We start from the raw sequence: 115,343 nt of genomic DNA on the forward strand, positions 1-115,343 counted from the left end.
ATCCATCCAGAGTTTACCGTTGCGAAAACCCATTATATAGCGGATTTTAGTGCGCTATTGCATAAGGATAATTTTTATGCGATGCAGGCCCACCCTGAAAAAAGCAGCCATTCTGGCCAAAAAATATTAACCAACTTCTTGAATTTGTAGTCATGGAGATTATTCCAGCAATAGATATTATCGGGGGCAAATGTGTCCGTTTGACCCAGGGAGATTATGGACAGAAAAAAGAGTACGCAGACCATCCGCTAGAAGTCGCCAAAAAGTTTGAGCAAGCAGGCATCAAACGGCTTCATTTGGTGGATTTGGATGGTGCAAAAGCAAAGACCATTGTAAACAAAGCTGTGCTGGAGAGCATTTCCTCCAATACTTCATTGAAGGTAGATTTTGGAGGAGGTGTACAATCGGACGAGACCATCCAAATGGCTTTTGATGCGGGTGCAAGCCAGGTGACAGGAGGGAGTATTGCGGTAAAGAACCCGGAGCTGTTTGAAGGCTGGTTAGGGAAATACGGTTCCGAGAAGATCATTTTGGGATCAGACGCCAAAAGCAGGAAAATCGCCATCAGTGGCTGGGAAGAAACTACGGAAGCCGATGTGGTGGATTTTATCAAGGCCTATCACGCGAAAGGAGCACGATATGTGATCTGTACGGATGTAGCTAAAGATGGTTTGCTCCAAGGGCCATCAGTGGATCTGTACAAGGAAATTATCCAAGAGATACCCGGGATTCAGCTGATTGCCAGTGGTGGTGTTGCGGAAGTGAAGGATTTGGAAGAACTGGAGAAGATTGGTGTGTTTGGCACCATAGTAGGCAAAGCGTTTTATGAAGGGCGGATTAGCCTTGAGCAATTAGCGGCTTTTGTAATATAGTGATGGATGAGGTGGCAACTGATAGCCTGAATAAGATGCTGAAATCCCGATAACTGAGTAACTTAATTAACCAGATGTTGACAAAAAGAATAATACCTTGCCTGGATATCAAAGAAGGGCGCACGGTAAAGGGAGTGAATTTTGTGGATTTGCGCGATGCCGGTGATCCAGTGGAGTTGGCCAAGGTCTATTCTGACGAAGGGGCTGATGAGTTAGTGTTTTTGGATATTACCGCTACGGTGGATAAACGGAAAACATTGGCTGAATTGGTGACGCGAGTAGCCAAAGCCATTAATATACCTTTTACCGTAGGTGGAGGAATATCCACGGTAGAGGATGTCAAGGTGCTCCTAAATGCCGGTGCCGATAAGATAAGCATCAACTCTGCCGCTGTCAAAAGACCAATAGTCATTGATGAAATGGCTGCTGAGTTTGGTAGCCAATGTATTGTGGTGGCCATTGATACCCGAAATGTGGACGGGGTGGATCTTGTACATACCCATGGTGGAAGAAAACCCACCACTATCCAAACCCAGGCTTGGGCAAAAGAGGTGGCGGACAGAGGTGCAGGAGAGATACTCCTGACCAGTATGGATCATGACGGTACCAAGGGTGGATTTGCCGATGGGCTGACCAGTGAAATTTCAACAGCGCTGACCATTCCAGTGATTGCTTCAGGAGGGGCAGGATCCATGCCGCATTTCAAGGATGTTTTTACAGGAGGAAAGGCCGATGCTGCTTTGGCGGCCAGTATTTTCCACTTTAAGGAAATCGGTATTTCTGAACTGAAACATTATTTGGCTGGAGAGGGAGTGACGATGAGGATATGATGTCCGGTGCCGGATGTATGTGGTTTTGCCGAGAGGTGCGTACCGGCACGGTGAAAATTGAGTTTTTGCTCAAAAAGAGTGTCACAGGCCCAACTGCAATTATCCTCCGGTACAGTCGATGGAATAACTGAGAATTGATATCCGATGCCTGTCCTGAGAATGAAACGAATCAGGATCTGATGAACCTTGAAATCTATAATTTAACAACCTTTCTACCACTTACGAACAACTAGTCAATAATGAAAGATATAAACATCAATTTTGAAAAAGTAAATGGCTTGGTGCCCGCCATCATCCAAGATGCGAATACCAATAAGGTGCTTATGCTGGGGTATATGAATGAAGAAGCACTTCAAAAAACCCAAGAAAGTGGAAAAGTGACCTTTTTCAGCAGGACCAAGCAGCGCCTATGGACCAAAGGAGAGACCTCAGGGAATTTCATGCATGTCCAATCCATTAAAGTAGATTGTGATAATGACACCTTATTGGTGAAGGCGAATCCTGTCGGACCGGTGTGCCATACCGGAGCGGACACTTGCTTTGATGAAGAAAATGCCTCCAAGACTGCTTTTATCGACCATTTACGAGGCATTATCAAAGACCGTAAAAACAACCCTTCTGACTCATCCTATACCGCTTCACTTTTTGCCAAAGGCATCAATAAAGTAGCCCAAAAAGTAGGAGAAGAGGCAGTAGAAATTGTCATTGAAGCCAAGGATGACCACAAAGACCTTTTTATGGGAGAAGCAGCGGATTTGCTTTTTCACTATCTAGTGCTCCTTGAGGCCAAAGGCTATGAATTGGATGAGGTAATGGATGTGTTGATCCAGCGCCATAAGGGGTGAAAACGAGTTGGTTGGATGAAGATTTAATTTTACAGTGGTGAAAGAATTGAAGCGCCTTAAATCCAGTGGATCTATATTCATTAATACACCGGAAATTCTTTCTCCAGTCCCTCAAAATCGTCAATCATCAACCAGGATGGGGGGAGGGGTTTCTTTCGGCTCAGAGCTGGAAAGCTTCCTGTCTCAATATAGTGGAGAGCTGCCGCTAATCGTGGCTCTGCCGGATCCCCCCAATCATATGATATGCCGTCTATAGCTTCATAATCCACCGGAAAACCATCAAAGTAGGAAGCTGTGCCGTCAGCATTGGCGGTCGAGAAGGTGATGGGGACGAGCTCCACGTTACGCTCTTTGAGGTGTTTGTTAAAATCCGATATTGGAAAGGCTCCTACAGGCTTGCCATAGGTTTTTTGCCCGACCAATTTGACATCCATATAGGGAGTGAGACAGTTGATTGTGAGTTCACTGGCTGAGGCAGAACCTTCCGAAGTGATGAAGAAAATGCGGTTGAGCGACAAGTTTCCTTTTTTCTTAAAATAGACATGTTCATTCATTTCCCTTTTGTTATGGTTGTGCTGGTCGGTGTACATGATGGAGCCATCTGCGACACCAGGGATGATGCGGTTCATAAGCTGCTCGGCCACGCGGACAGAACCTCCCCCATTATAGCGCAAGTCAATGACCAGCTCTGAAATCCCCTCTTCTTCCAGCTTGTTCAAAGCCTCCTCGACCTCAGTGCTTTGAGTGGGTTTAAGGCCTGCGGTGGCCTTGAAGCTATTGTAAACTAGATAGCCAGTTTTTTTGCCATTGACAGCTATGGTGGATTGATGTAGAATGGAGTTTGCTTGGTAAGCCGCTTTGCTATTGGTGCGTGTAGAGGTCGTCCCGTCGGGCAATTCAAACGTAAAGGTGTTGCTGATACCACTTTCTGCAGGGCCTAGCTGGAAGTTATAGCCAGTGTTTGTTTTGTAATCGTCGATGGGCTTGCCATTGACTCGGGTGATTTTCCAGCCCCTTTTCCAGCCATCCTTGCCTGCGGGGGCGTCGTCATAGACAAATGTAAGGTAAAGGTTCCCGTCTTCCGCAAGCCCCCAACCAAAGCCGTGGCCAATATTTTGGCCTGTGAAGGCCTTGTCAAAGGCATCTGGTGTCGTCAGGTACGACCATCGATCCAATTCTTGGTATTTTAAGGCTTCCAAAAGGTCCTCATACGTAGTGTAAGCGTCAAGTTCCACTTTGGCAGGCATCTTGTCGTTCCAAAAGTACCATTCCCCCATACTGGCGTAAATGCCCGCCTTTACGATGCTGTCCGTAAATCGAGGATCATCGAGGTCATCTTGGCAAGCAGTCACAGACATGACCAACATGGAAAGTAGGAAAAACCTACTCATAAACGAAAGGGCAGCTTTTTTCATAATGGTTGCATCTTTGGGAATAAACGGAGCAAATCGCTTTTTAGATTTAAAGCCCATTCAGTTTTTCCTGCTACCCAAAATACAGGATAAATGATTGAAAACTAAAACCTACAGGAAGGTTTTGGTGTTATTACTATTGAGTAAACCAGATAAGACCATGGAAAAAACAACTGCAAAGAAGCCAACGAAAATTGACAAGCGAAAAAAAATCATTGATGCCTACAAGAACTATGTTTTGGAGCATGGTAAATCTCCTGCATCGGTCTTTAAATTTACCAAGGAACTTAAAATGAAAGAAGCGGATTTTTATGCATTTTTTTCCAGCTTTACTGCTGTCAAAAGAGCTGTGTGGCAAAAAATCTTTCAAGTCACCCTTTCTACCTTAGAGTCCCAAGAAATCTATAAACAATATTCTTCAAGGGAGAAGTTACTTGCTTTTTTCTACACTTGGATCGAGGAGTTAAAGCATAATAGGAGCTATTTGTTGGTGCTCTATGGAACTCATCAGCTGCCCAGCCATACATTGCCGCAAGAACTGCAGGGGTTCAGAGATGATTTTAAGGAGTATGTGAAAGGGGTACTTGCTGAGGGCGAGGAGAATGATGAAATCGCCAAGCGCCCTTACCTCAGTGATAAGTATGATGAAGGCTTATGGTTGCAGGTACTGTTTGTGTTTAGGTTTTGGATAAAAGACCATTCCGACGGTTTTGAAAAGACCGATGAAGCCATCGAAAAATCAGTAAACTTGGCTTTTGACCTGATGGGAAAGAGCGCTTTGGACACTTTTGTGGATTTTGCCAAATTCCTTTACCAAGCCCGTTAATCGATTTTACCAGTGGAAAAGAAAGAACAAGCCAGCATCCCTGTGGGCAAGGTCCAAAGGGCAACAAAATTTATCAAAACCGGTGCTAAGGTTGGGGGAAATTACGTAAAGCACTATGCCCGTAAATTTCAGGATCCGTCACATTCACGAGAGCAACTTGATAACGATAATGCAACAGATATATACGGTTCGCTGAGCGAGCTAAAGGGAAGTGCCTTAAAAGTGGCCCAGATGATGTCCATGGACAAAAACCTGCTGCCTAGGGCTTACCAAGAGCAATTTTCCATGGCGCAGTACAGTGCGCCTCCTTTATCGTACCCCTTGGTGGTCAAGACTTTCCAGAGGTATTTCGAAAAAGCGCCGGAAGCCATTTTCGATACGTTTACCCGCTCTGCCGTGAACGCCGCTTCCATCGGGCAGGTGCACCAAGCCACGTTGGATGGGAAGAAGTTGGCGGTGAAGATCCAGTATCCCGGTGTCGCCAATAGTGTGAGTTCGGACCTTAAATTGGTGCGGCCTTTTGCCCTTAGGTTGCTGAATATTAGTGAAAAGGAGCTAAATCACTATATGGCCGAAGTAGAGGAACGGTTGCTGGAAGAGACAGATTATGAGCTTGAGGTGAGGCGATCAAAGGAAATTTCTTCCGAATGCAGCCACATCCCACATTTGGCCTTTCCTACGTATTATGAAGCACTCAGCTGCGAGCGTGTCATTGTGATGGATTGGCTGGAAGGAAAGCACATCAAAGAATGGCTGCTTACGGATCCTTCTCAGGAAGCAAGAAATCGCATCGGGCAAGCTTTGTGGGACTTTTATCACCATCAAGTGCATGAACTCAAACAAGTCCACGCTGATCCGCATCCCGGCAATTTTATCATGATGGATAATGGAAAGTTGGGTATCATTGATTTTGGCTGTGTCAAAGTGATCCCTGGGGATTTTTACCTTGGATATTTCAGCTTGATCAAAAAAGAATTGGTGGCCAATAAGGATGAATTGGATAAAATATTTTATGACCTGGAATTTATCTCCGATAAAGATACGGCTGAAGAAAAGGTGTTTTTCAAGGCCGTTTTCAAAGAGATGATTTCATTGATAGGAAGACCATTCCACGAAGACTGGTTTGATTTTGCTGATGATGCTTATTTCGACCAGATTTTTGAACTGAGCGACCGGGTGTCCAATGACAAGATGTTCAAAAAATCAAGACAGGCAAGGGGATCCAAACATGGCCTTTATGTGAACAGGACGTATTTTGGCTTGTATAGCTTGCTCAATCAGCTGCAGGCTAAAGTAAAAACGACCAAGCCGGAGTGGTTGGAGTAAGAGAGGTTGTGAGCAAAACTTCCATGATGCTAGAGTTTCCTTAATTTTGAAACAAATTCAGGTTGCTGCTGTGGCAGTCTTTGGGTTAAATGAAAACGCCCGCTTTTTGGTGTTTATTGCACTAAAAAGCGGGCGGAGTAATATGTTTTCGATGGAATGGATTGAGCCTTATTTAAGGCTGGTTATAGCTGATTCGGTAAATACAGCCGGCCATGTCATCAGAGACGAGAAGACTGCCGTCTGGCAATTCCTGCACATCCACAGGGCGCCCCCAAACTTCCTGACTGGCATCGTCTAGCCATCCTGAGGCGAATACTTCTTCACCTGCCACTTCACTGCCGTCAAGCGAAACATTGGTAACGGTATAACCACTTTTTTTGCTTCTGTTCCATGAACCGTGCTTGGCCACAAAAATCGATTTTTTGTAGGTATTAGGGAACATGCTGCCTGCATAAAAACGCATCCCCAAAGGAGCCACGTGAGGGCCCAAATTTGCTTTTGGAGCGACGTAAGCAGATTGGCCTTCGCCAGCATCGCCAAATTCAGGATCCTTTACATCGCCTTGGTGCCAGTAAGGGTAGCCAAAATGCTGTCCTGCCTCAGTTATGGCGTTCAATTCACATTCAGGTATATTATCTCCCATTTGATCCCGGCCATTGTCGGTAAACCAAAGGTTCTTACTGTCTGGATGCCAGTCAAATCCGACTGTGTTTCGTACACCATGTGCCACGATTTCCGGTTCTGGGTTCTCCGCATTTACATCCAAGCGTGTGATGGAGGCAAAAATTTCTTTTTCAGGTTCGCAGATATTGCAAGGGGCGCCGACAGGGACGTATAGAAGTCCATCAGGTCCGAATGCAATGAATTTCCATCCATGGTGTCCTTCTGTAGGGTATTGGTCATACACTACCTCGAAGCTTGGATCTGTTAAATGATTCTTAATGTCAGGGAATTTAAGAATCCGGTTGATTTCGGCCACATATAGGTCTCCGTCCTTGTAGGCAACACCATTTGGAGAATTGAGGTCTTCGGCAAGAGTATAGCGGAAGTCTGCTTTACCATCACCGTTCTCATCGACTACGGCATATACATTGTTCTCCTGTCGGTTGCCGACAAAGACGATTCCTTCTTCAGACATGCTTAATGATCTGGCATTGGGGATATTGGCTGCCCATACGGAAATGGAAAAATTTTCAGGTAATTGGATGGTTTCTAGCTGTACATCAGCAGAATCTGCTGAAATATCCACGCGATTATCCCCTTCCGTCGCTTCTATAGGTTTTAGTTTGTTTTCTTGATCTGTGCCACAAGAAAACATTAAGATGCTTAATGATAAAGCACCGAACAAGGTTTTGTGATAGTTCATAAATTAGGGTTTCTAGTGTTAGATAATTCTTGAAGTTAAGAAAAAGCTGAATTTTTTCATCATAATGATTTATAAACGGGAGAATCCTTATTTTTGCAGCATGTTATCCATCAATAATTTATCCTATTACATCGGTGGGAGGGCATTGTACGAGAATGCTTCCCTGCATATCAAACCTAAAGACAAAATCGGCTTGGTAGGTCTTAACGGGACCGGTAAGTCCACGCTGTTGAAAATCATCAACGGAGATTATCAGCCTAGCAAGGGCGAGATCCAAAAAGCCAAGGACTGTACCATAGGTTTTTTGAACCAAGACTTGTTGTCCTATCAGTCTGAGGACAGTATTTTGGATGTCGCGTTGGAGGCTTTTAAAGAGACCTTGGCGCTTCAGGATGAAATTAATGTGGTCCTAAAGCAGATGGAAACGGATTATTCCGAAGAAATCATCAATAAGCTGGCAAATTTGCAGGAGCGGTTTGAAGCGAATGAGGGCTATACGATTAAAGCCAAAGCAGAGGAAGTGCTGGAAGGGATTGGTTTTTCTACAGGCGATTTAAGTAGGCCGTTGAAGACGTTCTCGGGGGGATGGAGAATGCGGGTGATGCTGGCCAAGTTGCTGTTGGAGAAGCCGTCATTGCTGATGCTTGATGAACCTACCAACCACCTTGACCTGCCTTCCATCCAGTGGGTGGAAAATTACCTAAAGACCTACGAAGGAGCGGTGATCGTGGTATCCCACGACCAGACTTTCTTGGACAATTGTATCGAGGTCACAGTGGAAGTATCCCGGCAATCACTGACCCCGTATGCAGGGAATTACTCGTTCTTTAAAGAACAGAAGGTAGAGCGTGAAGAAATTCAGCAGAATGCCTATGAGAATCAGCAAAAGATGATCAAAGATACGGAGCGTTTCATCGAGCGTTTCCGGGCCAAAGCTTCCAAATCCAATCAGGTGCAGTCGCGGGTCAAAGCACTGGAAAGAATGGAGCGGGTGAATGAAGTAGTGAGTGATAATATCTCAGTAAATTTCAAGTTTAAGTTTTCTAAACAGTCCGGTCGGGACGTGGTGACATTGGACAATGTGTCCAAGGCTTACGGAGATATCAAGATCCTGGAAAACTCCACCGCCCGTATCGAAAGGGGTGATAAGATCGCCCTGATCGGAGCTAATGGCAAAGGGAAGTCCACCCTTTTGCGGATCATTGACGGTTCTGAGCCTATTATTGGTGATCGAAGTGAAGGCTATAATGTAGTGAAATCCTTCTTTGCGCAGCACCAACTGGAAGCACTTAATGTCAATAATGAAATCCTGCAGGAAATGGTACAGGCAGGAAGTGATAAAACTGAAACTGAACTGAGAAATGTCTTGGGGTGCTTTCTGTTTACCAACGATGATGTGTTCAAGAAGATCAAGGTGCTATCAGGTGGAGAGAAGTCACGGGTGGCACTGGCCAAGACATTGATATCCGAAGCCAATTTCCTCCTGCTCGATGAGCCTACAAACCACTTGGACATGCAGTCAGTCAATATCCTTATCCAAGCCTTGCAGCAGTACGAGGGAACCTTTGTGACCGTTTCGCACGACCGTCATTTTATCAAGGGGGTGGCCAATAAGATTTGGTATATCGAAGATCATGAGATCAAGGAATACCTTGGAACGTATGAAGAGTATGTCTTCTGGCGATCACAGCAAGTAGAAAAAGCAGTTCCCAGCGCTCCCAAGAAAGAGAAAGCACCAAAGCCAAAGCCTGTCCGTACCCATTCGGAAGTAAGTCAGGCCAAAAAAGACCTAAAAAAGAAAGAGCGGGAGCTTGAAGATGTGGAAGGGCATATTATGGCATTGGAAGATGAGAAGGTGCAATTGGAAAAGCAACTGGCCGATCCGGCGGTTTTTCAAAATGAAGAAGAGTCCCAAAAGGTCAATAAGGCCTATGAAGAAGTGAAGAAAAAGGAAGAGCAGCTTACTTCCAATTGGGAAAGGCTTGCAGAGGAAATTCAGGACCTTCAGGAAACGGTCTCCTGACCTGAGCTCACGATGATGATAAATGCCAGTTTTACTTTAGCGTGGAACTGGCATTATTTTTTATCTTGCTTTACAAAAATAACCAAGTTGAAAATGAGGATAGTAATCATATTGTTTTTTTTAATGTGCAGCCTGTATTCATTTTGCATTGCGCAGGAAGAGTTAGTGGATAAGGTATATGAGGAAAATATACAGACCGTGCAGCTTTATCGCCGTGGTGGAAATATAGCTTCCCAGCTGAACACGCCGGTTATACCATTGGGAGGGGGGCAATTGGTATTGGAGTTTGACGACCTTGCTTTTGAGCCTGATCGGTATGCCGCCACTTTGATTCATTGTGATGCAGATTGGACACCTTCCGGCCTCAAGTCAGCCGATTACCTACAGCGGTACAATGAATTTAACATCACCGAGTACGATTATTCGATCAATACCCGAGTTCCGTATGTGCATTTCACTTTTCCAGTTCCACAGGTGACCAAGTCAGGAAATTATATTTTGAAGGTCTATCGTGGCAGAAATGAGGATGAAGTGATCATCACTAGGAGATTTATGGTGTACCAGGACCAAGTTAAAGTGGGGGTACAGCTATTACCGCCCACCATGATAGCCGAACGAATGACCGGACAGCAGATTGATATTTTAGTGAATTATGGTGCAAGGGAACTTAAGAATCCTTTGGAAAATGTCAAGGTGGTCGTACGGCAAAACCAGCGTTGGGACAATGCAAAAGTAGGCGGGAAGCCATCATTTATCAGGCAGGACAAGAGCCAGTTGGAGTACCGTTTTTTTTCAGGAGAGAATATTTTTGATGCTGGAAATGAGTTTCGTTTTATCGACCTTCGGTACGTTCGGACCACTGGACGAAATATTGCTTCTATCGAAATGAAAGATGATGTGGTGTATGCTTCGGCAGCACTCAATGAACCCCGGAGTACGACCAGCTACCTGGAGTATCTGGACCTGAATGGGCAGTATATCGTAGAAAACCTGGAACGGGGAAATCCAAAGCTGGAAAGTGAATACGTGTTGGTGACCTTTGCCGCTGATATGGGAGAGGTGGTCGGAGAGCCATATCTTTTTGGGGCATTGACCAATTGGGGACGATCTCCACAAGCAAAAATGACCAAGAATGAATCGAGTGGACAATACCGAACCTCAGTGTTGCTAAAACAGGGGTGGTATGATTATCAAATAGCCTTAAGAAAAGAGGGGGGGTGGGACACTTCTCCAATGGAAGGAAGTCATTTCCAAACAGAAAATGAGTATGAGGTTTTGGTCTATTACAGGGATTTCGGTTCTAGGTATGATGAGCTGATCGGATATACTTCCATCAATGCCAATAATAGGCGATTTTGAATAGAGGTACGGAGTACTTTTAATAAGACCATAGGTGGGCTAAGGATGGGCGAGAAGAATGGTGTGGCCAGTCTTTGCTATTCCGGATTTGAAATCCCGAATCGTAATCATGAGCACTTGCGCTGAAAGTATTCTTTTGGGGGCGTTACCCTTGATTCATATTGATTATCTTATAAAAGAAGCCCAATCATAAATGACCGGGCTTCTTGATGTTTTTACTCTTGCTCGTCTTCGTCTTTTGGACGGGACTGTTCTTGCTGTCGGGACTTGTATGGGACAAATCCCTCTCTTTTGAACTTGTAAGGTTCTGTGCGTTGGCTCGGCGAATTGTTGGCCAAGTCCAGCATTCCGAAGCCTTTGTGCGTAAAAGCACCCAGTCCGCATTTAAACACGAAATCTTGTACTTCATGGGCAGCATAAAGTGTGAAAGGCAGGGTGTAGCCTCTTACTTCATACTTTACGTCCATGTCGTAAACGGAGTAAATCCTAGCAAATTTCTTTTGCTGCTCTTTCAGCTTATTTACATAATTCATGTCCGGTACTACCTGGAATTTATAGAAAGATTCCATTTGTTCCTGGCTGTACCATCCTGATCGCTCCATCCGGGTCAAGGTGGATTCGTACAACAAATCCGAAAACTCGTCCGTGTCTGGGTTGATGAACCGTTTGCCGGAATCATCATCAAACGTAGGAGTCAACAACACCAATGGAGAAATACAAACAAATTTGTTTGAAGCCTCCAATTCTGGCTCAGATTCTTTTTCTGTGTACTCAGGGGAGATGATGAGGTTTCCTAACTCAATTTTTGGCGTTTTGAATACTTGCTCTAGCAGATAGTCAAGAAAGTCTTCATTGGGTGATGAAAGCACTAAGGTAACTAAGCTTGAGTAATAATGCAGGCCACTTCTACTTACTTTGGTCTGGCCCTTTAGGCCAGAGAAGTTGAAGTAATTGTAGTTGAAAAACTCTTCACGGCCACCTTTTACAATCAGACCTTTAAGAAACTGGGCCAAAATGTATTGGTGATGAAAGGGTAAATAAGCGCCTTTGTTCTTTAACGAAAATATTAATCTAATTCTCACGGCATTAAAAATAAAATGTTAAACAATAAATTAATCTTTAATCCTCTTCCTATATCTATAACGATATAATAATCAATTCATTCGCAAAATTATAATAAAATTTGAATATATCTTAAACATTAAACCTAAAATGCATAATGTCACCGTCCTTTACTACATATTCTTTGCCTTCAATGGCTGTTTTTCCGTTTTCACGACAGGCAGCTTCAGTCTTGAATGTTTCATAATCTGGTAACTTAATGACCTCCGCTTTAATGAATCCACGCTCAAAATCCGTATGGATCACACCTGCTGCGGCTGGGGCTTTCCAGCCTTTTTTAATTGTCCAAGCCCGGACTTCTTGTTTGCCGGCAGTAAAATAGGTGATCAAGTCAAGGAGATCATACGCGGCCTTGATGAGTCTGTTGAGCCCACTTTCTTTAAGGCCATATTCACCCAGAAACATTTCTTTTTCGTCCAGGTCTTCAAATTCCGCTATTTGCGATTCGATAGCGGCGCAAAGCATGATCACTTCTGCATTCTCATCCTTTACATTTTCCTTGAGTAGCTCCACATATTCATTGCCGCCTTGGATGCTGCCTTCATCTACATTTGCCACGTACAGTACGGGCTTTATCGTCAGCAGATGGATGTCCCTGATGGCTTCAAGGTCTTCCTTTTCCACATCGATTGCCCTAGCGTTTTTTCCTGCTTCTAGTCCTGCTTTGAAGACTTTTAGGATTTCAAGCTCTTTCTTGGCTTTTGCGTCACCGGACTTTGCGATTTTTTCGATCCTTACAATCTTTTTGTCAACAGATTCCAGATCTTTTAGCTGAAGTTCGGTATCTATTACCTCTTTGTCAAATATTGGGTCAACTTTTCCTGCTACATGGACCACATTATCGTCATTAAAACACCGGATCACGTGTACGATTGCATCCACTTCACGGATATTGGCAAGGAATTTATTTCCTAGACCTTCGCCCTTGCTGGCTCCTTTTACCAATCCTGCTATATCCACAAACTCGATCACGGTGGGCATCACTCTCTCCGGATCTACCAGTCCTTCCAATATCTTCAGTCTATGATCAGGTACGGTAACTACCCCTACATTTGGTTCGATGGTGCAGAAAGGGAAGTTTGCCGCTTCTGCCTTTGCACTGGAAAGTGCATTGAATAATGTTGATTTTCCGACGTTGGGCAAGCCAACGATGCCACACTGTAATGCCATTTAATTTTTTAGCTATTAAATTTTAAATATGCGGTATTCCTTATATCCTTTGTAGAACTCCTGTACAGAAACCCTGAAAATCGTATAAACGGGGATGGCAAGTACCATGCCGATCACCCCACCGACTTTTGCACCTGCAAAGATAATAACAAATATTTCAAGTGGATGCGCTTTTACAGATTTCGAGAAAATTAAGGGCTGCAAAAAGATGTTGTCCGTGAGCTGAACTACTGAAAAGACAGCTAAAATCTTCAAAACAAAGAAGGGCATTTCCTCAGTGCCGATAAAATCACCAGTGATAAGTCCTACTATCACCCCAAAAGTGGCACCAAGCATTGGGCCGGCATAAGGAATGAGGTTCGCCACTGCTGCAAAAACCCCGATGGTGAGGGCGTAATCTACCCCGACAATCGCCAAGCCGGTGGAGGAGATGGTGAATATAGCAGTCATCTGAATGAGTAATCCCACGAGGTAATTGGACAGGAGTCGTTCTACTTTGTGAAAAGTGGCCACTGAAAGTTCAAAATACTTGTTGGGTACCAAGTTGATGATGTTTCTTCGCAAAAGCCCATTTTCCAGCAATAGAAAGAACGAAATAAAGACCACCGCTAAAATGGTGATCAACAGTGAACTGGTGGTATTGATCAGGCTATTGATAAAACCCTGGAAATTGATTTCCCGAATACTGGATAGTATGGTGTTTTTTACCTGCTCAAAAAGATGCCCTGGATTATTGCTTAATAAATTTAGTTTGATCAAGAAACTTTCCACTTTGTTGATGGGGCGCTGGATCTGTTCGTATAGAAATTCAATGTCCACATTCTGGATGATTTCGACTTGGTCGATGATCAAAGGAATAAAAAGCAAGGTGATCAGAAACAGTACCATTCCTATCGTGGCAAAAGAGCAAAGAATTGCCATCCAACGCGGGATATGATGACCAAAGACGTGAACGCTGTTAATACGGTTGGTCATCGGGCGCAAGGCAGCAGCAATTACCAGTGAAATGATCAAATAGAATGCTATGTTGGAGAAGTACCAACCCAGCAAAAGAAGGATGCCGGTAAAAACCAAGACGGAAATGATCAGTTTCTGCATATCATAAAAATAAAAAAAGAGATTGAACCCTTACTACAAATGTGTGAAAAGAATTTCACATCAACATGAGATGCCTACTAAACTAGTGCCTCTCAAGGTAAAGGTTCAATCTCAATGTTTTTTTACAAAGCGGGAATTAATCCCACTTTAAATCTTCTCCGAATTTGTCTTCGGAACTGGTCTCGGCTTCCACTTCATATTGGGAAAAGTCAAAGTCGGCCATCAATTCGTTTTTGACGTGATCTACCGTATCCTGCAACGCATCGACGAATTTGGCAAAGTCCTCTTTGTACAAGAAGATTTTGTGTTTTTCATAAACGAAATTGTCATCACGGATTTTTCGCTTACTTTCGGTGATGGTCAGGTAATAGTCGTTTGATCTTGTTGATTTTACGTCAAAAAAGTAAGTTCTTTTTCCAGCTTTTACTTTTCTTGAGAAAATTTCCTCTCTGTCGTTTCCTTTATGCTCTTCCACTTTCCAAAATTTTAAATTACTTGAATCAAGGATTTTTTTACGAAGGACAAGTTAAATCAATTCGGGATTTAATATCAAGGTCTTGGCTGGTTTTTTTTTGAATGGAGGGTGTTTTTTTATCTAAAAGGTTAAAAGTCAATGTTTTTTTTGAGTAAACCGTAAAAATAAAAAGAGTGGCAAAAGCCACTCCTTGATTTATTCTGCGTGTAGATATTGTTTCTTTTCCAATAACTCTTCTTCTGATTCTGGATGATCAGGATCATCAACACAGCAATCGACAGGACACACAGCGGCACATTGTGGTTCTTCGTGAAAACCAGTACATTCTGTGCATTTACCGGTGACGATGTAGTAAAATTCATCAGAAACAGGCTCTTGAGGTTCGTCTGCATCCACTACTGACCCGTCTTCTTGCTTCACTTCACTAAGCTCAGTACCTCCGCCCCAAGTCCATTCAAGCCCACCTTCATAGATGGCTGTATTTGGGCATTCAGGCTCACATGCACCACAGTTGATGCATTCATCAGTTATCATTATTGCCATTACAATCTCCTTTTTATAATTACAAGTTCAAAATTAACATCCATATAACAATATACCAATACAATTATTGCTACGCTGAATAATTTATAATGAATCTATGTTATTGTTTCGGATTTCACTTCCCTAACCCGCTCAGGTCAAGAATGGTTCTTTTTTGATCAAGATTATTCCATTAGTCTCCGAACTTTTTGAATCTGCTTGACCGCCTGTTGTCAGGCCTGGTTAAAATCACCTGTATCGCTGATCGGGTATCATTAAAAACAGTATATAAATCACAGTTGGAAATGCAAACTATCGCATCGCTAAATGTACGGGTTTATTTTAGCGTAATGGAATATTCAGCATTACGTTCAAAATAGGTATCTTTGTGCCCTAAATCATAAATCGGTATTTCATGACACTTCAGGAGAGAATAGGTGCTTTTGTGGCACTGGGCAGGCGGATTGACCAATTATCGGATGCGGAATTTGAGGAGCTGGCTTTCAGGGCTGAAAACAATAACAACTGGTTTACATCAGATCATGTAAAACTGGCCTTGCGGGGTTTGGTAATCATGCTTGATGAAGAAAAGATGAAATCCTGGATTAGCCGGTATGATCTTTCTGAGGTGAAAAAGCCAAAGAGCATTGGGGTGATGATGGCAGGAAATATTCCGGCCGTGGGTTTCCATGACTTGATGATGGTGTTGGTCTCCGGACATATGGCGCATGTTAAATTGAGTTCTGCTGATCAAGTGCTGATCAAGTGGCTTGTCCGGGAATTGGTGGAGATCGCGCCTGATTTTGCCAAGCAAGTGGTCTTTGAAGAGATGCTAAAGGCCAAAGATGCCTACATCGCTACGGGAAGTGATAATTCAGCAAGGTATTTTAATTATTATTTTGGTAAATATCCCAGTGTGATCCGTAAAAATCGAACATCTGTGGCGGTATTGGATGGGAGTGAAACGGCTGAGGATTATGTGGAGCTGGCCAAGGATGTTTTTCAGTATTTTGGTCTTGGATGTAGAAGCGTGTCCAAACTTTATGTTCGGGATGAAGCGCAGGTGAATGACTTTTTAACCGCCATTGAGGGGTATAATTTTGTGTTCAGTCATCACAAATACCTCAATAATTATGAATACAACAAATCCATTTATTTGATAAATGGAGATGCGCACCTGGACAATGGATTCTTGCTATGCAAGCAAAGTGAGGAATTGGTCTCTCCAGTAGCGGTACTTTATTTTGAGACGTTCGATGATGTAGAAAAACTAAAAGAATTACTGGAAAACCAATCAGAAAAGATTCAGTGTATTGTCAGCAAGGGAGCTTGGTATCCTTTAAGTGTGGGGTTTGGTGAAGCACAACAGCCTGCGGTAGATGATTATGCAGATCATGTGGACACCATGGCTTTTCTCCAAGAGCTTAGGTAAACCTATGAAGCCGATCGTGTGGTTTATGGACGCCATTTTGCTATATTGGATGGGACTGACGTTTTGTAGTCAGTAATTAACCATACCTCCAATGCCGTTGAAAAAGCAATTTCAAAAGCTCCCTTTCCCAACTCCTTTTGGATTGGCCCTGCTATTATCGGTCTGCAGTGTCTTTTTTGCAGTGGTGGAGACACGGCCAGCTGACAGAGGGGTGGGAGACTATACCTTCCAAGTGCTGAGTTATTGGAAGGATGGATTTTGGGGACTTTTGGCATTTAGCCTTCAAATGGTTTTGATATTGGTGTTTGGCCATGTGCTGGCCATTTCCACGCCGATTTCTAAATTATTGGACAAGGTAGCGACCTTGGCCCGAAGTAATACCCATGCGGTCATGTTGACGGGTGGGGTGACCATGCTTGCCGGATACTTTAATTGGGGATTTGGACTGATTTTGGGTGCTGTACTGGCCAAAAAGATGGGGGAGGCCGCTTCCAAAAGTGGCTTAGCGATCAATTACCCCTTGGTGGCCTCATCGGGCTACTTGGGCATGATGGTCTGGCACGGCGGGTTTTCAGGCTCCGCACCCTTAAAAGTAGCTGAGCCCGGGCATTTTTTGGAAGAGGAGATAGGAGTGGTTCCGATTAGTGAAACCTTGCTCAGCACGTTTAACATTACCCTAAATGCCATGCTCGTTTTGGTCATGCTTGGGCTCTTGTACTGGCTTGCCAACCATAGAAAGTTCAATCCAAAATATCCAGTGGACAATGGTGAGTATCAGTTGCCTAAAGGAAAGGATAAGCTTGGCTGGGTAGTAGGAGGAGTGATGTGCCTGCTTGCAGCAAGTGAACTGGTAGATGTTCCTGCTAGGGGTTGGGGATTTATAAGTTTAAATTATATCAACTTCTTGCTGTTTGGGATGGGGTTGATTTTTCATAAGAGCCTAGCATCTTATGTAGGAGCCACAGCTGAGGCCATGAAGGGAGCTACAGGGATTGTGCTGCAGTTTCCATTTTATGCAGGGATTTTGGGCGTGCTTAAATCCTCAGGATTACTGGTGCTGGTCGCTCATTATTTTGTCCGCATCAGCTCCCCGGAGACATTTCCGTTTTTGGCATTCTTCAGTTCAGGATTGATCAATTTATTCGTCCCTTCCGGTGGAGGTCAATGGGCCGTTCAGGGGCCTGTGATTGTGGCGGCTGCCAAAGAAATGGAGCTTTCTATTCCAGCTATGGTCATGGTGATGGCCTATGGTGATGAGATTACCAACATGCTCCAGCCGTTTTGGGCATTGCCATTGCTTGCCATTACCGGAATTAGCCCACGGGAAATGCTCAAGTTTACAGCCTTCTTTTTTCTTGTTGGCACAGTGGTTTTTATAGTGGGGATTTATTTGTTTTTGGGCTAGGGGGATGAGTTTTTGGGAGAGGATGATTGTTTTAACAGTGTTTTTCGGTGCAGCAGTGAAGGCAAGAGGCCAAAAAGTGGGAGTCCTGTTTTCTTCTTTAGCGGAAGGCCGGAACAGAAGTGGCGAAGTCCTTGGTGCATTACGAGGGTGATTTGGGCATCGATTACCAAGCGGTTGGCAAACTTTCGCTGGTTTTTAATCCGTTAGCATGGTGAAATCCACCTATGCACCCTTCTGAGGGTTATTTTAAACCCTTATAAATAAGTAACATTACTTAGGTTATGCTTCTATTTTTCGCCTAAAAATGTATCTTTGCCAACGATTTAAATGAAATCAAGTTATCACTAAAAATAATTCATTTCAAATGGCATTTGATATAGAAATGATCAAGGCAGTATATGCGAAGTATCCTGAGCGTATCGCAGCTGCCAGAAAGACAGTGGGCAAGCCACTGACTTTAGCAGAAAAAATACTTTACGCTCATTTGTGGGATGGGGATGCTACGCAAGCCTTTGTGAGAGGAAAGTCATACGTGGATTTTGCTCCAGATAGAGTGGCGATGCAGGATGCAACTGCACAGATGGCACTTTTGCAGTTTATGCAAGCGGGAAAAGAGAAGGTAGCTGTACCTTCAACGGCGCACTGTGATCACTTAATCCTGGCACAAAAAGGTGCCGAGGAGGATTTGAGGAGCTCCCTTACCGCTAGTGGAGAAGTGTTTAACTTTTTGGAATCTGTGTCCAATAAATACGGTATAGGTTTCTGGAAGCCAGGAGCTGGTATCATTCACCAAGTGGTTTTGGAAAACTACGCTTTTCCAGGCGGAATGATGATCGGTACGGATTCCCATACCGTCAATGCCGGTGGACTTGGCATGGTAGCGATAGGTGTAGGCGGTGCCGATGCTGTGGATGTGATGGCGGGAATGCCATGGGAGCTTAAGTTTCCTAAATTGATCGGCGTGAAGTTGACCGGAAAGATGAACGGCTGGACATCGGCCAAAGACGTGATCTTGAAAGTAGCTGGTATATTGACCGTAAAAGGTGGTACCGGCAGTATCGTAGAATATTTTGGAGAAGGAGCGCGATCCCTTTCAGCCACCGGTAAAGGAACAATCTGTAACATGGGAGCTGAAATTGGGGCAACGACCTCCACTTTTGGTTATGACGAATCCATGGAGCGTTACCTGAGGTCCACAGGCCGTTCTGATGTGGCCGATCTTGCCAACGATGTGAAAGAGCACTTGACGGGTGATGATGAAGTATATGCCAATCCTGAGCAATATTTTGACGAAGTGATAGAAATTGACCTTTCTACCTTGGAACCACATATCAACGGGCCATTTACGCCGGACAGAGCTACTCCTGTATCCCAGATCAGGGCTGAGGCGGAGAAAAACGGCTGGCCTACAAAAGTGGAGTGGGGCTTGATCGGTTCATGTACCAACTCCTCTTATGAGGACTTGTCCAGGGCATCTTCCATTGCCCAGCAGGCGGTGGACAAAAAACTTAAAACCAAAGCGGATTTTGGTATCAACCCAGGATCTGAGCAAGTAAGGTTTACGGCTGACAGAGATGGCCTATTGCAGATATTTGAAGATCTTGACGCCACCATCTTTACCAACGCTTGTGGACCTTGTATTGGCCAATGGGCTAGAACGGGTGCCGATAAGCAGGAAAAGAACACTATCGTTCACTCCTTTAACAGAAATTTCTCCAAGCGAGCAGATGGTAACCCAAATACGCACGCTTTTGTAACGTCTCCTGAGATGGTGGCTGCGATTGCCATTTCTGGTGACTTGGGCTTTAATCCGCTCACAGATACACTTACCAATGCGAATGGGGAAGAGGTAAAACTGGATCCTCCAAAGGGTGAAGAGCTTCCTGCAAATGGATTTGCTGTGGAGGATAATGGTTATCAGGCGCCTGCAGAAGATGGTAGTGGTATAGAAGTGAAAGTAAATCCAGACTCCAAGCGTCTTCAGCTATTGACGCCATTCGATCCGTGGGACGGAAAAAATATCACTGGAGCCAAGCTATTGATCAAAGCATTTGGCAAGTGTACTACCGACCACATCTCTATGGCAGGTCCATGGTTGAGGTTTAGAGGTCACTTGGACAATATCTCTGACAACTGTCTGATCGGTGCTGTCAATGCCTTTAATGAAGAAACCAATTCTGTAAAAAGCCAATTGACTGGTGAGTACGGTCCGGTACCTGCTACCCAGCGTGCTTATAAGGCTGAAGGGATTCCTACCATCGTGGTAGGTGACCATAACTACGGTGAGGGTTCTTCCAGAGAGCATGCAGCCATGGAGCCGAGACATTTGGGCGTGAAAGCTGTGCTGGTGAAGTCATTTGCCAGGATCCATGAGACCAACTTGAAGAAGCAGGGAATGTTGGCCCTTACTTTTGATAACGAGGCTGATTATGATAAAGTACAGGAAGATGATACCATTAACTTCCTTGATCTGGATCAATTTGCTCCAGATAAGCCATTGACTTTGGAATTTGTCCATGCAGATGGGACCAAAGATACCATCGTGGCTAACCATAGCTATAATGAGGCTCAAATAAAATGGTTCAAGGCAGGTTCTGCCCTAAACCTGATCAAAGAAGAGCAAAAGAAAAATGCATAACGGTTAGAATTTAACAGTTTTGGCAATAAAGAGGCTTGATGATGAATTCATTAAGCCTCTTTTTTTTATATTTAGTGGAGAAAAGGATTTTTTATGGATAATAAGTGCTTAATAATAATGATTTTGTGGAGTTTGTCCTTGACTGTATATGGGCAGGAGGCAACAGATACCATTCCCAATAAAGACCAAACGGAGATTGGTATATCGGAAGATGATTTTCCGGACGACGCCTTAAAGCTTCTCGGGGACATATCAAATGTGGAAAAGTACAAGTATTATAAGAAAGATAGTGTGGGTGAATCAGTTTATGAGGCAAAGTTTAAACTAAAAGGGGAGCAGTATGCGGTGCTTTTTGATTCGTTGGGTTTGCTCCAAAGGGTGGAAGTGACCATCGGACAAAAGGAAATCACGCCTGATGAAAGCCTGTCAGCAATTAAAGATTACTTTGATGACACCTTCAAACGATTTAAGCTGCTAAAGGTCAAAAAGCAGTTTTTGCCAAAAGGAGATGGATTGGAAATAGATACGGTCATTGAAGCCTTTACTGAGGGGAAGGACATGTCTTTTTGTGTTGTGAGGTATATGGTGCAGGTTTCTGGTGATGTAGGAAATGGGACGGCTAAGCTATATGAAGTGACTTTTGATCAAAATGGTCAATACCTGAAAATGGAAAGTGCAGCCATTCATAATATGGATAATATCATTTTTTAGTCCTATGGTATGAGGAATTTTTTCACATTGTTTTTTTTAATGATTGTATTGCAAAGCACTTTTGCCCAAGGAAATAAAAGCGGTTATTATGGTACCCAGATCGGGACGTCATTTACTTATCCATTACCAAGAGGATGGAAGGCAAATGGGAAGTTATATACCAGGATATTCTGGGCAAAGGATGGTCAAAATGACGAGAGACTAGGTAAAAGTGCTCCTGCTATGGATGTAATCCGGTTTACCTTGGCGGTAGCCAAAAGCCATTCTCCCTTTTTTTCCTATGGGATGGGGTACCTTATTGGAGGAGAGCAGGAGTTTGGTGGGGGCTATGACAGGGAAAACCGATTGTTCCAGCAGGTGACTTTTTCGCAACTATTAAAAGGGAGGACAAGACTTGCTCAGCAAATCAAACTTGAAGAGCGCTTTATGGAAAGTGGAAATCGAGTGCGGCTTAGAACTAAATTTTCTTATGAGCTTCCACTTCAGGGCAAGAACCTTGACCCAAGTGAATGGTACCTTCTTGGAGAATATGAACTACTAATGGATTTAAGGAGTAAGGAGGTCCGAAATGCTTTTTTTTATGATAATAGGCTTCAGGTAAATATTGGGAGGTACACGATGAAAATGAAAAAGATAGAATATGGAATAGGCTATTATTTGACCACAATATCAAAATCATATGATAAGGAACAGTTTTGGTTTCTTAGGTTTGGGTTGTTTTTAAACTGATTATATAAATAGTACAATAAAATAAGTATTTGGTGTTTAAATTTTGGTTTTTTACAAAATTTAATCAATTTTAAAACATGGATCAGTAAAAACAAAAAAGACGACCATTGAAAGATATTTTTAAGACTATTGTAAACCAATCCACGGATATCGTTTTTGTTGTGGAAAATATGGAGCCCCATAAAATCATTTATGGTAACAAGGCCTTTTATGAGCATATTGGTGAGAAGCTTACGGAATTGTCCTTGGGAGGGATGGAAATAGATGGAGGTGCGATTTCCATCCATGAGGAGTTTATTATAAACGTGGAAAACCAGTATTTTTCGTTCTTTCTGGAAGCAATGGAAGAGGAAGGTGTTTTGTTATTCCATAAAGGCACCCAAGTGAAAGTCTCCAGTACTTATGATAATGAGGGGAGTGGCGGATATTTATCAAAGGGAAAAGCACCATTTTTTAAATTACTTAACGATAAGGTGCCGTGTGCCAATTTCCAAATGGTATTGGATGATGATGGGAAAATGTGTTTTTCCTATTTAAGTGATAAGATAAAAAAGATGTTTAAGCTGGAGACTTATGGAAATGAGGCTACCAGTTTGGATTTTTTGCTGAGCAAGGTCCATCCCTTGGATGTGGGAAGAGTCTTGAAATCAATGGTTCACAGTGCGCGGGTAAAAGGGCATTGGGAGTGTATTTTTAGAATATCGGTTAAGGAAAACAGTGATCCGCTTTGGGTCTTGGGGAGGGCTGTTCCAGAAGAGGAAGGCGAAAACCTTTACTGGTACGGGGCTTTGGTGGATATTTCCGCCATGAAACAAAGGGAAATAGCGCTGGAAAAAGCCAAGTACGATGCTGAGACCTCCAGCAAGGTGAAATCGGAATTTATATCGACGATTATCCATGAAATCCGCACCCCCTTGAATGCCATTTCAGGATCGGTGTTTTCACTTTTTGAAGAGGGATATGATGCCGGCCAAAAGCAGCTGCTGAACAATATCAGTTTTGCAACTGACAGTTTGATCATCATGGTCAATGATCTCTTGGATTTTCAGAAAACCGAAGCTGGAAAGATACGTATTGATTATCAGCCATTTAATCTACGAGAGCTTCTCTGCCAAGTTATAGGAGGGCTGATGTATCAGGCCCATGAGTCCAAGAATACCTTAAACTTAATCGCTTCCGATCACTTGGATATCGGGGTAGTGGGGGATAAGTTAAGATTGGCCCAGATTTTAAACAATTTGATTTCAAATGGCCTAAAATTCACCGACCAAGGGCGAGTGGATGTAACGGTCACCCTTGCAGAAGACAGTGAAGAGGAGGTGAGGGTGTATTTTGAAGTAAAAGATACCGGTATAGGCATCGCCCGTGAAAACCTAAGAAAGGTATTCAATGAGTTTGAGCAAATCAACCAGAGCTTTGATGTCAGATATGGTGGCACTGGACTGGGGATGCCGATTACGAAGAAGCTGCTGGAACTGATGGGGAGTGAAATCCAGGTGGAGTCTGAGGAAGGCAAAGGAAGCACTTTTTTCTTTGAGCTGACCTTTGGAAAGGTAGTGTCCGCTACGGGTATTTCTTTAGTCAGGACCGAGCCAACAAAAAATGCCTTTAGACTGCCCAGTGGGTTGAAGGTGCTGTTGGCTGAAGATAATGATGTGAATGCAATTGTGATCATGAAAATCATCAAACGATGGGGTGTAGTATGTGATCGGGTGTGTGATGGAAAAGAGGCGGTGGATTTTGCTGGAAAGAAGAAATATGATGTCATATTGATGGATATCCAAATGCCTGTCATGAATGGATGTGAGGCGGCAAAGCACATTAAAGGAGAGTGTGCCGTTCCGATAATAGCACTCACGGCCTCTTCAAAGCGTGAATATTGTGACACACATGATCTTGCGTATATTGACCGATTCGTGTCCAAACCAATCAATGCGGTTGATCTGCAGCGAAATATACACGAATTGGTGCTGACTCACATTTCCTGAGCCAGTTCCAAGTATTTTTTGGTCAGTTTGATGGAGGGATCTTTTGAATAGACCTCTTTCAGGTACTTGATGGACAGTGGTTTTTGGCCGGATAGGTAATAGTAAATGCCTTTGTTTCTTAAAGCAAAAAGGTTTTTGCTGTTTTGTCTTAAGCTGAAATTAATGTCTTCAATACCTGATTCCATTTGCCCATCAAAAAGGTAATAAAGTCCCCTGTTATTATAGAAGTAAGCTTGGCCAGAGTTGAGGTCAATGGCCTTGTTTACCCACTTTAGCGCATCAGCTATAGAGTCCTTTTCGAAAGCAAGGAGTGATCTCAAATTATAGATGTTAGCCTCTTTTGGGTGAAGATTTTCAGCAATATTGAGGTTTGACTCGGCTGATTTATAGTTTTCCTGATAATAATGTATTGTGGCCTTGTTTACATAAAGATCTGCAATGGTGCTATCCTGATTAATGGCCTGGTCGAATGCCTGAAGGGCCTTTTCATAATCACCGAGCGTTTCTTGAACTAAACCACGAAGAAAATAGCCCCTGTAATCTTCCGGAGCGATAGAGATGAGCCTGTCTGCATTGGATAGTGCATTATAATTGGCACCATTGTCAAAATTGGCAATGCCACGGTGGTAGTAGGCATCGGCAAATTCAGCATTGATGGAGATGGCCTTGCTGAAATCACTAATGGCGCGTTGGTAGTCCGCCATGTTATAAAATGCCAGTCCGCGATTGAAGTAGGCGTCTGCAAAGTTTTCATCCAAGTCCAGCGCTTCATTATATAACGCTACAGCTCCTTCGTAGTCATTTTCCATCATCTTATTGTTTCCCTTTAGCAGGAATCTCCCCTTTTTGTCCTCCCTAGAGTCACAGGAAATCAATAAAAAGCAAAATATTGTTACAGAAAGTAGTAGCTTTAGTTGTCTCGTATTGGAAATCATAGCCATATGTTATGCCGTAAAGGTAAGCATAACTGTAAAAAAACAGTTGAAAACTGTCAGCTTTGACAAGTAAAAAATACAATAAAGGTGATTTTGTTATCCATCAGAACATGTTTTTGTTTACCTTTTGACATGCATATTTCCTTTGGGGCCAGATATGCTTTGGAGAGGTCCCTCAGCAAATATGGTTTTATTTTAGGGACATATTGGCTAATTTTGAGGCACTTTACGTTATATGAAATGGCATATTCCAGTAAATGAAGCTGATATTAAGGGAAATAAGCATTTTCCATAAAAGAACTAAATCCAAATAGCACTATGAGTAAGGTTACGATTTATCATAATCCAAGATGCGGGAAGAGTAGGGATACCCTGAAATTGATTCAGGAAAAAGTGTCCGATGATGACATCAAAGTGATCAAATACCTTGAAGATGTACCTTCAGAGGGAGAGTTGAAAGATATCCTTACCATTCTTGGTATCAATGCAGAGGATTTGGTCAGGAAGAATGAAAAGGTATGGAAGGAGAATTTTAAGGGAATGGACTTTTCGGAGGAAGAGCTCATAAAAGTGATGGTGCAAAATCCTAAGCTGATCGAACGACCCATCGTAATCAAGGATGGCAAGGCTGTTATTGGCAGGCCTCCTGAGCAGGTGCATTCCATATTATAATCCTTTAAGGCGTTAATGTCATTTTCGTGAAAAATCCCAAAAAGCATTGGATAATCGCTTCTTTTGTGCTCAGTATAATGCTGCTTATACTGAAGTTTTATACCTACTACCTCACGGGTTCCAATGCCATCCTGACAGATGCCCTGGAAAGCATCGTCAACGTGGTCGCTTCGGGGTTTGCATTTTATAGCATTCACCTCAGTTCTTTGCCACGCGACCAAAACCATCCCTATGGGCATGGAAAGGTAGAGTTTTTCAGTGCTGGCATTGAAGGGGTGCTGATCATGTTGGCCGGGATGTTTATCATTTATCAGGCTATTGTTGGTTTTATCTTTCCTCCAGAACTGACTTCTTTGCCCTTCGGCATGGCGCTGATAGGGATATCTGGGCTTGCAAACGGCACCTTGGGGTACTTGCTGATCGGTAAAGGTAAAGCATATGATAGCTTGACACTTGAGGCAGATGGACGGCATATTTTGACAGATGCCTATAGTAGCTTTGTGCTGATTTTGGGTGTAGGGATCATTTATTGGACAGGAATAGTGGTCTTGGATGGGATCCTTTCTATCATGTTTGCCCTGTATATCATTTTTAACGGCTATCGGCTGGTGCGTAGATCTGTGGCAGGACTGATGGATGAGCGTAATCCTGCATCGATGAGTACAGTGATCAAATTGCTCAACAAGCACCGTAAAAACAACTGGATAGACATTCATAACATGAGGGTTCAGCAGTATGGTGCAGATAAGCATATTGATCTTCACCTTACCTTGCCCTATTATTTTGAACTGACCAAGGTGCATGATGAAGTGGAGGGAATGGAAAGTGTATTGGAAAATGGGCTCTCTGGACATGTAGAGGTGTTTGTACATGCTGATCCCTGTATTCCTGAGAAGTGTTGCCACTATTGTATGGTGAGCAATTGCCCCGTTAGAAAGTATGCCCGAACGAAAAAAATTTCATGGGATACCTCAAATATGACCAAAAACCAAAAGCACTATCATGAACTGATCAGCGACATGGATGAGATTGATTTTTGATGTTTTTTGTTGTATTTGCCTGGTTTTAAATGTTTTACGTTGTTTTTTTCTTGTTTTTTAGGTTAAAATTCTGTAGCTTAAAAGAAAAACGAAATGAGCAACGATAGGAAATTCAAGATTTTTCTGGCGGGCTCTACCATCGCTTGGTTAATCATAGTGGTGATGATTTTTGTGATGTAGCCAGATAAAAAGGATTATGCCATTGAGTACTGTTCGCCATACAGTAGGTTTTTTTAAATGGAAAAGATTTTTGAAGGTAAAAAAGCGGGATGTTACGATATCCCGCTTTTTAAATTTCAGGGAGTTTTTTGGATGGTACTGGATCAAGTAATGTTTTGGAGGGGATAGAATTATCTTTACGGGGGATACCGATTCCCTGTCTTGGGCACCCCCAATGAACACATGGTATTTGGTATGAAGTACACTCATGGCCTAGCCCCATAAGGGCGACACCTCCAGAGCCATGGGTAACCCCCATGGTAAATTAACACATTCAGCCTTCACAGTTTTAGCCGTATGTTAAGATTGATACCTTAGTAGCCAGTAATTTCCAAATTTATCCTGAACTTCACCAAATATGGTTCCCCAATAATTTTCTTCGAGAGGGGCAATGAGTTTGCCTCCTTCCAGCAGATTGGATAAATAGGCTCGGATTTCATTTTCGCTATCACAATCGATCATCATCGAAACCGAATTTCCTTTTTTCAGCCCTTTTTCACCTACCATATCTGTTCCGATAAGTATGGTCTGTCTATGTTTCAGGGAGGCGTGAAGAATATACTTTTTGAAGGCTGGAGGAAGGTTTGTTGATAAAGGAGATTCTCCTACGGTTTGGAATTCCAAGGTTCCGCCCAGGCAGCCTTGATAAAAGCGCATGGCTTCTTGGCAGTTGCCGTTAAAGGTGAGGTATGTGATGACTCTGCTCATGGGAAGGGTTAGGAGGTTTGATTTTGATCAAGCAGCAGGGTATAAAGGTCGGTATTATTATGCCATTTTTATCAGGGGAAAGGCGGCAAAAATAGGGGTTGATCTCGCCATATAATCTGGTTATCTTGTGGCATGAAAAGCGTGTCCATATTAGTGCCGGAGTCCTCTGTTATGGAGGCTGTCGCCGATCCGAGATATATGTTTACGGTAGCCAATAAGTTTTTAGTGGCTGCAGGAAGGAAGCCGCTTTTTGATGTACGGCTTGTCGGTATGTACAAGGAGATAAAACTAGGAGGTGGTGTCTTTTCCGTTTTTCCAGATGCGATGTGTGATGAAGTGGAAGCCACTGACCTGATCATTATCCCGGCACTTTTTGGGGATATGAAGGAGTCGGTAGCATCCAATGTCGGCTTGATCCCGTGGATTCTAAAACAGCATGCACAGGGAGCGGAGGTAGCCTCGCTGTGTGTAGGTGCCTTTTTGCTGGCTGCCACTGGGCTGTTGGAAGGAAAAAAGTGCTCCACACATTGGGCTTATTACAATGAGTTCAGAGGAAGCTTTCCTGAAGTAGAGGTGGTTGATGGCGGTGTTATTACGGAAGATAATGGTATTTATTCCAGCGGCGGTGCCAATAGCTATTGGAATTTACTCTTGTACCTGTTGGAAAAGTACACTGACCGCGATACGGCCATACTTGCTGCCAAGTATTTTGCAATTGACATAGACAGGGACAGTCAAGGTGCCTTTACCATTTTTAATGGGCAAAAAGATCATGGCGATCTAGAAATCATGAAAGCACAGGAATTCATCGAGCAGCATTATGGAGAAAAAATTACGGTAGATCAACTGGCCCGTATGGTGGCGTTGAGCAGAAGGAGTTTTGAGCGACGGTTTAAGCAGATGACAGGAAATACGGTGATAGCATATTTTCAGCGGGTGAAAATTGAAGCTGCCAAGAGGAGCTTTGAATCGTCTGGAAAGAATATTTCGGAGGTTATGTTTGATGTGGGCTATACCGATTCCAAAGCTTTCAGATCCGTGTTCAAGAAAATCACCGGGTTGACACCCAATGCCTACCGAAACAAATATCATAAGGTCTTGCCTGCCATTTGAAAAAAGTTTTTACCTTGGTCAGGGTAATTGCTTCCCAGCGTGTCCTAAGATCAAGGACGGAGAAAGACTCCAAAATTCCAACAAGATATGTGAAGAAATAACCGTTTGATAACACAAATGGGTTAACCTTAAATGCAAAATCCCGTTTGCTGTTGACAGTTGTAGGTGTTTGTCTTGCGAGCAGCACCAAATCGAAGAATTGGTTTTTCAGATCTAAACATCTTGGGACATTATTTAGTTATCAATTTTTAAAAAATGTAATCAATCAAACCAAATGAGGGAAAACATGAGAACAAGCTCACAAAAGAGTTTGTTGAGAAAAATATTGCTTTTTGGCATCTGCCTGGGACTAGGAAATATGGCCGTTTGGGCACAGACCAAGCACACCATTCGAGGAACAATGGAAGATGCATCCACTGGGGAAGGGCTTATTGGGGCTACGATATTTGTAAAGGAACTTAGCACTGGAGGAACCAGTAATGTATATGGGTTTTATTCCTTGACCATCCCAGAAGGACAATATACTTTGACCTATAGTTTTGTCGGCTATGAATCAGTGACCAAAACCATTACCCTTGATGGAGATAAGACTATTGATGTGGAGTTGGTCCCTGGATCTGCCGAACTAGAGGAAGTGGTGGTAAGTGCCGAGCCCGAAGATCAAAATGTGCGCTCCACCCAGATGAGCGTCAATAAACTGGACATGCGGGAAGTGGAATCCATTCCAGTGGTATTTGGGGAAAAAGATATTGTAAAGACCATACAGTTGCTCCCTGGGATCAAAGGCAACGAAGGAAGTGGAGGATTCTTTGTGCGAGGGGGAAGTGCAGACCAAAACCTGATATTGCTGGATGAGGCCCCTGTGTACAATGCATCACATTTGCTAGGTTTTTTCTCTGTATTCAATTCTGATGCGATCAAGGACTTGTCCATCTACAAAGGCCACATTCCTGCTGAATATGGCGGAAGGGCATCCTCTGTCTTGGATATCAAAATGAAAGAGGGTAACACCAAGAAATTTGCCGCACAAGGCGGAATAGGGTTGATTTCCAGTCGTGCTACCATCGAGGCTCCGATAGTGAAGGACAAGGGGTCATTTGTCATTTCTGGCCGAAGGACCTATGTAGATCTTTTTTTGAAGCTTTCCAATGATGATGATATCAATAAATCCACGCTGTACTTCTATGACCTGAATGCCAAGGCGAATTACAAGTTTGGCGATAAAGACCGGGTGTTCGTTTCAGGATATTTTGGAAGGGATAATTTTGGTTACGCAGATCTGTTTGGGTTTGACTGGGGAAATGCCACCGGTACTGTCCGCTGGAACCACCTGTTCAATGATCGCTTGTTTTTAAACTCCACTGTCGTGTTCAGTGATTATAATTATGTGGTGGACATCGCTGGAGAGGAAGAGGAGAATGATGGATTTAAGGTGACTTCTTCGATCAGGGACATTAGCTTGAAGGAAGATTTCGAATATTATATCAATCCTGATAACACGTTGAAGTTTGGGGCTGGACTAATCCGTCATAATTTCGTGCCTGGTAAAATCTCCCCTCAGGGCGACAGTTACATCAATGCACAGACATTGCAGAATAAATATGCTTGGGAAGCCGCGGCCTATGTCTCCGAGGAGCTGAAGGTTTCGCCTTCACTGAGTGTCAATGGCGGTCTCCGCTATTCGTGGTTTGCTCAAGTAGGGCCTGGGGAAGTGTTTACCTATGATCAGGATGGCGATGTAGTAAGTTCAAAGGATTATGATAAAGGGGAGATTGTAGAAACGTACGGAGGACTGGAACCACGTCTTGGCTTGACCTATATGCTAAATGATGAAACTTCGCTGAAGGCATCATACGGACGGAACCGCCAGTACCTACACTTGGTGTCCAATTCTACCTCTGGCACTCCTATAGACCTATGGATTCCCAGCAGCAATAATGTCAAGCCGCAGATAGCTGACCAGATTGCCATGGGATATTACAGGAATTTTAAGGATAATATGTATGAAACGTCCTTAGAGGTATATTATAAGGACATGCAAAACCAAGTTGACTACCGTACCGGTGCTGAATTGGTTTTCAATGAAAATGTGGAGTCACAATTGCTTTTTGGAAAAGGCTGGTCTTATGGAGCCGAGTTTCTATTGCGAAAAAACACGGGGAGGCTGACGGGTTGGGTCAGCTACACGATCTCTAAGACAGAGCGGGAATTTGCCGGAGTGGATTACGGGGAAGTTTATCCTGCCAGTTGGGACAGGCCACATGATTTTTCAGTGGTAGGGATTTATCAACTGAACAAAAAATGGAACCTGTCTGCTTCTTTTGTCTACCGCTCTGGAAATGCGGTGACCTATCCTGTTGGGAAGTATGAAATGAAAGGTGAGGTCATCAATATGTATGGAAAGCGAAATAATAATCGCATGCCAGATTATAACAGGCTGGACATCGGTGCCACGATGAAGCTTAAGGAAACCAAGAAGTTTAGCTCTGACCTGAATTTTTCCATCTACAACGTATATGCGCGAAAAAATGCTTATTCCATTTCATTTCGCGAAAACAGGGACGACCCCACCCAGACCGAAGCGGTGAAAATAGCCCTTTTCAGTATTTTACCATCCGTAACTTATAATTTTAGATTTAAATGATCATGAAAAAATATAGTGGACTAATCTTATTTTTGGCGGTGACCTTGATGGGGTGTGAGGATGTGATCGAGCTAGACCTGGATGAAGGGGAGGCCCGAATAGCGATAGAGGGAATCGTTACCGACCAGCCCGGGCCATATACGGTGACCATTACCGAGTCTGTGGGTTTTTATGAAGACAATGTGTTTCCTCCCATTAGTGGTGCCTTCGTGGAAATTTCCGATGATCAAGGAAATGCAGAAGTGCTGGTGGAAACAGAGGACGGGCTGTATCAGACTACGGATCTCCAAGGTCAAAGGGGGGTGACATACACCCTCACCGTAGAGCATGAAGGTCAGACTTATACCGCTCAAAGCCGGATGCCAGAAGAGCAGGTGGCTATTGATTCCCTGGGGTTCCGGTTTGAAGAAGAGTCGTTGCTAAATAAGGAAGGGTATTATTTTAAAGCATATTTTGAAGATCCTCCAGGCTTGGGCGATTACTATAGCTTCAATGTCTTTATCAATGGAGAGGTGTATGTCTTTGATTTTGACGGTGAGATGATCGAAGATGATAATTTTTGGCTTTACAGTGACAAATACACGGACGGAAATGCCCAAGATTATGATTTTCCTCATACTCTTGAAGAAGGAGATGATGTTTATGTCGAATTAAGGCATTTGGAAAAATCTACCTATGACTATTATCGTATGCTCGTAGATGTTATTGACGGGGGAGGCGTGGCTCCGTCCAACCCAATTTCAAATTTTGGTGATACTGCCCTGGGGTATTTCGGCGCTTTCTCGGTGAGCAATATTGAGGCTACTGTGGAGGAATAAAGGATACTGCCCTCCGATAGAGGTGATATCCATTATCGGGGGGATTCACTTTTATCCGTGTGATCATGATATTGGTCATTTTTCACGCTTTAAATCTTTATGGTTTTTTTGTTCAGGGAATATTATATAGTTTTGAGGGTTGCCCTCACTTTTAAATTCTGGTAAAAAAGTGACTTAAGGGGTGTTTTTGAGGTGGTTTTTGGTCATCATGGATTTGCGTGTGTCTGTAATAGCTTTTAACGTTACCGGAACATTGTCGAAATCCTTGTAGGATACTCGATCTAGGTTTTTTGGGCCCTTTCCTTTTTTGTCTTGAAAAAATCTCAAATACTTTGTTATAGAAAATTAACTTTATGAGAAGAATAATGAGAACTTATGTAGTATTTCACATGGTTTTTTTTGTCTTGGGACAAGTCATTGCCCAGCAGGACACCACTTGGTTTGACCAGGATTGGGAGGAGACGACCAAGGACAGCGCAGCTTTTTACAGACCTACACCTCAACCGAAAGGAAATGGGTTTTCGCTGGTTGATTATTATATCTCTGGTGCCATGCAGATGGAGGGCATTTCTCTGTCAAAGGATGAAGAGGTTTTTGAAGGGGTGGTGAAGTGGTATCATGAAAACGGTCAGTTAAAGCAGAAAGCAACCTATGAGACAGGGGTGCTCCATGGAGAGTTTGTTGATTATTATAATGGCGAACCTTATGCCACTGCTCAATATACCAATGGCAAGGTTTCCGAGGGACTAATCCTCACATTTAATCAAGACTATCAGTGCTATCGTCTCCTAGAGTACCAGGATGGAAAAGCCGTCCGCGAAAAGTTGTTTCTAGAAATGCCTGAAAAGGGGATGATTATAGATTCCCAAATTAAGAAAGGTGATGAAAAGAATCTGCTGAGGGTATCCTATTATGATGGAAAAGGAAATGCACTGGGGGAGATAGAAATGAATGCGGATGATGTTCAAGATCCTTCCGTTTACGATGGTGTACAGATAAATTACTACTACGCTCCTATCAAGCAAAAAAGCGCAATGGTATATGATAAGGGGGCACTTCAGGAGGGTACTGTGTGGTATGCATCAGGTGAGGTTCGTGAAAAGATTACCGTCGAAAATGATACCATTCATAGAGTTTATTTTGATGAGGATGGAAAAGCGTTAGGTGAGTTGACCAGCACGGAAGGAGAGGGGCAAGGCTGGTATTCTTCACTTGGAGGGCCGGTAGAAGGCATATTGATAAAGTTCAGTGAAAGTTATTTTCATGACAAACCAACAATCTTGTACAAGGAGCAATACCGTAAAGGAAGTCTCGTGGAGCGGGAAGATTTTTATGAAAATGGAGAAATACAGCTACGAAGTGTTTATGGGGAGGATGGTCTGGCAAAAACGATTTCTTATAATAAAGAGGGGCAAGTAACACACCAACTAATTTATAAGGATGGGGAGCCTTTTGAGGGATCGTTTTATGATAGTAATAAAAATGAAGCGTTTACATATGTCCAAGGAGAATTGACCAAGAAAAGTAGTCTGTATGAAGATGGTAGCAATTTTGAAAGCAGAGAGGGGAATAAGAGTGTTTTTTATGATCAAAAAGGGGAGGTTATCGGTGAATTGACTTATAAACCTAACAAGTATGGAGATAACGTCCCTTACAATGGAACCTTATTCCAGTTGAATTATAAGGGGAGATTGTATATGGAGGAAGATTATCAGGAGGGTATCCGCACCAGACATGCTTACTACAGTTATTCCAGCAATAAGGATAAGATGATCAAGGAATCTGAAACCTTTTATGATGGTAAAGGTAAGAAGGCACGATATAAATACTATTATAAAAGTGGAGGGTTAAGAGAGGATATCATTTATGCGAACGGATATGAAGAAAAATCGACTACTGTTTATGATGAAAAAGGAAATATACTTGCGGAAATGACCTATCTTCCCGATCGGCACGGTACTGAGTATACTTTTTTTAGGGACAGAGATGATGTACAGTATATCAAAAAATATAATGAAGATGGCCGGCTGATCTATGAGAAACGGTATGGAGAGGATTATAGTGAGAAAGATCGTCATGGTAATTATTTGATTTTCTTGGAAGAAGAGATAGATTATGACGGAGAGGCCCATTTTTATGATTTACATGGGGAAGTTTTAGCAGAAGCCACCTATAGAGATGCGGAGCCTTGGGAAGGAGTGGTAAAGGATGGAACTGCGTATGAGTATAGGCTGACCCCTTATGCAGCAGGTGAAAAACATGGAGAAGAAAAGCGAATACTGCACTCTGGGGGTAGCGCACCCATCGTCATCGAGCGTACAAATTATGTAAATGGATCCCGTCATGGTAAGCACACGACCTACAATCGTAATGGAGGCCTTGAAAGTGAGGAAAACTATTCCGATGGATTATTGGACGGGGAATGTGTTTATTACAACGAAGAGGGGGCTGTGCGGAATAGGATTGTTTATAAAGGTGGCAAGCCGATGGATGGTTTGGTGATTTCGTATTATGCTTCGTATCAAAAGCCACTCTCGACAAAAAGATCTTTTTACAAAGAGGGAACTCTTTATAAAATAGAAAAGTGGACAGAGGATAAATTGTCCCAACAGATAATGATAGATGGAAACCAGATAAATGCCGCCATATATGATGAGCAAGGACACGAAAAAGCCAAATTTAACGTAGTGGATGCAGAGAACAAGACTGGGGAAGTAACCTATACCAATACAAATAGCAACAATCAAAAAGTGGTGGAACGCGGCGAATTTAAGGATGGATTGCCCTTGAGCGGTTCTTTTTATCTCCATGAGTTTACCGTTGGCTATCAAAGCATCAAGCAGGATGAAGCCATAGCCAAAATAAAACTGGAAGTGACTGATGATGAGTACAGCATTAGCGCATTGGATGAAGACGGGACGGTGGTCTTCTCTGTGATAGAAAAAAAAGGGCTGGAAACATCTTATTTTTTAGAAAAAATATTGGATCCATATTCCTTCTATTATAATGTAATGCCTGAGTTTTAAGTAGAAGGCTTGTTTAATTACATGCATGGCATTCCTTGAAGTTATTTAATTCAGGCAAAAAGCATCAGACCTAGCGGAGTCGAGGTCTGACGTCTAGCCTTCGACTCCGCTCAGGCTGACCTCTCACTACTAATAGTGTAAAGTCGATTTCCCTGCAAACAGACTTATTTTCTTGCAATTTCAATTCTTCCGGACATCCGTTGGGGGAGATTATAACAATTCCATTTGCATAAAGCGGGTTTTAAAAAAAGTCTTTTTTCAGGTATCAAGATGGCTCTTTATACTGTGCGCGCTCGTATGACGCGGATGCATATATGGTATAATCACGTCGAGGATTTTGCATCTCCATGGTTAGATTATTTTTAATCGATGGTTTTGGAAAAACTAGTTTTTTATGTGGTAAAAATATGTTAAGTTTAAATGTTTAAACATATAAACAATATAAAACCCAAAAAACTATGAAAACACATTTATGCTTGCGCACAAAACATAAAGTGGTGTGGAAGGCTGCCATGGTCTGCATCGCTTTTATGTTTTTGCTGCTTTTCCAGATGACAGGTTATGCCCAAGAGCAGGGCACCACCTACAAAGGTGTGGTGTATGATAATGCCACCAAAGAACCACTCCCGGGAGTGAACATCCTGGTGAAGGGTACCGGGCAAGGAGTCGTTAGCGATATTGACGGTAAGTTCAGCATTACCGTTGATTCGCCTGATGCGGTTTTGATCTTCAGTTTTATCGGGATGGAAACCCTCGAATATCCCCTTACAGGACAGACCACACTCGAGATCAATATGGATCCCAGCGAGGATAGCCTCGATGAGGTGGTAGTCGTGGGGTACGGTACCCAGAAAAAATCTGACCTCACCGGCTCTGTAGGCGTAGTAGGAGGAGATGAGATTCTTCAAGCACCCGTGGCAAATGCCTTACAGGGCATGAAGGGAAAAGTAGCCGGTGTAAACGTGTTTTTGAACTCAGGATCACCTTCTTCCAGTCCAAGGGTACTCATCCGCGGACTAGGGACGATTAACTCATCATCCCAGCCACTCTACGTGGTAGATGGTGTGGTCATGGAGAATATCGAATTTTTAAATCCGAATGATATCGAGAGCATGGAAGTATTGAAAGATGCTTCTTCTACGGCAATCTACGGTGCGCGTGGTGCCAACGGGGTAGTAATGGTCACTACCAAAAGAGGGGCCAAAAACACTGGTACTACGATTGGATATGATGGCTATTTCAGTGTAGGGGTGCTTCCAAAAAAAATGGACGTGCTCAATGCGGAAGAATTTATGGAAGTCCTCGAGCAGGGATTTGCCAACCATAGTAAATACCGACCGGATGCGCCTATTCCTGATTTTACCACAAACGATCCGAATCTTTTTGATGAAAACGGCAATCCGCTATATGATACCGATTGGCAGGAGGAAGCGACCAGAACGGCCCTTTCCCATAACCATCAATTGTCCTATCGTTCCAAGGCAGAGAAATCTTCTTTTGGTGCCTTTGTCAATTATACTGACATGCAGGGCATTATGCTGAACAACTATTTGAAACGTGTAAATGGTAAGTTTGCGTTCGATGCTGATCCAAAAAAATGGTTTTCGGTGGGACTGAACCTATTGGCTAATAGCACCACAGAGAACGTATTCGAAGAAAGTGGAGGTCACCAGATGCCAAGACGTTCCATGATCGAGATGCCTGCCATATTCCCGGTCAAGTTTCCCGATGGCACTTGGAGCAATTCCAGTATGGTCGAAGATCCCTATGGACTGGAAGCCATTCCCAATCCGGTACACGTGTTGACCACACAGGACAGGTTGAGAAAAAGAACCAAGCTGTTCGGGAACATCTATACGACCTTCCATATCCTTCCCGGACTGGATCTAAGAACCCAGTTTGGCTTTGATAAAAATGACTTTAATGAGCAGATTTACAGTCCGACCGACCTGATCAATATCTCCTCCCCAAACGGCTATGCGTATTTGGGCAATGAAAGAGTGCTGTATTGGCAGCAGGAAAATTATTTGACCTTTACCAAGGACTATGGGGATCATGGAATTAATGCAATGGCTGGGCTTAGCTGGCAAAAAAGAACGTCCGAGTATTTTAATGTAAGTGCCACTGGATTTTCCGATGATACCTTTAAGTTCAACAGGATGCAGTCTGCCAGTCAACCGGGAACGCCCAATTCTGGATACGATGAGTGGAGTATGAACTCTTATTTTTTACGAGGCAATTACAACTATAAGAGCAAATACCTGTTGACTTTTACGGGAAGGGTGGACGGTTCGTCCAGGTTTGGTGAAAACAACAAGTATGGCGTATTCCCATCCGTTGGTGTGGGGTATGTGCTTTCAAAAGAGCCTTTTATGCAAGGCCTCTCCGGTACCGTGGATGAGCTTAAGATAAGGTCAAGCTACGGGATTACCGGTAATACCGAAATCCCTACTTACCAGTCCTTGGGTACGGTCTCCACTGGTACCTCGCTGATAAACGGATCCAGGGCGCCGATCAGTTACGTCAATCGACTACCCAATCCTGACTTGGAATGGGAAAAGACACGTCAATTTGACATCGGTATGGACCTGACACTTCTGGAAAGGGCATTGGTGTTCAGTTTTGATTATTACCATAAACTGACCACTGACCTATTGCTGGACAGACCGGTTCCTTCTTCTACCGGTTTTGCTGCTGTCAGGGACAATATCGGATCGGTATCCAACAGAGGGATTGAAGTGTTGGTGAGGGCCTTTCCAGTTACCAATGCCAATTTCAGTTGGGAATCTACCCTGAATTTTTCCTATAACGAAAACCAAATCGAACAGCTCGGTGAAAATGACGAGGACATCTTTCCTGGTCCCAACTGGGTCTCTGGTAGCCAGACCATATTGCGCGTGGGGGAATCCCTGAGCTCCTTTTGGGGTTATGAGCGATTGGGTACCTGGGGTACGGACGAAGCCACTGAAGCTGCAGAGGTAGGAGCTATTCCTGGGGAAGCAAAGCGGAGCGCAGAAAGAAAGATCATCGGAAACGGACTTCCGCATTGGACAGGTAGCTTTATCAATAATTTCTATTATGGAAATTTTGACCTGACCTTAGATATCCAGTTTGTGGCAGGGGTGGATATACTGCAGCAATTTTTTCATTCTACTCAAGACCGTACCGGTTATGCCAGCGGCCTGAAAGACGTGCTCTATGATGCTTGGACAGAGACCAATCAGAATACCATGGTGCAGCAGATCAGGAACGGTCCTTATTCTGGTCAAAACAGTGAAGTGGACAGCCATTGGGTGGCCGATGGCTCTTATATCCGGGGTAACCTGATATCGTTGGGTTACTCATTTGACCAGTCCCTATTGGACAGGATCGGCATGAATAAGTTGAGGGTGTATGCCAGTGTGCAGAATGCCTTTCTTATACATTCCGATGAATTTAAAGGATATGACCCTGAGGCATCTTCTTGGGAAGGCAACCAATGGGGTCAGAACATCTTCTTTTTCCAATATCCTCGGCCAAGGACCTTTACCCTTGGGTTGAGCCTGCAGTTTTAACCGAAAAATTAATCTTATGAAAAAGTTATCGATTATATACTTGGTGGCAGTGGTGCTTTTATCTTCCTGTGAAGGCTTTTTGGAAGAAAAGCCCAAGGATGAAGTGTCCTCCACCCAATATTTTGCCCGGCCTGAACACGCACGGGACGCAGTAAATGCCTTGTATAGGACAGGGGCCATGCAGCTTTATGAGGCCAATGGCTCGTATGCTGGGGCCAGGATCATGTTCGGTCCTTATTTGTCTGGATTTGTGGACAATGAATACAAAGGACAGGAAGTACATGTACAACGGGGACAGACCATGACCTATGATGGCTTGAACCTATCCAGTTATTTTAATTCGATGTGGTCGGACATATACCAAGGGATATCCAGGGCAAATAATGCCATCAAATATATCCCAGAAACTCCCGGGCTTTCGGAAAGTGAAATGGATAAATACATGGCAGAAGCAAGGTTTTTTAGGGCGTTCAACTATTATTACCTAGTAAGGATGTTTGGGGCAGTTCCCTTGATTACCGAACCCTATGAAAGTTTGGAAAACCTGTTTCCCGAGCGGACAGCTCCATCGCAGGTCTATGCCCTCATTACAGAAGACCTGGAAGCAGCGATTTCGAGTGGAGGACTTGCGGATGTAGTCATGACAGCCAATAGTGGCAGGATTTCCGCATCGGTGGCCCAGATGGTATTGGCCGAAGTGTACTTGACCATGAGTGGTGAAGCTGTAGGACAAGACCACTATGCCAATGCGGCACAAGTAGCTAGGGAGATCGTGGAGTCCGGTCAATATTCACTATTTCAACACTCCAGAAACGGGGAGGGACAGCTCACCGAAAACGGGTCTGCCTATAACAAACTAAAGGACAGTGAGCAAGTACCTGGAGAGTATATCTATTATTACGAATATGAGATAGGAATAGCCAACAATATCTATCCAAGCTGGTGCTATCCGTCCACCATTTCTCCCTTACTGGCCTATGCTATCGCCAATAATGCCTATGGGCCTACCAATGACCTGATCGCTTCTTATGATCCGGACAATGACCTTCGTGTACAGGAAAAGCAATATTTCCATTCTTCAATCGAACTGGATGGGGAAACTGTGGAATTTCAACGGGCTCCCTATATGTGGGAGAATAAGGAAGCTGCTTATGAAACAGCCCTTTCAGGACGTGAAATGCCGATCTATACTTATGCCGACGTACTTTTGATCGGTGCTGAGGCAATTGCCAGGTCTGAAGGGGTGACCAGTGAGGCAGTGGATTACCTGGCCCAAATCCGTGAGAGAGCTTACTGGAACAGTTCTCCGGAAGCCATTCGAAGCGAGTTGGCTAACTTGTCCGCAGACCAATTTGTAGAGGAGGTATGGAAAGAAAGGGTAAGGGAGCTCGTATTTGAGTTTCCTATTTGGTTTGATGTCATGCGGACAGGTAAATTCCCTAGACCCGTTGGGGACGGCTCTGGAGACATCATGTTTGTCGATGCGGTCGGTGCTACCAACTATTTTAACGGTACCATCAAAGAGCATAACATGTTATTTCCTCTGCCCGATCAGGAATTGCAGCGCAACCCTTCACTGGAGCAAAACCCTGGTTATGCAAATTGATGATTGATAAATGAAGAAGGCTGTTCCGAAGCAATACTCAATACTGCGCGGAACAGCCTTTTATTACTCGACGATTGCCATAAAGAATATGGTATAAAGCATTCGGAGCAGTGGAAGCTGTTTTCTTGTAAATCCTCTAAATCCGCAAAATTTAATATAAAATGAACAGATTGAGCCATCAGCCAATGGTACCCGTTCACGAAACGGATCAGCCATCGAATTCCTATACCTTATTTCCATCCTTTGACTTGGGATCCTCGCGGATTGGCCAAGGTTACGATAGCCTCTTTGACCAGATCAATGCCGGACAGGTACTGATCATGGATGGCTATGTGGGTGTTGACTGGCAGGAAATCAGCACTGCCCTAAAACAATATCTGACCAAGCAAAACTTGGCGTTTGAGTTGATAGATATTACCGATTTCTATCAGCCAACCTCTGCGATTCTAGACATGATTGCTCCGGATTTAGGAGGGGACGATCCAGTTTTCGGAAAGAAAACCCAGCGGTGCATGGCAGATTATATGGATGGAAAAAAGCTAGAGACTTTAACCCTTCCATCCGACCAGATCAGGGTCATATACGGTTGTGGTGCCTCCCAAACGGGGATCGAGGGAACACTGGTTTATTTTGACTTGCCCAAAAACGAACTCCAATACCGTATGCGCGCTGGCAGTATCCAAAACCTCGGTTGTAGTGGACAGGAAAAGAATGCCAAGCAAATGTACAAGCACTTTTTCTTTGTAGACTGGGTAATCTGCAATAAGGAGAAAAAGACATTATTGCCCACAGTGGATTATATCGTTGACCAGCAACGTCCGGGGCAGCCTACTTGGATGAAGGGGGATGATTTTCGGCAAGGGCTAGAGGTAATGTCCCAGTCTTATTTTAGGGTACGCCCGTGGTTTGAGCCGGGGGTTTGGGGTGGTCAATGGCTTCGTGAACACATTCCGGAGCTTCCACAGAATGAACCCAACTATGCATGGTCCTTTGAGATGATTGTTCCTGAAAACGGTCTGATCTTTTCTTCCGACGGGCTTCTTTTGGAGGTTTCTTTTGATTGGTTGATGTATCAGGCTGGAGAAAATGTCCTAGGGAAAGCGTATCATCGGTTTGGCGATGATTTCCCTATCCGGTTTGACTTTCTGGATACCTTTGACGGGGGCAATCTATCCTTACAGTGTCATCCAACTGACGAGTATGCAAGAGTCCATTTTGGTGAAAAATTCACTCAGGATGAGACCTACTATATCTTGGATAACCGGTCAGGAGCCAGTGTTTACCTCGGGTTTCAAGAGGGCATTGAGCCGGAGAATTTCAGAAAGGAACTGGAAAAATCCATTCATGAGAAATCAGTATTGGAAGTAGAGCGATTTGTCCAGAAGTTTCCTAGTGAAAAGCATGGACTATATCTAATACCCAATGGTACCGTCCATTGCTCAGGAGTGGACAACCTGGTGCTGGAGATCAGCGCCACTCCGTATATCTATACCTTCAAAATGTACGATTGGCAACGGTTGGACCTAAATGGAGAGCCTCGGCCTTTGAATGTGGAGCGGGCCTTTGACAACTTGGATTTTGAGAGAAAAGGGGATGAAGTCAAACGTACCCTCATTTCGCATCCTGAAGTGATCGAAAGTGGATCGGATTGGCAATTGGTGGAACTGCCTACCCATGAACAGCATTTTTACAAGATCGTGCGCTATGAATTTGATACTGAAATTTCAGTTACCACGCATGGACAATGCCATTTGTTAATGTTGGTCGAAGGAGAAAGCATTTCCCTGACCACCGAAAATGATGGGCATGCCAAGTTCCATTATGCCGAAACATTTGCAGTTCCTGCCGCTGCCAATAGCTATAAGTTAACCAACCAGGGCTCCTCCCGGGCAATGGTAGTCGTTTCCTATGTCAAGGATTCTGCCTGTTAGCTTGGGATGATAAATATGATATGGAATGGTAATGAAAGCCTTTTTTATGAATTATAAGCTAATGAGAAGTGTGGTTTTGGCGGTCATGGCCATGACGGTACACTGTCAGCCACTATCGGCACAGCAATATAAGGTCTTCCAGCTTGGAAGTCCATCGGGCAATGGTCATGGTTTTGCGCTATATCCTGACGGTTATGAGGATTTTATCGCCCAAGATTTTGGATTTGAGGATCGGATATTTTGGATCGGTAGGGATGATCCGCAAACTGATTTTCCTTATGTCCTTCCAGGTCCAAAAGATGCATGGGGAGGGACAGGACACACTGCAGGAATCCGTTCCCATTTTCTAAACCTGGCCTTCGAGCTTGATGAGTTCCAGCCAACCACCGGTCAGCTTAGGATAGACCTTGCAGATGCCGATTCATTACATGCCGCCATACTGAAAGTCACTGTCAATGGTAAAGGGCACCATTACCAATTAAAACCAGGAAAAGGGACAGCCCTTAAGGGCAAAGGATCAGCAAAAGGGAAGGAGCAGTTGGTCGTTGTTGACTTGCCTGAGGGGCTTTTAAAAAGTGGAATGAACAAAATTACGTTGACCAGCCTTGATGGGAGTTGGTTGGCTTTTGATCACATTTCCCTTTCGGCTTCAAGTCTGTTAAAGGTACAGCCCCCTGAGCGAGCAGTAGTGGGGGAGATAAGTCCAGCCTCATATCAAACAGAGGGAGATGCAGGACTTCACCAGCCGCTGCTGGTGGCCGCTTATCACCTTGAAGGCTCCCCAGAGATTATCGTTGAATTGGACGGAACCGAAATCCTTCGCCAAGGTTTGGTGGCCGGTGAATACCTGCTGGAAGCTCCCATGCCTGTCGTCCACAAGGAAAAAGAAAGCCATTATAAGATCAAACTGGATGGGAGTACGGTAAAAGAGGGCACTGTAAAAAGAATGCCCCAAAACACCAGAAAATGGAGCCAATATGTCAATACCCTCATAGGAGCGGGGCATTCCAGGTGGATGATCGCGCCGGGGCCTTGGATGCCTTTTGGGATGGTAAAGCTAAGCCCGGACAATCAGAACTCCGGTTGGCAGGCGGGCTATGACCCTACTTTCGAATCGATTGGGACTTTTAGCCATATCCATGAATGGACTATGGCCGGCCTGGGGACTTTTCCGACGATTGCGGGGCCTGTACAGACCACCGTCGGTGACCAAGGTGATGTCCAGACAGGTTACCGATCTTCATTTGACAAACAAACAGAGCAGGCTGGAATTGGAATGTACAAAGTACATCTGACCGATACGGATATCTGGGCTTCCCTTACTTCCACGGAGAGGGCGTCGATGCAGCTATACGAATATGGAAAAGGGGATCTCGGGCGGATCATGATCGATCTGGCCATTCCTTCTGAGTACCGGTACCAGATAGAATCCTGCGAGATTACCCGTGTTTCTCCTACACGGATAGAAGGCAAAAGCCATCAGCTGACCCCAGATGCATGGTCCAAGGGAGTGGGGCAGGATTATATCGTTCATTTTGTGATTGAGTTTGACCGCCCATTTGAGCGGTTTTCCCATTGGAAAGACGGTGAGATCCTTCATGGCACTGACTTAGTGGCTAAGGAGCCGAAGAATGCAGGTGCTTTTGTTGAATTTGACTTACAGGATTCCAAAAGTGTGAAAATGAGAACGGGAATATCCTATGTGAGCATCGAGAATGCTGCTGAAAACCTGTCCAAGGAAATTTCCACACCTTTTGGATGGGACTTTGATGCGGTGGTGGCCCATCAACGCGACACTTGGGACAAGCTGCTTGGCAGACTCAAGGTAAGCAGTAATGATGCAAGGGAAAAGGAGCGCTTTTATACCAATATGTACAGGGCTTTGGCCAGTAGGAATACCTTTTCTGATGTGGACGGACGATGGAGGGATGCCGATGAAAATATCCAGCAGCTGGAACGCCCAGATGACCTTGCCCTCGGCTGTGACGCTTTTTGGAATACCTTCTGGAACCTTAACCAGTTTTGGAATCTGGTCACGCCTGATTGGAGCAATCGCTGGGTGCGGTCTCAGCTTGCCATGTATGATAATGCCGGATGGCTCGCTAAAGGCCCTGCAGGAATGGAGTACATTCCCGTGATGGTGGCCGAGCATGAAATCCCCTTGATCGTCGGAGCCTACCAAATGGGCATCAGGGACTATGATGTGCACAAAGCTTTGGAAGCTGTAGTAAAGATGCAGTCCACCGAAGCCACGGAAGTAGGAGGAGGGTTTGCCGGAAACAGAGATTTGGCGCACTACCTCGAATATGGCTACGTGCCCCATGATCTGGGAAGGTTTTCCAATTCCTTGGAGTATAGTTTTGACGATTGGACTGTAGGGCAGTTTGCCAAATCCTTGGGAGAGACCTCCATCTATGAAGCATTTGACAAAAGAGGGGCTTGGTGGAAACATGTTATTGACCCAGCGTCAGGTTACGCAAGGATGAAAAATGCCAAAGGAGAATGGCTGGAAGATTTTGATCCGTTTCGATCCGGTGCCAATCACCATTATGTGGAAGGAAATGCTTGGCAGCTCACCTTTTTTGTTCCCCAAGATGTACCCGGTCTTATGGAGGCTATCGGAAAGGAAAAATTTCTCGAAAGACTGGAATGGGGCTTTTCGGAAAGCGACAGGTGGCGCTTTAATGGCCCCAACGACCAATACTGGGATTTTCCAGTGGTGCAGGGGAACCAGCAGTCCATGCATTTCGCCTTTCTTTTCAATTATGCAGGCAAGCCTTGGTTGACCCAAAAATGGAGCAGGGCCATCATGGACCGGTATTATGGTCATGGGGTTACCAATGCCTATCTGGGTGATGAGGATCAGGGACAGATGAGTGCTTGGTTTATCATGGCTTCACTTGGTCTTTTCCAAGTGGATGGAGGAACCAGGGCCAGCCCTATATATGAAATTGGCAGTCCACTTTTCGGACGAGTGGAAATTGATCTTGGCAACAGGTTTGGAAGAGGAGAGACCTTTACCATCCGGGCCGTGAATGCCGACAGAAAAAACATCTACGTGCAGAAAGCCACCCTCAATGGCAAACCACTTAACCGTTTTTGGTTTGAGGCTGCTTCGCTTCTCAAGGGGGGAGAATTGGTCCTGGAAATGGGCGATACTCCGAACGAGGAATGGGGAAATACCTCCCTTCCCTATTGAGGGAAGCAAAGTACTCGCCAATATGTAAACAACATTGAACAACAATAACCCAAAATTTCATGAAAAACTACTTGGCAATACCTGTATTCATATTATTTGCACTAGCGGTAAATGGCCAAAATAATGGAGAAAATCAGGACAAACTTTCGAATCGCGTTCCTGACAATGAAAAACTTGAGAAGGTAAAGGAAATGGCCTTAAAAGTAGTATCCGAGGGCTTTAATGCAGGGGATGGATACCGGGAGGTCTGGATAAGGGATTATAATACCTTCATTAATATCGCCACCAAAGTTCACCCGAAGGAAACACTAAAGGAAAACCTACTTGTGTTTTTCAGGATGCAGGGAGATGATGGGAATATCATAGATGGCTTTACACCAGTGGCGTCCATAGGAGAAGACGAATCCGATTTTAGTTATTCGGAGCTGGAGCCAAGGTACGCGGGCCACAAAAACACCGTGGAGACCGACCAAGAGACTTCTTTGGTGCAGACTGTCTATAAGTATATCAAGGCTACCGGTGATTTCGCACTGCTTTCTGAAACGATAGGGGGTAAAACGGTAGCTGAGCGATTGGAGTGGTCCATGGATTATCTGATGGAGCACCGTTTTGACAGGGAGCATGGCCTGCTCTGGGGAGCAACTACTGCCGACTGGGGAGATGTGCAGCCAGAGCACGGATGGGGAGTAGATATTGATGAAAACACCCATAGGGCCATTGATGTTTATGATAATGCCATGATGGTCATTGCTTTGGATAACCTGATGGAAATAATGCCAGGTAGCCGTGAAAAGTGGGATCCTATCAAGGGGCAATTGGAAGAAAATATCAGAAAGCACCTCTGGGACACTGAGGCGCAAAAGTTCATTCCCCATGTCTATTTGGAGGGTTCACCTTTTCCAGAAGATTTCAAGGAGAATGAGATTTTTTATTTTGGCGGCACTGCTATCGCCATCGAAGCGGGGTTGCTGACGCATGAGGAAATCGAACATTCCCTGAATCAAATGGTTTCTCTCGTGAAACAAGCCGGTGCGCCCTCTATCGGATTGACAGTTTATCCTCCATATCCGGCAGGCTATTTTGCCAATAAGATCATGAATCCGGAGTACAGTTACCAAAACGGAGGCGACTGGACCTGGTTTGGAGGAAGGATGGTCCTGGAATTGGTCAAAAATGGATTTGTTGAAGAAGCCTACAGGGAAATACAGCCAATGGTCGATAGGGTGATAGAAAACGATGGTTTTTACGAGTGGTATTCAGTCGATAACCAACCGCGTGGATCAGGAACTTTTAGGGGAAGCGCAGGAGTGCTTTATGATGCCATAGTGGCCTTACAGCAATACGAGAATCAGGAAAAATAGGGTAATGGAAAGACCAAAAGCATCACCAGCAAAGGAAGCAGCGTTGCAGGTTGGAGTGGATATTGGTGGAAGCCATATTACGGCATGCCTTTTTGATGACGAGCACCAGGAGCTTCTGCTGGAGTCCATGTCCACCCGGCACCCTGATCCAAATGGAACAGCTGACGAGCTCATAGGTGTATGGGCTGAGGCCATTGAGCAAGCTATGAATCAATCCAATAGACCAATAAAGGGGATTGGAATTGCTGTGCCAGGGCCATTTGATTATGCAGAAGGGATCAGCCTGGTCACCGGGGTGAATAAATTCGAATGTATTTACGGAGCCAATATCAAAGCGGAACTTTCCCGTCGCCTCAACGTGGAAAAATCCCAAATACGGTTTGTCAATGATGCGGCGGCATTTGGCATCGCTGTGACCAAGGTGGGACTTGCCAAAAATGCAGATCGCTGCTTGGCCTTGACTTTGGGAACAGGGCTGGGATCATCGTTTTTGGTTGGTGGTGTGCCGGTGCTTTCAGGTGCAGAGGTGCCCAAAAATGGATGGCTTTATAACGGTGAGTTTAATGGGGAAATGGCAGACGACCATTTTTCTGCCCGCGGATTAGTGAAGCTCTACCAATCTCTTGGAGGAAAGGAAGGGGCAACAGCTTTGGATATTTTTAACCTCACCAAATATGATCCAGTGGCCAGTAAAACCTTTGAACTGTTTGGGGAGCGATTGGGCGCTTTCTTGGATCCGTATGTCCAGCGTTTTGGTGCCCAAATTCTTGTTTTGGGAGGCAACCTGTCACGGTCATTTCCACTCTTTGAACAGCATTTACTTAAAGAGTTGTCCATAAGCAATGTGGTAGTTTCCACTATGCTTGATCATGCCCCGCTGATCGGTGGAGCCATGCTTTTTAATGAGCAATATTACGGGGATTTAGCAAGGGTGATAAATAAGATGAAATGAAAGATATAAGTTCAAAAAGGCTACCGTATGGTAAAATTTTACCAGTGTTGCTGAGTTTTGTGGTAATGGGATTTGTGGATATCGTAGGTGTTTCGACGGGGTATGCGCAGAATGAATTTGACCTTAGCCCAGAAATGGTGCAATTGATTCCTTCTATGGTTTTTGTCTGGTTTTTTGTGCTATCGGTTCCCATTAGCCTTCTCCAGAATAGGGTAGGAAAACGAAACGTTTTGCTTGCCGGGATTGGTGCCACAGCATTGGGAATGGCGATCCCTTTTGTCAGTTTTAGCTATGGGGTATTCCTTTGCTCCTTTGTGTTGCTCGGAATCGGAAATACCTTAATCCAGGTTTCTTCCAACCCATTGTTGAGGGAAGTCGTTACTGCAGAAAAATATCCAAGTATCCTAAGCATTTCACAATTTATCAAGGCTATCAGCTCTTTGTTGGGGCCTTTATTGGTGGCTTTTCTGGCATCCAGGACCGGGGATTGGAAAAATGTGTTTTTGGTATATGGAGTGGTAGCGATCTGTACGGGAGCTTGGCTGGCGAAAACCCCCATAAAAGAAACCCACGAACAAGCTTCGGCAGGGTTTAAAGATTGCTTTAGGCTGTTGAAAGACCCAGTGATTGCCTTTATGGTGTTTGCGATATTTTTGACCGTTGGGATTGACGTAGGAATGAACACCAATATCCAAGGGCTCTTGGTTTCCAAATTTGATCTTACCCTAGAGGATGCCTCCTTGGGAATCAGTCTTTATTTCTTTTCCTTGTTGGTCAGCCGGTTGCTGGGAGCCGTGATCTTGGGCAAAATGAGCCATGTGAAGTTTCTAAAATGGTCTGGATGGTTTACAGTGGTGGCCTTTATGTGCTTGATAGTGTCTCCTAGCCTTGGAGCCACACTGGCTTCCATCATGCTGGTAGGACTGGCCTCGGCAAACTTGTTTCCATTGATCTTTGCATTGACCATCAATAGGACCCCGGAAAGGAGCAATGAAATATCAGGGCTGATGACCATGGCGATTGTAGGTGGGGCCGTGGTTCCGTTCATTATGGGAGTGGTCCAGAAGTCCGCAGGTGTGGATTTTGTGTTTCTCGTCCCTGCAATGGCCGCTGTGGTGCTGTCGTTTTCCTACCGGAAGTTTGTCCGGTAAATTTCAAATAGTGCTCCAATTACTGCCGATAATGAGCATAAATCGATTTTGGACGGTCATTGGAAAACACCAGATGAATCAATAAGTGGAATTAATGACAAATTGCTTAATTTTGTTTTTTGGTAGCCATTCCAAAAAGGGCAGATAATTGAAAATTTAACAGCGTAATGTAGCTTATGGAGGTAAGGGAATTTAAGTTGGACCATAAGAGTGCGATTCCATATCATGTGCAGTTGGAGAAGTACTTAAGGGCATTGATTAAACTGAAGGAATATGCCTCTGGAGAATCGTTGCTGCCAAAAGAAGAGAGTCTCGCCAAGAGGTTTGGCGTTTCCCGAAATACCGTAAGACAGGCTATCGATAAGCTGGTACAGGATGGATTAGTGGAAAGAAAAAGAGGGGTCGGATCAAAGGTCGTGGCACAAAATATATCCACACGTTTAGACCAGTGGATTTCCTTTACGAAGGAAATGCGGGACAAAGGAATTGATGTGGTGGAATATGCCGTGGAGGTTAATTTTGTCCAACCTGACAAGGATGTTGCGAAGGCATTGAATTTGGGGGCAGATTCAGCGGTTTGTTGTCTCAAGCGGGTGAGGGGGGCAAAGGATGCCAAATATTTGTTCAGTATTTCCTATTTTCATCCTCGTATTGGCCTGACAGGATCTGAGGATTTTCACCAACCGCTTTATGAAATGTTGGAAAGGGAATGTCATGTAGTCGTAGTGGTATCCAAAGAAAAACTGAAAGCCATAGCTGCTCCTGCCGTGATTGCCCAGGCATTGGATATAAAGAAAGGGGATCCTGTCCTGAAACGGGAAAGAATCGTACTCGACAGAGGAGACAGACCTGTCGAATATAACTTGGTATATTATGCTACGGATTATTTTTCCTACGATATTGATATCAAAAGGGAGTTGTAAAAATAATTCATTTTGAGCAGTTCTTATAAAATGATTCATGGTTGTAAACCATTATATTATTTCTAACTTTGTTTAAACATATGTACATATCGTGTTTGTGTTGTGCATATGCATTACCTACTATTACCGGACAATAAACCATTGTAAAAATGAAAAGCATAAAAAATTTTGGTGTTTTACTTGGGGTATGCCTACTTTTTGGAACGTCATGTAATTCTTCGTCAGAAGTCGAGGAAAAGAAAGGTTTAGAGGAAGGCTCCTACCTGGAATGGGTTGACCCCAACATAGGATCAGTACATAGTCGCTGGTTTTTTTATACACCCGGAGCTATGCCATTTGGGATGGCAAAGCTCGGGCCGTCCACCAATGGAAGTTATGGGAATAAAAGTGGCTGGGAAGCGGTAGGATATGATGGCAGGCATGAGAGTATTGAAGGTTTTGCAAACCTGCATGAGTTTCAGGTGGGTGGGTTTCTTTTTACTGCCACTACGGGAAAACTGCATACTGTGCCCGGAAGTCTGGAAAACCCCGATGAGGGTTACCGTTCCCGGTTTGATAAAGAGGATGAGGTGGCCACACCCGGCTATTATAAAGTCAAGCTGAAGGACTATGACGTCACCGCTGAACTGACAGCGACCGAAAGAGTAGGTTTTCATAAATATACCTTCCCAAAAAGCGACAATGCTTATATTATTCTGGACATTGGGAATCAATTGGGAGAAAGTGGTAAAGTAAAGGATGCCGCTGTTTCCTATCACGATGACAATACCATCGAAGGATGGGTGATTACCTATCCGGAATATGTGAAGAAATACCAGCCTGATGGAGAAGTGAAAATGTTTTTTTCTGCGGTTATTAACAAAACTCCTGAATCGGTAGGTGCTTTTAATGGTGACAACAGAAAAGAGAATCAACATCACACGACTGGAGTAGGAGCAGGGCTTTATTTGGCCTATGATACCGAAGCAGGAGAGTCCATTGAAATGAAAGCGGGGTTTTCTTACACCTCTTTGGAAAATGCAAAAAGGAACCTGCTTGCAGAAGCAAAGGACATAGATTTCGAAACTGCCAAGATACTTGCCCAGAAAAAGTGGAATGAAGAGCTTGGCAAAATCAAGGTATCCGATCCTTCAAAGGAGAATAAAACCAAGTTTTATACAGGACTATACCATGCGCTTTTGGGGAGGGGGCTTGCCAGTGATGTAAATGGCCAGTTTCCTGAAAATGACGGCTCCATTGGCCAGATCCCGTTAGATGCAAATGGTAAACCTGAATTTGATTTTTACAATACAGACTCTGTTTGGGGAGCATTTTGGAACCTTACGCAATTGTGGACCCTGGTGTGGCCAGAATATTACAACGATTTTGTACAAAGCCATTTGGCTGTTTACAAAAATTCAGGATGGATGAGTGATGGATTGGCCAATAGTAAATTTGTTTCCGGTGTCGGGACCAATTTTGTAGGGCTCGTCATAGCAGCGGCCTATCAGGCCAATATCAGGGATTATGATGTGGAATTGGCTTTTAAAGCTGCATATGAAAATGAGGTGAAATATGAAAATAGAAATGAGGGGGCCGGAAAGACAGACCTGAAGCCTTTTGTGGAAAAGGGTTTTATTCCCTATCAACCGGGTTGGGATACCTCACCTGAAGGTTCGGCCTTCTCCGTTTCACATGCCTTGGAGTACAGCTATAGCAGTTATGCTGTTGCTCAATTTGCGAAAGCACTTGGCAAAGATGCGGAATACAATGAACTGATGAGATTATCGCATAATTGGGAAAAAGTATATGATGAAGAAATTGACTTTGTAAGGCCAAGGGTGGCCTCTGGGGATTTTATGAAGGATTTCGACCCTTTTGCACCTTGGGTAGGATTTCAGGAAGGTAATGCGTGGCAATATACTTTCTATGTCCCCCACACTCCTGAAGCATTGGTAGAAAAAATGGGCGACGAAAAATTTGTCAGCAGACTGGACTCTATTTTCACGGTTTCCGAAAAGACAGGCTTCGGGGGAGAAGATATTGACGCCTTTGCTGGATTGTGTTACCTGTATAACCAAGGCAACCAGCCCAATTTGCATATTCCTTGGCTTTTTAACTATACAAGTCAGCCATGGCTTACCCAGAAATGGGTAAGACGTATCTGTGATGTGTTTTATGGGGTGGAGGAGATACATGGTTATGGCTTAGGTCAGGACGAAGATCAGGGACAGTTGGGGGCTTGGTATGTCATGGCTTCCCTAGGCTTATTTGATGTGAAGGGTTTGGTAGAGATGGAGCCTTCTTTTCAGTTTGGAAGTCCTTTATTTGATGAGGTGGAAATTAAGACTGCCAATGGTAAGTCCATTCGGATAACTACTGAAAACAACAAAGAGGACAATGTGTTTATTCAGTCCATAAGACTAAACGGCAAACCTTACCAACGATCTCAAATCAGCCTTGATCAATTAAGAGAGGGAGGGCACATGGAAATGACTTTAGGAAATACGCCCAATAAAGACCTATTTGAAGACTTGTAACTGATAATCATGGAGAAGGGAACCAAACATCCGTGTCAAATTAATGGGCAACCTTCGTCTTGGTCTATCCATTGGGTATAAGGTGGGAATGATTGCCGAGTAAACCTGTTTTTTTCCTAAATCATAACTGACAGAAAATGTCAGCCAATATTGTCATCGGATTTGTCAAATGTCCGTTCCGTGATTTCATGGATTACTTGGTCAAGTTCCCTACAGGAACTGTCGATCCACCCTAGTATTTGTTCGAATGTAACATCATTTTTGCCTATTTCGGTTACTACAGTGAGGATTTTGGACGAGATGTGAAGCTGCTGAATTCCCTTGGTTCCCCGTCTTTTTGGATGGCCACATGACGGAGGCATTCATATGGATTCGGCCAATTTCCAAAGGATGAAAATATAGGTGATCGGGCTGTAATAACGCTCCGACTACCTTAAAGCACCTTTTTAGGGCGTTCGGCCAGTCCTTAGATTTGAGAAGGATTTCTTGGAACTCCGTGATAGCAGCCAAATACCGTTTTTGTTTTTCGATGTGTTGCTGTTGTTGGTAATTTTCTGATAGGTCTATGGCTGATACGATACGGGCTCGTTTACCCTGGTACGAAATGGGGTTACTTTTGATCTTTACCTGGATGATCGTCCCACCCTTTTTTCTATGCCGGAACAGCCTTTGCTTCAATAGTCTGTTTCCTTTCCGAGCAATCGCCACTGCCCGCTCCATTTGTTTAATATCTTCCTCAGGCCGGATGTCCTGAAGTGTCATGTTCAAAAAATCATTTTCTGTGTACCCATAGTGGAGGATGGCTTCTTTATTGACCGCCAAAAATTTATAGGTGTCAAGGTCGTAGATCCACATGGGAAATGGAGATTGGTCAAAAATAACCTGGTCGGTCGTTTTGGGTTTAGCGGAGAAAATTGACATGATGTACGGTTTTGTTTGTTTAATCTGCCAAGGGCAATATAAATAAAGCAATTATTGGCTCTATATGGATTATAGAGGGTAAAGATATTATTCCGGTTAAATTAATGTTGATTCATGTTCCTTTTCAGTGGGCAATTTTCTATTCTGCCTTGAGGTATTTGACGTTAAGAAATCAAAGAAGTGGGCTGGAAAAAGCGCAGGCTTGTTTGACGTGAATCAGTACAAAAAATTGGTATGCTGCACAAATAGAGGAGTTTGCCTGCGTGAGTGCTGGCTTTGATTTTAGTCATATAGCTCACCGCAGCGGGTTTTTTTGGTTACGTTTTTCACCTGAAGGAAAAAAGTAACAAGGCAACAAGATGAAAGGCAAGCTAGAATTTGACATGCAAAGTAATAGTTACCCATAGTAAATCATATAGAACCCAATTATTTTACCACAAATATCCAAATTTTACCTGCACTCTTGTAGGGAAGACAAAACCAAAAGGGTGACTGCAGTAGTTGTCTAAATACCCGATAAGTGCTGAGCCGGTAAAAATGACACGGGTGAGGAGGCAGATTTTCGCGGATAAATTTTTTAATTTTAGATATTCATCGTATAATTGCGATGAATTATGGGAGTTACTAGAACAGATTTATTTTCCCCAGCTCAAAATGAGCTTGCGCAAGTGGCGAAGGTGTTTGCCCATCCGGCGAGGGTAGCCATTATAGAGTACCTGCTGAAGGCCAATACCTGTATTAATGGAGATTTGGTTGAGGAGCTTGGATTGGCACAGGCGACCATCAGCCAGCATCTAAAGGAGTTGAAGCAGGTAGGAATCATCCAAGGTACCATCGAAGGAGTTTCTGTCAACTATTGTATAAACCCTATCCGATGGGGAGAAATCAAAGTTTTATTTAACCAAGTGTTTGATAGGTTTGATTTGCCTGACGGAAAGCATTGTTGTTAAAAAAAAATTGATCATTATTATCGTAATATTGCAATAAATATATGAGCTATGAAAACACAGGAATTTATATCATTATTAGAAAAGCATCCAAAAACTCCATTGTTTTTTGAGTATGCTCCTGGTCAGTACGTTCGATCAGACTATCATATTACAGAGGTGAAGAATGTTGATTTTGACACCGTAGATTGTGGTGGACAGGCCAATAAGTGGTCTGAGACGCATGTTCAGTTATGGGAAAATGAAGCGTTGGAGCCTGACCATCAAGTGGACAGCAGCAAAGCCCTGAAAATCTTTGAGGTGGTGGACAAAGTGAGGCCCACCTATCAGGATTCAACGATCAAATTTGAGTATGGAAATCGATCCTTTACGACAGCCATATTACCCATTGGGGAGATCGAGCTGGATGCCAAAAAAATAGTAGTAAAATTGGGCGTGGACCAAACGGCCTGTAAGGCAAAGGATCGTGCCCAAACGGCCGAAGAGAAAGCTCAGGCATGCTGTGGCCCGGTGCCTTCCAAAAAAAGTATTGTATTGACAGGGCAGGATCAAAACGAGTGTACGCCTGGCAGTGGATGTTGTTAAGAGAATCTTCATGATTACCCTTAATTTAGCTTAACCTGATCGTATCATAATTTACCAAAATGGAAAAAATAGAATTATTGCCCGAATTACAGCGTTATGTGGAGCAGTTTCAAGATCGAGAAGTATCTTCAGATCGGAACCAAGTGCTTGAGCCATTGATAGCATATGTCAGGGAAAAGCATTCTACGAACAAAGCGGTCAATCTGAATTTTATATGTACCCATAATTCACGAAGAAGCCAGCTTTCGCAGATATGGGCAAAAGTAGCTTCGGAGCATTTCGGCATTGATTTAAATTGTTATTCGGGCGGGGTGGAAGTGACCGCTTTTAATGAAAGAGCGGTGGAAAGTATCAAGCGGGCAGGGTTTCGGGTGACGCAAAAAGGAGAGGGAAATCCGCATCACTTTGTCTTTTACGCTGATGATGCCGATCCCATCGTAGCTTTCTCTAAACGCTATGATGATACGGCAAATATCAGGCAGGATTTTGCTGCAGTAATGACCTGCTCACATGCGGATGAAAACTGCCCGTTTATTCCAGGAGCGGAGGCTAGGATCCCTGTCATGTACGAAGATCCCAAGGCATTTGATGGGACGAATAGGGAAGCGGAAAAATACGATGAGCGTTCGATGCAGATTGCTACGGAAATGTTTTATGTTTTTTCAAAAATCAAATAACGATGAGCAATACCAAAAAGTTGGGTTTTCTGGACCGCAACTTGACCCTGTGGATCTTTATGGCCATGGCATTGGGAGTGGCAATAGGGAATTTTTTTCCTTCCGCACCTGAATTTATCAATAGCTTTAGCCATGGGAGCACAAATATACCAATCGCCATAGGGCTGATATTGATGATGTATCCCCCACTGGCGAAGGTAGATTATAAACTCTTGCCAAAAGTCTTTAGGAATGTGAAGATTTTGTCGATTTCCCTGTTTTTAAACTGGATCGTGGGGCCAGTTTTAATGTTTGGGCTTGCCATCTTTTTTTTACAGGACTACCCAGAATATATGGTGGGGTTGATCTTGATCGGGCTGGCCCGTTGTATTGCAATGGTACTGGTATGGAATGACCTCGCTGAGGGCAGCAGTGAGTATGGTGCAGGGTTGGTGGCGTTGAACAGCATATTTCAGGTGTTTGCCTATAGCTTTTATGCTTGGCTATTCATTACCAAACTCCCTCCACTGTTGGGCTTCCAAAGTGCTATAGTGGATATTTCAATAGGGGTCATTGCTGAAAGTGTTGCCATTTATCTAGGGATTCCATTTTTGGCAGGATTTCTCAGTAGGATCTTGTTGGTAAAAGCAAAAGGTGAGAAATGGTACAATGAGGTGTTTCTTACCGCTATTTCACCAATGACCTTAATTGCTTTGTTGTTTACGATTGTTATGATGTTTTCACTTAAAGGTGAGCTGATCGTACAGATACCTCTTGATGTGGTGCGGATTGCTGTTCCATTGCTGTTGTACTTCACACTGATGTTTTTCATTGGTTTTTTTGTTACAAAGGCCATGGGAGCGGAGTATAATAGAAATGTGGCAGTGGCCTTTACAGCTGCAGGAAATAATTTTGAACTGGCAATCGCTGTTGCCATCGCTGTATTCGGCCTGAACTCAGGACAGGCCTTTGCAGGTGTCATAGGCCCCTTGGTGGAGGTACCTGCGTTGATAATATTGGTAAGAGTGTCCTTTTGGTTGAAAAGAAAATATTATGGTTAAAAGTAAAACAATCGAAATTGACTGATTATAAACATGATGGTGAGTGTGGCTACTGGCCAGATAACCTCAAAAACGGATCTCGAAGGAGGCGTTTCTAATTTTTGGTGAACTGTTCTGAGCCCCTATTCCACGGACCGAAACAAGGGAGTTCATGATTTGACCCGTGAGGTCAAAAGACTCGCAGCGATCTAATCTGAAACAGGTAAAGGTGATATTGGACAGTCTAATATGTCCCGAGGTTATGCCTCATTGATGTAGAGGACGTCAATCAGATTTGACCTGCTCAATATTGCTCCAGGGGTACGGTAAAATGGAAAATGGTGCCTTTTCCCGCAGGGGATTCTGTCCATATCCTTCCATTGTTTTCCAAGAGAATGGTTTTGATGATCGCCAGTCCAAGTCCTGTACCTGTAGGTTGTTCGTCCCTGTTCAGGCGGAAGAAAAGGTTGTATATATTTTCCCTGTATTCCTCTGGGATCCCCGGTCCATTGTCCTGGACCGAAATCAAGATGTCATTTTCCCGTTGGATGCTGCTGACAACCAATTGACATTTGTCCTTATCGTTGAACTTGATGGCATTGTTGATCAGGTTCGAGAGGATCTGGTAAAGTGCGGTAGCATTATAATGGACATATGGAACCTCAATCTGATAGGATATGCTGACCGGCTGGACAAAGGATAGGCCATCTATGATGTTGGAACACATCTCCTTCAAAGCGATCTTTTCGCGCTTACTGGATTTTACGGTGGTTTTGGAATACTCCAAAATACCGTTTACCATTTCAAGGCTGTTTCTGTTCAGGGATTTCAGCATTTCGATATATTCGTCCAAATTTGAAAGATCGCCCCCCTTGATCTCGGAGTCCAGCAGTTCCAATATACCAGCGGTGTTATTCAAGGGGGATTTGATATCATGCGCCAGCGTGTGGGAGAAGTTCCCAAGTTTAAGGTTGGCTTCCCTGAGGGCAGCAATTTCCCCTATTTTTTTCTCTACTTCCTCCCCGAGCATGTTCAGACCGGTGGCCAGCACATCCAGCGGTTCGTCCGTTGATGCTGTTTTTACCCTGCAGGGAAAGTCAAAACTTGCAATCCTGGATACCAATTGTACAAGTTCCATTGATTTATCATGATCGTTATCGGTATGTTGGCTGTTTTTTTTCATTATTTTTGATCGATGTCAACCATTCCATGGCTGTTGAGTTTTCAGTAAATATTTTTAATGGAAAGAGGGGCTGGTTGAATCCTAAAAAGAAATTGCCAATGAGATGGCCTACCCTGCTTTTTGCAACAATCCCCACGGCGTACTGTAAATCTGCACATTGTGGACTGGCAAAAAGCTCCCTGCATTCCTGTGAAACACCGGAAGCCCTGCTGATATCTACCAAGACTGCCGCTCGTTTGCCAAGGGACAAAGCAGCAACTGCCCGGAGGTTTTCCTGTCCGTCGCTAAGCTCTAGAAACTTATCTGGGAGTACTTTACAGTGGATGATCCCGTTATCAAGTCGCAGAAGTTCCTGGGTAGTAGTTGTTATCTTGTCCATGTTCACTAACTTTCAATATCCTTTAATGGTATTTTGGTTGGAATTTTTGTTGATCCAAGGGTGGAATTAAGCCTTAATTAAAGAATAATAATTGTTTTATCGAAAATCAGGCCAAAATGCGGGATGTCTGAAAATAAATTTTGTATATGTATATGACTTAAAACGTTATTTGAAATGAATATTCGTCTTGTGGTGAGGCAACCTGCCCAGCTGCCACAAATACATCAACTTAGCTGTTTGGGATTTGTATGGTCGGGATTTGTAATCCCTCTAGTCCATTTATAAAGAGCATATGTATCAATAAGAGTATAGATTTTCAGCTACTTACATGTGTTATACTGACGGCTATGGTCTAGCAGCCAGATAGAACCATAAACTAAAGCGAAGTGGCTAATTTTGAAGCATTTTAACTCGTAATACTGGTGCCTTGGCGTAGATAAGCCAATACATAAACCGGGTTTAATGCCGTTTAGTTTAGTGTGTATTTGGAAAAATGTGTTCTATCTTTTTTCAAGGGCAGTTATTTTTCTTGCTAAATTCCAAGTTGGTTTTTCATCTCTTTACTTTTGTTACTTTTTTGCTTCAGGTCAAAAAAGTAACCCAAAAAAAACGCCGCTACGCCACGGCGCACAGGTGTACATCTGTTGGCCTAAAATTAAAGCCTTCCTTAATGCAGGCAAACTCCTTCTTTTTAGCCGCCAACATTCTTTTTGGTCAGCATTTCGTCAAACAAGCCTGCCTTTTTGCCCGCCCGCATTTTAATTTCTTAACGCCCAATACCTGTCATGCGGATTCAGTTAATAAGTCTCAAAAATTTATCGCTTTCTTATGACGGTCCTTGGTATGCCTGTTTTCCAGCCAATGGTGGAGGCCGTTAAGAAGGGGAGTTGGCTCGCGTCGTGGAACAGTGAGACCCACTTGCTTTTAGGCCGTAGTCATCGGATGGAAATTAAAATGGGTGACGGATCCACGTCGCATGAGAAATCCATGTCCCATTTTAAAGGGCAGACCACCGGCCTAGATTTTTTCAATAAAAATCCTGAAATGTTATGGACCAAGCAACATTTCTGGGGTATGAAGAATTTCTGCATGTATTTTTGAAATTCACTTTTCTCACGATGACTTAAAATGGATTTTAATGGCAATTGGTAATCAATAGAATCGTCATGAATGCTAAAAACCTCAGTTCGATTATAAAACCGTCACTGCGAGGCTTAGCGGTAGGCCTGAGCGGATGGAAGCCGTGGCAGCTCGCCGCGGCGAGTTGCCACACCCTTTTCCAATCCACATCCTCCTTAAAAGGGTTCGCAATTACGCTTTTTATATTAAAAATCATTGGTGTCCGGTAAAAAATAAATGAAAGAGGGCCAGTCCATTGCTGAACCAGCCCATTGTGGCTACTTTTGAGTTACGACACAAAAAAGTTAAGCCATGGGCAAAAGTAGTAATTTTAGCGGACAGCCGATATTCAATCAGTTAATAAAGTTCATTGACAAGGGGGAGGTAAGGGAGATAGCCCGCAGGCATAATGCGGAGCGTTATGTGAAGAAGTTCACGACTTATAACCACTTGATAGTAATGCTGTTTGTAGCATTTGAGGGCTATCATTCCATTCGTGAGACACTTGTCGGTTTGTTGGCCAATGCCCATAGATTGGCCCATTTGGGTCTGAACTATGTGGTAAGGCGGAGTACGTTATCAGAAGCCAACAAACGACGTGTGAGCGATGTGTTCGCCGATATATACATGAGTGTGTACCAAAGGCATGGTGACAGTTTAACGGACAGCCGGTTGAAGGATGCTGATATGAAGAGGCTCTATATTATGGATTCTACCACCATTAGTCTGTTCAAGGATATTCTCAAGGGAGTAGGCAGGAACCCGAAAACGGGCAAAAAGAAAGGAGGTATTAAGGCCCACACCATCATCAGGGCGAGTGACCATGTTCCTTATCTTGTCCGTTACAGTGCGGCTGTCCGACATGACCATACCTTCCTGAATGAGGTTTTCAACCTGCCCGGGGGCTCTATCATCACTTTTGATAAGGGATATGTGGATTATGGAAAATATGAGGTCCTGACCGAAAGCGGGATATGGTATGTGACCAGGTTAAAAGACAATGCTGTCTATCAGGCCCGAAAGGAGTTTAATATTCCTGATCGGGCAGATTCCGGAGTACTCAAGGATGAAGAAATCATCTTACGATATGGCAAGAACAAGCAACAGGAGCACCGTTCCAGGAGAATAGCCTATTGGGACAGCAAAAGTGAACGCCCGTTTGAGTTCATTACCAATAATTTTGAGATGGCAGCAGAGAAGATAGCACTCATCTATAAAAGACGCTGGCAGATAGAGCTATTATTCAAACAGCTTAAGCAGAACTTCCCTTTAAAGTACTTCTTGGGCGACAATGAAAATGCCATAGAAATACAGATATGGTCGGCCATGTTGGCCAATCTCCTTTTGACCTTGATCAAAAGCCAGGTCAAAAGGAAATGGGCTTTCTCCAACTTGGTATCCCTGGTCAGACAGCAATTAATGAATTATATCAGCTTGTATAGGTTCCTGGAGGATCCGGAAGGAAGCTGGAGAGCCATCATACAAGAAGATATTTTGAAAAATCAAAACACACTGTTCCCTGAGATGAGGGGGGCTTGCCCCTGACGAAAAATAAATAACCACTTTGTAATCAAGAGGTTGAAAATTGAATTTAACTAATATCCGGGTTTACCGGACAACAATGATTAAAAATAAGTCGAGCTCAGGTTAAAACTTTAAACCCTTAAGCAGGTTATTTCACCATGGGTTCCAATCTATGGCTATGCATGTGACGTCCTTCCGGGACTGGCTTAATGTCAAATACCAAATTCTGTTTAATTCACCTCTCCGCAGCTTTTTTGCCTGATCAAATATTGTTGTTGGATGATGGGATTGATAAGAAAGCTGTATGTCTCAGCTGGATTTTCAGGTTTTCAGGGTAAAGTGTGGGAAGTAACCTCCCCATTCTATATGGGAAGGTTCGAAGTTCATGACTGTTTTTTACCCACAAACCTGATCACGGCACCTTTTCCGTTATGATAAACACCTTCCTGCAGTGGGATTTCTGTTTCCACTAGTGTTTCTATTTCATAGCCTTTAAAGTCATTTAGCAGTTCCTCTTTGGAAAATAACATTGCTTTCCCTTTTGGCCCGCCTACTTTTGGATTGGCCTGAACCAGAGGAAGGTGTGCTTTACTGAATGCTTCGAATATGAGGGTGCCTCCCGGTTTCAACCATTCACTCAACTTTTTATGTAATATTGATTTTTTAGCCGGTGAAAAATGCGCGTAAATCAATGCGATTACATCAAAGGAAGATGTGCCAAAATCCAAATTTTCAAGATCACCTACCAGGTAATTAATGGCTACATTTCTTTCTGATGCCAGTTTCAGAGCCTTGTGTTTCGCTTCAATGCTCAAATCAAGCGAAGTAACCTGCCAGCCTAATTCTGCAGCATAAACACCGTTTCTTGCTTCTCCATCTGCAGGTAAAAGTATAGTAGCTGGTTTTAGCTTTTGGATTTCACCTTGAAAAAAACGATTGGGTTTTTTTCCGTAGGCGTATTCCGTTTTTCCATAACGGTCATCCCATAACTTTTTGTATTCTTTATCAAATGAATTGTTCATATAACAAAGTTAATGTAGGTTAATCGAATGGAAATAGGATAAAAATGAAGTTGTGCAGGACTTATTTAAACTTCTCTCTGTAACCCTCGGGAGTAAATCCTATGTGTTTTTTGAAAAAACGGATAAAATAGGAGGTATCATCGTACCCTAGGCTATGGGCAATTTCTGTTATTTGATTGTTTGTCCCCAGCAGGCTCCTTTTTGCTTCAAGTAAGATTTGCTCGGTAATGATTTTTGAACAGGTTTTTCCAAGCGTTTCTTTGGTTATTTTATTGAGTTGAAACGGTGAAAGGTGCATCAATTGTGCATAATCGGCTACTTGTTTATGGCTTGTAATGTTGCGCTGCAAAAGCTCCAAAAGTTCTTCAAGTCGGTCTTGTTCATATAGGCTGGCATTTGAAACCTCTTTGGGAAACGTGCCATGCCTTAAAATTTCAATGAAAAGGACTTTTAAGTTTGCTTTGATTGCTTCCAGATACCATTCCCGGTTTTTAGAGTATTCCTCATAGATGTTAGCGAGAAGGGAATACGGTTTCTGGAATTTACCGCCATCCAAGTGACAGTAGTTTCTGTAGCTGATTTTACGGAGTAAGAGGTGTTCAGGTCCTTCTTTGGTGGAATAAAAATCCCGATTAAACTGTATCAAATATCCAGTACTGCCCTTTTTAAGGGTGAGTTGGTGCACTTGTCCAGGACGTATAAAGTAAACGGTATTTTTATGGACAGGGTATGATGTGAAATCAATCAGATGTTCGCCACTTCCGTCCTTCAGAAACAACGCAAAAAAGAAATTGTGCCTGTGTGCCTTCTGAACCATGTCATTGTCAGAAAGCAAACTCTCCAGCTTTATGATATTAAAGCTTTTTGTAGAATGTGGTTCTTTGATTTGCCTGACTGGAATCTTTTCCATCGAAGTTTGATTGGGCTTTCCGGGTGAAACCAATATTGCGTATCCACGTGGTTTATGCCAGCACGTTTTGGAAAGGTATCTATAAATATCTAAAACTTCATTCAAAACTAAATAATCCCCGGGACAAATTAAACCACCTTACGGAATGTGGTTGTCTTATCAGCATCTTCCTTGATATGCATTTCGGTACCATTCTTGGAATATTTACTGGTTAAAAAGCTCGATTAATCAATTCGTTGCTTCGTAAAGCTCCCTATTTCAACGGAAGGGCGGTCAGCGCATTATCTTCAGTTCAATTTATATAATGTAGCGCAAAGGAGGGTGTACAGGGGCGCACAAAGAGTGTCCAAAAGTGGATAATTGATCAGTAGCCCAACGAAGTGACAGTAACAAAAAAGTATGGAAATGAATAAAAAACACATCATCCACGGTATCTGCCTGTTGGCCATCGGCTACCTTTCTTACCACTATCCATTGTTTGCCTTTTTGCTACTGGCACTGGTGTTTGCTGTTTTGCTGTATATGGTGGTCTTCGGCGTTGTTATGCTGATAAGCAAGAAGTTTGCTTGGCGACGTCTTACAACGGCATTCGCCATTCTGGCCATGGCCTTGGCTGGACTGGTGTTAGGGCTTTTCAAGCCAATGCCCGAGTCAATTATCCGTTCGGGTACGATTGGGGAGGACCTGCGATACGCCCATGGGACCGACCAAGGGGACAGGATGAACCTCAAGTTTTACTTGCCGCCATTTAAGGCGCAAATGAAGTTGCGTGACAGCCTGCGTCTGGTCCAGGTCAGGCAATTGGTCGATATGGGGCAGGTTGAGCGGCCCAGGGACAAATTCCATGCGGCCTTTATCCTTCATCACAACCCCATGAAGGACAGTTCACTATATGAACTTGCCCATACACTTGCCCTTCAGGCTGCTGAGGCCCCGGCGTTGGCGGATGACTATCAGGTACAATGGCTGGCCAAAGCCACCTACGACCGGTGGATGCTTTCCACTGGGCGCCCCCAAAAATTCGACACCCAGGGAGGGGTGAGCCTTTCCATTGAATAGCATTCGTGACTGTTGCGATAATACCATTAGGGCCTACCGGTTTTAGGGCATGCCCACATGGTCATTGTCCGTTAAGTTTAATTTGCTTTGGGAGGAAAGGGACAAAAATGTTTGTCAATTAAAATGTGACAGTTGATGACCATAATTTGTCCAAGTGCCTGAAGATTGGTTTTTTTGGGCAAAACAAGCACTATGAGAAAACTTTGCCTTTTTATAGCTACCAGCCTGGATGGATTTATTGCCGGCCCTCATGATGACCTTAGTTTTCTGTCCATTGTAGAAAAGGAAGGGGAAGATTATGGCTATGCCGCATTCACAGAAACGGTGGATACGGTCATCGTGGGGAGAAAGACGTATGATTATGTACTGCAGCACATTGGTCCTGCACATTATGATAACGGCGAACGGGATGTTTTTGTCATTACCAGAACGGCCAGGCCAGCCGAGGGTAAGGTGGCCTTTCATTCCAATGGGCTGGTTGAATTGGTGAGAAAGCTAAAGGGCGGGGAAGGAAAGGACATTTACTGTGATGGAGGTTCAGAAATCATTAATGAATTGTTGAAGCACGACCTGGTAGATAAAATGACCATTTCGGTCGTGCCCATTCTGCTCGGTGAAGGGACCAGGCTGTTCAAGGAAGGAAGACCTGAACAACGGTTTGAACTGGTAAATGCCCAACCATTTGACACGGGTCTCGTACAGCTGGTTTACAAGCGTAGGTATCTGTGAAAAGACGAACGAGATGGGGATGTCCTTTTATAATTTCCGAGTAAACACAAATTTTAAAAAAAATGGAAAGGCCAAGGATACAAAACAACTTTTATGTCATCACAGGTGGCCCCGGGGTGGGGAAAACAGCACTCTTGCAGGAGCTAAGGAAAAGGGGGTATAAAACGGTCCCTGAAATCGCCCGTGAACTGATACGTGAACAGCAGGCAAAGGACGGCAATGCCCTTCCCTGGCGGGACAGGGAATTGTATAGGGACATCATGTTTGAACGTTCCGTTATGGGTTTTAAGGAAGCCTGTAATAGGGAGGATAAGCTGACCCCGATCTTTTTTGACCGGGGATTTTTGGATGCGATATGCTACGGGGAACTTATCCAGTCACCCATAAGTAAAAGGATGCAGGCTTATGCCAAAAAATGGAGGTATAATCCAACGGTATTTATCCTTCCGCCTTGGAAGGAAATCTACCAAAAGGACAGTGAACGGAAACAGGATTGGGCGGAAGCTGTCCATACTTTTGATAGGATGTTGGAGACCTATTCTGGTTTTGGTTATAAGGTCATTACAGTGCCCAGGAAACCGGTTCAATGGAGGGCAGATGTTGTTTTGGAACATATAGGAAGACTTAGGGGAAAATAAGTGTGCTGGCCAGTAGAGCTTGGAAAATATTGTTTTTTTATGCCTACTAATTTAAAGATCACCGGGAGTCCATGAAGGGATAACACCGTTATAAACCTCCAAGTTATGATCATTGAACACTGCGCAGGGTTGGGACGGATCCGAGCGGAGGTCAGGGCAATCCTCCGCATCAGAGCCTCTGGGCATTGTCAATGCCTCTACTAAAGAAACGTACCGCTGTGGACCTGAAAGTGATTTTCTCGGGGCCATGAAGGTGTTACTACTTAGGGCCTCTACTTCACAGGAAACCAGACCCATGTAACAACTGAACACAAACAGATCCCTGACCCAGTCCAGTCGGGGAATGGAAAATTTCTTTGATTCAATTCTGGACAGTTCTTCCATTTCCAGAAATTGTCACTGGACCTTTTTATACCTGAACTTATAATTGAGAAAGGGATCCTTTTTTATCCATTCCATTCTAAAGGCCAAGGTCATGAGCTTTTTCAACCTGATAAGGTGTTTCATCACCCCGTTGTTTGCCACCGGTCTACGACGGTGGTCTTTGGGCTTAAAAGTCCTCAGGTGGTGTTCGTACTCCGTAATGAATTTGTAATTTTCATACAATTTTTAAGGTTAGTTATGGAAACCATAAAAAGGGTCCCAAAAGTCAATGTTTTTATGCCCAAAATGGCCCAAAAACACCCGAATTTAGAGATCAGGAAACTTCTGTAGGTCAGTGATTTATGTTCTAAAACGGGACCCAAAATAGGAAATTATTTTGGCTCACCGAATAGGTCTCATTTTCTTTGAAATTGTATGTGGTTTTTTGCTATGTAAAAAACAAAAAAACCTTCAAATCATACGATTTGAAGGGTTTTGGTGGTAAATGTACCCGTTTTCGTCGGAGTGGCGGGATTCGAACCCACGACCCCTTGCACCCCATGCAAGTACGCTACCGGGCTGCGCTACACTCCGATTCACGTTTGGATAGTTTAGAATACTAGCTCAAACTTTCACTATATCACTTCCCAGTCCCAAGTGGAATACATTCTGGGGTGTCTAATGCCATTTGGCAATTATAGTGGTGCAAAGAAAACAGAATTTTCAACTATTTCAAAAAATATCATAGGCTTTTCTAACTCCATTCAAGTTGTGATCGCTCCTGCCAATAATCTTTAGGCATTACGGCAAATCTAGAGAGGGTGTCCAATTCATCTTCGGAAAGCTGGAAAGTATTGGCCTTTAGGTTTGCTGTCAACTGAGAAACTGTGCTGGCCCCGCTCAGGACATAGGCAGGATGGATCTTGTCCATGCAGAATCGAAGTGCAATGGCATCAATGCCCACTTGGTATTTGGCAGCTAGTTCTGAGAGGTAAGTATAGGCTTTTTTGTAATGAGGATAAGCGTCATTAGGGAATATTCGTCCATTTGCCAATGCTTCTTTGACGATAATTTTTACCCCGTTTGTTTGAGCATGTTCGAGGAAGGGGAGGGTGGATTGTTCCAGTACATTAAATGTCACTTGAAAAGTTTCAAACAAAGGCGTGTCGTCCACAGCGATGTCCATTGCTTGTTCCAGTACCTCTTGTTGCTCCGCACCGCTCGAACTCAGTCCGATAAGGATCTCTGAGGAACGTTTGATCTCAGCCAATTTCTCCAAAACGGCTTCGTCCTCCAGCACGCCAGATGCTATCGTGGCCGAATGGATATGGTAAATGCCAAGTGCGGGACACAATTTCTGGGAATAGCTCCACTGTTCTTCCAGTTTTTCCAAGCTGTGTTCTTTGATTTCATGTTTGCCTTCATAGCCCAGCTTCCAATCAGCGGCATAGGTGTAGCCCCATTTGGACCCGAACATGACATCTTGGTGCTTTCTTGTTTGGTGCCAGTTCAGTAAGAACGACTCTCCCTTTCCATAGGATGCAGCCGTATCAAAATACCTTATGCCGGATTTATAGGCTTCATCCAAGACGTTGAGGGTGTGACGAAAGAATGCAGCTTCAGACTTTTCTCGTTGGTCTGATGGGTTGATATTGATGTATTCAGGTCGGCCAAGTGCCGCCATCCCTAGTCCGATTTGTGTAGTAGTCATTCGTTTGAAATTAGACGGTGGTTACGTCCCTAATTTACGAAAAACATGTGTCAAACCTAAGCCGAAAATATTTGGACAGATCAGATCGTCCAGGTTTCTTCAGGCCGTAAAAACAGAAAAATTACTTTTAACACTATGAAGTTATAAAAAGCCTAAGACCGAGCCGAGTCGAGGTCCAACGCCTAGCCTTCGACTCCGCTCAGGTTGACATCTCACTACTAGCAGTTTAGAAGCTATTTCCCTGGCCGTAAAAATTATTTCTACGCTAAATCCAATTCTTATCCCTATATTTGCAGCCAAAGTTCTTTTCATATTTACCTCAATAACCAATATAGGTCGCCGACTACGGTCGGGGATAATAGGGAACCGTGTGAAAATCACGGGCTGTCGCGCAACTGTGAGTGACTAAAAAGTTCTTGCCCTTGGTTGTCCACTGTTCTGATCTCTTTCAGAATGGGAAGGACGGCAAGAATGTCATGAGCCAGGAGACCTGCCTGTATTGACTTATCCATCTCGTGTGGATAGGGGTGACAATGCTTTCGCGATTTGAAGCTACTGTCAGGTACACACGCTTTTCCTTTCTTCTCTGGGAGTCATATGCCCAAGGGAAAAGTATGTCTATTTTTCAGTCTCTTCATATCATTCCAAAAGCATTGTAAAGTGTGGCGAAGGGCTTTTGACGAATTATTTATCACGTTAAAAGTTTAAAACTATGCTAACGCACAATCTTGGCTACCCGCGAATTGGTAGCAAAAGACAATTAAAAAAAGCCTGTGAGGCTTACTGGGCCGGTAAAATCCCGCTAAATGACCTTAAGAAAACTGCTGAGGAAATTCGGGAGACCAACTGGAAGTTGCAGCAGGAAGCGGGATTGGACCTGATTCCTTCAAATGATTTCTCTTTTTATGATCAGGTATTGGACATGGCATTTACAGTAGGGGCCATTCCCGAGCGGTACCATGAAATTCTCACCGAACAGAAAAAACCGGAAATTGACCTGTATTTTGCGATGGCTCGAGGCTATCAAAAGGAAGGGCTTGACATTATTGCGATGGAAATGACCAAATGGTTTGACACCAATTATCATTATATCGTTCCGGAGTTTACCAAAGGCCAACAGTTCAAACTTTTTTCCACAAAAGTTCTTGATGAATTTAAAGAGGCCAAGCGATTGGGGGTCCATACCAAGCCCGTCCTATTGGGGCCGGTTTCATTTTTGCTTTTGGGGAAGGAAAAAGAGGATGGATTCCACCGTCTTGATCTGTTGAAGCAGCTATTGCCTGTTTACATCGATGTACTGAAGAAGCTGGAAGCGCTAAATGCTGATTGGGTGCAGATCGACGAACCATTTTTGGCAATGGATCTTGGTGATGACGAGAAGTCAGCGGTACAGTGGGCTTATGGAGAAATCAAAAAAGCAGTTCCTGGACTAAAAATACTATTGACCACGTATTTTGGCTCACTGGGTGATAACCTAGGGTTTGTGGCGGGATTGCCCGTTTGTGGACTTCACGTGGATTTGGTTCGCGCACCGGAGCAGCTAGATGCAGTTCTGGAGGCAATACCTCCTAATATGAGCTTATCCCTTGGTGTCGTAGATGGTAGAAATATCTGGAAAAATGATTACCAAGCATCCTTGGAACTGATCAGTAAGGCTCGTGACAATAAGCAGGACGACCGTCTGCTTATTGGTTCCAGCTGTTCATTGCTCCACAGTCCCTGTGACCTGGAGGAAGAGTCTGATGAGGAATCGTTAAGCGCAGCACTTAAAAGCTGGCTGGCTTTTGCCCGCCAAAAGGTAAATGAGATCGCTGAATTAAGGGCAATTGCAATGGACAGTTTCTCGGCGCAGCACAAAGCATTGCTGGAAGGGAACAAAGAGGCATTGCGCAGCAAAGCAACCAGCATTCAGATTCATAAGCCAATTGTACAAGAAGCCGTGGCTGGGCTTCGTCCAATACATGGCAAGCGGAAAAATTCTTTTTCAAGCCGCAAAGCACTTCAGGCTAAACACCTTGATTTGCCATACTTTGCCACTACTACCATTGGTTCTTTTCCCCAGACCAAGGAGGTACGTCAGTGGCGTTCTCAACTGAAGAGAGGAATATTGACTGAAAATCAATATGACGACAACATCAAAGCCGCCACTGAAAAAGCGATCCGATGGCAAGAAGAGATGGATTTGGATGTTTTGGTTCATGGAGAATTTGAGCGTAATGATATGGTGGAGTATTTTGGAGAAAAACTTGAAGGTTTTGCTTTTACCCAAAACGGATGGGTACAGAGTTACGGTTCCAGGTGCGTAAAACCTCCCATCATCTATGGAGATGTTTCAAGGGCTGAGCCAATGACCTTATTTTGGACGAAATTTGCCCAATCACTGACGGATAAGCCTGTAAAGGGGATGCTGACAGGACCGGTTACGATATTACAATGGTCTTTTGTCCGCAATGACCAACCGAGAAAAACTACTTGCCAGCAAATTGCATTGGCCATTCGTGAAGAGGTGAAAGATTTGGAAAATGCGGGGATTCACGTCATTCAGATTGATGAGCCTGCTTTGCGCGAAGGACTACCGCTCAGACATGCGGATTGGGACAACTACCTGCATTGGGCAGTGGAATGCTTCAGGATTTCTGCTTCGGGGGTAGAAGATATTACGCAAATCCATACTCATATGTGTTATTCTGAGTTTAATGATATCATTGAACATATTGCAGCGATGGATGCCGATGTGATTACCATCGAGTGTTCTCGTTCTCAGATGGAATTGCTGGATGCCTTTGCGGCGTTTAACTATCCCAATGACATTGGCCCTGGGGTCTATGATATCCATTCCCCTAGGGTGCCTTCTACGGCAGAGATGGTGTCCTTGTTAGAGAAAGCCAAAGCGGTAGTGCCGTATCAACAGTTATGGGTAAATCCAGACTGCGGCCTTAAGACCAGAGGTTGGGAAGAAACTGAGGAAGCGCTGAAACGGATGGTGGATGCTGCCAAAAAACTCAGGGCGGAGATGGCCACAGATGTGGCAGTATCTTAAACAATTTATTGATCCGGGCAGTTTTAGAATTGTCCGGATTTATTTGTTTGATATATGAGTTATTCTAAAAAGCAACCTTTACATTATAGTGCGCCACTGCGATCCTGGGATATTTATGCCAGTAGTTTTTTGCTGGAAGTACGCTCGGATCAAAAAGCTAAGGATCATAAGGTACTGGCATATTACAAAAGGAAATTTGGCTGGAAGTCATTTCCTGACCTGAATGTGCACGCTTATGAATCGATCGTATTGACAGATCTCAGCAAGAAGATTCTCTGGGTGAACGCTGGTTTTAGGAAGATGACACATTATACTGCCCATTACGCCATTGGCAAAAAACCAGATTTTCTGCAAGGGCCTTTAACCTCCCCTTTGGCCAAAAGGCGTATCAGGGAAAAACTAAAAGAAGAAAAGCCTTTTAAAGCCAGGCTGCTCAATTACAAAAAAGACCAGACTACCTATATTTGTGCCATTCATGTGTTTCCTTTGCAAAACAGAAGCGGAGATACCACACATCTATTGGCACTTGAAAAAGAAGAATGAACACACTTGAAGAAAAAATCAAAAAAGCAGAAACGAGGGTTTTTAAGGCTGTATTTCCCAATACGGTAAATCATTATGATACGCTTTTTGGCGGCACTGCCATGCATATGATGGATGAAGTCGCCTTTATTGCAGCGACGAGATTCAGTCGCCAGCGGATGGTGACGGTGAGTAGTGATAAGATTGATTTTACAGTTCCTATTCCTGCGGGAACAATTATTGAACTGGTGGCACATATTGTACATCTCGGCAAGACCAGCCTTAAAGTCCAAGTGGATATTTTTATCGAGCAGATGTATGAAGAGGGAAGGGAAAAAGCCATTAGTGGTACATTCACCCTAGTGGCCATTGACGATCAAAAGAAGCCCACAACAATTCTTAAGTAATAAAAGAGCCATCTCCAAAAAAGGAAATGGCTCGGGGGTAAAGTATATCTAAGGGTTAATGCTGATCAAGTTTAACCCGTTTTATCAATGTCGTTTAGTTAGTATGTGTCTGGAAATATTGGTTTAATTTTTCTAGCTAAATCCCTAGGTGGTTTTCATCTCTTTACCTTTGTTACTTTTTTGCTTCAGGTCAAAAAAGTAACCAAAAAACCCCGCCGCTACGCCACGGCGCACAGGTGTGCAGCTATTGGGCTAAAATTAAAACCTCCCCTCATGCAGGCAAACTCCTCCTTTTCTAGCTGCCAATATTCTTTTTGGCTAGTATTTCGTCAAACAAGCCTGCCTTCTTGCCCACCCGCTATTTAATTTCTTAACGCCCAATACCTGCAAGGCGAATTCAGTTAATAAGTCCCAAAAAGGTATCGCTTCCTTATTCCGGCCCTTGGTATGCCTGTTTTCCAGCCGATGGTGGAGGCCGTTAAGAAAGTGAGTTGGCTCGCGTCGTGGAACAGCGAGGCCCACTCACTTTTAGGCCGTAGCCATCGGGTGGAAATTAAAATGGGTGAGGGATCCACGTCGCAGGGTAAATCCATGTCCCATTTTAAAGGGCATACCACCGGCCTGGATTTTTTTCTTTCTTTTTTCATCAATAGCCTGCCCCGAAGGCTTTCGGGGGAAAAAAGGAAAAGGATAAAATCCACCAGGATGATCAGGTTTCCCCAGCCAAAGTCAATCAAAAAAAGGACTTTTAGGTATATGAAAAGAAGGAAATCCCCTTAACTAAACGACATTGAATGTGGGTTTAAGCCCTCTGTCCCCAAGGACCTGTAATGGCGAGGGTAAGTCCCGCTCCTTGGATATTGACGAAGTAGGTGGATCCATCAGGGGAAAATACTCCTCCGGCAAATTCTGTCCTGAAGCCTATGTTTTCGGCCAGTTTATAGTATTCGCCTTTTGGGGTGATGCCCACGACAAATGGATGCTTATCATCCTCACAGAGCAAGAGGTCTCCCCACGGAGCGATGGCGACATTGTCGCAGCTTTTTAGGATTTCTTTGTCATTAGGCTCCGCAAATAGCTCCAAAGTGCCTGGGGTGGTATGGTCATTAGGTTTGCCTTCATTGGCTCCTGGGGTGTAGCGGAATACTTGGCCAGCGGCAATTTCCCCGCCATTGGTGCAGGCAAAATAGAGCTCACCATCACCAAACCAAATGCCTTCGCCTCTCGCAAAACAAGCTGCGCCCTGCTCAAATCCCCGATGCCTCAAATCATCTTCAGGGGCATCAATGTCCTCTAGGTCAATCCAAGAGACTTTGTAAGGATGGTTTTTTTGAAACTTCGGTGTGTCCAAGTCACTCCAGTTTCTGGTATCACGGCTTTTTTCTTCCAAGATGGCCAAGGCTTGCAATCTTCCTCCATTGTACAGTTTGCCGGGTTCGTTTGGAATAAACCGGTAAAATAATCCATCACCCCGATCTTCGGTAAGGTAAACGATGCTGGTTTTGGGATCGACAGCAACAGCTTCATGGTTAAACCTCCCCATCTCTTTGATAGGAATGGCCTTGTTTAGTTTCTTGTCGGCAGAGGCATTGACTTCGAATACATAGCCATGGTTAAGGTCTAGTCTTCCATCATATGCGCCCGTCTTGACGGTGGATTCTTCGCAGGTCAACCAGCTGTTCCAAGGGGTAATGCCTCCGGCGCAGTTTCTGACGGTGCCCGCCAAGCTCAGGAATTCATCCTCTACTTCTCCTGTTTTGGGATTGTAAACCAAGGTGGTGGTGCCTCCCAGTCCTGGCAGCTTCCCTTTACCCGTTTCATAAAACAGGTCAGCCGGAACATTTGTAAATCGCTCATTTTCTTTACCAAAAGCTCCTTTTTCAAAATCGTCAGGGCTGATTTCATGGTTTCTGACGATGAGCACTTTGCCGTTTTCACCCTTAAATGTACCCATACCATCTGGGTTGCCCGGGGTGAGTAGGCCGTCGCTCATTTCTTGTCCTATTTTGGAAATGACCTTATAAGAAAATCCCTTGGGTAGGTTAAGGATGCCTTCTGGGTCGGGAAGAAGTGCGCCATACCCGGCATTAGCGTTCATGGTATTGGCAAGGGCATTGGGCTGGACAAACTGGTAAAGTCCCATAAAGCCAACAGTGGCAATGCCGGATTTTTTTAAAAAACTCCTTCGTGATGTTTTTGATAATTGTCTCATATACTTGTTTTAAACTTTCAATTTATAGCTTTCCTCCGATGAGGGGATTAAGGAGATATTGTCTTATAGTTACCTTTTTTTGATATGCCTCGCAATGCTGCAAAGGATCAAACTAAATACTGCATCTGCGGATTTTGGGCTATAAAAAAACCTGACTTTTGGAAAGTCAGGTTCGCTTCTATGTGAAGACTTAAACTACCGAATGGCCTTGATCAGGGTAGCCATATAAACCCACTTTTGGTCCCTTGAACTGAGTCCTTCTTCCATGGCTACCAGTTGTTCCTCAGAGGCTTCCATATCCTCGTATTCCATTGAATTAAAGAACTGCATGTAATTGTCGTAGAAATTTAGCGTCATATGGGTGTATTCGGCTTCACTGCCCATGGGGACAGCTGTGCGAAGAAATTTCCAGCTCCCCATCATGTTAGCCTCTACTTTCTTTTGGTGGAAGGGCTGGTACAAATCTTCTTCTACGTGTTCATACTCGTTAAATTGACCTTCTGTGGCTTTCATGAGGTCAAAGGAGGCAAGTACGCCCGGTTTCATGTCGAAGTCATCTTTTGTTTTGGCCACCACGGTCATGTACGCGCGCATGGCCAGATCACGGTTGTTCTTGATTTTCTCGACTTCTTTAGCGATTTCGATTTCGCTCATGTCACTTGAATAGGCCCGTTTGGCATAATTGATAAAATTGTCATCGGTCATGCCGTTCATCATTTTGACAGGATCATCGTAATAGGTAATAGTGACATATTGGAAGCCACCTTGGTCAGGCCCTGACTGTAATGACCATAAATCCCAACCTTGAACATCTCCTTGTTTTACCGCTTGCTGGTAGATTTTTTCCAGGAAATCCTTGTTCTCGGAATAATCAACCATTTGGCTTGAAGATACCTTGATGAATTCTATCACCAAGTACTGTGAGCTTTCCTGCGCTACAGCGCTGCGGTACATTAAAGCGAAAACCAGAACGAAATAAAACAACTTTTTCATATTGTAGGTATTTTGGGTTCACAAAATAATTTCTTTAATCTCTTACTATTAATATAATCATTTATTTGGTGTTTGAGAAAAATTGTTGATATTTTTATGATGAAATTTTATCAGAATGTATTTGGTGTTGGGAATATTCTGATTTGTCAAAATTTATTCGATTTTGTTACGTTATTTAGAATAAACCTTTCCTAAAAAGCATGATGTGGTAAGTCATATGGAGGGGCAAGGAAGGGAGCTAAGAGAGTATTTTGACCTTTTTCGTTAAGGTTTTGGTGAGGTATTGGCTGAGAATTGATGATGTGTCGCCAACAGGCTTTACCATTTCCAGGTGTTCGATCACTTCCTCATCCGTTTCGAATTCGGTATCGCTGTCAATAAAGCCATAGGCTTTTAACACACCTTCTTCAAAATAGATAGCTGCCTGTTCACGCGGGTGGCGTCCTTTTTCACGTATCAGGAGGCGGCTTTTTTCTTGGTTGATTTCTTCCAGCCATTGTTGGACGCGGGAATTGTAGGATGAAGGAGTCTCTTTTCCACAACAAGCCCCAAGACAAGATCCAATGGAATAGTCAAAACAGGCGGAAGGTGATTTTTGTACGCTGCACAGTTTTGGACAAAGCTGGTGTTTTTCTATTTTTTCCAGCAGGTATGCCCAGGCATCATGATGGGAATGGAAGGCGAGCAGCGGTTTGGCAAAACGGTTGATCTTAGCTACTTGGAAGCGTTCGAATCCGGCTCCATCTTGGTACCGATATATTCCCCAAGGGGAGCTTTTTGCTTTTTGGGCACGGTTATATTTTGGCCAATGGCGCTTAATTTCGAGTGCTTCCAACAACAGGGCAAGGAATTCGCTGCCGGTTAATTGGAAGCTGATATCGTGGATTGCCGTTTTCATGCCCTGTTTGCCTTTCCCAGCTCCAGAAAAATGTCCCTTGAAGCGGTTACGGATATTGAGCGCTTTGCCTACGTAAATCACCTTTCCGTTGGCGTCGTGGAAGTAATAGACTCCGATATGCTCCGGTAAAGAGAGGAATTGCTCTTTGGAGATATTGGGCGGTAAAAATGCTTCTCCCGAATTTCGCTTGAGCAGTTGTTCCATGATCCCTTCTTGGTCTGGATGAACCAGTTTGGAGAACAGTTTAGCGGTGGCCTCTGCATCGCCGAAGGCACGGTGGCGGGATTTGATTTCAATGTTCTTGTGTTCACATATGCTGCCAAGGCTATAGGATCTCAGCCCCGGAAAAATTTTCCTGCTCAACCTTACCGTGCACAGTCTTGGCCGGTCAAATGCTTTTCCAATTCGTTCAAATTCGGATCGGATAAATTGGTAGTCGAAGTTGACATTGTGTGCCACAAAAATTTTATCTTCCAGAAAAGTATATAGCTCTTCGGCAATATCTTCAAAATAGGGTGCTCCCTCCACCATTGACTGGTCGATACCTGTCAAACCAGTGATGTAGCCGGGGATTTCACAATCAGGGTTGATCAGGGTTTGGAAAGTTTCCAGTACCTGATGGCCATCGTGGGCTACTGCTGCCACTTCTGTGATACGGTGCCTTTTTCCGTAACCTCCTGTTGTTTCAATATCTACAATGGCGTATTTCATTCCTTGGGATTGAGGTGCCGGGGCATCTCATTTAATGCGGCAAGATGTACTTGCTTATGGTGATTTGTTGTAGTCTTAAATTTACGTTTCAATTTTAATGAATTGTCAATCATTATAACGAATTTTGACTGAAATTGTCCCAAAATATTAACAAGGCGGGAGCCAAAAGGTTTTTTGACCCTTTAACCATGATGACAAATAAAATAGATCAATGGAAAGGTAGTCTGGCGACTACCACGCAGGATTTCAAGGATGCATTTCAGCGCCTAAATAAGGATGAACTGTATCGAAAACCCAATCCCGATACGTGGAGCATTGCTGAGAACATCCAGCACCTTATTGTGATCAATAAAAGTTATTTTCCGATTTTCGAACAGATCGTGGAGGGAAGCTACCAAAAGCCATTTATAGGCAATATTGGTTTCTTGAACCGGGCGCTTGGGAATATGATTTTAAAATCCGTGGCACCCGATAATGCTAAAAAGATCAAGACCATCCCGGTTTGGAAGCCTGAAAAATATGAGGAGCACAGACAAGAGGAATTGTTGGAGGTGTTTGAGAAGCATCAGAAAACGCTTACGGATTGGATTGATCGACTAAAACCGGCACTGGAAAAGGGACAGGTCATCCATTCGCCAGCAAATAGGTTAATTGCCTATCCGTTGGATATGGCTTTGGACATCATCACTACCCATGAGAGAAGACATTTAAAGCAGGCAAAGCGCATTTTGGAGTGATCAGCGGCAGAAGAAAAATGACTGTCTGTCAATTGGATAGACAGAATTGGTGTGTTTAAACTATGGAAATACACGGTATCCTTACTAAATTATTATAATTTTAAAGTTTATTAAGCTTTCAATCAAATCATAATTTGATGACTGAAATTAGAAACAACTGGACAAGACAAGAAATCAAGGAGATCTTTGACGCCCCGATCATGGAGCTCATGTATAAAGCGGCTACTGTACACCGTGAATTTCACGATCCGCAGGAAGTACAAGTATGCACCTTACTTTCTGTAAAAACCGGGGGTTGCCCTGAGGATTGTGCCTATTGCCCTCAGGCGGCACGGTACCATACAGACGTAAAAGTGCACAAACTTCTTGATGTAGAAGAGGTGATCAATAGGGCAGCAGATGCGAAAGCGGCAGGAAGTACCCGTTTCTGCATGGGAGCAGCTTGGCGCGAAGTACGAGACAATAGGGACTTTGACAAGGTACTAGACATGGTGAAAGGGGTGAATAATATGGGAATGGAAGTATGCTGTACCCTGGGCATGCTATCAGAAGATCAGGCCAAAAAGCTGAAAGATGCTGGGCTGTACGCGTATAACCATAACCTGGACACCAGTGAGGATCATTACAATGAAATCATCACGACGAGAAATTACGATGATAGATTGGATACATTGGATAATGTCCGCAAAGCGGATATTTCTGTTTGCTCAGGTGGGATCATTGGTCTTGGTGAAAATTTGGATGATCGTGTGGGGATGCTGCACACCCTGGCGACGCTTCCGTCACACCCCGAATCTGTTCCAGTAAATGCGCTGGTACCCGTAGAAGGAACTCCGCTGGAAAAGCAGGAGCGTGTTTCTGTTTGGGAAATGGTCAGAATGATCGCCACCGCTAGGATCATCATGCCAAAATCCATGGTGAGATTGTCAGCGGGGCGCGTAAGAATGAATACAGAGGAACAGGCACTTTGCTTTATGGCTGGAGCCAATTCCATCTTTGCAGGTGATAAGCTGCTGACGACTCCAAATCCTGAAGAGGATATGGACAAAAAGCTCTTTCAAACGTTAAACCTTAAGCCAAGAAAAGCCTTCAAGGATCAAGAAGTCGGCGTCTGATGAGGGAAATCCGCAATAGCAATAACCCGCATTTCATGATTTGGAATGCGGGTTTTATTGTTAATGGGAAGTGGTGCAGATACTGCATTTCACATTTACTATTCAATGTGATTTAGTGAATGAAGTTCTTTTCAAGCAGATTTTTTGATGTGGTCCTCTTTAATGATTCTGCGGAGTATTTTCCCCACATTGGACTTGGGCAATTCATCCACGAAATGAACCTCCCGGGGGACCTTGTAGTTTGTCAGGCTTTCCCGGCAGTGTTTGATGATCTCGGCAGAAGTCACAGATGGGTCATTGGGGACGACGTAGGCAATGACCTTTTCGGTGGAATGTTCGTCAGGCATGCCGATAACGCCTACTTCCATGACCTTGTCATGGGTAGCGATAGCATCTTCTACTTCATTGGGATAGACGTTAAAGCCCGATACCAGAATCATTTCTTTTTTACGATCGACGATTTTGATGAATCCATCGTCGGTAATGATGCCGATGTCCCCGGTTTTGAGCCACTCACCGAGCATGACATCATTGGTTTCTTTCGGTCTGTTCCAGTATCCCTTCATCACTTGGGGGCCTTTGATGCAGAGTTCACCTTTTTCACCATTTGACAGTTCATTACCTTCGTCATCCACTATTTTTACTTCCGTATTGGGAAGCGGGAGGCCGATCGTACCGATTCGTTCGGTGCCGTCGATGGGGTTGCAGCAGGCTACTGGGGAAGTTTCTGTAAGGCCATAGCCTTCTGCCAGTGGGGTGCCTGTGACGGTGGACCATTTTTCCGCTACGTATTTTTGGACAGCCATTCCGCCGCCTACAGATATTTTGAGGTAGCTAAAATCCAGGTTTCTAAAAGACTCTTGGTTCAGGAGACCATTGAAGAGCGTATTTACCCCAGTGATCACACTGAATTTGTGTTTACGCAAATCTTTGCAAAATGCCTTCATGTCCCGTGGATTGGTGATGAGCAGGTTGTGTGCACCGATCTTGAGCATGGCCAGGCAGTTTACCGTCAGTGCAAAGATATGATACATGGGGAGAGCTGTAACGACCAGCTCTTCACCTTCTTTCAGCTTCGGTCTCATCCAGGCAGAAATCTGTTGCATATTGGCAATGATGTTTCCATGGGTGAGTTCGGCTCCTTTGGAGACGCCCGTAGTCCCTCCGGTATATTGGAGATAGGCAGTGTCCGCTAAGTTGAGATCGACAGGGGTCAGGTTATGGTGGGCCCCGATGGAGAGGGCATCGTTGAATTTTATCGCATTGGGAAGGTTATAGGCCGGCACCATCTTTTTGATGTATTTGACTGCAAGGTTTACAATGCTGCCTTTAAAGCCACCCAGCAGGTCACCGATTTCGGTGAGAATGATGTGCTTCACATCCAGCTTGGGGAGGATTTCCTCAAGGTTGCTGGCAAAATTGGCCACAATGACCACTGCTGAGATACCGGCATCCTTAAATTGGTGTTCCATTTCGTGTGGCGTGTAGAGCGGGTTGGTGTTGACAACTACCAACCCAGCCCTTAATGCACCGAACATGGCTACGGGATATTGTAGCAAATTGGGCATCTGGATGGCTATTCGATCTCCCTTTTGGAGCTTAAGTTCATTTTGTAGGTAAGATGCAAAGTCCTTGGAGAGCCGATCTACTTCAAGGAAACTGATTTTTTTGCCCATGCATTCATAGGCTACCGCCTTTCCATATTTTTGTACAGACTCTTCGAATAATCCCGCCACACTGGAGTAGGCTTCTACATCTACTTCCTGGGGGACTGATTTGGGATAAAACTTAAACCAAGGGAAATCTTTCATCGTTCTCTATTTTGGGTTATTCTTGATCATTTGCTTATAATATGATTAATATAGTCCATTTCAATATTTTTTAAAAGGACTTTCACTTTTCTGAAATTCCCCATGAAAATCTACTAGTAAAAATATCATTTACCCTCTTCTGGGACAAATGAAATGGTTAACTAAAATGAACATTTTGTTAAATGATACGGCAATAGGGGCGTCGCAGTTTTATTGTCCTGAAGCGAAAAGTAGTAAGTAGTGAATGTTATTTTCTGTGGTTCAGTGCTTTGGGTAGGTTTGGTGAAAATCTTTCTTACAGCAATAAAATTTCCACATTCTTTTCATCTTTAATATTATTTTTGAGAAAAATTAATTTATACCGTTCACCATCATTCTTCCAACTATGGCACAAAATTGGTTTACTGGGAAGAAAATAGCTATGTATGAGACGTAATATTTACCTATTGACCCTAATGATCCTGCTAAGTGGGGTCAACGCCTTCGGTCAGACAGACAGTATTAAGGTGTCGCTGGAGCAATCTTTGAAACAAAGCCTTCTCAAAAGCATCCAAGTAAAGACCGATTCTATGGATGATCAGCTGGGAACAAAGCTCACAGACCTAGACGATCGTATCCAAATGTTGGATAAATCCCTGAGCCAAACGAGCAGTGAAACGCAAAAAATCGAAAAACTAATCGAGCGGGTAAAGCTAATTGAGGATTTTCAACAAGCCGAAAAAGATGCTGAACTGAATATCTATCAAGGAAATTACCAGTCGGCCATCATTAATTTGGTGTCTATGGAGCGGGAACTTCGGCCCCTGATTCTCTTTAGTGCAGCGAGGGATTTTTTCCAGACCTTAAACGCTATAGGCAATCCAACCCAGTACCCTGGATTCAACAACTGGTACAAAGGCTTTAAGTCCTATGTGGAAGAAAACAAAAAGGAAAATCCTTCCCTGTCCGTGGTGTCCAACTTGGTCAGCCTCACGGGAGACTTGTCGGCAGGAACTCCGATCTTCGGCACTTTCAGCCAGGCCCTGTTTATGGGGATGTCCAATTATATCGACAACCTGGGTAAGCGGGACAAAAAACTGAAAGAGCAAAGCCAGCAGATGTTTGAGCTGGTGGCGGAGCTAGGAGCCTATACCAATGACAAAAACCTGATCGAGACTGAGTGGGAAGCCATTGACACTGAATTGGAAGAATTAAAGGAACTCTATGCCCAAAATTTGGACAAAAACCTCAAGATCCTAGGGGTTGACAAAGCGGAATTTGAGCGCAGGTACAGTAATGAAAATGACGCCAACAGGCGGTATGAATACCTGAATGAACTCACCAATATCATTGCCAATAGGGTGAAAACCGAAAGGGAGGTGAATGCCAAAAACTGGAAAAATACTTTCTATAATGAAATGGCAGAAATCCAATCCCTCAAAATACGTTTTGGGGGCATTACGTTTCGTATCAGTGAAAATATCAGCAAGTATAATGGGCTCATTGACAAATACAAGGAGGCCAAGCACATCGGTCCGAGGATGAATGATTTGGAATCAAAGCTAAATAGTCTGAAAAGCGCCTTTGATACGGCTTTTAACCCGCTGGAATATATCAATGCTGCCAATAAAATGTACAAGGTGGATTAATGCCAAGGTTTGTGCCTTTGGCTGCATATATAATTGAGCCAAAACCCGCGCAAAATTGTGATGGAATATACGAATAGCCGAAGCAAGTTCTTCGGCTATTCGTATTTAATCGTTGGCTTGTAGGCGCTGCTTTAGTAGTTTGACACGCTCTACAATGGCGTGTTGACGGATGTCAAAATTATCAGAGGTAGCTTTTAGGAAATCTTTGATTGCACCCTTATGGGGTCGGATTTTGCCATCTTCTAGGCCGACGTACTTTAAAGTAGTCCAGAGGACATTTTTCAGTTCCTTTTTGCTGTCATCCGTCATGTAATATTCTAAGACCACAGTGTTTTCATCATGCCATAAAATGCGGCTCATAATACGGACCCATTCGCCTACCATTGCAGGTCGGATGTAGGAAATGTTGTGATTGTAAACGACCCAAGCGGCCTGGTACTTTTTGATCATGTCAAACATCTCCACACCATATAGCTTCGGTACTTGGTCTTCTCGGGCATTGAAGTAATAATCAAAGTACTTGGCGTTGTTGAGATGCCTTAATGGGTCACAGTCTTGAAAACGGATCAATGACCTGCTTTCGGTTTCTTTAGGGTAATGTTTATCTGGGTTGTATTCAAACATAGCTCGTCAATGTACTGGTGAAAGTTAATAAAGTTGTAACGATTGAAAGACAGGCTGCTTCAACGGTCTTTGCCTTCACTGTTTTTTATCCATTCAATATCGTTCTCTCAAAATCTGCATGTGATGCTTGAAATGTCCGGGGATGATGAACAGGAAAGAGCGGACGCTCATGGAATATTCATTAGCCGTCCCAGTGTAGGTATAGGCCTCTTCTGGTAGTGATCTAAAAAAATTACGAATGACATAACGCGTCAATTCAAAGTCTTCCAATAGCTCCGCAAGTGGCCTGTTGTTAAATTGGGCCGCTTTTACATATGCTTCTTGATCCATGCCTGGGAGTTCTTGCTTGTCCTTTCTGGCGATGGCCAAGGCCCTGAAAAGCATGACCTTTTCCGTGTCGTTGATATGGCCAACGACCTCCTTAAGGCTCCATTTTCCATCTTCGTAGCCTTTGGTGGCGTCTTCCTCCGAAACTCCTTCAAAATATTTCCTCAAATCCTCTACCTGAGAAAGCATCAGTTCCTCGACATTTTCCCCACGGACTTTCGAAACATAGGTGTCGTAGAATGGGCCATATTCGTCCACTTCTGGAATCAGTTTTTTGTTCATGTAATTATTTTTTTATTTCTGGATCAATAGTATAAATTTAACCTAAACTAACACTTTAGCCTCTAAATCATGAAGAAAATTTTATTGGTATTTACTTTTCTCCTTCCATTTTCGGCCATAGCCCAGCTGCAACATATTCATCGGAACACGAAAATCGAGACCATGGTTCAAGAGATTTCTCCGGTAAAGCTGGAAGAGTATATTCAGGGATTGGTGAGTTTTGGTACGCGTCATTCCCTGAGTGCGGAGGAAGAAGGGCGAGGCATAGAAGCCGCCAGGCAATATGTGCTGTCCACGTTTAAATCTTTCGAGGCAGCATCAGCGGGAAGGCTGAGCTCCAAGATCGATTATTTTACGGTGGAGGCAGATGGGAGGAGGATCCCCGAGGATGTCCGCATGGGCAATGTCATGGCTACACTGAAAGGAACTGATCCAAATGACGATAGGGTGTTCATTGTCAGCGGCCACTTGGATAGCCGTGTTTCAAATGTGATGAACGCAGAAAGCGATGCGCCGGGCGCGAATGATGATGGCTCCGGTGTAGCTGCGCTTATGGAGATGGCGAGGATCATGAGCAAAAGGAAGTTTTCGGCTACCATTGTTTTTGTGGCGGTTTCCGGAGAGGAACAAGGCCTTAAGGGAGCAACGCATTTGGCCAAACAAGCCAAGGAAGAAAACTGGAATTTGACCGCAATGATCAATAACGATATGATCGGCAACAGTGCTTCCAGTGGTACCAAGCTGCGGGACAATACCCGTGTAAGGGTGTTCAGTGAAGGGGTGCCACTTTATGAAACTGACGAAATGGCCAAGCTCCGCCAATACACCAATGCAGAAAACGACAGTAAGTCCAGACAGCTCGCCCGCTATATCAAAGAAGTCGGTGAGCGCTATGTGGACCAGCTTGAAGTGAAGTTGGTGTACCGCAATGACCGTTTTTTACGAGGGGGTGACCATACACCGTTTTCTAGGGAAGGCTTTACGGCAGTGAGGATCTGTGAATACAATGAAAATTATACCCAGCAACACCAGGATCTTCGCACCGAAGAAGGAGTAGAATATGGGGATTTGCCTGAGCATATTGATTATGAATACCTTCGTAAAAACACAGGTGTAAACCTAGCGGTATTGGCGAATTTGGCTTTGGCCCCATCGGTGCCGCAAGAGGTGGGGATTGATGTAAGCCAGCTGACCAATAACACCACCATCAGGTGGGAGGCTCCTGAAAATGGTAAGGCAAAAGGATATTATGTTTTGATGAGAGAAACCAGTTCCCCCGTTTGGGAAAAGAAATTTTTTACCGATAGCACTTCGATGACACTCCCCTACAGTAAGGACAATTATTTCTTTGCCGTACAAGCCGTGGGAGAAGGAATGGTGGAAAGCAGGGCGGTTTTCCCCAAGCCGGTCCGGTGATAGGGAAGGTGCTAAGTAAGAAGGGGGCGCCAGTTACAAGATTTATTATACCGCTGGTACTTTACCGCAGTTTGAACATTAGGAATAGCAATAACCTGTCCCGTCAAATACTGAAAGAGCAAGGGCATCAGTTGGTCTAAAGGACAAATAATCCACCGCACCTACCTGCCCAAGTGGGGAGAATGATTTAAAAATTTTATATGTATCCGTAACGCAATACTTAGCCTCAGAGAAATGAAGTATTCGCAATGAGTTCATTGTTCGGTCTTTGGAGCATTCGGTTTTGGGACAGTTGATGGGGGCGTTAAGAAAATGAGTTGGCTCGCGCAGTGGACAAGCGAGATCCACTCATTTTTAGCCCATAGCAACTGGCACAAAATCAATTGAACCCGCTTTTTCAATGCCGTTTAGTTAGTGTGTATCTGGAAAATATGGGTTCTATATTTTTTCCTTGGGCAGTTATTTTTCTAGCTAAATCCCTAGGTGGTTTTCATCCCTTTACCTTTGTTACTTTTTTGCTTCAGGTCAAAAAAGTAACCAAAAAACCCCGCCGCTACGCCACGGCGCACAGGTGTGCAGCTATTGGCCTAAAATTAAAACCTACCCCCATGCAGGCAAACTCCTCCTGTCTAAAGCCAAGCAGGCCTATCTAAAGCCAGGTAAATTTCTTTCTTTTTTCATCAATGGAAAAAAGGAAAAGGATAAAATCCACCAAAATGGCCAAAGCCAAACAGTTAAAGTCAAATAGAAAAGAAACTCCTAGCAGGTGAAAACAGGGAAAGGGCCTTAACTAAACGGCATTAAATGCGGGTTTAAGGCAACCAAATCGTACTCGTAAACCCAACCACTTAATGTGAAGGATGCTCCATGGCCTAGATTTTTTGCCTACTTTTTCATTAATGGAAAAAGTAGGAAAGTCCAATAAAAGCATATGAAGTTAAATTCTATAGGAACAGCAGATATATTCACACTGGGATACTTTTTTAAATGCGTTCGCCCTGAGGGGTGCCCTGCTTTCCTTGTATCTCAAAGGGAGAATCTTATCTTTACCCCTGCATTTACCAAAATGTAAGAAAAGACCATAAAAAGCAAAGACAACACATGAACCCATTATTGGAAAAGTTCAATACGCCATTTGATACGGCGCCTTTTGATAAGATCAAAAACGAAGATTTTTTACCTGCCATAGAAGCGGCAATAAAGGAGGCGAAGGCCGAGATAGCGGAAATCAAAGCTGTGGATAAGCCCAGTTTTACGGCCGTGATTGAGGCACTGGATCGGTCTGGGGAGCGTCTGGACATTGTTTCCAGTATTTTCTTTAACCTCAATGCCGCAGAGACCAACGACGAGATCCAAAAACTGGCCAGGGAAATTTCGCCCATACTTACGGCATATTCCAATGATATCCTCTTGGACCAAGAGCTTTTTGGCTTGGTAAATGAGGTCTTTCAGCAAAAAGACGACCTGAAGCTGGATGAGGAACAGGAGACCTTGCTGGACAAGACCTATAAGTCCTTTGTCCGCAATGGAGCAAACCTTTCTGATGAAGATAAGGCCAAACTTCGGGAAATAGACCGTCAGCTATCGCAAAAGAGCTTGGCCTTTGGAGAAAATGTACTGGCAGAAACCAATAAGTATGAGCTGGTAGTAGAAAAGGAGTCAGATCTGGCCGGTTTGCCAGCCGCCATAAAAGAGGCTGCGGCTCAGACCGCTGCCGAAAAAGGGAAAGAAGGGCAATGGGTTTTTACCCTTGCATTTCCCAGCTATGTGCCGTTTATGACCTACGCCGAAAATAGAGAACTCCGCAAAGAGCTTTTCTTGGCCTATAATACCAAATCCTGCAAAGGAGATGAACTGGACAACCAGCAAATCATCAAAGAGATCTTGGAGTTGAAATATCAGCGTGCCAATTTACTGGGCTATCCGCGTTATGCAGATTTTGTATTGGAAGAAAGGATGGCAAAGAGTGCTCCTGAAGTCCAGAAATTCCTAGGTGAGCTGCTTGAAAAGGCTCGGCCTAAAGCAGAGGAAGAACTAAAGGAGTTGACCGAGTTTGCCCAAAAGGAGGGAGGACCGGATGTGCTCCAAAAGTGGGATTTCGGTTATTATTCCGAAAAACTAAAGAAGGCTAAATTTGAGGTAGATGATGAGCTGACCAAGCCATATTTTGAACTGGAGAATACCATTGAAGGGGTTTTTAAGACCGCTTCCAAGCTGTATGATCTGGAGTTTGTGAAGAATGAATCCATTCCCGTTTACCACGAAGAAGTGGTGGCTTATGAGGTGAAGGACGCAAAAAGTGGCAAAAACATGGCTGTTTTTTATGCGGATTTTTATCCACGAGCAGGCAAGCGAAATGGTGCTTGGATGACCGTTTACCGCGGCCAGTCGAAAGTCAATGGCGTCGATAAACGGCCCCATATTTCGATTGTGTGCAATTTCTCCAGACCTACCAAAAGTACGCCGTCGCTTTTGACCTTTAATGAAGTGACCACGTTGTTCCATGAATTTGGGCATGCACTCCACGGAATGCTCGCCAATGGGACATATAGTTCACTGTCTGGCGCAAGTGTTTATTGGGACTTTGTGGAGCTGCCCTCTCAGATTTTTGAGAACTGGTGTTATGAAAAGGAATGCTTGGACCTCTTTGCCCGCCACTATAAAACCGGAGAAAAGATTCCTGAGGAACTGGTGGAGCGGATCAAAAATGCAGCCAACTTCCACCAAGGCTATCAGACCTTACGTCAGGTGAGTTTTGGTTTGTTGGATATGGCCTATTATAGTGCAGATCCAACGGATGTTGGTTCGTTGTTTGAGTTTGAAAAAAAGGCCATGGCACCGACAGAATTACTTCCTTCTGTGGAGGGAGTCATGATGTCCACTTCATTTTCCCATATCTTCCAAGGGGGCTATGCCGCGGGGTATTATAGCTATAAATGGGCGGAAGTGCTGGATGCCGATGCGTTCGAGTTGTTTTTGGAAAATGGTATTTTTGATCCTGTTACGGCAAAGTCTTTCAAGGAAAACATTTTGTCTGCTGGTGGCAGGGTGCATCCTTCCATTTTGTATAAGCGTTTCCGTGGAAGGGACCCAAAACCTGATGCATTGCTAAAACGAGCAGGGTTGATTTAATACACTTGCAAAATTCCATGATATGTGAAGTTATCTTCTTGGTGAAAGGTGCAGGGCAAACGCGTTTAGTGTTTTGAAGGGAGATAGTTTTCATGTAGGCATAGCTATCATCCGTGCCGATGGCACTCCTTTCTGGAGGGAGGAGTGCTTAAGCTCCTACGGATGAATCCGCAGGTTACAAAATTTATCGTGCCGCTGGCACTTTGCCCCGATTTGTACATTGAAAACCGCAGTAGCCCAGGGTCAAGTCAACGCTTAAATGACGGGTAAGGCGGTAGTGGATTTTGGACGAGATCAAGGCGCAAAAAACGCCCCTAGTCGTAGCTAAGGAAGTCTTTTTGCAACGTAGAGATAGACCAAAAGACACACCGGATTACACGTAGGTTTAGGTTTGGCTTGACACTAGATTGCCGAATGGCTGGATGGGCAGAAAGAATGATGAGTTGATTTGCCTCGTACAAGCCTTCGCAACTATCTGCTCATGTATAGTGGCCGGCTTGGTTGAGGTTAAATCCTGAATCAATGCCGTTTAGTTAGTATGTACCTGGAAATATTGGTTCTATTGTTTTTCTACTAAATTCCAAGATGGTTTTCATCTCTTTAGCTTTGTCACTTTTTTGCTGCAGGTCAAAAAAGTGACCAAAAAACCCCGCCGCTACGCCACGGCGCACAGGTGTGCAGCTATTGGCCTAAAATAAAAACCTTCCCTCATGCAGGCAAACTCTTCCTTTTCTAGCAGCCAACATTCTATTTGGCTAGTATTTCGTCAAACAAGCCTGCCTTTTTGCCCGCCCGCTTTTTAATTTCTTAACGCCCAATACCTGCAAGGCGGATCCGATTAATAAGTTTCTTATGGATAAATTATCATCATCATTCCATGTAGTGGTATATTTTCTTAAGTAACCAAGTTGAGCCGGAACTATAAGCCCACAGGCCTAGATTTTTTTCTTTCTTTTTTCATCAATGGAAAAAAGGAAAAGGATAAAATCCACAAAAATGGCCAAAACCATACAGTTAAAGTCAAATAGAAAAGAAACTCCCAGCAGGTGAAAACAGGGAAATGGCCTTAACTAAACGGCATTAAATGTGGGTTCAATGCCGTTTAGTTAGTTTGTATCTGGAAAATATGGGTTCTATATTTTTTCCTTGGGCAGTTATTTTTCTAGCTAAACCCCTAAGTGGTTTTCATCCCTTTACCTTTGTCACTTTTTTGCTTCAGGTCAAAAAAGTAACCAAAAAACCCCGCCGCTACGCCACGGCGCACAGGTGTGCATCTATTGGCCTAAAATTAAAACCTTCCCTCATGCAGGCAAACTCCTCCTTTTCTAGTTGCCAATATTCTTTTTGGCTAGTATTTCGTCAAACAAGCCTGCCTTTTTGCCCGCCCGCTTTTTAATTTCTTAACGCCCAATACCTGCAAGGCGGATCCATTTTGTACATATTTTAAAAGGCCATGGATTAAAATAATAACGCTCTCAATGGACGATCCGTATTGGAAAATATTCTTAACTAAACGGCATTGAACCCCGAATAGGTGTTAGCAACTGAGCATCCTGCCTCATCCACCTTTGGCGGAGGGTCATATAGGTCAAAAAATGATTACATACAAATGGCTAAGTTCCGTAGGAACGGCAGATATAAATGCAAAAAGGAACATTTTTTTAAATGCGTTTGCCCTGGTGAAAGGTGGCTTTACTATTTTGATTCAATAAGGCTTTTTTATAAGGAGTAAAGATGGCGCTGAAAGGACAAGTTTTTACTGATTTTTACCAGTTTCTGTGACGTTTTGCAAAAGGAGAAAGGCTTGGTCAAAATAAAGTAGCTGTTTGCTGGTTGTTTTATATGGGATTACCATTGAAAATTTGGCAATAAAACCACCTGTTTTGAGGGTGTTGTTTTACTGATTTGATATAGAAATCGTTTTTTTATTGTTGATAATGTAAATATTGAATATTTTTGTTGATATTATTTGAATTAATTGCTGCTGTTGTTAACTTTGTAACATAAGAAAAAGGCAAAAGGTCTTATCAGATACTGTAGGGTGATGAAATTGGCAGACATGCCCCCCTGTCTCGGGGGTGGGGAGTTTGGGATAAAGCAAACATGGAGCTCGTGTTTTGCCTAACTGCCCCGTGGAGGTTCGAGTCCTTCTCCTACAGCAGGTTATTTTGGGTTTATTGTTAATTGACTAAAGCTATGAGATATTGTTTCATAGCTTTTTGTTTTTATAGCGGTCGGATGTAGATGTTTTTCCACCGGACGCTCATTGGCGTTTCTTTTTTGCCTACACCATGTACTTGCAGTCCAATAAAACCTTTCGGATTATCGGCATACCTTTCGGGATCATAGTCTAGGTCTGCGGCTAATTGGCCGTTGATCCATGTTTTGATGCTTCTTCCGCTGGCTATTATTCGATATTGATTCCATGTGTCGTTTTTGAAATGACTATGGGTGTTTACCTTGGGGTCGTCAGACTGTGGCTCGGGAGAAATGGTGCTACTCCACTTTTTTGTAGGTGAAGTCCATGATTTTTTCAGGATAGTTGCTGATAAACAGCCTTTTTTGGGTGACCAGTCCGTCAGCATTGTAATTATAGTAATATCTTAACCGTTTTTCTTTGACAGTGGGTTCTCCTTGGTCGTTATATTGGGTTTCAGTGATGGTGAGTCTGGTGGGATTGTTTTTGGGGAGGAAAGGAATGTGGTCAATACGAATTGGAAACATTGAAGCTTGTCCACCATATAGGGTGATGTCAAGTAGGTCAACATCATTAAAATTAAGGGCTGAGTAGGGGGTGGGATGATCGTCATAAGCAGTGAAAACGATATTGTAGTTGTATTTTAAACCTTTCCCTTCCCGTCCGTCTATGCTTTCTGTATTGATCGTTGAAATGTTGCCAATGCTGTCAAGTGTTATAAGTGTTCGCACGGTATCTACCCGGGCATCATGTACCTTCCTCAGCTGCACAATTTCCCTTACTTTTTTATGATATCGGTAAAATTTTTCTATATGAAATCTATCTACTTTTGACCAACTCAATCTTCCTTTTTCATCATACCTAAAATGCCTGATCGTTTCCTCTATATTGGAATCATGTCTAAGTGCACTGTAGGGCATGGCACTTTCCAGTTGGCTGTGCTGATTATAATGAAGTGCCAGTGTATCTCTGTTATCATAGGGGGAATCCTCATATTTGGTCCAACTTGCTACAGAGGTAGGTCTATAAAGTGAATCATATTGAAAGGTCTTTTTGGTCAGGCCTCCTATCCAAGTGACATTATAGGATAGGTCGGCTTCGATCAGTAGCCACTCCGGCTTTTCCGGGTTTATTGGTACTCCAGGGGTGGTGGGCAGCAAATCACAGCCTGTCATCAGTAAAAATGAGCAAACTACTATATAGTGGCGTGCAGTTTTGATAGTATTTAGCATAGTGGATAGTTTTTATTAATAACCTGAGCTCGACTTATTTTTAGCATTAAAAGCATTGCGAACCCTTTTTAGGAGGATGTGGGTTGGAAAAGGGTGTGGCAACTCGCCGCGGCGAGCTGCCACGGCTTCCACCCGCTCAGGCCTCTCTCTAAGCCTCGCAGTGACGGTTTTATAATCGAACTGAGATTAATAAGGTAGATGAAATGTTGGTGGAAGTAAAATTGATGTAAGTATGTTGTTTAGTTATGTATATCAACTGTAATTTTTTCGTCAGTTTTACTTTACCGTTTGGACATCGTAATTTGTGGTCTGAAAAGTAAATTGAAAGTATGAAGCCCTTGCTGTTCAAAATCGCCAAGACCAATGAAGAAGCTGTACGGATTTTACAGGAGGACTATCCCTATTTTTATGATAAGTTGCATTACCATGTGGAGACACAGTTTATGGTAATAGTGGAAGGAGAGGGGACTTACTTTATTGGAGATGCCATTGGGAACTTTAAGGCAGGAGATGTATTTATGCTTGGGCCAAATTTACCCCATTTTTTTAGAAGTGCCCAACCATACTATGATGCTCAGTCCACATTGCATTCGAGGAATATTTCTGTACTTTTTGCATTGGAATCCATGGGTGAGCGGATGCTGGGGCTTTCGGAATTTCATTCAGTGAAGGAGCTGCTGGAACGAAGTAAGCGGGGACTGAAGCTTGAGGGGGATATTAGGAGGAAAATGTTTAGTGCTGCGCATAAAATGGCGAAAAAAGAAGGTTTGGAACGCATTATTCACCTATTTAAGTACCTGCATAAACTGTCCACGAGTGATGAGCTTACTCCTCTGAGCCATATCAATTTTGAACCGGAGCCATTGCCTGCGGATACCAAAAAAATCAATAGGGTAATCCACTTTATCATGGAGAATTTTTCTAGGGACATAGCCGTTTCAGATGCGGCGAATGTAGCCAACCTTAGCATCAATGCTTTTTGTAGGTATTTTAAGACACATACCAGAAAGACTTTTTCTCAATTTCTGAATGAAATCAGGATTGGGCAAGCTTGTAAACTGCTGATAGCGGGAGGGCTCAGCGTGAAGGAAGTGGCCTTTCAAAGTGGGTACGTTAATATTTCTTATTTCAACAGGCAATTTAAGCAAATCACCGGCTTGACACCCTCCCAGTATGCAAAGGCGCATCGGTCCCGCTAAATCCATCCAGCCTAATGAAGGCTTTGTTGTACTTGAAAAGTGTTTTCATGGTGTAGGCGATTTTTTAGAAAGGGCGAATACTATTTAAAGGATGATTTATAAGGGAAAAACCCTTCATTTAGGTGATTCAATGCAAAAATTTATAATTCTTACCATCTTCTGAATATTTATAACCACGCAAGGGATTCATTTTACTTAGCTTTACTTAGTTGATAATCTAGGCCTTAAATTCAGAAAAAATGAAACGTAAAACATCTATTTTCGCATTTCTGTCGGCATTCTTCATGCTGATAAGCAGCCATTATGTAGTCGCACAGGTTAAAAGTGATTATGATAAGGAGACGGATTTTTCGAAGTATAAGACTTATTCCTTTGAGGGATGGCAAAAAGAAAGTGACCAGCATCTCAATGAATTTGATAAAAAGCGTATTCTGGAATCATTAAAATCAGAATTTGCAATGAGGGGGATGGTTCATTCGGAGGATAATGCTGATGCAAAGATAGCCCTTTACGTAGTGCTTGACCAGAAAACCAGTACCACAGCATACACCGATTTCATGGGCGGGTATGGATATGGGCCGAGATGGGGTTGGGGCATGGGAGCTGGTAATGTGAGCGCCACCACTACCTATTCCAACGATGATTATACCGAGGGGACATTGGTGGTGGATATGTATGATAGCGACAGTGATAAGTTAGTTTGGCAAGGGATATTGACCTCTACAGTGACCGAAAAGCCTGAGAAGCGGGACAAGACCATTCCTAAGAATATCAAAAAACTCATGAAGAAATTTCCGGTGGATAAAGTGAAATAACACAAAAGACAAGTGAATCATCAACTAATAACCAACATTACCATGAAAGGGATCGCGATTATTTTATTTCTAGGAGTTTTGTTTTGCGGGGCTGTTCATGCTCAGGAAGAAAGAGTAGTTCTGAAGCAAGTAAGCGATAGTGAGGTGCCCAAGGCGGTCGTGGAGGCCATTAAAAAGGACTTTCCCCAATCTGTAGTAGATGAAGTGAAGATCCTTCCCGCGGATGGGATAGACAGTTGGAAAGTGACTGACGTACAAAATACCATGTCTCCAGGTGATGAAATGACCTATTATGCCATCAGTTTTTATGGGGATGGTGTTTCAGGCCAAGTGCTGTATGACGCAGATGGAGAAATGGTGGTCTATAAAAAAGTCATCACGAATGAAGCTTTGCCACCTTCCATCAGAAGCTATATCGGTAACAATTATTCCGGATGGGCATTTATTAAGGACAAAGAAATCATTAAGAAGAGCCCGACCGCCGCGACGGATGTATATACCGTAGTGATCAAAAAAGGTAATGATAAGAAGACCTTGCACTTTGATGGTTCGGGGAATCCTATTGATTGACAAAAAACAAAAGACACCATCTTCCCGATTCGGTGAGGCGTCTTGGGGAATTACCTTTGGACGTCCTTCACTTGGGTATTTGGCTGCTAGAGCTTTTTCTTTTTGGATGGTCTCAGTGGACAATGACGGGCATGTTTATAGGATTGCTAAAAAATAATCAATGGTTATCCATTGGTGGACTGAGAGGATAGGACCTCCAATTGTTTTGCTGAAAAGAAGGGGAATATCAAATTCGATAAGATGAATAGACTTTTGACGATACTTTTATGTACGTTGATCTGGACAATTTCTGGTTTTGTTCAAGCCCAATCGTCCAAAGAGAAATTCAGTATGAAGGTTTTTAGGGATTCGCTGGATGGAAAGTTGGATATGAGTGATTTTTTGATCGATTTCCATGGATTTATTCCAGTCCCCCAACTGATTACAGAACCAGCTGTAGGCAATATCGGAGGGGTTTTTACACCGATTTTTATCCAGCCAAATAAGTATCAAGAGGAAGGTAGGTACATACCGCCAGATATTACGGCGGGATTTGTGGGTTATACTGCAAATAAGTCCTGGGGATTTGGGGCCGTAAGAATGGCTTCTCTACCAAAGCATCACTTAAAATACAGAGTGGCGGCATTTCATGGGGATGTCAACATGGATTTTTACAGGACCCTTCCCATTGTGGGCGAGCGGGAATTGGGCTTTAATCTACAGACCAATGGTGTTTTTGTTTCCCTTCTCCGGCAAATAGCGAACACTGAATTATATATGGGCTTGGACTACTCCTTTGCCCATATCAACGCCAGCCCTGATTTTGGAATGAACGAGTTGCCTGACTTTATAGAGAACAAGGAACTGAGCAGTAATATCAGTACAATCAGTCCGGATATCCAGTATGATAAACGTGACAACGTATTTACCCCGAACAAGGGCATATACTTGGTTTCGACTTTCCGGATCAATGCTAATTGGACTGGCAGTGATTACGATTACCAAAAGCTTAATTTGGCTGGATTTAAATTCTTCCAGCCCAGTCCAAAATGGGTAAGTGGTGTCAGGCTGGAAGGCTTGTGGCAATTTGGTGATCCTCCGTTTTATGCGAGTCCTTTTATAGATATGCGTGGGGTGCCGATGGCCCGATACCAAGGGGATCAGATATACATGCTGGAGACAGAGCAGCGCTATGATTTCAGTATGCGATGGAGTGGCACCCTGATCGCCGGGCTTGCCAAAGCCCCAACAGCAGACGTCAATTTTAGTGCTTCTGATTTGATCTATACCTATGGAGCAGGGTTCCGGTACTTGTTGGCCAGGAAGTTTGGCCTTCGCACGGGCGTGGATGTGGCATGGTCCAATGATGATTTTGGCTGGTACATCGTCTTTGGGCATGCTTGGAACAATAGAAATTGATAGTGTACGAACAAGAGATTTCGATATAAACGAGAGGGTTTTAAAAAAAGAAGGTATGAGAAGTAAACAGGATTTAATTGTTCTTTTTTGTGGTTTGGCATTTTGCCTAAGCGTGTTTTCCTGTTCATCAGAAACGGAGAAAATTTCTGATGAACCTACCAATTCCAGAGAGATAGCTGGTGCAGGTACGGCTCTTCCTTCCTGGAATGAAGGGAGCACAAAACAGGCCATACTTGATTTTGTGGAAGATGTGACCAATCCCCAAAGCGCGAATTATATCGAGCCGAAAGACCGTATAGCTACTTTTGATAATGATGGCACGCTATGGTCAGAGCAGCCGGTTTATTTTCAGTTTTTCTTTGCTATCGACCGAATCAAAGCCATGGCTACAGACCACCCCGAATGGAAAGACCAGCAACCGTATAAGGCAATTCTGGAAAACGATATGCCGGCACTGATGGAGCAAGGCATGGCGGGGTTGCTTAAGGTCGTGATGACCACGCATGCGGGAATGACCACAGATGAATTTGAAAAAATCGTTTCAGATTGGGTTGCTACGGCAAAACATCCTACCAAAAACCGTCCCTATACAGACCTGATCTATCAGCCCATGCTGGAGCTGGTGAAATATCTTCAGCAAAATGACTTCAAGGTGTTTATTGTGTCTGGTGGAGGAATTGATTTTATGCGCCCATGGGCCGAAGATGTCTATGGTATTCCTAAGGACCGGATCGTTGGGAGCAGTATCAAAACTGAATATGACTATAACGATGGCCAGCCCATCATCAAAAGGCTGCCAGAAATTGACCTGATCGATGATAAGGAAGGAAAGCCCATTGGTATCCATCGGTATATTGGTCGGAAGCCGGTTTTTGCCGCAGGCAATTCTGATGGGGACTTACAGATGCTCCGGTGGACAGCTGCCAATTCGGCAAAGAGTTTCAAGCTCTTTGTACACCATACAGATGAAGCAAGGGAATGGGCCTATGACCGGGATTCCCATATTGGGGCATTTGACAAGGGCTGGGACGAAGCCAAGGAAAAAGGCTGGACACTTGTGGACATGAAAGAAGACTGGAAGGTCATCTACCCCTATGAGCTGGATTCAGTAGATTGATTAAGCCCAGCAAAGGTTATTTATGCTTAAAATATGGTTCATGGAGGTTAAGGTGAGAAAGGTATCGGCATTTTTCGTACTGTTATTTATGGCTTTGTCTGCACTAGGCCAAGAAGCAGAAGAGAAGACATCTATGGAGCTGTCACAGCAAGTGATCAACCCTACTACGCTAGCTTGGCAACTTCAGCTAGAGGAGTTTGGGATTTTTAAGACCAACAATGCCGAGGGGTTTGCTCAGAATTTTCGTCTGAGAGGCATTATCCCCTTGGAGGAGGGAAAGCTGCTGCCTTTTCCACAGCTTATTCGGGTAATTGCTTTTTTGAATACGGCTCCAGGAGGACCTACGGGCTTAGGAGATATTGCGATCAATCAGTTCTTTATCCTTGCCAAAAAGGACTGGGGACAGTTTGGGGCGGGTTGGAATTTACAGATTCCAACTGCCACGTCCCATGAGCTTGGGTCGCCACAATGGCAGCTGGGACCGGCATTTACCGTGACCTTTACGGATTTGGGCAATTGGCAGATGTACTGGATCTGGCAAAATTTCTTTTCGATCAGCCACAACAGTGAGTATGGTAACCGAAATGTCACCGCCCTACAGCCGAATATTTTCTATACTTGGTCAAATGGGATATATGCTGGTATGGAGCCACTGTGGCAATTGGATTATGAAACGGGAAAAATAGCCATTCCACTGAACCTGCGCCTCGGCTATGTCTGGGCTGGAAAGTTAAAGTACAATGCCTACATCGAGCCGGAATTTATGGCTTATCGCTCTGAGGGATTCCCTTATAACCAAAATGACTTTGGGATCCGACTGGGATTTCGCTGGTATCTCCCTTTAAAGCCCAGGTAATATCTCGGGAAAAATCGCGAAGTCACTATGGTCTTTAGGTATTGGCAATAATAAACGATTAGTATGAAACCATTAATCCAAACTAATATGATCATGCACAGGGCAGGGTGGCCACCTTCTTGACAGAAGGAGGTTTGTTACCTGATCAGTTTCTTTTAAATAGGAACTACAGGGTTTGACATAACAATTGCATTACAATTATTTAAATCTAAACAATGATGAAGTTACAAAACATGTTATCCTTTTTGGCCGTCGGCATGGTCGCTGGCCTCTCTTGGAGTTGTCTTCCTTCAGGTCCAGATTACGTGGAGGATATGGATATCGTCTATACGACCTATCAGGAGGATTATGATTTTATGGCTCAAGGCACTTACGCAATGCCTGATCAGATCGTCTCAGATGTGAAAGTGAACGAAGGCGATACGACGTACGTGTACCTTGATGATGAATATGCTACGCCGATTTTGTCTGAGATAGCCCAAAATATGGAAAGCTATGGATGGGAGCGTGTGGATATGGAGGATGCTCCAGACATGCTGATGATGCCTGCTGCCACCTCTACTACCAATTATTATTACTATTGGTGGTATGATTGGTGGTGGGGCTGGTATTACCCAGGATGGTGGGGTTGGTATTATCCTCCTTATTACCCTGTCAGTAGCTATTCGACTGGATCCCTGATCATGGTGCTTACAGACCCCAGTGCTGCTGATAACAATCCGATAAACAAGTCCAATGCGGCTTGGCTATCTGTCAGCAATGGTATCTTGACGTATTATAATGACATCGATCGTGTTACTGACGCCATTGACCAGGCTTTTGACCAATCTCCTTATTTGCAAACTCAATAATGAATAGCGACATGAAAAAACTATTGATAATGCTTGTTTTGGGAGTGGTGATTTCCCTTCAAGCCTCCGCACAAGAAAGTAGGGTGACCCTGTCCTATCCGGTGGGATTTGCGATAGGAGACCTGAGTGATTACGTAAAGCCCACCAGCTTTAGAGGCATTGCCATCGATTATAGAAAGATGATCAGCGAAAACGTGGGCGTGGGGCTTTCCACGGGCTGGAATGTCTTTTACGAGGAATTGGCTTACGACACGTATCACTTTGAAAACCAGTCCGTATCCGGAAAGCAATACCGCTATAGTAACCATGTGCCCGTTTTGTTTAACGCGGCGTATTACTTCAAGCCACGGGCAGCAGTCAATCCCTTTGCCAGTGTGGGCATTGGTACTATCTATACCCGGCGAAATACCGATATGGGGCAGTTTACGCTAGAACAAGAAGCTTGGAATTTTGCTTTGGCCCCAGAGGTGGGAATGCTGATCGATGTGGCGAATTCCTTTGCTACCTCTGTTTCCATCCAATACTATAATGGATTCCAAGCGGGAAATGAACTGAACGAACCGCAGTCTTATTTTGCCCTAAAACTGGGTTTTGAGTTATAACATATTTTAAAATTTAATTGGTGGAAGGAAAGGGGCTTTTACAGGTTTAAAGTGAAGGGCCTGTTTCCTTTTACCTTCCAAAATTAACCTCAGAAAGTTTAACGTTTCAATACTTATGAATTCACAAACCAATCCTATTGCGAACACCATCCGACATTGGTATGTTTTGTCTTTTGTAGGACTGCTATTTATCATTTTAGGAATTTATACATTCGTTACCCCTGCAAAGGCCTACTTGGCCATGTCCTTTCTTTTTAGCCTATCATTTTTGGTGACTGGAATTGGGGAAATATCCTTTTCGATTTTGAGTAAGCGGGTTTTTGACCGATGGGGATGGATTTTGGCATTTGGCTTACTCAATTGTCTGGTGGGCATTCTGCTGCTTAGCCGGCCAGAAGTTTCGCTGGCCACGATGCCTCTCTATCTGGGTTTTTTGATCTTGTTTAGGTCAGTAGGAGGGATTAGCTATGCCTTTGAAATGAAACAACTTGGGTTTTCGGATTGGTCAAGTCTGTTGTTCTTAGGGATTCTAGGGGTGGTTTTTTCCTTTATTCTTATCTGGAATCCGGTACTGGGAGGTCTGACCATTGTCAGCTGGACAGCCCTGAGTTTCGTGTCCATCGGTATATTGAGTGTTTATTTGTCCTTGCAGTTACGGAAATTTGGAAACGGCTGAGTGATATCGCAGGTACAATTCGATGGTAATCCATAACACCTAGCTTAAGTTAAAGAATGAATTAAAAAAATACATTAAAAAATCTCATAAAGATAATATCAAATGAAAAATGGATTAATTACTTTGATCATACTGGTCCTTCTTTCGGTAGAGGTGTATGGGCAGAAAAGTGGCGCATCCCAGAGCGCAGCACAGGCCAACAATCCCTTGGCCAATATGACAGCGATAAACTTTCATAATTATTATATTCCGCGCCTAACCGACGCTCCCAAGGATGCTTATTTGAACAATTCATGGGTACGGTTTGCAAAGCCTATTGCTGAGGGGAAATGGCTACTCAGGGTATCGGCACCTCTTAATACCACCGGAATACCGGATCCCGTGGATGGATCGGTCAATTCTATTAACGGTTTAGGGGATGTCAATGCATTTATGTCCTATAACTTTGTGTCCAAACCCACGGCTACGGTGGGGATAGGGCCAAACATCACTGCGCCCACGGCGACTGAGACGGCTTTGGGAACCGGAAAATGGCAAGGTGGTTTTGCGATGGTGGCCTTTATTGCCAAGTCAGCTGTCTTCCAGTTTGGAGGACTTGTTACCTGGCAGGCTTCTTTTGCTGGGGATAGCAACAGGCCTGGCACCAATGTAGCTGCAATCCAGCCCTTTTATTTCTGGCAGTTAGGAAAGGGGGCTTATATTAGAGGAGCTCCTATATGGGCATTTGATTTTAAGAATGATGCCTTCTCTGTGCCTTTGGGCCTTGGTGTCGGAAAAGTGGTAAAGGTGGAAAACACGGTGTTTAACTTGTTTATCGAGCCACAATACTCCATGATCCATGCGGGTACGCAGCCTCAGTTTCAGCTGTTCACCGGGATCAACCTGCAGTTTATGGGCAATTAGGATTTTAAATTTAAGAGATTCATTTGCAGTAATCGTTTCCTGAAACCGGCCAAGGGAAGGCATGCCCCTTGGCCGGTTTGCTGTATCAGTTGGTAGTTGTACATTTGAGGCAAATTAAATCTACAATCATGCACAATCACGTAAAAATCACTTATTGCACCCAGTGCCGCTGGATGCTCAGAGCGGCTTGGATGGGGCAGGAGTTGTTGACCACTTTTGAAGGGGAGCTGGAAGAGCTAAGCCTTCGTCCCGGCAGGGGAGGGATTTTTGAAATCACTGCCAATGGCCAATTGATATGGTCGCGCAAAGAAAAAGGCCGCTTTCCTGAAATTACCGAATTGAAGCAGCTTGTCAGGGATGTGATTGCTCCTGACAAGAGCTTGGGACATGCGGATAGAGGGAATGGATAGCTTTACCAAGTATGACAGGAGCTACGGCCATGATTTCATAACGATTTGTTAAAATCATTTGTTCAGAAACAATGAGAAGGGGCTTTACCTTTATGATGAATTGAAAAACATCATGGTAACGTGTTCCCCCGATATTGAATTGCTGGAAGGTATTCGCAACGATGATCTACGTGCTTTTGAACAGCTGTATGATCAGTATTGGGAGCTTATGTATCGGGCAGCCATTGGACGGATCAAGTCCCAAGATTTGGCTCAAGATGTGGTACAAGATATTTTTATTGATTTTTGGAATCGTCGCAAGTCCCTTGAAATCAATGTTGGTCTAAAAGTCTATCTTTTAACCGCTGTTAAGTATAGGGTGTTTCGTTGGGCGGAAAATATTCATCGGCACGAACAGCTTAGGGAAATACATTTTGAAGGATTGAAAACTGAGATAGCTCCTTTGGAGTTTGAGGAGGTGTTTAGCTTGATTGAAGTGAAATTGGAGAAGCTTTCACCAGCACACCGTAATATTTTTAGGATGAACAAATTGGAAGGACTCTCCGTCAGTGAGATCAGCTGCCAGGTTAATATGGCGCCCCAATCCGTTCGTAATGTACTTTCCAAAACCACAAAATACTTGAAGAAAGAGCTAAAAGGATATTACTTTTTATAATTATTCAGATTGGGGATCGAGAGTGAAAGAGACGCGGAATATAATAGGTTTTACGTATCCTATAGAGAGATCATACGCACAATGTGGAAATGTTAGATGGATTGTTTGACCTTGGGTGTCACCGATGGCTTTGGGTATGACATCCCTGCGAGGAAGCTCTGGGTGTACGACATACTATATACTTAAACCAGCATTTAATGCCGTTTAGTTAGTTTGTATCAGGAAAATATGGGTTCTATATTTTTTCCTTGGGCAGTTATTTTTATAGCTAAATTACTAGGTGGTTTTCATCCCTTTACCATTGTTACTTTTTTGCTTCAGGTCAAAAAAGTAACCCAAACCTGTCCGCCGGTGGTGGAAACCCCGCCGCTACGCCACGGCGCACAGGTGTGCAGCTATTGGCCTAAAATTAAAGCCTAGCCCCCATGCAGGCAAACTACTCCTGTCTAAAGCCAAGCAGGCCTATTTAAAGCCAGGTAAACCTTCTTTAGCCGCCAACATTCTTTTTGTCAGCCTTTCGTCAAACAAGCCTGCCTTCTTGCCTACCCGCTTTTTAATTTCTTAACGCCCAATACCTGCAAGGCGGATTCAGTTAATAAGTCCCAAAAAGGTATCGCTTCCTTATTACGGCCCTTGGTATGCCTGTTTTCCAGCCGATGGTGGAGGCCGTTAAGAAGGGGAGTTGGCTCGCGTCGTGGAACAGCGAGACCCACTCGCTTTTAGGCCGTAGCCATCGGGTGGAAATTAAAATGGGTGACGGATCCACGTCGCGGGGGAAATCCATGTACCATTTTAAAGGGCAGACCACCGGCCTAGATTTTTTCTTTCTTTTTTCATCAATGGAAAAAAGTAAAAGGATAAAATCCACCAAAATGGCCAAAGCCATACAGTTAAAGTCAAATAGAAAAGAAACTCCTAGCAGGTGAAAACAGGGAAATGGCCTTAACTAAACGGTATTGATAAAACGGGTTAAATACCATATTTTGTACTTCATACTTTTTCTTTGATCCACTTTCTAGGAGGCAATATGTCATGGAGGAAGGCGATGCGCTATGGTGGTAGAGAGCTTTTTTAAGTTAATATGAACGACCTTTCAAAATGATTAACGTTTTCATAATCAAATAGACGAGTAGAGATGCATAAGTAGTGATACTTACTTATGATGGCACACAACAATATTTATATTCCTGAAGAGATTAGGGAGCTTTTGAGAAAGTTACTTAGTGGGACTCCACTGCAAGAGCAGGAACTTGCTCAGCTAAACCAATGGTACGATGACGTTTACGATGAAGGTTGGGAATCAGTTGATAAGGACCTGGGGCAGCGGATGTATCTGCAAATCCATGAAAGTATAGCCAAGGTGAACAGTGAACAGACCAGAAAGGACAGTCCAGGCCTTCGTTTACGTTCTTTACGTTCAGCATCCTCAGGATGGAAAACTCAAACTTGGTTGCGTGCGGCCATGGTGACTTTTTTACTGGTTGCTACAGCGCTGGTGGTTTATGTCAGTCAGCATGATACCCATACCTCTCCAAACCAAGCAGAAGAATGGATCACCTATCAAAATCCTGCCGGACAGAAGTCCAAAGTCCAACTTCCTGATGGCAGTATAATTTATATTAATGCCGCCACAGCAGTAAAGTACCAGAAAGGTTTCGGTCAGTCTCATCGGGACTTGTTTTTGGAAGGAGAGTCCTATTTCGAAGTGGCCAAGGATAGCATTCCTTTTCGGGTTTACAGTGGTGGACTGGTAACAGAAGCGGTGGGTACTTCCTTTAATATCAGTACCTATGACGCCACTTCCATCAGGGTTCAACTTACCTCAGGGATTGTCAAAGTTTACGATGCTTTTGAGGGCAATGCCCAGGTTAAGTTGATGCCAGGTGAGGAAGTGCGTTTGAAGGATGGACAGCTCTCCTCTGTGTTTATCTTTGATATCAATCAGGCCATAGCATGGAAGGAAGGTACTATCTGGCTGCAAAAGACACCTTTATCGGAAGTGATCTCGATTCTAGAACGCTGGTATGATGTGGATATTACTGTTACTAATCCACCCAAAGAGAAAGTTTTATTAACCGGGGAATTTAAAAATGCCATGCTTACCCATTTGCTGGAAAGCTTGTCCTATTCCTACCGATTTGATTATAAGATTGACAAGAAAAATATCACCATCACCTTTAACTACTGACTGCCTATGAAAAAAAGAAAGCCAGTTTGACAAAACTGGCCTCCCCGGCTGCAATAGAAGAGTTTCTCAGGCCATTCTATTGCCCTTGATTTCAATGACTAAAACATCATCAAAAACATGACAAATCTATGAAAAAAATATTACATGCTATCCGTATGATCAGCAAATACACCCTTATTGGCTTTATATTCCAGCTAGCCTTCCTTAATCTCCTCCATGCAGGTCCTAGTAAGGCGCAGGGAAGTTTGGATATGGAAAAGATAACTGTGAATGTCAAAGCGGAAGCCGAACCACTGCCTTCTGTATTGGAGGCGATAAAATCGCAGACGGACTTTATCTTTATTTATGATGATAAGATCATTCCATCCAATACTACAGTTTCGATCGAAGCACAAAATGAACCTTTGGAGAATGTGCTCATCGAGCTTTCCAAAGAGCACCGATGGGCTTTTAAGCAGGTTAATGATCGCATTAGCATAAAACCGATAAAAGGGCTGCACCTTGGCAAATCGGTTATCCGAGAAGTGACGGTGAGCGGAACTGTTCGCGATTCCAATAACCAGCCGATCCCGGGGGTGACAGTATTGGTAAAAGGAACCACAAATGGCACCACTACAGACTTGGATGGAAAATACCGATTGAACGTTCCAGAAAACAGTGTGCTTGTATATTCCTTTGTTGGATTTATCCCCCAAGAAGTTGCTATTGGCAATAAGGAAGTGGTTGATATTCAGTTGGAAGAGAAGGTTTCGGCACTGAATGAGGTGGTAGTGGTAGGTTATGGCGAACAAAAGAAAATCAACCTGACTGGCGCAGTGAACCAAGTGGGCAGTGAGGTGACAGAAAACAGACCAGCCCCCAACCTGACCAGAATGCTGCAGGGAGCCTTGCCAAACTTGAATATCAGAATGGTAGATGGGAGTCCAACCCGATCTGCTGCATTTAATATTCGGGGCACGACTTCGATTGGAGCTGGTGGAGATGCCCTGGTATTGATTGATGGAGTAGAAGGGGATCCAAACTTGGTCAATCCCAATGACGTAGAAAGCGTTACGATTCTAAAGGACGCTTCTTCCGCCGCAGTTTATGGTTCGAGGGCTGCTTTTGGCGTGGTGCTCATTACTACCAAATCCGCCAAAGCAGGAAAAAGCCAACTTAACGTAAACATCAATCATTCGGTTAACAAACGGACAGTGGTGCCGGATTTGGTCACAAATGGTTACCAATGGGCAAAGAATTTTGATGAAGCATTTTATGGTTGGTACGATTATAAGACCCACCCGATTTCTGTCAACAGTGTTTTTCCATTTTCCTTGGAGTATTTGGATCGTTTGCGCCAGCACGATGAGGATCCCAGTCTACCAAAAGTGGAATACATCGAAGCACTTGGACGCTATGAATACTATGGCAATACCGATTGGTTTAAATACCATCATAAGGACAATATGCCAGCTACTGAAGCATCCATAAGTGCTTCTGGGGGTTCGGACAAGGCACGTTATTTTATATCGGGAATGTATTACCATCAGGATGGGATTTTCAATTTTTCCTCCGATAAGTTTGACAAGTATAACTTACGGGCAAAAGGAGAGGTTAACATTAACGATTGGCTGGTATTAGAGAATAATTTTGACCTCAGCACCTATACTTATGGCTACCCTTTATTGGCCAATGGGGACATCAATATTTGGAGGTATCTGGCCGTTCAGGGTTTTCCAATGGTGTCCATGACAAATCCTGATGGGACTTATTCCCAAAATGGAGTTTATATTGGAGCATCTTTCCTGGAAGGAAACAGTCGTTCTGATCAGAGTAATTTCTTTGTGAGAAATACGCCTACCCTCACTGCTACACCGTTTGGTGACCTGCTCACCTTTAAGGCGAATTTTACTTTTTCGAAGAAGTTTATCAAAGACAAAAGAGTCAATAATTACGTCAACTACAGCAATGCCCCTGAAGACTTGAACCGTTTTGGTAACAGCTTGCTGAGACAATATGAAAATGAAAACACCTACTGGGGATCCAATATCACGGCACAATTTAACAAGACCTTAAATGAGGACCATAATCTTGGGCTGCTATTGGGCTATAATATCGAAAGTTCCCTGACCGAAAATTGGAATACCAGCAGGGATGGATTATTGGTACCTGAAAAACCGGATTATAACCTGATGGATGGCCTGAACTATACCATTAGCGGAGGTGGCAGTGAATGGAAATACCTCGGTGTTTTTTACCGGGTGAATTACAGCTACAAGGACAAATACTTGTTGGAGTTTAATGGCCGTTATGATGGCTCTTCCAAATTCCCATCCGATGAGCGGTACGGTTTTTTTCCATCTTTTTCGGCAGGGTGGAATGTTTCGGAAGAAGGCTTCATGGCCAATACCCGTAGCTGGCTTGCAAACCTGAAAATCAGGTCATCCTATGGATCCCTCGGAAATGGTAACGTCGCACCATATCGTTACCTCGAAACCATGTCAGTGAATAAATCCAGTGTAATATTGGAAGGAATCCAGAAGGGCTACACCTATATGCCAGGTGTGATTCCTGATGGGCTTACCTGGGAGAGAGCCACTACCTTTAATATTGGTGTGGATGCCTCCTTCTTAGAGGGACGTCTGAATGTAAACTATGATTGGTATAACCGGATTACCTCGGACATGTTTACCTACGGTCAGCCACTTCCTAATGTGTTTGGCGCTACTGAGCCTTACGGAAACTATGCCGATCTGTCGACCAAGGGCTGGGAACTTACCTTAGGTTGGAAAGACCAAACTACAGTGGGAGGAAAGCCTTTCAGCTATGGTATCAACGGTTCCTTGTGGGACAGCAAGGCCACCATTACCAAGTTTAACAACCCTGAAAAAGTCTTGGGATCGGGTTATTATGTAGGACAGTCCGTGGGAGAGATTTGGGGTTATGTAACAGAAGGTTTCTTTACTTCTGAAGAAGATGTCCTAAACCATGCCGATCAGGATTTCCTTCGCAATTCAAATGGTAATATCTGGCTTCCCGGTGACCTGAAATATGCTGATCTCAACGATGACGGTGTGATCAACCAGGGAGACAATACGGTAAACAATCCCGGTGACCGTAAGATTATTGGCAATAATGCACCCCGCTATCAGTTTGGTTTTAATCTGAATGCCAATTGGAACAATTTCGGGATCTCCGCATTCTTTCAGGGGATAGCCAAAAGGGATTGGTATTTCGCCCCGGAGGCTGATTTGTTTTGGGGACCCTATAACAGGCCTTATGGCTTCCAGCCCACCAAAATGATGGATGATTACTGGACACCGGAAAACCCTGATGCCTATTTCCCAAGATTGAGAGGATATACCGCATTGGGCACAGGAAGGTCTTTGGGAGCGCCACAGACCCGTTACCTTCAGGATGCTAGCTATATTCGATTAAAGAACATCACGGTGGACTATTCCCTTCCGACACAGTGGGTAAGCAAAATCGGGATGCAACGTGCCAAAATTTTCTTTACGGGTCAAAATATTTGGACCAGAACCGGTCTGAGCAAGCACACGGATAACTTTGATCCAGAGATCATCGAAAATCCACTAGGTGACATGACCAATGGATATGGCCAGGGGGATGCATATCCCATGCTCAAATCCTACACACTGGGTGTTAACCTTTCTTTCTAACCACCAAACTGGACAATCAATATGAAAAAGATATTTCATTCAATAGTAGCAATACTTACTGTGGTGCCGGCATTGGTATCTTGTGATAATTTCCTGGAAACCGAACCGGTGGACAAACTCGTTCCGAACACTTTTTTCCAAAGTGAAAAAGACTTAGAGCTTTATTCCAATTCCTTTTACCAACGACAGGTGCCCGGTGGTCTGGCAGTGGTTCAAAGCGACGAAATGGGCGAATTTACCTCAAAAAACCAATCCAATAACTTCATAGCAGGAGCGTATTCTTCAGTGGATGAAGGTGCCTGGAACTGGTCAGACCTTCGAAATATAAATTACTTTCTGGAAAACTTCGACAACGAGGCCATTCCTCAGGAAGCCAGAGATCATTATGAAGGCATTGCGCGCTTTTTTAGGGCATACTTCTATTTTGAGATGGTGAAGCGTTATGGCGATGTGCCATGGTATTCAAAAACCTTGGCAACCGACGATCCGGATCTTTATAAGCCACGTGATCCCCGAGAGGCGGTGATTGACTCCATGCTGATGGATCTTGATTTTGCAACTTCTCATATCCGGGATACCAAGGATAATGTTTCTTCACTGGTAACCAGACAGGTTGCTTATGGTTTTAAGTCTCGTGTATGCCTATTTGAAGGAACCTACAGAAAGTACCACGAGGAACTTGGGCTCCAAGGTACTGCAAACGAGTTGCTCCAAGAAGCGGCGGTTGCAGCAAAAGCTGTGATAGACGCCCAACAGTTTCAGCTACACAATACCGGGAGCCCATCAACGGACTATCGTGAGCTGTTTATCAGCGAAAACCCGGTATCCGAGGAAGTGATGTGGGCTGTGGTTTATAACAATGCCCTGAAAAGGTGGCATAATATCACTTGGAAGTTTAACAGCGCTACTTATGGAAACCGCTGGGGACTGAACAAGCAGTTTGTGAATACTTACCTGATGACAGATGGCAGCAGGTTTACGGAAAGACAGGGGTACGATACTATTCAGTTTGTGCGTGAAATGGAAAATCGTGATTTCCGATTGGCCCAAACGGTACGTTCACTGGGATACACCCGATTGGATGGAACGCCCGCACCTCCAAATTTTGGCTACACCTATACAGGCTATCATATTCTAAAATTCAGCTTGGATGATAGTAGGTTGGATGGAATATCCGAATCCTTTAATTCCATACCGTTGATGCGATATGCTGAGGTACTGTTGAACTATGCCGAGGCCAAGGCAGAGCTTGGGGAGTTTGATGCTGGCATTTGGGAGCAGACTATTGCTCCTTTACGAGAGCGGGCGGGAGTAGATCCACGTATTCCAGCCACCGTTGACAGTTACCTTCAGTCAGTTTATTTTCCCAATATTTCAGACAAATTCCTGCTGGAAATCAGAAGAGAAAGAGGAATAGAACTGTGTTATGAAGGATTACGGTACGATGACCTTTTACGCTGGAAGAAAGGAGACTTGCTCGAAATGCCTTGGGAGGGGATCTATGTGTCAGGGCTGAACGAACCAATGGACTTGGATGGAAATGGTACACCGGATGTTGCCTTTGTGGAGACCGTTCCAGACAATCAGGTAGCCGGGGTGATTTACTTTGCGGTCGATGGAACCAACTCCGTCCTGACAGAGGGTGACCACGGTCATATTGTATGGCGGGCCAATGAAGATCGTCAGTTTCCGGAGAAAAAATACCTGCACCCAATTTCCAATACCGATTTGGTGCTGAATCCTGATTTGGGACAGAATCCCGGATGGGAATAAGGTTTTCCATTGAGGGAATTGTTCACCCCATAATATTTCTTAATGAAAAAATATATCATAATATTGTCCATGGTGCTATATGGCACCGTGGACAATACCTTTGGTCAACATAGGGAGATCATTGTTCCGGATATTCCAGGCTATCAAACCCTGAAGGGGGATTTTCATATGCATACGGTGTTTTCTGATGGACACGTTTGGCCTACTTTCAGGGTTAAAGAGGCACTTCGCGACGATATGGATGTCATTGCTATTACCGAGCATATGGATTATGAGGGCTTTCCGGACGAAATTGAAAGGGATTATAACAAAAGTTATGAGATCGCTGCTGCTGCCGCAAAGGACAAAGGGATTATGGTGATCAAAGGTGTGGAGATTTCCCCTAGGGTACCTCCCTATCACCACAATGCCATTTTTCTGGATGATGCCAATAGCTTTCCCATAGACTATATGGAAAATACCCACAAGAAGTTTGTCATGAAGGACAGCATTTCGAGGGAGGCACTGATGGCTCCTTTTCTGGAAGCCCAGCGACAGGGGGCATTTGTCTCTTATAACCATCCTAGTTATAGCTGGTGGGACAGAAAAGACACGGTGCTATTTACTGATTTTCACCAAGAACTATTGGAAAAAGGAATTCTCGGTGGGGTGGAAGTGGTCAATAGCGGAAGGTATAATATCATCGCCCACCGCATGGCCATGAAGTATAACCTCACGATGCTCTGCAATACGGATGAGCACTATGACATGTACCCGCGGTACGCTGATAGCCATCGGCCCATGACCTTGGTTTTTGTGGAGGAAAAGACGCCGGAAGGCGTGGAAGAGGCAATGAGGGCTAAGCGAACGGCCTTGTATTTTGGCGATTACGTGGTGGCCAGGAAGTCTGAAGCGGAGGCGTTGTTTAAAGCTGCCGTGCAAGTGGATGCCGCAAGAAAGGACCGTAATGACGAGCCAATTATAGTGGTCACTGTGAAAAACACCAGTGATATTCCTTTCCGGTTACAGCTAAAGAGCCGTTATGATATTGAATCGCTTCCCATGGGACAGCTTCAGCTCGGTGCCCAAGAGGAAAAAGAAGTGGTACTGAAGGCGGTTTGGAAAACGCCCCAGGAGACGACCTTGGCAGTTACCGTAGAGAATATGTTGGTGACGCCGGATGAAGCCCTTGAGACGCAATTTAGGTTTTCTGAGTTGGAATAAATTGAGCATAGACTGATGATAAAAATCCCTTTACAGCCCATTTTGCCAAAATGCTTATGGGCTGTTTTTATACTAAATATTTTGCCTTCATTAACCATTGGGCAGACTATCAGCGTAATGAGTTATAATATCCACCATGGTGCTGATAAAAATGAAGTTATGACCTATAGTGAAATTGGTCAATTTTTGAAGGATACCGGAGCGGACATTATTGGTCTCCAGGAAGTGGACAGCGTTTGTTCTCGTTCTGAAAAAAGCGACCAGATGAAAATCCTATCTGAGATTACCGGAATGGATGCCGCATTTGGGCGGCACTTTGCCTATGACGGTGGCGCCTATGGTCTGGGCATTTTGTCCAAATATCCCTTGGAGGACATTCGAAATGACCGGATCACAAGTATTCGTTCCAATGGCGAAAAAAGGTCACTGGCCTTGCTTTCGGCCAAGGTCACGCTGCCAAGTGGACAGCAAATTCTATTTGCAACGGTACATTTCGCCTTGGACCAGCCTACAAGGTTAGCGCAAGCCAAAGAAGTCCTGCAATATTTGGATTCTGAATTACCGGTAATGCTTACAGGGGACCTGAATGCAGTTCCAAATTCCGAGGAAATAAAGCTACTAAACACAAAGCTATCCAATACCCATCAAGAGGGAGATAACACCTTTCCCGTTGATGATCCGGTCAAAAAAATCGACTACATTATGGTCAGTAGGGTAGGATTTAAAGTGCTTGAAAGTCATGTGGTGCTTAGCTGCCAATTGTCAGACCACCTTCCGATCATTACCGAAATGGAGTTGGGAGGGGAGTGATATCGATGGATCGGGAAGTCTGAAAAATTTCTAGGTAAAGATTCACTTCTGCAGACTCAATCCACTCCCTAATATTTATTTTTAATCTAATTGAAGGTAATGGTTTTTTATGATCAGTATAAATCTTTAGGAGAAATACATTTTTTTAAATGGATAATTTCGTATCCAGCGTGTTCATGCTTTTCACCTTCTGATCCTTCCATTAATTAACGGCAATTCACCGTTTGTTTACTTGCAATTTTATCTTTTACGAGTAATTTTGTTACTCATGAGTAATTTTTTTACTCTCTAAATAAAATGGATATCGCCCTGTGTGATTGATGGGGCGAAGCTGTGTTTGAAGCCCAAGCCCAAGCCAAAAAAGTGAAAAAACCAGGGAGTAAAAATGATGTCCGACAATCCAACAATTCTACGATCCGACCAATCAGCAACACCTATAGCCAACCAAAAGTAATCGAGCCTTCCAAGGGGTGGAAGCTGGTAGATTTTAAAGAGCTCTGGCGGTATAAAGACCTGCTGTATTTCCTGACGCTGCGAGGCATCAAGGCGCGCTATGCGCAGAGCATATTGGGCGTGGCCTGGGCGATCATCCAGCCGCTGTTTACCACGTTGGTGTTTACGGTGGTTTTTGGTAACCTGGCCAAAGTGGATTCCAATGGCATGCCCTATATCCTGTTTTCCTATTTGGCCCTGTGGCCGTGGAATTACTTCTCCGGCACCCTCACCGAATCTGCCAACAGCCTCATTGCCAATTCGGGGATGATCACCAAGGTGTATTTCCCCCGGATGGTGCTGCCACTGGCTTCGATATTTTCCAAGCTGTTGGACTTTATCATAGCCTTTTTGGTAGTAGTGGGCTTTTTGATCTATTTTCAGGTGATGCCCGGATGGGGATTGGTATTTCTGCCACTGTTGATTGTCCAGTTGCTGCTGACGTCTTTGGGCATCGGCATGATCCTGTCCGCCATGGCCGTGCAGTACCGCGATGTCAAGCATGCCCTGACTTTCTTGGTGCAACTGTTGATGTATGCAGCACCGGTAGTTTATAGCACGACGGCCGTACCCGAAGTTTACCGTCCATTTTATATTCTAAACCCCATGGTCGGGGTGATCGAAGGATTTCGCGCCGCCTTTCTGGACCGTCCGCTCCCTTGGGAATGGATCTGGCCGGGGAGCATTGTCGCAGGGCTGCTTTTCATTTTTGGGATGTTTTATTTCAAACGGATGGAAAGGGTGTTTGCAGATGTGGCGTAGGGGCGAGAAGTGAGATATGAGACTTGAGATGATTGATATTTTGTGCATTCGTATTGTTTTTCTTTAGTTCCTGGCAGCGGTAGAAGGAAAACAACTGATCTGCATTTGTAATGCAGATCGCAAGAGCTGGGCATTTGTAATGCCCCCAAAATAATAGTGACTTGTCTTCTGGTCCTCCTCTTCTATGAGAAGTCAAAGGCCTCAGTCATTTGTTTGGGATTTATGGTCTCAAAAAAGAAATAGAAGGAATTTGCCATCCTAACGCTTCTGATCCGCCTTTGAAATGTGGATCGCACGAGCTTGGCATTTATAATGCCCCATTAAAAAAAGAGAATTGTCAATTACTGCGAAACGATTTATCCAATGTCTAAATCTATTATCAAAGTAGAAAACCTTTCCAAGCGCTATCGCTTAGGATTGAAAGAAAAGCGATCCAAGACTTTAGCGGGACAGGTGGGCAATATCATCAAGTCCCCATGGGAAAATTTTCAGCGGCTTCGGAAGTTGAGCAAGTTTGGGGCGGAGGATGAATCGGTTTTTTGGGCATTGAAGGATGTCAATTTTGAGGTAAAAGAAGGGGAAGTCTTGGGCATTATTGGGAAGAATGGTGCCGGTAAATCCACCTTGCTCAAGATCCTGTCCCAAATCACTGAACCTACTTCAGGTAAAATCACCCTGAATGGCCGCGTGGCCTCTTTACTGGAAGTGGGCACTGGCTTTCACCCTGAGCTGACCGGCAGGGAAAACATCTATATGAACGGTACCATCCTCGGCATGACGAGGCGCGAGATCGACCGGAAATTGGATGAAATCATTGATTTTTCGGGCATAGAAAAGTTTGTGGACACACCGGTAAAGTTCTATTCCTCGGGCATGAAAGTACGCCTGGGTTTTTCAGTGGCCGCGCATTTGGAGCCGGAGATTTTGATAATCGATGAGGTGCTGGCCGTTGGGGATTATGAATTTCAGCAAAAGTGCCTCGGTAAAATGGAGGATGTAAGCAAGAACCAAGGACGAACGGTGCTCTTTGTGAGCCATAATATGGCGGCAGTGCAGAATTTGTGTAGTAGGGGGCTTTTGTTAGGAAAAGGAACTTTAGTTTATGAAGGTAACCTCGAAAAATTAATTGAAAAATATTTTAGTTTACAGGGCGGGAGGATGACGAATACCAATGGAAGTTTTGATTTATCAACTAAAAAAAAAGAGGAAACGGCGATTACGAGATTGGATATCTATTGTGAAAATAAGTTAACTAATATTGTCCATGCAAATTCGCATGTTACTTTCAAGGTGGTTTACAATTCCTGTTCTAAATTTAGGGCAACTCATTTCGGAGTTTCTTTTAGAGACCAATTTGGTGATGAAATTATTGCCATTAATAATAAACATACGGGAGATGTCCTCAGCGGAGTTAGTAGTAGCCAAATTATAGTTGATATTCCAGAGTTTCCTTTGTTTAAAGGTTCTTATGAATTGGATTTGTTTTTAGGAGATGGTTTTTATGATTTTGATGTAATAAAAGGTGCGGGTAGAATTAAAGTTATTGAAAAGGATATTTATAATTCTGGTTTCATACCAGATTCAAGAAAGAATTTAATCTCGTATAACAAAATTCATTTTTCAAATTCGTAAGCAAACCTTAAAGATACTTAAAAAGGGATGTGTGAACTAACGGTTTTATTACCAGTTTTTAATTCAGAAAGTTATTTAAAGGAAGCTGTTGAATCTATTTTAAATCAAACTTTTAAGAACTTTAAGTTAATAATTATTAATGATGGATCCACAGATCGATCAAAGGAAATAATTGAAAAATTTAATGATTCTAGAATTTTACTTTTGGAAAATGATGAAAATAAGGGTTTAATTTATTCTTTAAACAAAGGGCTAAAATGTATTGATACCAAATATATGGTTCGGATGGATTCTGATGATATTTCACATCCAGACAGAATGAGACGGTTATTAGAATACATGGAGGAAGATGAAGAGATTGGTATTTGCGGAACAAAAGTGGGGGATTTTAGTGAAAATAGAGTTTCGGATATTGCAAATATTGATGATGACAAATTGAGAGCCGTTCATTTATTAAATTGTTCTATAACGCATGCATCTGCCATGTATAGAATGGATATAATAAATAGAAATAATTTAATATATCATGAAAGATATAAACATTCTGAAGATAACGACTTTATTACTAATGTTTTAAGTGTATCTAAAGGAGCAATTTTGAATCAGAATCTATATTGGGTCAGAAAACATGATGATCAGGTTTCAAGTAGATTTAGGGATTTTCAGAAGCGCAGTAGCACAAAAAGACGTGTAGAGTTACTTAATGAGGTTTTTGGGGTGAATTTACACAGTGAAGAAATAAAGTTGTACCAAACATTGAGCTATAAAGAGCCCGGATTGAATAGCGGTGAACTTTATGACCTTGGGAAGTTAGTATTAAAATTGGAACGTGTAATCATCGCTAATGATGATTTCGAATTTGATAGAAAGGAGTTTTTGAAATTACTCTATAGGAGGTTGGATATCATCTATTTGAAGCATAGTTCTTTGGGTATGTCTGTATTTGTAAACTACCTAAGACAGTTTCTATTAAATAGACAAACTCGAATCGGTGCGAGGTTATTTATTAAATCATTAATACGAAGATAGAAATGAATAGAATTGATTTAATACAGAGGTCTTTACAGTTTAATAAAGGAAAGAGATATTTAGAGATTGGAGTGCGAACCTGTAGCAATTTGTTTAGAGTGAAGTGTGAAAACAAAGTTGGTGTTGATCCTACTTATCGGTTGTCCAAAAAAGATAAAATCAAAATGGCACTTGGGTGGGAAAAATCTCAATTATATAGAATGCACAGCGATGATTTTTTTTCTCAAAACCCCAAGGGAATACTTGATAATGGCTTTGATGTGATTTTTGTGGATGGTTTGCATAATTATAAGCAATCTTTGCAGGATGTTGAAAATGGACTAAAGTATTTAAACAAGAATGGAGTAATTATACTGCATGATTGCAACCCAACTTCTGCCGCAAGAGCAACGCCCATAAAGAATTCATTTGATGAATTGGTGCCAAAAATAAAATCAGGCCAAATAGAAGGTTGGGATGGAGGCTGGAACGGTGATGTATGGAAAACCATCGTCCACTTAAGGTCTACTCGAACTGATTTGAGTATTATCACCATAGACGATGATCAAGGGTTGGGAGTGATAATTAATAGGGATGAGAAGAACCGTAATTCCGTTGATATTCGGGAATTAGAGCAAGCAGACTATGGGTTTTTAGCCAAAGATAGACGGACGTTATTAAATCTTAAGTCAGAAAATGAATTACAGCACTTTTTCGAAGGATAATCGGGCAAGCCTGAAAATCCACCATTTTTTGATTACTAGATTCAATGTGGAATATTTAGAAAAGGTAGAAGCAAATCTATCTATTTCAGTAGATGATTGGTTGGAGAGACGCTTTGAGCTGTTTTTTACTTATTGCTATCCCTCGGTGGTTCAACAATCAGAAATGGATTTTACTTGGTTGATATATTTCGACCTGAATACACCAGATGCATACATTGAAAGAATCCTTAAAAAGGACTTTGCTAAAGTAATCAAGCCTGCTTTTGCTACTACATGGAAAAATATCAATGAAAACATACGAGGTGAAATTTCTCACTTCGATATAGAAGAAAACGATTTGATCATTAGCTCAAGATTAGACAATGATGATGCGCTATCCGCAGATTACATCATAACCATTCAAGAAGCAGTCAAATCTAAGTTTCTTCTCGAGCGTCAATTGCCTTTTG

General features: G+C 43.6%; 96 protein-coding genes, 1 tRNA gene and 1 riboswitch (2 of these 98 running past the window's edge). Of the genes, 71 read left to right on the forward strand and 26 right to left on the reverse strand.

Annotated elements, in window-relative coordinates:
- The 4 genes from hisH to hisIE all read left to right on the forward strand — a co-directional run.
- Positions 1–150: the final stretch of an imidazole glycerol phosphate synthase subunit HisH gene (hisH, locus tag FDP09_RS11580; protein WP_137402819.1), read on the forward strand. The gene continues 435 nt to the left of window position 1, outside the view; the window shows 150 of its 585 coding nt (coding positions 436–585); its start codon lies beyond the left edge, outside the window; its stop codon occupies positions 148–150.
- Between the two features lie 2 nt (positions 151–152).
- Positions 153–872 carry a 1-(5-phosphoribosyl)-5-[(5-phosphoribosylamino)methylideneamino]imidazole-4-carboxamide isomerase gene (hisA, locus tag FDP09_RS11585; RefSeq protein ID WP_137402820.1) on the forward strand — a complete coding sequence of 240 codons (720 nt, stop codon included), beginning with the start codon at positions 153–155 and terminating at the stop codon, positions 870–872.
- 74 nt (positions 873–946) lie between these two features.
- Positions 947–1,702, forward strand: a complete 756-nt coding sequence (gene hisF / locus FDP09_RS11590; RefSeq protein ID WP_137402821.1) for an imidazole glycerol phosphate synthase subunit HisF — start codon at positions 947–949, stop codon at positions 1,700–1,702.
- Between the two features lie 239 nt (positions 1,703–1,941).
- On the forward strand, positions 1,942–2,547 hold the full coding sequence (hisIE, locus tag FDP09_RS11595; RefSeq protein ID WP_137402822.1) for a bifunctional phosphoribosyl-AMP cyclohydrolase/phosphoribosyl-ATP diphosphatase HisIE: 606 nt from the start codon (positions 1,942–1,944) through the stop codon (positions 2,545–2,547).
- An 80-nt stretch (positions 2,548–2,627) separates the two neighbouring features.
- Here the strand turns inward: hisIE and FDP09_RS11600 are convergent, their stop codons facing one another.
- Positions 2,628–3,962, reverse strand: a complete 1,335-nt coding sequence (locus tag FDP09_RS11600; RefSeq protein ID WP_229683429.1) for a S41 family peptidase — start codon at positions 3,960–3,962, stop codon at positions 2,628–2,630.
- Positions 3,963–4,119: 157 nt separating this feature from the next.
- On the opposite strand from FDP09_RS11600, the gene FDP09_RS11605 reads away from it, so the two are divergent.
- Together FDP09_RS11605 and FDP09_RS11610 are read left to right on the forward strand one after the other, a co-directional pair.
- Entirely contained in the window at positions 4,120–4,785 is a 666-nt protein-coding gene (locus FDP09_RS11605; protein ID WP_137402823.1) for a TetR/AcrR family transcriptional regulator, read from the forward strand.
- Between the two features lie 12 nt (positions 4,786–4,797).
- Complete coding sequence (locus FDP09_RS11610; RefSeq protein ID WP_137402824.1) at positions 4,798–6,111, forward strand: ABC1 kinase family protein; 1,314 nt, start codon at positions 4,798–4,800, stop codon at positions 6,109–6,111.
- Between the two features lie 172 nt (positions 6,112–6,283).
- Here FDP09_RS11610 and FDP09_RS11615 read toward each other — a convergent pair whose 3' ends face one another.
- Positions 6,284–7,477 (reverse strand): PQQ-dependent sugar dehydrogenase, encoded by a 1,194-nt coding sequence (locus FDP09_RS11615; RefSeq protein ID WP_137402825.1) that lies wholly within the window; start codon positions 7,475–7,477, stop codon positions 6,284–6,286.
- A 100-nt stretch (positions 7,478–7,577) separates the two neighbouring features.
- Between FDP09_RS11615 and FDP09_RS11620 the strand changes: the two genes are divergently transcribed.
- Together FDP09_RS11620 and FDP09_RS11625 are read left to right on the forward strand one after the other, a co-directional pair.
- Positions 7,578–9,500, forward strand: coding sequence for an ABC-F family ATP-binding cassette domain-containing protein (locus tag FDP09_RS11620; protein ID WP_137402826.1), 1,923 nt, complete (start codon positions 7,578–7,580; stop codon positions 9,498–9,500).
- Positions 9,501–9,593: 93 nt separating this feature from the next.
- Positions 9,594–10,859, forward strand: coding sequence for a type IX secretion system plug protein (locus FDP09_RS11625; protein ID WP_137402827.1), 1,266 nt, complete (start codon positions 9,594–9,596; stop codon positions 10,857–10,859).
- A gap of 215 nt (positions 10,860–11,074) precedes the next feature.
- Here the strand turns inward: FDP09_RS11625 and cas6 are convergent, their stop codons facing one another.
- The 5 genes from cas6 to FDP09_RS11650 all read right to left on the reverse strand — a co-directional run bounded on the left by cas6 (position 11,075) and on the right by FDP09_RS11650 (position 15,267).
- Positions 11,075–11,941 (reverse strand): CRISPR-associated endoribonuclease Cas6, encoded by an 867-nt coding sequence (gene cas6 / locus FDP09_RS11630; protein WP_137402828.1) that lies wholly within the window; start codon positions 11,939–11,941, stop codon positions 11,075–11,077.
- 112 nt (positions 11,942–12,053) lie between these two features.
- Positions 12,054–13,151 (reverse strand): redox-regulated ATPase YchF, encoded by a 1,098-nt coding sequence (gene ychF / locus FDP09_RS11635; RefSeq protein ID WP_137402829.1) that lies wholly within the window; start codon positions 13,149–13,151, stop codon positions 12,054–12,056.
- Between the two features lie 15 nt (positions 13,152–13,166).
- A complete protein-coding gene (locus FDP09_RS11640; RefSeq protein WP_137402830.1) occupies positions 13,167–14,249 on the reverse strand; it encodes an AI-2E family transporter in 1,083 nt (360 codons plus the stop codon).
- A 136-nt stretch (positions 14,250–14,385) separates the two neighbouring features.
- On the reverse strand, positions 14,386–14,724 hold the full coding sequence (locus tag FDP09_RS11645) for a DUF3276 family protein (protein WP_015266329.1): 339 nt from the start codon (positions 14,722–14,724) through the stop codon (positions 14,386–14,388).
- Between the two features lie 195 nt (positions 14,725–14,919).
- The gene (locus FDP09_RS11650) at positions 14,920–15,267 is read right to left on the reverse strand and encodes a 4Fe-4S binding protein (RefSeq protein ID WP_137402831.1); all 348 of its coding nucleotides are present in this window, start codon (positions 15,265–15,267) and stop codon (positions 14,920–14,922) included.
- A 394-nt stretch (positions 15,268–15,661) separates the two neighbouring features.
- Between FDP09_RS11650 and FDP09_RS11655 the strand changes: the two genes are divergently transcribed.
- From FDP09_RS11655 to FDP09_RS11680, 6 genes are all read left to right on the forward strand, one after another.
- On the forward strand, positions 15,662–16,678 hold the full coding sequence (locus FDP09_RS11655) for an acyl-CoA reductase (protein ID WP_137402832.1): 1,017 nt from the start codon (positions 15,662–15,664) through the stop codon (positions 16,676–16,678).
- Positions 16,679–16,769: 91 nt separating this feature from the next.
- Positions 16,770–18,083 carry a short-chain fatty acid transporter gene (locus FDP09_RS11660; protein ID WP_229683428.1) on the forward strand — a complete coding sequence of 438 codons (1,314 nt, stop codon included), beginning with the start codon at positions 16,770–16,772 and terminating at the stop codon, positions 18,081–18,083.
- Positions 18,084–18,447: 364 nt separating this feature from the next.
- Entirely contained in the window at positions 18,448–20,721 is a 2,274-nt protein-coding gene (locus FDP09_RS11665; protein WP_137402833.1) for an aconitate hydratase, read from the forward strand.
- A 117-nt stretch (positions 20,722–20,838) separates the two neighbouring features.
- On the forward strand, positions 20,839–21,432 hold the full coding sequence (locus FDP09_RS11670) for a hypothetical protein (protein ID WP_137402834.1): 594 nt from the start codon (positions 20,839–20,841) through the stop codon (positions 21,430–21,432).
- Between the two features lie 39 nt (positions 21,433–21,471).
- Positions 21,472–22,161, forward strand: a complete 690-nt coding sequence (locus FDP09_RS11675; RefSeq protein WP_229683427.1) for a DUF2490 domain-containing protein — start codon at positions 21,472–21,474, stop codon at positions 22,159–22,161.
- A gap of 107 nt (positions 22,162–22,268) precedes the next feature.
- Entirely contained in the window at positions 22,269–24,149 is a 1,881-nt protein-coding gene (locus FDP09_RS11680) for an ATP-binding protein (RefSeq protein ID WP_229683426.1), read from the forward strand.
- Here the strand turns inward: FDP09_RS11680 and FDP09_RS11685 are convergent.
- Positions 24,137–25,084: a tetratricopeptide repeat protein gene (locus tag FDP09_RS11685; protein WP_137402836.1), complete on the reverse strand. Its 948-nt coding sequence runs from the start codon at positions 25,082–25,084 to the stop codon at positions 24,137–24,139. The two genes, FDP09_RS11680 and FDP09_RS11685, sit on opposite strands and share 13 nt — an antisense overlap.
- A 318-nt stretch (positions 25,085–25,402) precedes the next feature.
- Between FDP09_RS11685 and arsC the strand changes: the two genes are divergently transcribed.
- Positions 25,403–25,756, forward strand: coding sequence for an arsenate reductase (glutaredoxin) (gene arsC / locus FDP09_RS11690; RefSeq protein WP_137402837.1), 354 nt, complete (start codon positions 25,403–25,405; stop codon positions 25,754–25,756).
- Between the two features lie 26 nt (positions 25,757–25,782).
- Positions 25,783–26,796, forward strand: a complete 1,014-nt coding sequence (locus FDP09_RS11695) for a cation diffusion facilitator family transporter (RefSeq protein WP_137402838.1) — start codon at positions 25,783–25,785, stop codon at positions 26,794–26,796.
- Positions 26,797–27,315: 519 nt separating this feature from the next.
- Here the strand turns inward: FDP09_RS11695 and FDP09_RS11700 are convergent.
- Entirely contained in the window at positions 27,316–27,723 is a 408-nt protein-coding gene (locus FDP09_RS11700; RefSeq protein WP_137402839.1) for a VOC family protein, read from the reverse strand.
- Positions 27,724–27,855: 132 nt separating this feature from the next.
- On the opposite strand from FDP09_RS11700, the gene FDP09_RS11705 reads away from it, so the two are divergent.
- The 13 genes from FDP09_RS11705 to FDP09_RS11765 all read left to right on the forward strand — a co-directional run bounded on the left by FDP09_RS11705 (position 27,856) and on the right by FDP09_RS11765 (position 52,520).
- A complete protein-coding gene (locus FDP09_RS11705; protein WP_137402840.1) occupies positions 27,856–28,836 on the forward strand; it encodes a GlxA family transcriptional regulator in 981 nt (326 codons plus the stop codon).
- Positions 28,837–29,122: 286 nt separating this feature from the next.
- Positions 29,123–31,480 (forward strand): TonB-dependent receptor, encoded by a 2,358-nt coding sequence (locus tag FDP09_RS11710; protein ID WP_229683425.1) that lies wholly within the window; start codon positions 29,123–29,125, stop codon positions 31,478–31,480.
- A 2-nt stretch (positions 31,481–31,482) separates the two neighbouring features.
- Complete coding sequence (locus FDP09_RS11715; protein WP_229683424.1) at positions 31,483–32,298, forward strand: DUF4249 domain-containing protein; 816 nt, start codon at positions 31,483–31,485, stop codon at positions 32,296–32,298.
- A gap of 365 nt (positions 32,299–32,663) precedes the next feature.
- Positions 32,664–35,324 (forward strand): toxin-antitoxin system YwqK family antitoxin, encoded by a 2,661-nt coding sequence (locus tag FDP09_RS11720; RefSeq protein WP_187328847.1) that lies wholly within the window; start codon positions 32,664–32,666, stop codon positions 35,322–35,324.
- Positions 35,325–35,782: 458 nt separating this feature from the next.
- Complete coding sequence (locus FDP09_RS11725; protein WP_222840325.1) at positions 35,783–38,878, forward strand: SusC/RagA family TonB-linked outer membrane protein; 3,096 nt, start codon at positions 35,783–35,785, stop codon at positions 38,876–38,878.
- Between the two features lie 16 nt (positions 38,879–38,894).
- Positions 38,895–40,484 carry a RagB/SusD family nutrient uptake outer membrane protein gene (locus tag FDP09_RS11730; protein WP_137402844.1) on the forward strand — a complete coding sequence of 530 codons (1,590 nt, stop codon included), beginning with the start codon at positions 38,895–38,897 and terminating at the stop codon, positions 40,482–40,484.
- Between the two features lie 161 nt (positions 40,485–40,645).
- Positions 40,646–42,415 (forward strand): class I mannose-6-phosphate isomerase, encoded by a 1,770-nt coding sequence (locus tag FDP09_RS11735; RefSeq protein ID WP_137402845.1) that lies wholly within the window; start codon positions 40,646–40,648, stop codon positions 42,413–42,415.
- Positions 42,416–42,461: 46 nt separating this feature from the next.
- Positions 42,462–45,614 carry a GH92 family glycosyl hydrolase gene (locus FDP09_RS11740; RefSeq protein WP_137402846.1) on the forward strand — a complete coding sequence of 1,051 codons (3,153 nt, stop codon included), beginning with the start codon at positions 42,462–42,464 and terminating at the stop codon, positions 45,612–45,614.
- Between the two features lie 59 nt (positions 45,615–45,673).
- Complete coding sequence (locus FDP09_RS11745) at positions 45,674–46,975, forward strand: GH36-type glycosyl hydrolase domain-containing protein (protein WP_137402847.1); 1,302 nt, start codon at positions 45,674–45,676, stop codon at positions 46,973–46,975.
- Between the two features lie 4 nt (positions 46,976–46,979).
- The gene (locus FDP09_RS11750; RefSeq protein ID WP_137402848.1) at positions 46,980–47,927 is read left to right on the forward strand and encodes an ROK family protein; all 948 of its coding nucleotides are present in this window, start codon (positions 46,980–46,982) and stop codon (positions 47,925–47,927) included.
- Positions 47,924–49,078 carry an MFS transporter gene (locus FDP09_RS11755; RefSeq protein ID WP_222840326.1) on the forward strand — a complete coding sequence of 385 codons (1,155 nt, stop codon included), beginning with the start codon at positions 47,924–47,926 and terminating at the stop codon, positions 49,076–49,078. Before FDP09_RS11750 ends, FDP09_RS11755 begins: the two co-directional genes overlap by 4 nt.
- 176 nt (positions 49,079–49,254) lie before the next feature.
- Positions 49,255–50,001: a GntR family transcriptional regulator gene (locus FDP09_RS11760; RefSeq protein WP_137402849.1), complete on the forward strand. Its 747-nt coding sequence runs from the start codon at positions 49,255–49,257 to the stop codon at positions 49,999–50,001.
- 149 nt (positions 50,002–50,150) lie between these two features.
- Positions 50,151–52,520: a GH92 family glycosyl hydrolase gene (locus tag FDP09_RS11765; RefSeq protein ID WP_137402850.1), complete on the forward strand. Its 2,370-nt coding sequence runs from the start codon at positions 50,151–50,153 to the stop codon at positions 52,518–52,520.
- A 255-nt stretch (positions 52,521–52,775) separates the two neighbouring features.
- Here the strand turns inward: FDP09_RS11765 and FDP09_RS11770 are convergent, their stop codons facing one another.
- A complete protein-coding gene (locus FDP09_RS11770) occupies positions 52,776–53,441 on the reverse strand; it encodes a PAS domain S-box protein (protein WP_137402851.1) in 666 nt (221 codons plus the stop codon).
- 614 nt (positions 53,442–54,055) lie between these two features.
- On the opposite strand from FDP09_RS11770, the gene FDP09_RS11775 reads away from it, so the two are divergent.
- Genes FDP09_RS11775 through arsB form a run of 4 tightly spaced genes read left to right on the forward strand, consistent with a single transcriptional unit; the run spans position 54,056 to position 56,690 of the window.
- On the forward strand, positions 54,056–54,391 hold the full coding sequence (locus FDP09_RS11775; protein ID WP_137402852.1) for an ArsR/SmtB family transcription factor: 336 nt from the start codon (positions 54,056–54,058) through the stop codon (positions 54,389–54,391).
- Between the two features lie 48 nt (positions 54,392–54,439).
- Complete coding sequence (locus FDP09_RS11780) at positions 54,440–54,973, forward strand: DUF6428 family protein (RefSeq protein WP_137402853.1); 534 nt, start codon at positions 54,440–54,442, stop codon at positions 54,971–54,973.
- A gap of 59 nt (positions 54,974–55,032) precedes the next feature.
- Positions 55,033–55,650 (forward strand): arsenate reductase/protein-tyrosine-phosphatase family protein, encoded by a 618-nt coding sequence (locus FDP09_RS11785; protein WP_137402854.1) that lies wholly within the window; start codon positions 55,033–55,035, stop codon positions 55,648–55,650.
- Positions 55,651–55,652: 2 nt separating this feature from the next.
- Entirely contained in the window at positions 55,653–56,690 is a 1,038-nt protein-coding gene (arsB, locus tag FDP09_RS11790) for an ACR3 family arsenite efflux transporter (protein ID WP_137402855.1), read from the forward strand.
- Between the two features lie 283 nt (positions 56,691–56,973).
- Here arsB and FDP09_RS11795 read toward each other — a convergent pair whose 3' ends face one another.
- Both FDP09_RS11795 and FDP09_RS11800 read right to left on the reverse strand, forming a co-directional pair.
- Positions 56,974–57,852, reverse strand: a complete 879-nt coding sequence (locus tag FDP09_RS11795; protein ID WP_137402856.1) for a sensor histidine kinase — start codon at positions 57,850–57,852, stop codon at positions 56,974–56,976.
- Entirely contained in the window at positions 57,824–58,231 is a 408-nt protein-coding gene (locus tag FDP09_RS11800; protein ID WP_137402857.1) for a DUF7793 family protein, read from the reverse strand. Before FDP09_RS11800 ends, FDP09_RS11795 begins: the two co-directional genes overlap by 29 nt.
- 462 nt (positions 58,232–58,693) lie before the next feature.
- Between FDP09_RS11800 and FDP09_RS23795 the strand changes: the two genes are divergently transcribed.
- The 3 genes from FDP09_RS23795 to FDP09_RS11815 all read left to right on the forward strand — a co-directional run bounded on the left by FDP09_RS23795 (position 58,694) and on the right by FDP09_RS11815 (position 60,895).
- Positions 58,694–58,993 carry a hypothetical protein gene (locus tag FDP09_RS23795; RefSeq protein WP_187328848.1) on the forward strand — a complete coding sequence of 100 codons (300 nt, stop codon included), beginning with the start codon at positions 58,694–58,696 and terminating at the stop codon, positions 58,991–58,993.
- Positions 58,994–59,074: 81 nt separating this feature from the next.
- A complete protein-coding gene (locus FDP09_RS11810; protein WP_137402858.1) occupies positions 59,075–59,332 on the forward strand; it encodes a hypothetical protein in 258 nt (85 codons plus the stop codon).
- 330 nt (positions 59,333–59,662) lie between these two features.
- A complete protein-coding gene (locus FDP09_RS11815) occupies positions 59,663–60,895 on the forward strand; it encodes an IS4 family transposase (RefSeq protein ID WP_137402859.1) in 1,233 nt (410 codons plus the stop codon).
- A 362-nt stretch (positions 60,896–61,257) separates the two neighbouring features.
- Here FDP09_RS11815 and FDP09_RS11820 read toward each other — a convergent pair whose 3' ends face one another.
- Positions 61,258–61,896 carry a class I SAM-dependent methyltransferase gene (locus FDP09_RS11820; protein WP_137402860.1) on the reverse strand — a complete coding sequence of 213 codons (639 nt, stop codon included), beginning with the start codon at positions 61,894–61,896 and terminating at the stop codon, positions 61,258–61,260.
- A 61-nt stretch (positions 61,897–61,957) separates the two neighbouring features.
- Positions 61,958–62,806, reverse strand: coding sequence for an AraC family transcriptional regulator (locus FDP09_RS11825; RefSeq protein ID WP_137402861.1), 849 nt, complete (start codon positions 62,804–62,806; stop codon positions 61,958–61,960).
- 405 nt (positions 62,807–63,211) lie between these two features.
- Between FDP09_RS11825 and FDP09_RS11830 the strand changes: the two genes are divergently transcribed.
- The 3 genes from FDP09_RS11830 to FDP09_RS11840 all read left to right on the forward strand — a co-directional run bounded on the left by FDP09_RS11830 (position 63,212) and on the right by FDP09_RS11840 (position 65,232).
- Complete coding sequence (locus FDP09_RS11830) at positions 63,212–63,865, forward strand: hypothetical protein (protein ID WP_137402862.1); 654 nt, start codon at positions 63,212–63,214, stop codon at positions 63,863–63,865.
- A 192-nt stretch (positions 63,866–64,057) separates the two neighbouring features.
- Positions 64,058–64,594 (forward strand): dihydrofolate reductase family protein, encoded by a 537-nt coding sequence (locus FDP09_RS11835; protein ID WP_137402863.1) that lies wholly within the window; start codon positions 64,058–64,060, stop codon positions 64,592–64,594.
- A 62-nt stretch (positions 64,595–64,656) separates the two neighbouring features.
- Positions 64,657–65,232 (forward strand): AAA family ATPase, encoded by a 576-nt coding sequence (locus FDP09_RS11840; RefSeq protein WP_137402864.1) that lies wholly within the window; start codon positions 64,657–64,659, stop codon positions 65,230–65,232.
- Between the two features lie 51 nt (positions 65,233–65,283).
- On the opposite strand, the gene FDP09_RS11845 is transcribed toward FDP09_RS11840, so the two are convergent.
- The 4 genes from FDP09_RS11845 to FDP09_RS11860 form a co-directional block, all read right to left on the reverse strand.
- A complete protein-coding gene (locus FDP09_RS11845; RefSeq protein WP_137402865.1) occupies positions 65,284–65,616 on the reverse strand; it encodes a site-specific integrase in 333 nt (110 codons plus the stop codon).
- 12 nt (positions 65,617–65,628) lie between these two features.
- Positions 65,629–65,838: a phage integrase SAM-like domain-containing protein gene (locus FDP09_RS11850; RefSeq protein ID WP_137402866.1), complete on the reverse strand. Its 210-nt coding sequence runs from the start codon at positions 65,836–65,838 to the stop codon at positions 65,629–65,631.
- A gap of 277 nt (positions 65,839–66,115) precedes the next feature.
- Positions 66,116–66,189: transfer RNA gene (locus tag FDP09_RS11855), tRNA-Pro, on the reverse strand.
- A gap of 160 nt (positions 66,190–66,349) precedes the next feature.
- Positions 66,350–67,306: an aldo/keto reductase gene (locus FDP09_RS11860; RefSeq protein WP_137402867.1), complete on the reverse strand. Its 957-nt coding sequence runs from the start codon at positions 67,304–67,306 to the stop codon at positions 66,350–66,352.
- Between the two features lie 316 nt (positions 67,307–67,622).
- Positions 67,623–67,818: riboswitch (cobalamin riboswitch) on the forward strand.
- Positions 67,819–68,018: 200 nt separating this feature from the next.
- On the opposite strand from FDP09_RS11860, the gene metE reads away from it, so the two are divergent.
- The 4 genes from metE to FDP09_RS11880 all read left to right on the forward strand — a co-directional run bounded on the left by metE (position 68,019) and on the right by FDP09_RS11880 (position 72,055).
- Positions 68,019–70,346 carry a 5-methyltetrahydropteroyltriglutamate--homocysteine S-methyltransferase gene (gene metE, locus FDP09_RS11865; protein ID WP_137402868.1) on the forward strand — a complete coding sequence of 776 codons (2,328 nt, stop codon included), beginning with the start codon at positions 68,019–68,021 and terminating at the stop codon, positions 70,344–70,346.
- A gap of 54 nt (positions 70,347–70,400) precedes the next feature.
- Entirely contained in the window at positions 70,401–70,889 is a 489-nt protein-coding gene (locus FDP09_RS11870; protein ID WP_137402869.1) for a PAS domain-containing protein, read from the forward strand.
- On the forward strand, positions 70,886–71,275 hold the full coding sequence (locus FDP09_RS11875) for an acyl-CoA thioesterase (RefSeq protein ID WP_137402870.1): 390 nt from the start codon (positions 70,886–70,888) through the stop codon (positions 71,273–71,275). Before FDP09_RS11870 ends, FDP09_RS11875 begins: the two co-directional genes overlap by 4 nt.
- 447 nt (positions 71,276–71,722) lie before the next feature.
- On the forward strand, positions 71,723–72,055 hold the full coding sequence (locus FDP09_RS11880; RefSeq protein ID WP_137402871.1) for a hypothetical protein: 333 nt from the start codon (positions 71,723–71,725) through the stop codon (positions 72,053–72,055).
- A gap of 22 nt (positions 72,056–72,077) precedes the next feature.
- Here FDP09_RS11880 and FDP09_RS11885 read toward each other — a convergent pair whose 3' ends face one another.
- The 3 genes from FDP09_RS11885 to FDP09_RS11895 form a co-directional block, all read right to left on the reverse strand.
- Entirely contained in the window at positions 72,078–73,487 is a 1,410-nt protein-coding gene (locus tag FDP09_RS11885) for an alkaline phosphatase PhoX (RefSeq protein WP_137402872.1), read from the reverse strand.
- A 195-nt stretch (positions 73,488–73,682) separates the two neighbouring features.
- Positions 73,683–74,480: a hypothetical protein gene (locus FDP09_RS11890; RefSeq protein WP_229683524.1), complete on the reverse strand. Its 798-nt coding sequence runs from the start codon at positions 74,478–74,480 to the stop codon at positions 73,683–73,685.
- A gap of 238 nt (positions 74,481–74,718) precedes the next feature.
- Entirely contained in the window at positions 74,719–76,089 is a 1,371-nt protein-coding gene (locus FDP09_RS11895) for an exonuclease domain-containing protein (RefSeq protein ID WP_137402873.1), read from the reverse strand.
- A 188-nt stretch (positions 76,090–76,277) separates the two neighbouring features.
- Between FDP09_RS11895 and FDP09_RS11900 the strand changes: the two genes are divergently transcribed.
- Both FDP09_RS11900 and bioB read left to right on the forward strand, forming a co-directional pair.
- Positions 76,278–76,826 (forward strand): DinB family protein, encoded by a 549-nt coding sequence (locus FDP09_RS11900; protein ID WP_229683523.1) that lies wholly within the window; start codon positions 76,278–76,280, stop codon positions 76,824–76,826.
- A 137-nt stretch (positions 76,827–76,963) separates the two neighbouring features.
- Positions 76,964–77,941, forward strand: a complete 978-nt coding sequence (gene bioB / locus FDP09_RS11905) for a biotin synthase BioB (RefSeq protein WP_137402874.1) — start codon at positions 76,964–76,966, stop codon at positions 77,939–77,941.
- A gap of 131 nt (positions 77,942–78,072) precedes the next feature.
- On the opposite strand, the gene FDP09_RS11910 is transcribed toward bioB, so the two are convergent.
- On the reverse strand, positions 78,073–79,752 hold the full coding sequence (locus FDP09_RS11910; RefSeq protein WP_137402875.1) for an AMP-binding protein: 1,680 nt from the start codon (positions 79,750–79,752) through the stop codon (positions 78,073–78,075).
- Positions 79,753–80,177: 425 nt separating this feature from the next.
- Here FDP09_RS11910 and FDP09_RS11915 point away from each other — a divergent pair, with 425 nt between their 5' ends.
- Entirely contained in the window at positions 80,178–81,380 is a 1,203-nt protein-coding gene (locus FDP09_RS11915; protein WP_137402876.1) for a hypothetical protein, read from the forward strand.
- Positions 81,381–81,485: 105 nt separating this feature from the next.
- Here the strand turns inward: FDP09_RS11915 and FDP09_RS11920 are convergent, their stop codons facing one another.
- Both FDP09_RS11920 and FDP09_RS11925 read right to left on the reverse strand, forming a co-directional pair.
- Entirely contained in the window at positions 81,486–82,004 is a 519-nt protein-coding gene (locus FDP09_RS11920) for an acyl-CoA thioesterase (RefSeq protein WP_137402877.1), read from the reverse strand.
- Between the two features lie 93 nt (positions 82,005–82,097).
- Entirely contained in the window at positions 82,098–82,613 is a 516-nt protein-coding gene (locus FDP09_RS11925; protein ID WP_137402878.1) for a DinB family protein, read from the reverse strand.
- A gap of 69 nt (positions 82,614–82,682) precedes the next feature.
- On the opposite strand from FDP09_RS11925, the gene FDP09_RS11930 reads away from it, so the two are divergent.
- On the forward strand, positions 82,683–84,029 hold the full coding sequence (locus FDP09_RS11930) for a M28 family metallopeptidase (RefSeq protein WP_137402879.1): 1,347 nt from the start codon (positions 82,683–82,685) through the stop codon (positions 84,027–84,029).
- Between the two features lie 1,101 nt (positions 84,030–85,130).
- On the forward strand, positions 85,131–87,161 hold the full coding sequence (locus FDP09_RS11935) for a M3 family metallopeptidase (protein ID WP_137402880.1): 2,031 nt from the start codon (positions 85,131–85,133) through the stop codon (positions 87,159–87,161).
- 2,225 nt (positions 87,162–89,386) lie between these two features.
- On the opposite strand, the gene FDP09_RS11940 is transcribed toward FDP09_RS11935, so the two are convergent.
- Together FDP09_RS11940 and FDP09_RS11945 are read right to left on the reverse strand one after the other, a co-directional pair.
- Positions 89,387–89,746 carry a 3-keto-disaccharide hydrolase gene (locus FDP09_RS11940; RefSeq protein ID WP_137402881.1) on the reverse strand — a complete coding sequence of 120 codons (360 nt, stop codon included), beginning with the start codon at positions 89,744–89,746 and terminating at the stop codon, positions 89,387–89,389.
- The gene (locus tag FDP09_RS11945) at positions 89,658–90,590 is read right to left on the reverse strand and encodes a hypothetical protein (protein ID WP_137402882.1); all 933 of its coding nucleotides are present in this window, start codon (positions 90,588–90,590) and stop codon (positions 89,658–89,660) included. Before FDP09_RS11945 ends, FDP09_RS11940 begins: the two co-directional genes overlap by 89 nt.
- 329 nt (positions 90,591–90,919) lie before the next feature.
- Between FDP09_RS11945 and FDP09_RS11950 the strand changes: the two genes are divergently transcribed.
- The 23 genes from FDP09_RS11950 to FDP09_RS12065 all read left to right on the forward strand — a co-directional run.
- A complete protein-coding gene (locus tag FDP09_RS11950) occupies positions 90,920–91,789 on the forward strand; it encodes a helix-turn-helix domain-containing protein (protein WP_137402883.1) in 870 nt (289 codons plus the stop codon).
- Positions 91,790–92,028: 239 nt separating this feature from the next.
- On the forward strand, positions 92,029–92,604 hold the full coding sequence (locus tag FDP09_RS11955) for a DUF4136 domain-containing protein (protein ID WP_137402884.1): 576 nt from the start codon (positions 92,029–92,031) through the stop codon (positions 92,602–92,604).
- A 42-nt stretch (positions 92,605–92,646) separates the two neighbouring features.
- Entirely contained in the window at positions 92,647–93,174 is a 528-nt protein-coding gene (locus FDP09_RS11960) for a PepSY-like domain-containing protein (RefSeq protein WP_137402885.1), read from the forward strand.
- 240 nt (positions 93,175–93,414) lie between these two features.
- A complete protein-coding gene (locus tag FDP09_RS11965; protein ID WP_137402886.1) occupies positions 93,415–94,572 on the forward strand; it encodes a BamA/TamA family outer membrane protein in 1,158 nt (385 codons plus the stop codon).
- A gap of 55 nt (positions 94,573–94,627) precedes the next feature.
- Positions 94,628–95,689, forward strand: a complete 1,062-nt coding sequence (locus tag FDP09_RS11970; protein ID WP_137402887.1) for an HAD family hydrolase — start codon at positions 94,628–94,630, stop codon at positions 95,687–95,689.
- 40 nt (positions 95,690–95,729) lie between these two features.
- The gene (locus tag FDP09_RS11975) at positions 95,730–96,545 is read left to right on the forward strand and encodes a hypothetical protein (RefSeq protein ID WP_137402888.1); all 816 of its coding nucleotides are present in this window, start codon (positions 95,730–95,732) and stop codon (positions 96,543–96,545) included.
- A 215-nt stretch (positions 96,546–96,760) separates the two neighbouring features.
- Positions 96,761–97,396: a DUF4136 domain-containing protein gene (locus FDP09_RS11980; protein WP_137402889.1), complete on the forward strand. Its 636-nt coding sequence runs from the start codon at positions 96,761–96,763 to the stop codon at positions 97,394–97,396.
- A gap of 11 nt (positions 97,397–97,407) precedes the next feature.
- Entirely contained in the window at positions 97,408–97,998 is a 591-nt protein-coding gene (locus FDP09_RS11985) for an outer membrane beta-barrel protein (protein ID WP_137402890.1), read from the forward strand.
- A 115-nt stretch (positions 97,999–98,113) separates the two neighbouring features.
- Entirely contained in the window at positions 98,114–98,674 is a 561-nt protein-coding gene (locus FDP09_RS11990; RefSeq protein ID WP_137402891.1) for an HdeD family acid-resistance protein, read from the forward strand.
- Positions 98,675–98,776: 102 nt separating this feature from the next.
- A complete protein-coding gene (locus tag FDP09_RS11995) occupies positions 98,777–99,577 on the forward strand; it encodes a hypothetical protein (RefSeq protein ID WP_137402892.1) in 801 nt (266 codons plus the stop codon).
- 128 nt (positions 99,578–99,705) lie between these two features.
- The gene (locus tag FDP09_RS12000; protein WP_137402893.1) at positions 99,706–99,987 is read left to right on the forward strand and encodes a SelT/SelW/SelH family protein; all 282 of its coding nucleotides are present in this window, start codon (positions 99,706–99,708) and stop codon (positions 99,985–99,987) included.
- A 58-nt stretch (positions 99,988–100,045) separates the two neighbouring features.
- On the forward strand, positions 100,046–100,642 hold the full coding sequence (locus FDP09_RS12005; RefSeq protein WP_229683522.1) for an RNA polymerase sigma factor: 597 nt from the start codon (positions 100,046–100,048) through the stop codon (positions 100,640–100,642).
- Positions 100,643–101,280: 638 nt separating this feature from the next.
- Positions 101,281–101,568 (forward strand): hypothetical protein, encoded by a 288-nt coding sequence (locus FDP09_RS12015; protein ID WP_137402895.1) that lies wholly within the window; start codon positions 101,281–101,283, stop codon positions 101,566–101,568.
- A 233-nt stretch (positions 101,569–101,801) separates the two neighbouring features.
- Positions 101,802–102,830: a FecR family protein gene (locus FDP09_RS12020; protein WP_137402896.1), complete on the forward strand. Its 1,029-nt coding sequence runs from the start codon at positions 101,802–101,804 to the stop codon at positions 102,828–102,830.
- A gap of 128 nt (positions 102,831–102,958) precedes the next feature.
- A complete protein-coding gene (locus FDP09_RS12025; RefSeq protein ID WP_137402897.1) occupies positions 102,959–106,489 on the forward strand; it encodes a TonB-dependent receptor in 3,531 nt (1,176 codons plus the stop codon).
- 21 nt (positions 106,490–106,510) lie between these two features.
- Positions 106,511–108,262 carry a RagB/SusD family nutrient uptake outer membrane protein gene (locus tag FDP09_RS12030; protein ID WP_137402898.1) on the forward strand — a complete coding sequence of 584 codons (1,752 nt, stop codon included), beginning with the start codon at positions 106,511–106,513 and terminating at the stop codon, positions 108,260–108,262.
- A 42-nt stretch (positions 108,263–108,304) separates the two neighbouring features.
- Complete coding sequence (locus FDP09_RS12035; protein ID WP_229683521.1) at positions 108,305–109,465, forward strand: Sb-PDE family phosphodiesterase; 1,161 nt, start codon at positions 108,305–108,307, stop codon at positions 109,463–109,465.
- 117 nt (positions 109,466–109,582) lie between these two features.
- Positions 109,583–110,275 (forward strand): endonuclease/exonuclease/phosphatase family protein, encoded by a 693-nt coding sequence (locus tag FDP09_RS12040; protein ID WP_229683520.1) that lies wholly within the window; start codon positions 109,583–109,585, stop codon positions 110,273–110,275.
- A gap of 423 nt (positions 110,276–110,698) precedes the next feature.
- Positions 110,699–111,529, forward strand: a complete 831-nt coding sequence (locus tag FDP09_RS12045; RefSeq protein ID WP_137405017.1) for an ABC transporter permease — start codon at positions 110,699–110,701, stop codon at positions 111,527–111,529.
- Positions 111,530–111,892: 363 nt separating this feature from the next.
- Positions 111,893–113,161, forward strand: a complete 1,269-nt coding sequence (locus FDP09_RS23800; protein ID WP_187328849.1) for an ABC transporter ATP-binding protein — start codon at positions 111,893–111,895, stop codon at positions 113,159–113,161.
- Between the two features lie 27 nt (positions 113,162–113,188).
- Positions 113,189–114,190, forward strand: a complete 1,002-nt coding sequence (locus FDP09_RS12055) for a glycosyltransferase family 2 protein (RefSeq protein ID WP_137402900.1) — start codon at positions 113,189–113,191, stop codon at positions 114,188–114,190.
- A gap of 2 nt (positions 114,191–114,192) precedes the next feature.
- Positions 114,193–114,894, forward strand: coding sequence for a class I SAM-dependent methyltransferase (locus FDP09_RS12060; RefSeq protein ID WP_137402901.1), 702 nt, complete (start codon positions 114,193–114,195; stop codon positions 114,892–114,894).
- Positions 114,866–115,343, forward strand: the 5' portion of a protein-coding gene (locus tag FDP09_RS12065) for a glycosyltransferase (RefSeq protein WP_137402902.1). 395 nt of this gene lie beyond the right edge of the window; the window shows 478 of its 873 coding nt (coding positions 1–478); it begins with the start codon at positions 114,866–114,868; the stop codon falls past the right edge of the window. Before FDP09_RS12060 ends, FDP09_RS12065 begins: the two co-directional genes overlap by 29 nt.

The organism is Echinicola rosea, assembly GCF_005281475.1.
Classification (GTDB): Bacteria; Bacteroidota; Bacteroidia; order Cytophagales; family Cyclobacteriaceae; genus Echinicola; species Echinicola rosea.

Coding starts and splice junctions, on each gene's coding strand:
- hisA (WP_137402820.1), top strand. CDS start 153: ATGGAGATTATTCCAGCAATAGATATTATCGGGGGCAAATGTGTCCGT.
- hisF (WP_137402821.1), top strand. CDS start 947: ATGTTGACAAAAAGAATAATACCTTGCCTGGATATCAAAGAAGGGCGC.
- hisIE (WP_137402822.1), top strand. CDS start 1,942: ATGAAAGATATAAACATCAATTTTGAAAAAGTAAATGGCTTGGTGCCC.
- FDP09_RS11600 (WP_229683429.1), bottom strand. CDS start 3,962: ATGAAAAAAGCTGCCCTTTCGTTTATGAGTAGGTTTTTCCTACTTTCC.
- FDP09_RS11605 (WP_137402823.1), top strand. CDS start 4,120: ATGGAAAAAACAACTGCAAAGAAGCCAACGAAAATTGACAAGCGAAAA.
- FDP09_RS11615 (WP_137402825.1), bottom strand. CDS start 7,477: ATGAACTATCACAAAACCTTGTTCGGTGCTTTATCATTAAGCATCTTA.
- FDP09_RS11620 (WP_137402826.1), top strand. CDS start 7,578: ATGTTATCCATCAATAATTTATCCTATTACATCGGTGGGAGGGCATTG.
- FDP09_RS11625 (WP_137402827.1), top strand. CDS start 9,594: ATGAGGATAGTAATCATATTGTTTTTTTTAATGTGCAGCCTGTATTCA.
- ychF (WP_137402829.1), bottom strand. CDS start 13,151: ATGGCATTACAGTGTGGCATCGTTGGCTTGCCCAACGTCGGAAAATCA.
- FDP09_RS11640 (WP_137402830.1), bottom strand. CDS start 14,249: ATGCAGAAACTGATCATTTCCGTCTTGGTTTTTACCGGCATCCTTCTT.
- FDP09_RS11650 (WP_137402831.1), bottom strand. CDS start 15,267: ATGGCAATAATGATAACTGATGAATGCATCAACTGTGGTGCATGTGAG.
- FDP09_RS11655 (WP_137402832.1), top strand. CDS start 15,662: ATGACACTTCAGGAGAGAATAGGTGCTTTTGTGGCACTGGGCAGGCGG.
- FDP09_RS11660 (WP_229683428.1), top strand. CDS start 16,770: ATGCCGTTGAAAAAGCAATTTCAAAAGCTCCCTTTCCCAACTCCTTTT.
- FDP09_RS11665 (WP_137402833.1), top strand. CDS start 18,448: ATGGCATTTGATATAGAAATGATCAAGGCAGTATATGCGAAGTATCCT.
- FDP09_RS11670 (WP_137402834.1), top strand. CDS start 20,839: ATGATTTTGTGGAGTTTGTCCTTGACTGTATATGGGCAGGAGGCAACA.
- FDP09_RS11675 (WP_229683427.1), top strand. CDS start 21,472: ATGATTGTATTGCAAAGCACTTTTGCCCAAGGAAATAAAAGCGGTTAT.
- FDP09_RS11685 (WP_137402836.1), bottom strand. CDS start 25,084: ATGATTTCCAATACGAGACAACTAAAGCTACTACTTTCTGTAACAATA.
- arsC (WP_137402837.1), top strand. CDS start 25,403: ATGAGTAAGGTTACGATTTATCATAATCCAAGATGCGGGAAGAGTAGG.
- FDP09_RS11700 (WP_137402839.1), bottom strand. CDS start 27,723: ATGAGCAGAGTCATCACATACCTCACCTTTAACGGCAACTGCCAAGAA.
- FDP09_RS11705 (WP_137402840.1), top strand. CDS start 27,856: ATGAAAAGCGTGTCCATATTAGTGCCGGAGTCCTCTGTTATGGAGGCT.
- FDP09_RS11710 (WP_229683425.1), top strand. CDS start 29,123: ATGAGAACAAGCTCACAAAAGAGTTTGTTGAGAAAAATATTGCTTTTT.
- FDP09_RS11715 (WP_229683424.1), top strand. CDS start 31,483: ATGAAAAAATATAGTGGACTAATCTTATTTTTGGCGGTGACCTTGATG.
- FDP09_RS11720 (WP_187328847.1), top strand. CDS start 32,664: ATGAGAACTTATGTAGTATTTCACATGGTTTTTTTTGTCTTGGGACAA.
- FDP09_RS11725 (WP_222840325.1), top strand. CDS start 35,783: ATGAAAACACATTTATGCTTGCGCACAAAACATAAAGTGGTGTGGAAG.
- FDP09_RS11730 (WP_137402844.1), top strand. CDS start 38,895: ATGAAAAAGTTATCGATTATATACTTGGTGGCAGTGGTGCTTTTATCT.
- FDP09_RS11735 (WP_137402845.1), top strand. CDS start 40,646: ATGAACAGATTGAGCCATCAGCCAATGGTACCCGTTCACGAAACGGAT.
- FDP09_RS11740 (WP_137402846.1), top strand. CDS start 42,462: ATGAATTATAAGCTAATGAGAAGTGTGGTTTTGGCGGTCATGGCCATG.
- FDP09_RS11745 (WP_137402847.1), top strand. CDS start 45,674: ATGAAAAACTACTTGGCAATACCTGTATTCATATTATTTGCACTAGCG.
- FDP09_RS11750 (WP_137402848.1), top strand. CDS start 46,980: ATGGAAAGACCAAAAGCATCACCAGCAAAGGAAGCAGCGTTGCAGGTT.
- FDP09_RS11755 (WP_222840326.1), top strand. CDS start 47,924: ATGAAAGATATAAGTTCAAAAAGGCTACCGTATGGTAAAATTTTACCA.
- FDP09_RS11760 (WP_137402849.1), top strand. CDS start 49,255: ATGGAGGTAAGGGAATTTAAGTTGGACCATAAGAGTGCGATTCCATAT.
- FDP09_RS11765 (WP_137402850.1), top strand. CDS start 50,151: ATGAAAAGCATAAAAAATTTTGGTGTTTTACTTGGGGTATGCCTACTT.
- FDP09_RS11770 (WP_137402851.1), bottom strand. CDS start 53,441: ATGTCAATTTTCTCCGCTAAACCCAAAACGACCGACCAGGTTATTTTT.
- FDP09_RS11775 (WP_137402852.1), top strand. CDS start 54,056: ATGGGAGTTACTAGAACAGATTTATTTTCCCCAGCTCAAAATGAGCTT.
- FDP09_RS11780 (WP_137402853.1), top strand. CDS start 54,440: ATGAAAACACAGGAATTTATATCATTATTAGAAAAGCATCCAAAAACT.
- FDP09_RS11785 (WP_137402854.1), top strand. CDS start 55,033: ATGGAAAAAATAGAATTATTGCCCGAATTACAGCGTTATGTGGAGCAG.
- arsB (WP_137402855.1), top strand. CDS start 55,653: ATGAGCAATACCAAAAAGTTGGGTTTTCTGGACCGCAACTTGACCCTG.
- FDP09_RS11795 (WP_137402856.1), bottom strand. CDS start 57,852: ATGAAAAAAAACAGCCAACATACCGATAACGATCATGATAAATCAATG.
- FDP09_RS11800 (WP_137402857.1), bottom strand. CDS start 58,231: ATGGACAAGATAACAACTACTACCCAGGAACTTCTGCGACTTGATAAC.
- FDP09_RS23795 (WP_187328848.1), top strand. CDS start 58,694: ATGCCGTTTAGTTTAGTGTGTATTTGGAAAAATGTGTTCTATCTTTTT.
- FDP09_RS11810 (WP_137402858.1), top strand. CDS start 59,075: ATGCCTGTTTTCCAGCCAATGGTGGAGGCCGTTAAGAAGGGGAGTTGG.
- FDP09_RS11815 (WP_137402859.1), top strand. CDS start 59,663: ATGGGCAAAAGTAGTAATTTTAGCGGACAGCCGATATTCAATCAGTTA.
- FDP09_RS11820 (WP_137402860.1), bottom strand. CDS start 61,896: ATGAACAATTCATTTGATAAAGAATACAAAAAGTTATGGGATGACCGT.
- FDP09_RS11825 (WP_137402861.1), bottom strand. CDS start 62,806: ATGGAAAAGATTCCAGTCAGGCAAATCAAAGAACCACATTCTACAAAA.
- FDP09_RS11830 (WP_137402862.1), top strand. CDS start 63,212: ATGAATAAAAAACACATCATCCACGGTATCTGCCTGTTGGCCATCGGC.
- FDP09_RS11835 (WP_137402863.1), top strand. CDS start 64,058: ATGAGAAAACTTTGCCTTTTTATAGCTACCAGCCTGGATGGATTTATT.
- FDP09_RS11840 (WP_137402864.1), top strand. CDS start 64,657: ATGGAAAGGCCAAGGATACAAAACAACTTTTATGTCATCACAGGTGGC.
- FDP09_RS11845 (WP_137402865.1), bottom strand. CDS start 65,616: ATGGAAGAACTGTCCAGAATTGAATCAAAGAAATTTTCCATTCCCCGA.
- FDP09_RS11860 (WP_137402867.1), bottom strand. CDS start 67,306: ATGACTACTACACAAATCGGACTAGGGATGGCGGCACTTGGCCGACCT.
- metE (WP_137402868.1), top strand. CDS start 68,019: ATGCTAACGCACAATCTTGGCTACCCGCGAATTGGTAGCAAAAGACAA.
- FDP09_RS11870 (WP_137402869.1), top strand. CDS start 70,401: ATGAGTTATTCTAAAAAGCAACCTTTACATTATAGTGCGCCACTGCGA.
- FDP09_RS11875 (WP_137402870.1), top strand. CDS start 70,886: ATGAACACACTTGAAGAAAAAATCAAAAAAGCAGAAACGAGGGTTTTT.
- FDP09_RS11880 (WP_137402871.1), top strand. CDS start 71,723: ATGCCTGTTTTCCAGCCGATGGTGGAGGCCGTTAAGAAAGTGAGTTGG.
- FDP09_RS11885 (WP_137402872.1), bottom strand. CDS start 73,487: ATGAGACAATTATCAAAAACATCACGAAGGAGTTTTTTAAAAAAATCC.
- FDP09_RS11890 (WP_229683524.1), bottom strand. CDS start 74,480: ATGAAAAAGTTGTTTTATTTCGTTCTGGTTTTCGCTTTAATGTACCGC.
- FDP09_RS11895 (WP_137402873.1), bottom strand. CDS start 76,089: ATGAAATACGCCATTGTAGATATTGAAACAACAGGAGGTTACGGAAAA.
- FDP09_RS11900 (WP_229683523.1), top strand. CDS start 76,278: ATGATGACAAATAAAATAGATCAATGGAAAGGTAGTCTGGCGACTACC.
- bioB (WP_137402874.1), top strand. CDS start 76,964: ATGACTGAAATTAGAAACAACTGGACAAGACAAGAAATCAAGGAGATC.
- FDP09_RS11910 (WP_137402875.1), bottom strand. CDS start 79,752: ATGAAAGATTTCCCTTGGTTTAAGTTTTATCCCAAATCAGTCCCCCAG.
- FDP09_RS11915 (WP_137402876.1), top strand. CDS start 80,178: ATGAGACGTAATATTTACCTATTGACCCTAATGATCCTGCTAAGTGGG.
- FDP09_RS11920 (WP_137402877.1), bottom strand. CDS start 82,004: ATGTTTGAATACAACCCAGATAAACATTACCCTAAAGAAACCGAAAGC.
- FDP09_RS11925 (WP_137402878.1), bottom strand. CDS start 82,613: ATGAACAAAAAACTGATTCCAGAAGTGGACGAATATGGCCCATTCTAC.
- FDP09_RS11930 (WP_137402879.1), top strand. CDS start 82,683: ATGAAGAAAATTTTATTGGTATTTACTTTTCTCCTTCCATTTTCGGCC.
- FDP09_RS11935 (WP_137402880.1), top strand. CDS start 85,131: ATGAACCCATTATTGGAAAAGTTCAATACGCCATTTGATACGGCGCCT.
- FDP09_RS11940 (WP_137402881.1), bottom strand. CDS start 89,746: ATGCTGACGGACTGGTCACCCAAAAAAGGCTGTTTATCAGCAACTATC.
- FDP09_RS11945 (WP_137402882.1), bottom strand. CDS start 90,590: ATGCTAAATACTATCAAAACTGCACGCCACTATATAGTAGTTTGCTCA.
- FDP09_RS11950 (WP_137402883.1), top strand. CDS start 90,920: ATGAAGCCCTTGCTGTTCAAAATCGCCAAGACCAATGAAGAAGCTGTA.
- FDP09_RS11955 (WP_137402884.1), top strand. CDS start 92,029: ATGAAACGTAAAACATCTATTTTCGCATTTCTGTCGGCATTCTTCATG.
- FDP09_RS11960 (WP_137402885.1), top strand. CDS start 92,647: ATGAAAGGGATCGCGATTATTTTATTTCTAGGAGTTTTGTTTTGCGGG.
- FDP09_RS11965 (WP_137402886.1), top strand. CDS start 93,415: ATGAATAGACTTTTGACGATACTTTTATGTACGTTGATCTGGACAATT.
- FDP09_RS11970 (WP_137402887.1), top strand. CDS start 94,628: ATGAGAAGTAAACAGGATTTAATTGTTCTTTTTTGTGGTTTGGCATTT.
- FDP09_RS11975 (WP_137402888.1), top strand. CDS start 95,730: ATGGAGGTTAAGGTGAGAAAGGTATCGGCATTTTTCGTACTGTTATTT.
- FDP09_RS11980 (WP_137402889.1), top strand. CDS start 96,761: ATGATGAAGTTACAAAACATGTTATCCTTTTTGGCCGTCGGCATGGTC.
- FDP09_RS11985 (WP_137402890.1), top strand. CDS start 97,408: ATGAAAAAACTATTGATAATGCTTGTTTTGGGAGTGGTGATTTCCCTT.
- FDP09_RS11990 (WP_137402891.1), top strand. CDS start 98,114: ATGAATTCACAAACCAATCCTATTGCGAACACCATCCGACATTGGTAT.
- FDP09_RS11995 (WP_137402892.1), top strand. CDS start 98,777: ATGAAAAATGGATTAATTACTTTGATCATACTGGTCCTTCTTTCGGTA.
- FDP09_RS12000 (WP_137402893.1), top strand. CDS start 99,706: ATGCACAATCACGTAAAAATCACTTATTGCACCCAGTGCCGCTGGATG.
- FDP09_RS12015 (WP_137402895.1), top strand. CDS start 101,281: ATGCCTGTTTTCCAGCCGATGGTGGAGGCCGTTAAGAAGGGGAGTTGG.
- FDP09_RS12020 (WP_137402896.1), top strand. CDS start 101,802: ATGATGGCACACAACAATATTTATATTCCTGAAGAGATTAGGGAGCTT.
- FDP09_RS12025 (WP_137402897.1), top strand. CDS start 102,959: ATGAAAAAAATATTACATGCTATCCGTATGATCAGCAAATACACCCTT.
- FDP09_RS12030 (WP_137402898.1), top strand. CDS start 106,511: ATGAAAAAGATATTTCATTCAATAGTAGCAATACTTACTGTGGTGCCG.
- FDP09_RS12035 (WP_229683521.1), top strand. CDS start 108,305: ATGAAAAAATATATCATAATATTGTCCATGGTGCTATATGGCACCGTG.
- FDP09_RS12040 (WP_229683520.1), top strand. CDS start 109,583: ATGAGTTATAATATCCACCATGGTGCTGATAAAAATGAAGTTATGACC.
- FDP09_RS23800 (WP_187328849.1), top strand. CDS start 111,893: ATGTCTAAATCTATTATCAAAGTAGAAAACCTTTCCAAGCGCTATCGC.
- FDP09_RS12055 (WP_137402900.1), top strand. CDS start 113,189: ATGTGTGAACTAACGGTTTTATTACCAGTTTTTAATTCAGAAAGTTAT.
- FDP09_RS12060 (WP_137402901.1), top strand. CDS start 114,193: ATGAATAGAATTGATTTAATACAGAGGTCTTTACAGTTTAATAAAGGA.